This window comes from Streptomyces sp. NPDC050548, assembly GCF_044457385.1.
Lineage (GTDB): Bacteria > Actinomycetota > Actinomycetes > Streptomycetales > Streptomycetaceae > Streptomyces.
The window spans coordinates 166,676-280,455 of the sequence record NZ_JBITGV010000010.1; the positions used below are offsets into that span (position 1 = coordinate 166,676).

At 70.7% G+C, this 113,780-nt stretch carries 97 protein-coding genes, 2 pseudogenes and 1 riboswitch (2 of these 100 running past the window's edge); of the genes and pseudogenes, 51 read left to right on the forward strand and 48 right to left on the reverse strand.

Annotated elements, in window-relative coordinates:
• On the reverse strand, positions 1–1,400 hold the 5' portion of the coding sequence (locus ACIBJH_RS27090; RefSeq protein WP_399119464.1) for an MFS transporter. Its footprint begins 214 nt before the window's first position; the window shows 1,400 of its 1,614 coding nt (coding positions 1–1,400); its start codon is at positions 1,398–1,400; its stop codon lies beyond the left edge, outside the window.
• Positions 1,401–1,602: 202 nt separating this feature from the next.
• Here ACIBJH_RS27090 and ACIBJH_RS27095 point away from each other — a divergent pair, with 202 nt between their 5' ends.
• The 3 genes from ACIBJH_RS27095 (at position 1,603) to ACIBJH_RS27105 (ending at position 3,764) form a co-directional block, all read left to right on the forward strand.
• Positions 1,603–1,830 carry a hypothetical protein gene (locus ACIBJH_RS27095; RefSeq protein ID WP_019070059.1) on the forward strand — a complete coding sequence of 76 codons (228 nt, stop codon included), beginning with the start codon at positions 1,603–1,605 and terminating at the stop codon, positions 1,828–1,830.
• On the forward strand, positions 1,827–3,227 hold the full coding sequence (locus ACIBJH_RS27100) for a DUF2252 domain-containing protein (protein WP_399119465.1): 1,401 nt from the start codon (positions 1,827–1,829) through the stop codon (positions 3,225–3,227). The genes ACIBJH_RS27095 and ACIBJH_RS27100 overlap by 4 nt, the downstream gene beginning before the upstream one ends.
• 120 nt (positions 3,228–3,347) lie before the next feature.
• Complete coding sequence (locus ACIBJH_RS27105; RefSeq protein WP_019070061.1) at positions 3,348–3,764, forward strand: hypothetical protein; 417 nt, start codon at positions 3,348–3,350, stop codon at positions 3,762–3,764.
• Here ACIBJH_RS27105 and ACIBJH_RS27110 read toward each other — a convergent pair.
• The gene (locus tag ACIBJH_RS27110; protein ID WP_399119466.1) at positions 3,761–5,077 is read right to left on the reverse strand and encodes a DUF2254 family protein; all 1,317 of its coding nucleotides are present in this window, start codon (positions 5,075–5,077) and stop codon (positions 3,761–3,763) included. The two genes, ACIBJH_RS27105 and ACIBJH_RS27110, sit on opposite strands and share 4 nt — an antisense overlap.
• Before the next feature lie 80 nt (positions 5,078–5,157).
• Positions 5,158–5,436 (reverse strand): hypothetical protein, encoded by a 279-nt coding sequence (locus ACIBJH_RS27115; protein WP_399119467.1) that lies wholly within the window; start codon positions 5,434–5,436, stop codon positions 5,158–5,160.
• Positions 5,437–5,613: 177 nt separating this feature from the next.
• Here ACIBJH_RS27115 and ACIBJH_RS27120 point away from each other — a divergent pair, with 177 nt between their 5' ends.
• Positions 5,614–6,018, forward strand: a complete 405-nt coding sequence (locus tag ACIBJH_RS27120) for an SHOCT domain-containing protein (protein ID WP_399119468.1) — start codon at positions 5,614–5,616, stop codon at positions 6,016–6,018.
• A gap of 41 nt (positions 6,019–6,059) precedes the next feature.
• Here ACIBJH_RS27120 and ACIBJH_RS27125 read toward each other — a convergent pair whose 3' ends face one another.
• Positions 6,060–6,257, reverse strand: a complete 198-nt coding sequence (locus ACIBJH_RS27125) for a hypothetical protein (RefSeq protein WP_362982661.1) — start codon at positions 6,255–6,257, stop codon at positions 6,060–6,062.
• A 105-nt stretch (positions 6,258–6,362) separates the two neighbouring features.
• Positions 6,363–9,053, reverse strand: a complete 2,691-nt coding sequence (locus ACIBJH_RS27130; RefSeq protein WP_399119469.1) for a LuxR C-terminal-related transcriptional regulator — start codon at positions 9,051–9,053, stop codon at positions 6,363–6,365.
• A gap of 244 nt (positions 9,054–9,297) precedes the next feature.
• On the opposite strand from ACIBJH_RS27130, the gene ACIBJH_RS27135 reads away from it, so the two are divergent.
• The 4 genes from ACIBJH_RS27135 to ACIBJH_RS27150 are packed head-to-tail and all read left to right on the forward strand — an operon-like array spanning position 9,298 to position 12,879.
• Positions 9,298–11,655 (forward strand): arylsulfatase, encoded by a 2,358-nt coding sequence (locus ACIBJH_RS27135; RefSeq protein ID WP_399119470.1) that lies wholly within the window; start codon positions 9,298–9,300, stop codon positions 11,653–11,655.
• A gap of 40 nt (positions 11,656–11,695) precedes the next feature.
• On the forward strand, positions 11,696–12,103 hold the full coding sequence (locus ACIBJH_RS27140; protein ID WP_399119471.1) for an SHOCT domain-containing protein: 408 nt from the start codon (positions 11,696–11,698) through the stop codon (positions 12,101–12,103).
• A 25-nt stretch (positions 12,104–12,128) separates the two neighbouring features.
• Positions 12,129–12,548 (forward strand): DUF6325 family protein, encoded by a 420-nt coding sequence (locus ACIBJH_RS27145; RefSeq protein WP_399119472.1) that lies wholly within the window; start codon positions 12,129–12,131, stop codon positions 12,546–12,548.
• A gap of 37 nt (positions 12,549–12,585) precedes the next feature.
• On the forward strand, positions 12,586–12,879 hold the full coding sequence (locus ACIBJH_RS27150) for an SHOCT domain-containing protein (protein WP_399119473.1): 294 nt from the start codon (positions 12,586–12,588) through the stop codon (positions 12,877–12,879).
• A gap of 5 nt (positions 12,880–12,884) precedes the next feature.
• On the opposite strand, the gene ACIBJH_RS27155 is transcribed toward ACIBJH_RS27150, so the two are convergent.
• Positions 12,885–13,727, reverse strand: coding sequence for a YhjD/YihY/BrkB family envelope integrity protein (locus tag ACIBJH_RS27155; protein ID WP_399119474.1), 843 nt, complete (start codon positions 13,725–13,727; stop codon positions 12,885–12,887).
• Positions 13,728–13,860: 133 nt separating this feature from the next.
• Here ACIBJH_RS27155 and ACIBJH_RS27160 point away from each other — a divergent pair, with 133 nt between their 5' ends.
• Entirely contained in the window at positions 13,861–14,799 is a 939-nt protein-coding gene (locus tag ACIBJH_RS27160) for a hypothetical protein (RefSeq protein WP_399119475.1), read from the forward strand.
• Here the strand turns inward: ACIBJH_RS27160 and ACIBJH_RS27165 are convergent.
• The 3 genes from ACIBJH_RS27165 to ACIBJH_RS27175 are packed head-to-tail and all read right to left on the reverse strand — an operon-like array spanning position 14,765 to position 18,403.
• The gene (locus ACIBJH_RS27165; RefSeq protein ID WP_399119476.1) at positions 14,765–16,123 is read right to left on the reverse strand and encodes a diacylglycerol/lipid kinase family protein; all 1,359 of its coding nucleotides are present in this window, start codon (positions 16,121–16,123) and stop codon (positions 14,765–14,767) included. The two genes, ACIBJH_RS27160 and ACIBJH_RS27165, sit on opposite strands and share 35 nt — an antisense overlap.
• A 25-nt stretch (positions 16,124–16,148) precedes the next feature.
• Positions 16,149–17,435, reverse strand: coding sequence for a cation:proton antiporter (locus tag ACIBJH_RS27170; protein WP_399119478.1), 1,287 nt, complete (start codon positions 17,433–17,435; stop codon positions 16,149–16,151).
• Entirely contained in the window at positions 17,432–18,403 is a 972-nt protein-coding gene (locus ACIBJH_RS27175) for a formylglycine-generating enzyme family protein (protein WP_399119479.1), read from the reverse strand. The genes ACIBJH_RS27170 and ACIBJH_RS27175 overlap by 4 nt, the downstream gene beginning before the upstream one ends.
• 201 nt (positions 18,404–18,604) lie before the next feature.
• On the opposite strand from ACIBJH_RS27175, the gene ACIBJH_RS27180 reads away from it, so the two are divergent.
• The 3 genes and pseudogenes from ACIBJH_RS27180 (at position 18,605) to ACIBJH_RS27190 (ending at position 21,597) form a co-directional block, all read left to right on the forward strand.
• Positions 18,605–19,906, forward strand: a complete 1,302-nt coding sequence (locus ACIBJH_RS27180; RefSeq protein WP_399119480.1) for a hypothetical protein — start codon at positions 18,605–18,607, stop codon at positions 19,904–19,906.
• Between the two features lie 310 nt (positions 19,907–20,216).
• Positions 20,217–21,102, forward strand: a pseudogene (locus ACIBJH_RS27185) (GNAT family N-acetyltransferase).
• A gap of 126 nt (positions 21,103–21,228) precedes the next feature.
• Positions 21,229–21,597, forward strand: coding sequence for a hypothetical protein (locus ACIBJH_RS27190; RefSeq protein WP_399119481.1), 369 nt, complete (start codon positions 21,229–21,231; stop codon positions 21,595–21,597).
• Here ACIBJH_RS27190 and ACIBJH_RS27195 read toward each other — a convergent pair whose 3' ends face one another.
• Complete coding sequence (locus ACIBJH_RS27195; RefSeq protein ID WP_399119482.1) at positions 21,598–22,485, reverse strand: Gfo/Idh/MocA family protein; 888 nt, start codon at positions 22,483–22,485, stop codon at positions 21,598–21,600. It lies immediately after the preceding gene.
• A gap of 138 nt (positions 22,486–22,623) precedes the next feature.
• The gene (locus tag ACIBJH_RS27200) at positions 22,624–23,328 is read right to left on the reverse strand and encodes a hypothetical protein (protein ID WP_399119483.1); all 705 of its coding nucleotides are present in this window, start codon (positions 23,326–23,328) and stop codon (positions 22,624–22,626) included.
• A 289-nt stretch (positions 23,329–23,617) separates the two neighbouring features.
• Between ACIBJH_RS27200 and ACIBJH_RS27205 the strand changes: the two genes are divergently transcribed.
• From ACIBJH_RS27205 to ACIBJH_RS27215, 3 genes are all read left to right on the forward strand, one after another.
• Positions 23,618–24,475, forward strand: a complete 858-nt coding sequence (locus tag ACIBJH_RS27205) for an aldo/keto reductase (protein ID WP_399119484.1) — start codon at positions 23,618–23,620, stop codon at positions 24,473–24,475.
• Positions 24,476–24,564: 89 nt separating this feature from the next.
• On the forward strand, positions 24,565–26,337 hold the full coding sequence (locus tag ACIBJH_RS27210; protein ID WP_399119486.1) for an ABC transporter ATP-binding protein: 1,773 nt from the start codon (positions 24,565–24,567) through the stop codon (positions 26,335–26,337).
• A gap of 74 nt (positions 26,338–26,411) precedes the next feature.
• Positions 26,412–26,642 carry a DUF5133 domain-containing protein gene (locus tag ACIBJH_RS27215; RefSeq protein WP_399119487.1) on the forward strand — a complete coding sequence of 77 codons (231 nt, stop codon included), beginning with the start codon at positions 26,412–26,414 and terminating at the stop codon, positions 26,640–26,642.
• A gap of 5 nt (positions 26,643–26,647) precedes the next feature.
• Here the strand turns inward: ACIBJH_RS27215 and ACIBJH_RS27220 are convergent, their stop codons facing one another.
• On the reverse strand, positions 26,648–27,616 hold the full coding sequence (locus ACIBJH_RS27220) for a GlxA family transcriptional regulator (RefSeq protein ID WP_399119488.1): 969 nt from the start codon (positions 27,614–27,616) through the stop codon (positions 26,648–26,650).
• 144 nt (positions 27,617–27,760) lie between these two features.
• Here ACIBJH_RS27220 and ACIBJH_RS27225 point away from each other — a divergent pair, with 144 nt between their 5' ends.
• On the forward strand, positions 27,761–28,228 hold the full coding sequence (locus ACIBJH_RS27225; RefSeq protein ID WP_399119489.1) for a hypothetical protein: 468 nt from the start codon (positions 27,761–27,763) through the stop codon (positions 28,226–28,228).
• A gap of 4 nt (positions 28,229–28,232) precedes the next feature.
• Here the strand turns inward: ACIBJH_RS27225 and ACIBJH_RS27230 are convergent, their stop codons facing one another.
• Positions 28,233–30,269 carry a SpoIIE family protein phosphatase gene (locus ACIBJH_RS27230; protein WP_399119490.1) on the reverse strand — a complete coding sequence of 679 codons (2,037 nt, stop codon included), beginning with the start codon at positions 30,267–30,269 and terminating at the stop codon, positions 28,233–28,235.
• A gap of 200 nt (positions 30,270–30,469) precedes the next feature.
• Here ACIBJH_RS27230 and ACIBJH_RS27235 point away from each other — a divergent pair, with 200 nt between their 5' ends.
• Both ACIBJH_RS27235 and ACIBJH_RS27240 read left to right on the forward strand, forming a co-directional pair.
• A complete protein-coding gene (locus tag ACIBJH_RS27235) occupies positions 30,470–31,615 on the forward strand; it encodes a serine hydrolase domain-containing protein (RefSeq protein WP_399119491.1) in 1,146 nt (381 codons plus the stop codon).
• 46 nt (positions 31,616–31,661) lie between these two features.
• On the forward strand, positions 31,662–32,213 hold the full coding sequence (locus ACIBJH_RS27240; protein WP_399119492.1) for a toll/interleukin-1 receptor domain-containing protein: 552 nt from the start codon (positions 31,662–31,664) through the stop codon (positions 32,211–32,213).
• Between the two features lie 24 nt (positions 32,214–32,237).
• Here the strand turns inward: ACIBJH_RS27240 and tgmB are convergent, their stop codons facing one another.
• The 3 genes from tgmB to ACIBJH_RS27255 all read right to left on the reverse strand — a co-directional run bounded on the left by tgmB (position 32,238) and on the right by ACIBJH_RS27255 (position 33,893).
• Positions 32,238–33,224, reverse strand: a complete 987-nt coding sequence (gene tgmB, locus ACIBJH_RS27245; RefSeq protein WP_399119493.1) for an ATP-grasp ribosomal peptide maturase — start codon at positions 33,222–33,224, stop codon at positions 32,238–32,240.
• 16 nt (positions 33,225–33,240) lie between these two features.
• Positions 33,241–33,432 (reverse strand): putative ATP-grasp-modified RiPP, encoded by a 192-nt coding sequence (gene tgmA, locus ACIBJH_RS27250; protein WP_019070092.1) that lies wholly within the window; start codon positions 33,430–33,432, stop codon positions 33,241–33,243.
• A gap of 164 nt (positions 33,433–33,596) precedes the next feature.
• Positions 33,597–33,893 (reverse strand): YkvA family protein, encoded by a 297-nt coding sequence (locus ACIBJH_RS27255; protein WP_399119495.1) that lies wholly within the window; start codon positions 33,891–33,893, stop codon positions 33,597–33,599.
• Positions 33,894–34,049: 156 nt separating this feature from the next.
• Here ACIBJH_RS27255 and ACIBJH_RS27260 point away from each other — a divergent pair, with 156 nt between their 5' ends.
• Positions 34,050–34,853, forward strand: a complete 804-nt coding sequence (locus tag ACIBJH_RS27260) for a helix-turn-helix domain-containing protein (protein ID WP_399119496.1) — start codon at positions 34,050–34,052, stop codon at positions 34,851–34,853.
• 243 nt (positions 34,854–35,096) lie between these two features.
• Here the strand turns inward: ACIBJH_RS27260 and ACIBJH_RS27265 are convergent, their stop codons facing one another.
• The 3 genes from ACIBJH_RS27265 to ACIBJH_RS27275 form a co-directional block, all read right to left on the reverse strand.
• Positions 35,097–36,368 carry an alpha-L-fucosidase gene (locus tag ACIBJH_RS27265; protein ID WP_399119497.1) on the reverse strand — a complete coding sequence of 424 codons (1,272 nt, stop codon included), beginning with the start codon at positions 36,366–36,368 and terminating at the stop codon, positions 35,097–35,099.
• Between the two features lie 492 nt (positions 36,369–36,860).
• Positions 36,861–38,075: a hypothetical protein gene (locus ACIBJH_RS27270; protein ID WP_399119498.1), complete on the reverse strand. Its 1,215-nt coding sequence runs from the start codon at positions 38,073–38,075 to the stop codon at positions 36,861–36,863.
• 268 nt (positions 38,076–38,343) lie between these two features.
• Positions 38,344–38,763 carry a hypothetical protein gene (locus ACIBJH_RS27275; RefSeq protein ID WP_399119499.1) on the reverse strand — a complete coding sequence of 140 codons (420 nt, stop codon included), beginning with the start codon at positions 38,761–38,763 and terminating at the stop codon, positions 38,344–38,346.
• A 296-nt stretch (positions 38,764–39,059) separates the two neighbouring features.
• Here ACIBJH_RS27275 and ACIBJH_RS27280 point away from each other — a divergent pair, with 296 nt between their 5' ends.
• Positions 39,060–41,138, forward strand: coding sequence for a SpoIIE family protein phosphatase (locus ACIBJH_RS27280; protein WP_399119500.1), 2,079 nt, complete (start codon positions 39,060–39,062; stop codon positions 41,136–41,138).
• Positions 41,139–41,156: 18 nt separating this feature from the next.
• Here the strand turns inward: ACIBJH_RS27280 and ACIBJH_RS27285 are convergent, their stop codons facing one another.
• Positions 41,157–42,122: a DUF1152 domain-containing protein gene (locus tag ACIBJH_RS27285; RefSeq protein WP_399119501.1), complete on the reverse strand. Its 966-nt coding sequence runs from the start codon at positions 42,120–42,122 to the stop codon at positions 41,157–41,159.
• Positions 42,123–42,151: 29 nt separating this feature from the next.
• Here ACIBJH_RS27285 and ACIBJH_RS27290 point away from each other — a divergent pair.
• Together ACIBJH_RS27290 and ACIBJH_RS27295 are read left to right on the forward strand one after the other, a co-directional pair.
• Positions 42,152–43,081, forward strand: a pseudogene (locus ACIBJH_RS27290) (sigma-70 family RNA polymerase sigma factor); the annotation flags it as partial.
• Between the two features lie 75 nt (positions 43,082–43,156).
• Entirely contained in the window at positions 43,157–43,714 is a 558-nt protein-coding gene (locus ACIBJH_RS27295; RefSeq protein ID WP_399119502.1) for a dihydrofolate reductase family protein, read from the forward strand.
• Between the two features lie 60 nt (positions 43,715–43,774).
• On the opposite strand, the gene ACIBJH_RS27300 is transcribed toward ACIBJH_RS27295, so the two are convergent.
• Positions 43,775–45,139, reverse strand: coding sequence for an FAD-dependent oxidoreductase (locus tag ACIBJH_RS27300; RefSeq protein WP_201049849.1), 1,365 nt, complete (start codon positions 45,137–45,139; stop codon positions 43,775–43,777).
• Between the two features lie 147 nt (positions 45,140–45,286).
• Entirely contained in the window at positions 45,287–46,045 is a 759-nt protein-coding gene (locus tag ACIBJH_RS27305; protein WP_399119503.1) for an SDR family oxidoreductase, read from the reverse strand.
• A 214-nt stretch (positions 46,046–46,259) separates the two neighbouring features.
• On the opposite strand from ACIBJH_RS27305, the gene ACIBJH_RS27310 reads away from it, so the two are divergent.
• From ACIBJH_RS27310 to ACIBJH_RS27325, 4 genes are all read left to right on the forward strand, one after another.
• Positions 46,260–47,528 carry an MFS transporter gene (locus tag ACIBJH_RS27310; protein WP_399119504.1) on the forward strand — a complete coding sequence of 423 codons (1,269 nt, stop codon included), beginning with the start codon at positions 46,260–46,262 and terminating at the stop codon, positions 47,526–47,528.
• On the forward strand, positions 47,512–50,232 hold the full coding sequence (locus ACIBJH_RS27315; RefSeq protein ID WP_399119505.1) for an MGH1-like glycoside hydrolase domain-containing protein: 2,721 nt from the start codon (positions 47,512–47,514) through the stop codon (positions 50,230–50,232). Before ACIBJH_RS27310 ends, ACIBJH_RS27315 begins: the two co-directional genes overlap by 17 nt.
• Positions 50,229–51,713: an alpha-amylase gene (locus tag ACIBJH_RS27320; RefSeq protein WP_399119506.1), complete on the forward strand. Its 1,485-nt coding sequence runs from the start codon at positions 50,229–50,231 to the stop codon at positions 51,711–51,713. Before ACIBJH_RS27315 ends, ACIBJH_RS27320 begins: the two co-directional genes overlap by 4 nt.
• A 192-nt stretch (positions 51,714–51,905) precedes the next feature.
• Positions 51,906–52,832, forward strand: coding sequence for a hypothetical protein (locus tag ACIBJH_RS27325; RefSeq protein WP_399119507.1), 927 nt, complete (start codon positions 51,906–51,908; stop codon positions 52,830–52,832).
• Between the two features lie 63 nt (positions 52,833–52,895).
• On the opposite strand, the gene ACIBJH_RS27330 is transcribed toward ACIBJH_RS27325, so the two are convergent.
• Positions 52,896–53,351, reverse strand: coding sequence for a MarR family winged helix-turn-helix transcriptional regulator (locus ACIBJH_RS27330; RefSeq protein ID WP_399119508.1), 456 nt, complete (start codon positions 53,349–53,351; stop codon positions 52,896–52,898).
• 177 nt (positions 53,352–53,528) lie between these two features.
• Between ACIBJH_RS27330 and ACIBJH_RS27335 the strand changes: the two genes are divergently transcribed.
• Positions 53,529–54,986 (forward strand): MFS transporter, encoded by a 1,458-nt coding sequence (locus tag ACIBJH_RS27335; protein ID WP_399119509.1) that lies wholly within the window; start codon positions 53,529–53,531, stop codon positions 54,984–54,986.
• Between the two features lie 96 nt (positions 54,987–55,082).
• Here the strand turns inward: ACIBJH_RS27335 and ACIBJH_RS27340 are convergent, their stop codons facing one another.
• Positions 55,083–55,748 carry a TetR/AcrR family transcriptional regulator gene (locus ACIBJH_RS27340; RefSeq protein WP_399119510.1) on the reverse strand — a complete coding sequence of 222 codons (666 nt, stop codon included), beginning with the start codon at positions 55,746–55,748 and terminating at the stop codon, positions 55,083–55,085.
• Between the two features lie 120 nt (positions 55,749–55,868).
• Here ACIBJH_RS27340 and ACIBJH_RS27345 point away from each other — a divergent pair, with 120 nt between their 5' ends.
• Both ACIBJH_RS27345 and ACIBJH_RS27350 read left to right on the forward strand, forming a co-directional pair.
• Complete coding sequence (locus ACIBJH_RS27345) at positions 55,869–56,714, forward strand: patatin-like phospholipase family protein (protein WP_399119511.1); 846 nt, start codon at positions 55,869–55,871, stop codon at positions 56,712–56,714.
• Positions 56,715–56,777: 63 nt separating this feature from the next.
• On the forward strand, positions 56,778–58,001 hold the full coding sequence (locus tag ACIBJH_RS27350; RefSeq protein WP_399119512.1) for a cytochrome P450: 1,224 nt from the start codon (positions 56,778–56,780) through the stop codon (positions 57,999–58,001).
• On the opposite strand, the gene ACIBJH_RS27355 is transcribed toward ACIBJH_RS27350, so the two are convergent.
• Positions 57,998–58,657: a DUF402 domain-containing protein gene (locus ACIBJH_RS27355; RefSeq protein WP_399119513.1), complete on the reverse strand. Its 660-nt coding sequence runs from the start codon at positions 58,655–58,657 to the stop codon at positions 57,998–58,000. The genes ACIBJH_RS27350 and ACIBJH_RS27355 overlap by 4 nt on opposite strands.
• Positions 58,658–58,660: 3 nt before the next feature.
• Complete coding sequence (locus tag ACIBJH_RS27360) at positions 58,661–59,533, reverse strand: AraC family transcriptional regulator (protein ID WP_399119514.1); 873 nt, start codon at positions 59,531–59,533, stop codon at positions 58,661–58,663.
• Between the two features lie 88 nt (positions 59,534–59,621).
• Here ACIBJH_RS27360 and ACIBJH_RS27365 point away from each other — a divergent pair, with 88 nt between their 5' ends.
• The 3 genes from ACIBJH_RS27365 to ACIBJH_RS27375 are packed head-to-tail and all read left to right on the forward strand — an operon-like array spanning position 59,622 to position 61,973.
• Positions 59,622–60,218, forward strand: a complete 597-nt coding sequence (locus ACIBJH_RS27365) for a non-oxidative hydroxyarylic acid decarboxylases subunit B (protein WP_399119515.1) — start codon at positions 59,622–59,624, stop codon at positions 60,216–60,218.
• 28 nt (positions 60,219–60,246) lie between these two features.
• Positions 60,247–61,671 (forward strand): non-oxidative hydroxyarylic acid decarboxylases subunit C, encoded by a 1,425-nt coding sequence (locus tag ACIBJH_RS27370; RefSeq protein ID WP_399119516.1) that lies wholly within the window; start codon positions 60,247–60,249, stop codon positions 61,669–61,671.
• Between the two features lie 38 nt (positions 61,672–61,709).
• On the forward strand, positions 61,710–61,973 hold the full coding sequence (locus ACIBJH_RS27375) for a non-oxidative hydroxyarylic acid decarboxylases subunit D (protein WP_399119517.1): 264 nt from the start codon (positions 61,710–61,712) through the stop codon (positions 61,971–61,973).
• Here ACIBJH_RS27375 and ACIBJH_RS27380 read toward each other — a convergent pair.
• From ACIBJH_RS27380 to ACIBJH_RS27400, 5 genes are all read right to left on the reverse strand, one after another.
• Complete coding sequence (locus ACIBJH_RS27380) at positions 61,928–62,518, reverse strand: TetR/AcrR family transcriptional regulator (protein ID WP_399119518.1); 591 nt, start codon at positions 62,516–62,518, stop codon at positions 61,928–61,930. The genes ACIBJH_RS27375 and ACIBJH_RS27380 overlap by 46 nt on opposite strands.
• 43 nt (positions 62,519–62,561) lie before the next feature.
• On the reverse strand, positions 62,562–63,011 hold the full coding sequence (locus tag ACIBJH_RS27385; protein WP_399119519.1) for a hypothetical protein: 450 nt from the start codon (positions 63,009–63,011) through the stop codon (positions 62,562–62,564).
• Entirely contained in the window at positions 63,004–64,419 is a 1,416-nt protein-coding gene (locus tag ACIBJH_RS27390) for an APC family permease (RefSeq protein WP_399119520.1), read from the reverse strand. The genes ACIBJH_RS27385 and ACIBJH_RS27390 overlap by 8 nt, the downstream gene beginning before the upstream one ends.
• A complete protein-coding gene (locus ACIBJH_RS27395) occupies positions 64,412–66,319 on the reverse strand; it encodes a primary-amine oxidase (RefSeq protein WP_399119521.1) in 1,908 nt (635 codons plus the stop codon). The genes ACIBJH_RS27390 and ACIBJH_RS27395 overlap by 8 nt, the downstream gene beginning before the upstream one ends.
• 110 nt (positions 66,320–66,429) lie before the next feature.
• Positions 66,430–66,849 (reverse strand): ATP-binding protein, encoded by a 420-nt coding sequence (locus tag ACIBJH_RS27400; protein WP_399119522.1) that lies wholly within the window; start codon positions 66,847–66,849, stop codon positions 66,430–66,432.
• Positions 66,850–67,151: 302 nt separating this feature from the next.
• Between ACIBJH_RS27400 and ACIBJH_RS27405 the strand changes: the two genes are divergently transcribed.
• The 4 genes from ACIBJH_RS27405 (at position 67,152) to ACIBJH_RS27420 (ending at position 70,877) form a co-directional block, all read left to right on the forward strand.
• Positions 67,152–68,249 carry a PP2C family protein-serine/threonine phosphatase gene (locus tag ACIBJH_RS27405; protein ID WP_399119523.1) on the forward strand — a complete coding sequence of 366 codons (1,098 nt, stop codon included), beginning with the start codon at positions 67,152–67,154 and terminating at the stop codon, positions 68,247–68,249.
• A 71-nt stretch (positions 68,250–68,320) separates the two neighbouring features.
• Entirely contained in the window at positions 68,321–68,776 is a 456-nt protein-coding gene (locus ACIBJH_RS27410; RefSeq protein ID WP_399119525.1) for a MarR family winged helix-turn-helix transcriptional regulator, read from the forward strand.
• 28 nt (positions 68,777–68,804) lie between these two features.
• Positions 68,805–69,857, forward strand: a complete 1,053-nt coding sequence (locus ACIBJH_RS27415; protein WP_399119526.1) for an LLM class flavin-dependent oxidoreductase — start codon at positions 68,805–68,807, stop codon at positions 69,855–69,857.
• A 57-nt stretch (positions 69,858–69,914) separates the two neighbouring features.
• Positions 69,915–70,877 carry a GNAT family N-acetyltransferase gene (locus ACIBJH_RS27420; RefSeq protein WP_399119527.1) on the forward strand — a complete coding sequence of 321 codons (963 nt, stop codon included), beginning with the start codon at positions 69,915–69,917 and terminating at the stop codon, positions 70,875–70,877.
• Here ACIBJH_RS27420 and ACIBJH_RS27425 read toward each other — a convergent pair.
• Complete coding sequence (locus ACIBJH_RS27425; protein WP_399119528.1) at positions 70,864–71,796, reverse strand: chitinase; 933 nt, start codon at positions 71,794–71,796, stop codon at positions 70,864–70,866. The two genes, ACIBJH_RS27420 and ACIBJH_RS27425, sit on opposite strands and share 14 nt — an antisense overlap.
• 262 nt (positions 71,797–72,058) lie before the next feature.
• Between ACIBJH_RS27425 and ACIBJH_RS27430 the strand changes: the two genes are divergently transcribed.
• Positions 72,059–73,192 carry a glycosyltransferase gene (locus ACIBJH_RS27430; RefSeq protein ID WP_399119529.1) on the forward strand — a complete coding sequence of 378 codons (1,134 nt, stop codon included), beginning with the start codon at positions 72,059–72,061 and terminating at the stop codon, positions 73,190–73,192.
• Between the two features lie 30 nt (positions 73,193–73,222).
• On the opposite strand, the gene ACIBJH_RS27435 is transcribed toward ACIBJH_RS27430, so the two are convergent.
• Together ACIBJH_RS27435 and ACIBJH_RS27440 are read right to left on the reverse strand one after the other, a co-directional pair.
• Complete coding sequence (locus tag ACIBJH_RS27435; RefSeq protein ID WP_399119531.1) at positions 73,223–74,410, reverse strand: permease; 1,188 nt, start codon at positions 74,408–74,410, stop codon at positions 73,223–73,225.
• Positions 74,411–74,531: 121 nt separating this feature from the next.
• Complete coding sequence (locus ACIBJH_RS27440; protein WP_399119532.1) at positions 74,532–75,143, reverse strand: DUF2218 domain-containing protein; 612 nt, start codon at positions 75,141–75,143, stop codon at positions 74,532–74,534.
• Between the two features lie 160 nt (positions 75,144–75,303).
• Here ACIBJH_RS27440 and ACIBJH_RS27445 point away from each other — a divergent pair, with 160 nt between their 5' ends.
• The 5 genes from ACIBJH_RS27445 (at position 75,304) to ACIBJH_RS27465 (ending at position 79,944) form a co-directional block, all read left to right on the forward strand.
• Positions 75,304–75,885, forward strand: a complete 582-nt coding sequence (locus ACIBJH_RS27445) for a TetR/AcrR family transcriptional regulator (protein ID WP_399119533.1) — start codon at positions 75,304–75,306, stop codon at positions 75,883–75,885.
• 416 nt (positions 75,886–76,301) lie between these two features.
• On the forward strand, positions 76,302–76,628 hold the full coding sequence (locus ACIBJH_RS27450; RefSeq protein WP_399119534.1) for a hypothetical protein: 327 nt from the start codon (positions 76,302–76,304) through the stop codon (positions 76,626–76,628).
• Between the two features lie 190 nt (positions 76,629–76,818).
• Entirely contained in the window at positions 76,819–77,967 is a 1,149-nt protein-coding gene (locus tag ACIBJH_RS27455; RefSeq protein ID WP_399119535.1) for an ABC transporter substrate-binding protein, read from the forward strand.
• Between the two features lie 85 nt (positions 77,968–78,052).
• Positions 78,053–79,300 (forward strand): sensor histidine kinase, encoded by a 1,248-nt coding sequence (locus ACIBJH_RS27460; RefSeq protein WP_399119536.1) that lies wholly within the window; start codon positions 78,053–78,055, stop codon positions 79,298–79,300.
• Positions 79,297–79,944, forward strand: a complete 648-nt coding sequence (locus ACIBJH_RS27465; RefSeq protein WP_399119537.1) for a response regulator — start codon at positions 79,297–79,299, stop codon at positions 79,942–79,944. Before ACIBJH_RS27460 ends, ACIBJH_RS27465 begins: the two co-directional genes overlap by 4 nt.
• Here the strand turns inward: ACIBJH_RS27465 and ACIBJH_RS27470 are convergent.
• From ACIBJH_RS27470 to ACIBJH_RS27485, 4 genes are all read right to left on the reverse strand, one after another.
• Positions 79,937–81,988, reverse strand: coding sequence for a beta-galactosidase (locus tag ACIBJH_RS27470; protein ID WP_399119538.1), 2,052 nt, complete (start codon positions 81,986–81,988; stop codon positions 79,937–79,939). The genes ACIBJH_RS27465 and ACIBJH_RS27470 overlap by 8 nt on opposite strands.
• Before the next feature lie 135 nt (positions 81,989–82,123).
• A complete protein-coding gene (locus tag ACIBJH_RS27475; RefSeq protein WP_399119539.1) occupies positions 82,124–83,464 on the reverse strand; it encodes an ABC transporter substrate-binding protein in 1,341 nt (446 codons plus the stop codon).
• Positions 83,465–83,510: 46 nt separating this feature from the next.
• Positions 83,511–84,461: a carbohydrate ABC transporter permease gene (locus tag ACIBJH_RS27480; protein ID WP_399119540.1), complete on the reverse strand. Its 951-nt coding sequence runs from the start codon at positions 84,459–84,461 to the stop codon at positions 83,511–83,513.
• A 2-nt stretch (positions 84,462–84,463) separates the two neighbouring features.
• Positions 84,464–85,390: a carbohydrate ABC transporter permease gene (locus ACIBJH_RS27485; protein ID WP_200712559.1), complete on the reverse strand. Its 927-nt coding sequence runs from the start codon at positions 85,388–85,390 to the stop codon at positions 84,464–84,466.
• Between the two features lie 204 nt (positions 85,391–85,594).
• Here ACIBJH_RS27485 and ACIBJH_RS27490 point away from each other — a divergent pair, with 204 nt between their 5' ends.
• Complete coding sequence (locus tag ACIBJH_RS27490) at positions 85,595–86,683, forward strand: LacI family DNA-binding transcriptional regulator (protein ID WP_399119541.1); 1,089 nt, start codon at positions 85,595–85,597, stop codon at positions 86,681–86,683.
• A 55-nt stretch (positions 86,684–86,738) separates the two neighbouring features.
• Here the strand turns inward: ACIBJH_RS27490 and gndA are convergent, their stop codons facing one another.
• Positions 86,739–88,208: an NADP-dependent phosphogluconate dehydrogenase gene (gene gndA / locus ACIBJH_RS27495; RefSeq protein ID WP_399119542.1), complete on the reverse strand. Its 1,470-nt coding sequence runs from the start codon at positions 88,206–88,208 to the stop codon at positions 86,739–86,741.
• Positions 88,209–88,385: 177 nt separating this feature from the next.
• On the opposite strand from gndA, the gene ACIBJH_RS27500 reads away from it, so the two are divergent.
• Entirely contained in the window at positions 88,386–89,246 is an 861-nt protein-coding gene (locus ACIBJH_RS27500; protein WP_399119543.1) for an endonuclease/exonuclease/phosphatase family protein, read from the forward strand.
• A gap of 1 nt (position 89,247) precedes the next feature.
• Here ACIBJH_RS27500 and ACIBJH_RS27505 read toward each other — a convergent pair whose 3' ends face one another.
• Both ACIBJH_RS27505 and ACIBJH_RS27510 read right to left on the reverse strand, forming a co-directional pair.
• Complete coding sequence (locus ACIBJH_RS27505; RefSeq protein ID WP_399119544.1) at positions 89,248–89,712, reverse strand: hypothetical protein; 465 nt, start codon at positions 89,710–89,712, stop codon at positions 89,248–89,250.
• Between the two features lie 184 nt (positions 89,713–89,896).
• On the reverse strand, positions 89,897–91,738 hold the full coding sequence (locus ACIBJH_RS27510) for an NlpC/P60 family protein (protein ID WP_399119545.1): 1,842 nt from the start codon (positions 91,736–91,738) through the stop codon (positions 89,897–89,899).
• An 8-nt stretch (positions 91,739–91,746) separates the two neighbouring features.
• Positions 91,747–91,920, reverse strand: a riboswitch (cyclic di-AMP (ydaO/yuaA leader).
• A gap of 333 nt (positions 91,921–92,253) precedes the next feature.
• Here ACIBJH_RS27510 and ACIBJH_RS27515 point away from each other — a divergent pair.
• Positions 92,254–94,341 (forward strand): DUF1996 domain-containing protein, encoded by a 2,088-nt coding sequence (locus ACIBJH_RS27515; protein WP_399119546.1) that lies wholly within the window; start codon positions 92,254–92,256, stop codon positions 94,339–94,341.
• An 84-nt stretch (positions 94,342–94,425) separates the two neighbouring features.
• Here ACIBJH_RS27515 and ACIBJH_RS27520 read toward each other — a convergent pair whose 3' ends face one another.
• The 5 genes from ACIBJH_RS27520 to ACIBJH_RS27540 all read right to left on the reverse strand — a co-directional run bounded on the left by ACIBJH_RS27520 (position 94,426) and on the right by ACIBJH_RS27540 (position 106,413).
• Entirely contained in the window at positions 94,426–95,871 is a 1,446-nt protein-coding gene (locus ACIBJH_RS27520) for a glyceraldehyde-3-phosphate dehydrogenase (protein WP_399119547.1), read from the reverse strand.
• Positions 95,872–96,018: 147 nt separating this feature from the next.
• On the reverse strand, positions 96,019–96,333 hold the full coding sequence (locus ACIBJH_RS27525; protein ID WP_399119548.1) for an SCO5918 family protein: 315 nt from the start codon (positions 96,331–96,333) through the stop codon (positions 96,019–96,021).
• A 62-nt stretch (positions 96,334–96,395) separates the two neighbouring features.
• Positions 96,396–97,970 carry a DEAD/DEAH box helicase gene (locus tag ACIBJH_RS27530; protein WP_399119549.1) on the reverse strand — a complete coding sequence of 525 codons (1,575 nt, stop codon included), beginning with the start codon at positions 97,968–97,970 and terminating at the stop codon, positions 96,396–96,398.
• Positions 97,971–98,150: 180 nt separating this feature from the next.
• A complete protein-coding gene (locus ACIBJH_RS27535; RefSeq protein ID WP_019056860.1) occupies positions 98,151–98,354 on the reverse strand; it encodes a cold-shock protein in 204 nt (67 codons plus the stop codon).
• A 253-nt stretch (positions 98,355–98,607) separates the two neighbouring features.
• The gene (locus ACIBJH_RS27540; RefSeq protein WP_399119550.1) at positions 98,608–106,413 is read right to left on the reverse strand and encodes an SDR family NAD(P)-dependent oxidoreductase; all 7,806 of its coding nucleotides are present in this window, start codon (positions 106,411–106,413) and stop codon (positions 98,608–98,610) included.
• 82 nt (positions 106,414–106,495) lie between these two features.
• On the opposite strand from ACIBJH_RS27540, the gene ACIBJH_RS27545 reads away from it, so the two are divergent.
• Positions 106,496–106,933, forward strand: coding sequence for a hypothetical protein (locus tag ACIBJH_RS27545; RefSeq protein WP_399119551.1), 438 nt, complete (start codon positions 106,496–106,498; stop codon positions 106,931–106,933).
• 15 nt (positions 106,934–106,948) lie between these two features.
• Here the strand turns inward: ACIBJH_RS27545 and ACIBJH_RS27550 are convergent, their stop codons facing one another.
• Both ACIBJH_RS27550 and ACIBJH_RS27555 read right to left on the reverse strand, forming a co-directional pair.
• On the reverse strand, positions 106,949–107,755 hold the full coding sequence (locus ACIBJH_RS27550) for a class II aldolase/adducin family protein (RefSeq protein ID WP_399119552.1): 807 nt from the start codon (positions 107,753–107,755) through the stop codon (positions 106,949–106,951).
• A gap of 119 nt (positions 107,756–107,874) precedes the next feature.
• Positions 107,875–108,324, reverse strand: coding sequence for an Lrp/AsnC family transcriptional regulator (locus ACIBJH_RS27555; protein WP_019070147.1), 450 nt, complete (start codon positions 108,322–108,324; stop codon positions 107,875–107,877).
• A gap of 180 nt (positions 108,325–108,504) precedes the next feature.
• Here ACIBJH_RS27555 and ACIBJH_RS27560 point away from each other — a divergent pair, with 180 nt between their 5' ends.
• The 5 genes from ACIBJH_RS27560 to ACIBJH_RS27580 all read left to right on the forward strand — a co-directional run.
• Positions 108,505–109,650, forward strand: a complete 1,146-nt coding sequence (locus ACIBJH_RS27560; RefSeq protein WP_399119553.1) for an acyl-CoA dehydrogenase family protein — start codon at positions 108,505–108,507, stop codon at positions 109,648–109,650.
• A gap of 54 nt (positions 109,651–109,704) precedes the next feature.
• Entirely contained in the window at positions 109,705–110,466 is a 762-nt protein-coding gene (locus ACIBJH_RS27565; RefSeq protein ID WP_399119554.1) for an SDR family NAD(P)-dependent oxidoreductase, read from the forward strand.
• Between the two features lie 63 nt (positions 110,467–110,529).
• Complete coding sequence (locus ACIBJH_RS27570) at positions 110,530–111,666, forward strand: thiamine pyrophosphate-dependent dehydrogenase E1 component subunit alpha (protein ID WP_399119555.1); 1,137 nt, start codon at positions 110,530–110,532, stop codon at positions 111,664–111,666.
• 8 nt (positions 111,667–111,674) lie between these two features.
• Positions 111,675–112,631, forward strand: a complete 957-nt coding sequence (locus ACIBJH_RS27575; RefSeq protein WP_399119645.1) for an alpha-ketoacid dehydrogenase subunit beta — start codon at positions 111,675–111,677, stop codon at positions 112,629–112,631.
• A 13-nt stretch (positions 112,632–112,644) separates the two neighbouring features.
• Positions 112,645–113,780, forward strand: the 5' portion of a protein-coding gene (locus tag ACIBJH_RS27580) for a dihydrolipoamide acetyltransferase family protein (protein ID WP_399119556.1). The gene runs 202 nt beyond the window's last position; only the first 1,136 of its 1,338 coding nucleotides appear in the window; the start codon lies at positions 112,645–112,647; the stop codon falls past the right edge of the window.

The following is a 113,780-nucleotide window of genomic DNA, read 5'->3' on the forward strand; positions in this document are numbered from 1 at the left end:
TGGAGTTCGACACTCGCCGTGCTCTTCACGCGCTCCGGGACATCCGGGTTCTGCTCGATGCTGCTGATGAAGGAACTCGTCAGCGCGGCGATCAGGATCGACCCCGCGAGCGCGGTGCCGATCGAGGAGCCGAGGTTGGTGACCGCGTTCTGGACGCCGCCGACCTCCGCGCTCCGCTCGTCCGGAACCGCGGACACGGTGACCGAGCCCAGCTGGGACGCCAGCGCGCCCATGCCGAGCCCGATCAGCAGGAGGGGGACGGTGACGACCTCCGCACCCGCGTCCGCGTCGAGCGCGGCCATCAGGACCACCGCTCCGGCGAACAGGGACAGGATCCCGAGCCGCACCACCCGCCGCGGTGAGACATGCGGAAGGAAACGCGGGATGAGGATCGCGGCGGCCAGCAGGGTCAGCGAGAGCGGCAGGATGCGTGCGCCGGTCTTGAGCGCGGACAGGCCGAGGGCCACCGACAGATAGAGAGGTACGACGAAGAACACGCCCATCTGGACGAGGTACTGGAAGAAGAACATCGTCAGCCCACCGGTGAGCTGCCGGTTCCGCAGGAGCGCCGGGTCCACGAGTGGTTCCCTGCGCCGCTCCACGAGTCGCGCCTCCCAGCGCAGGAACAGCCAGATCAGGATCAGCCCGGCCAGCATCAGCCAGACGACCAGTGAGATCCCGAGCCAGGAGGGTGCGTCGGGCTTCGGCTGGAACCAGCCCCACTCGTCCGAGCGGAGTACGCCGTAGACGAAGACCCCGAGTCCGAGGGCCGAGAGGGCCGCGCCGACGAGATCGATGCGGGGGTGGCTCTCGGCCGGTGCGTCGGCGATGCGGCGGCCGAGGGCTAGGATGCCGAGCACGATCACGACTTCACCGGCGAACACCCAGCGCCAGGAGAAGTACGTGGTCGCGACGCCCCCGATGAGCGGCCCGAGGGCGATCGCCACGGCTCCCGCGGCCGTGACGAGTCCGTAGGCGGCGGGTCGGCGTTCGACACCGAAGTTGGCGGCGACGAGCGCCACGATCGCGGGCAGGATGAGCGCCGCCCCGAGGCCCTCCAGGAGTGCCCAGCCGAACAGGAGCACCGGCAGGTTCGGGGCCAGCGCCGTGGTGAGGGAGCCGCACCCGTACACGGCACAGCCGATCATGAACGCGCGTTTGTGGCCGATCAGCGCGCCGACCTTGCCGCCCGGGATCATGAACATCGCCATGACGAGGGTGTAGGCGGTGATCGCGCCCTGGATGCCCGTCACCGTCGTGTTCACGTCGTCGGCCACCGTCGCGATCGAGACGTTCATGACGGAGCTGTCGAGGGCCATCAGGAATTGGCCGGACGAGAGTGTGAGCAGGACCAGTCGCGCGGTCGCCGGACTCCCAGCGCTGTGTTCCGGGGATGCCATGGGCGCATCGTCGCAGCGATCGCGGCGATCGAACCGCGACCCGCCACCGAGGTCAACCGGTTGGCGGTGGGTCCGCCGGACACCGACTCCGGGCCCGCGGAAAGTCGTGCAGTCACCTCGGGCGGGTGATCCGGCGGGGCCGTACAGCGGGCAGCATGCGGGGAAGAGGGTCCCCAGCGCGGTGGGAGAGGGTGGTGCCGGCATGCGTTACGAGTTCCGTGTCGACGGTCGCGTCTCCATGGCACTGGCCGAGGCGTTCCCGGAGCTGGCGACGGAGACCGGTTCCGAACAGACGGTCTTCACCGGCTCGGTGACGGACGAGGCGCATCTGTACGGACTGCTCCTGCGTTTCCGGAACCTGGGACTGCGCGTCGACGAGATGCGCCGCCTGCCGGATGTGGAGACGCGTGCGACAGGGAGGACGCGATGACAACGACACACCAGGTCAGCGGCCACCTCACCGTGGCCGAGCGAGTGGCGCGGGGCAGGGCGGCCCGTTCGACCGCACCACGGTCGAGCCACGCCGGGTTCGTCCCGGCCGAGCGGCGGCCCGATCCCGTCGGCGTTCTGGAGCAGCAGGCCGTCACCCGGGTACCCGAACTGCTGCCCATCCGGTACGGCCGGATGGTGGAGTCGCCCTTCCGGTTCTACCGGGGTGCCGCCGCGATCATGGCCGCCGACCTCGGCCAGGCGCCTCACACGGGCATCACGACCCAGCTGTGCGGCGACGCCCACCTGCTGAATTTCGGCCTGTTCGCCTCGCCCGAACGGCACCTGGTCTTCGACATCAACGACTTCGACGAGACACTGCCGGGCCCCTTCGAATGGGACGTCAAACGGCTGACCGCCAGCTTCGCCGTCGCCGGCCGCGCCAACGGTCTGGACGACGACCAGCGCGCCGTTGTCGTCACCGAGGCGGTGCGGGCGTACCGGGAGCGGATGCGACGGTTCTCCGGCATGCGCACGCTGGACATGTGGTACGCCCAGGACGACGCCGACCGGCTTCACGTACTGCTGCCGGGCAAGAAGGCACGCCGACGTACTTCCCGGGCCCTGGCGAAGGCCCGTACCCGGGACAGCCTCCAGGCGTTCGACAAGCTCACCGGCGTGGTCGACGGCGAACTCCGGATCGTCGCCGACCCACCCCTCATCACGCCGCTCGGTGATCTGAGTCCGGGCACCGAGTACGAGGAGCTGGGAGGGCCTGTGCGCGCGCTGATCGCCGCCTACGGGCGCAGCCTCTCCACCGAGCGTCGGGACCTGCTGGAACGCTTCCGCCTGGTCGACGTGGCACGCAAGGTGGTGGGGGTCGGCAGTGTGGGGACCCGTTGCTGGATCGTCCTCATGGTGGGCAGGGACGAAGACGATCCACTGCTGCTCCAGGCCAAGGAGGCCGGAGAGTCCGTCCTCGCTCCGTACTGCGGCCCGAGCCGGTACGACAACCAGGGCAAGCGGGTCGTCGCCGGGCAGCGGCTCATGCAGGCGAACAGCGACATCTTCCTCGGCTGGGAGCGTGTGACGGGCATGGACGGCAGGCTGCGCGACTTCTACGTCAGGCAGCTGCGTGACTGGAAGGGCACACCACGGCCCGAGACCATGACGCCCGCCATGCTGCGCCTCTACGCGGGCCTGTGCGGTGGCTCCCTGGCCCGCGCCCACGCCCGTTCGGGCGATCCGGTCGCCATCGCCGCCTACCTCGGCACCGGCGGTGCCTTCGACCGCGCCATCGTCGAGTTCGCGGAGGCGTACGCCGACCAGAACGAGCGCGACTACGAGGTCTTCGCCAAGGCCGTGCGGGCCGACCGGGTCACCGCCATGGCCGCCTGAGTCCCGGTCGCCCCTCCGCGCTGGTCACCCTTCCCGGGTGACGACGGACCGGCCGCCCGGGTGGAGGCTCTGAAACGAGCGGCTGCGGGCTGCAGCCGTACGAGGAACGGAGGTCCCGCAATGGCCACCACCATCCACCACCGCTCGGCGGGGGTTCAGTCCGCCGCCACCGGACTCACACTGTTCGCCGCGGTGATGCTGTTCGTCGCCGGCACCCTGGACCTGTTCCGGGGCATCATGGCGATCGCCCAGGACGACGTCTTCGTCAACACCCCGAACTACGTCTTCAAGTTCGACCTGACGAGCTGGGGCTGGATCCAGCTGTCGCTCGGCGTGATCGCCATGATCGTGGGCCTCGGCCTGTTCGCGACGGCCACTTGGGCGAGGGTCGTCGGAGTGGGCATCGCGGCGCTGCTGATCATCGCCAACTTCCTCTCCATCCCGTACTACCCCGTCTGGTCGCTCACCCTGATCGCCCTCTACGGGTTCGTCATCTGGGCGCTGTGCGTGGTCCAGCGGAAGGACCAGAACGGCTAGCGAGGGTTCGACGGGGCCCTTGCCCCGCCGAGTCCCTGCCGGTCCGCACCCTCCGCCACCGCGACGAGCAGCGGATCCCGGAAGGCGCGGGCGAGGCGGTCCAGCAGGGCTAGGCGCTCGGCCAGCGGGGCACGACGGCGGTCGGGAGCGGCTTCGGCGACGGTGTCGAGCAGCACCCGTACGCGCCGTACGACCTGCAAGGACGTCGACCCGTAGTCGAGGATCTCGTCCAGCGCCAGACTCACCAGCTCGGGCCATCCCGGTGCCGACCGGCGCAGACGGGGTGTCCCGTCGGCGTCGGTCACCAGGGTCACGCCGAGCGGACGCGCGACGAGCCGGACGAGGGTCTCCTCGATCTGGTCCAGTGCCTGCACGGCGGTCGTGGGGTCGTTGACGGCCGGTGAGAGCGCGCGGATCGCGATGTCGGCGAGGAGCCTGAGGCCGCACGCCGGATCCTGGCCGATGGAGCGGACACGGTCCACGCGTACGCAGGAGGCCAGGCGGCGCAGGGGCACGGGACGTGATCCGCGCGACGGCGCCGGCCCGTGCACATACCCCAGGACCGTGCCTTCACCGACATGGTCACCGGGGCCGACAGTGAGCGAGACACGGGCATCCCGGTCCGTCGCGATGCGCAGCAGCCGACGCTCGTCGACGTTCCGGACGACACCCGACCGCCCGGTGTGCACCAACGGAACCGCCGATCCGGAGGCCCAGCCGTCCGCCGTGCCCGAAGCCACCGCCGTGCCGCTGGGCGGCAGCGCGGCGTCGATCGACCCGGCCATGAGTTCACCCACCGCCCGGGCGAGCCCGCCGCCGGTCACCAGGTGCCGGAGCCCGGTGAGACTCTGCAGCAGCACGGCCGTGTCGACGACCACCAGGGCGACGGCCACCGTCACGGACAGGCGCGGTGTCTCGTCGGGCCGGATCTGGGCCAGCACGACCAGTGCGTACACCGCGGTGCCGGTCACCAGCCCCACGACGGCCAGCGACCGGCGGAAGTGGCCGATGACCCCGATCAGCCGGGGAGACATGTTCTGCACGGTCTGGATGACCAGGGTGACCGCGGTGATGACGAACCCGGACAGGGTGATCATGCCGCCCGCGATGGCCGCGAGGGTCGTCGCGGCGGTTCCCGAGTCGTAGGTGAGACCGACTTGGGGGAGGGAGTCCTCCCAGTGCGGCAGTCCCAGGCCGAGTCCGACCGCCGCCGCCATCGTCGCCACCGCCACGGCCGGACTCAGGAACGCGGCCAGGCGCCTGACGCGGGGCGTGGTGACGGGACCTCGCGTGTGCCACGGCTCAAGCTCCACGCGATCACCGTAAGAGCCGGGCGTCGTTCGCGCGCGTCGTGCCACACCGCCTCGGCGGTCCCGACGGGGGCCGGGACACCTCAGTGGCAGTGCCGCATGATCCAGTGCGCCCCGTGATCCGCCGCGACGTAGCGGTGACGCAGCCGCTCCGGCAGGTTCCACGGCTCGTCGAGCCTGATGACTCCGGGACGGTGCCCGTGCCGGACGGTCGCCTCGGCCAGCTCCTCGGCGCACTGGTGGAGCCGCCGCAGCGACCGCTCATCGGCGCCGTCGCCGGCGTTCAGCTCACCGTACGCGGCCTCCACGGCCGCCAAGGCATCCGCGAGGTTCGCCGTCCCGGGAACGAGATCCGTTGCCATGGCTCTGCCTCCTGGTCGCATGTCGACCACGTGGTGCGCGGGTCGAACGGGCTCCTGGTGTGAGGATGCGGCCACCGTGCCGTCCGGGAGGCCACCCGTACCGGGTGATCCGCCGCCTGCCGTGCCGGTGGAACGTGGTGCCGTCAAACCACTCGGCTGCGGCCATCGGAGGTCAACATGTCCGACTACCCCCTGCTCGACGCGTTCCTCACCATGATGTGGTTCTTCCTGTGGGTGCTGTGGTTCATGCTCCTGTTCAGGGTCATCGGCGACATCTTCCGCGACGACAAGCTCGGTGGGTGGGGCAAGGCGGGCTGGACCCTCCTCGTCTGCGTACTGCCCTACCTGGGCGTCTTCGTCTATCTGATCGCCCGGGGCAAGGGCATGGGCAAGCGGGACGTGCAGCAGGCGCAGGCCCGGGAGCAGCAGTTCCGCTCCTACGTGCAGAAGGCGGCGGCCGAGAACACGGCACCGCGCGCCAACAAGGCGGACGAACTGGCCAAACTCGCCGGCCTGCACGACCACGGCGACATCACCGACGCCGAGTACGAGAAGGCCAAGTCCAAGGTGCTCGCCGCCTGAGTGGGTTCGTCCCCCTGATCCGGTCCGCCGCACGGGCCGGATCACTCATGCAGGCGGCGCATCTCCACCACGTGCAACCCCAGTGACTGGAAACGCGTCAGCAGGCCGTACAACTGCACCTCGTCGGCGATCTGCCCGGACAGCACGGTCTGCCCGGCCGCGACGACGCTTTCGAGCTCGGGGAACGCCTCGGTCATCGTGTGGGACATCTCCCCGTCGACACGGATCTCGTATCGCATGAGCATGCTTCTCTCGCAGTCGTACGGCGGCTCAAGGCCACACGCTCCATGCTGCGGCCGCCGTACGGTGGGCGGCATCACCCGTCCCAGGTGACCGGCGCCTTCTCACAGGAGGTGCAGCTCCCGGGCGTGCCGCACAGCTTCGCTCCGCCGGGTCGCCGCGAGCTTGCGATAGATGTTCTTGAGGTGGGTCTTGACGGTGTTGACCGACAGATGGAGGTCCGCGGCGATGTCCTCCGTCGACATCGTCTGGGCCAGCCGTTCCAGCACCTCGTGCTCGCGACTGCTGAGTGGTTCGGTCAGGAGGTCGGGGCCTGTGCCGTGCGTGTGAGGTACCCGGGTGTGCACCACCAGCGCGGGCGGCAGCCAGTCGTGCCCGCGGGTCAGTTCCGGCCGGCGGTGCACCAGGTGCCGTAGCCACGGCCCGGCCTCGATGAACGGCCGCCTCAGTCGCGCGGGGCGGGCCTTTGACAGGGCTCTCGTGGTCAGGCGCTCCGCCGCCGAGCCGTTGCCCAGCGCGTCGGCGGCCTGAGCCTGCGCCAGCAGCACCCTGGTCGTGACGGCGGGACCCTCGTCCGGTCCGCCCGGGAGTGCGGCGAGCAGGTCCAGCGCCTCTTCGGCGCGGCCGAGGGCAAGCCGGGCGCGGGCGGCGGCCACCACGCTCTCCGGCCCGGCGGCCGGGTCCTTCGCGAGGATCTCCATGGCGACCTCCGGCCGGCCTGCCGCGAGGTGCGCGCCGGCCATCGTGAGGGCCGTGCGGTCGCACACCCATGGCGAGGGCTCGGCGACGGAGTGCGGTTCCTCCAGCTCGTCCAGGACGCGGAGTGCCGCTTCGGGGTTGCCCTTGGCGAGCAGGAGGCGCGACCGCAGGAGGGTCAGGCCCGCGCGCACGATGGGATCGTGCGCGGCCGCCGTGGAGGCGGCGGCCTGGTCGAGGCCGGCGTGTGCGGCGGCGAGCTCGTCACGGTCGAGGGCGACGGCGGCCAGCACCAGCTGGGCGACTCCGGTACGGGTGGCGGGAGGCAGTCCGCCGCGCTCCGCTTCGGCGACCGCTTCCCGGGCATGCCTCTCGGCGCGGTCGGGCCAGCCGCGCAGGAAGTCGATCAGCGCCAGCCGGCTCAGACATTCGTGCCGGGGGAGCGCGGTGTGCGGACCGTTGTGCAGCTGTACGGCGGCGGACAGCGTCGACCGGGCGGCGTCGAAGCGTCCCGCCCACAGCTGGGCCGATCCCAGGTCGGTGAGCATCAGGGCGCGCAGCTCGGGGTGGGCTTCCAGGCGCTCGGCGGGAACGGCGCGCCGCGCCGCCTCCACGTCCTGTGCGGCGGCCTCGGCCAGATCGGCCGCGCCGGTCATCCGGGCGGCGAGCACCCGCAACTCGGCGCAGCTGAGTCGTAGCGCCGGGGACGGGGGGCCGTCGTTGTGCAGGTTGTCCTCGGCGCGGCGCAGATGGTCGAGCCCGCGGTCGACGTCGTGGCGGGTCAGATGACGGGCGGTGCGCACCAGATCCGCGGCTGGACCGGGCGTGGCCGGGGGCATCTGGGAGAAGAGCCGGTCGAGGCGTTCGGCATCCAGCCCCGTGAGGAGCTGCCCGATCGCCAGCTCCTCGACGAACTGGTGCGATGTGCGTTCCCAGTCCCCGCCGTCCGCGGCATGGGGCAGCGCCTCCGCGAACATCCCCGCCTCGCTGAGCCAGCGTGCCGCCCTCCGGTGCAGTTCGGGTTCGAGCCCCGGGCACCGGACCCGCAGATGGACCCGGAGGATCTCGGCGAAGAGCGGGTGGAGCCGGTACCAGGAGTGGCCGACGGGTCCGACGAACGCGTTCGCGCGCTGCAGCCCGGCGAGGATCGGGTCCGCGTCGTCACGGCCCGTGAGGGCGTTGGCCAGGTCGGGGTGGATCTGTTCGAGGATGCTGCTGCGCAGCATCAGGTCCTGGGTCTCGGCCGGCTGCGTGTCGAGCACCTCGGCGAGCAGGAAGTCGGCGAGCGTGCTCTGGCCCGCTTCGAAGTTCTTCAGAAAGACGTCGGGATCCTCGGCCTGCTGCGCCGCCAGGATGCAGAGCCGAAGCCCGGCTGCCCAGCCCCCGGTCCGCTCGGTCAGTGCCCGCACGCCACGCTCCGGCAGCCGCATGCCGTGCCTGCTCAGCAGCTCGGCCGTCTCCTCCGGCAGGAACGCCAGGTCGGCCCCGCGGATGTCGGTGACCTGGCCGGCGGCGCGGTAGCGGTGCAACGGCAGCAGCGGTTCCGTACGGCTGATGAGGATCAGACGCAGCCCGTCGCCCACGTGGCGGAGCACGAACTCGAGCTCGTCGGCGATCTCCGTCGAGCCCGCCACGCGGTCGAACTCGTCGAGCACCAGCACGACGGGTTCCGTCAGCTCACTGAGATGGGCCGCGAGCCTGGCCAGCAGCGAGTGGTCCACCTCGCCGGCGCGTGCCGGGCTGCCGACGGCGTCCGGCGGACCCAGGCCGAGGCGCCGCATGGCCTCCAGCACATAGGTCCAGAACACGCCGGGGGCGTTGTCCTCGGCCTCCACCGTCAGCCACGCCGGACGGCTCGGCGGACCCTCCGTGGCGATCCAGTCGGCCACCAACAGTGTTTTGCCCGCGCCCGCGGGCCCGTTGACAAGGGTTACGGGTACCTGGCTGCCCAGAGCCAGCCGCTCGACGAGCCGCGGTCTGCGCACGAACGTGTGTGGAGGGACCGGCACGCTGAACCGCGCTGCCAGGAGCGGATCACCGCTCGGCGCAAGGTGTTCGGCAGCAGCGTCCCCATGTCCGTCGGAGGTCGGATCGGGCATGGCACTCACCGCAACACCGCAGTTCGCAGTCCGGAAAAACGCCTACCGATTGATCATCGCCCCAGGCCCGGAATGCCGCAAAGGATGCTGGTCAGCCCGCTGGCCCGGACGACATGCGGCCGGCCGCACAGCCGCGCCGGTCTTCACCCGGGACGGGTGAGGCGCCCGGGCGCGACGCCGGCGCACCGTGGGGGGCAGGGAAAGCGTGGCCCCACCGGGACGACCTGGAAGGAAGGCACGGCTCATGTCCGAGACCCACCGCCAGATTCTCCCGATCCCCGACGTGCACCGTCTGGGACCGATCACGTATGACGCGAAGGACCCGGACACCTCGTTCCCGCCCATCCGCCCGCTGCTGCCGCCGGAGCAGGCGCCGAATGTCATGCTGATCATGCTCGACGACGTCGGCTTCGGCGCCCCCAGCACCTTCGGCGGCCCCTGCGAGACCCCGGTCTTCGACCGCCTGGCACGCAACGGCCTGCGCTACACCCGCTTCCACACCACCGCCCTGTGCTTCCCGAGCCGCGCGGCCCTCCTGTCCGGCCGCAACCACCACTCCGTGGGCATGGGCGGCGTCACCGAGATCGCCACCTCGGCGCCCGGCTACAACTCGATGCGCCCCAACACGAAGGCGCCCCTCGCGGAGATCCTCAAGCTCAACGGCTGTTCCATGGCCCAGTTCGGCAAGTGCCACGAGGTCCCCGTGTGGCAGACCAGCCCGGCCGGCCCCTTCGACGCCTGGCCCACGGGCGGCGGCGGTTTCGAGTACTTCTACGGCTTCATCGGCGGCGAGACCAACCAGTACGAACCCGCGCTGTACGAGGGCACGTCACCGATCGACCCGCCGAAGACCCCCGAGGAGGGCTACCACCTCACCGAGGACCTCACCGACCGGGCCATCGGCTGGGTGCGCCAGCAGAAGACCCTGATGCCGGACCGCCCGTTCTTCTGCTACTTCTCACCGGGCGCCACCCACGCACCGCACCATGTGCCCACGGAGTGGTCCGGCCGCTACCGCGGCCGCTTCGACATGGGCTGGGACGCGATCCGGGAGGACACCCTCGCCCGGCAGAAGGAGCTCGGAGTCGTCCCGCCGAACGCCCAGTTGACGAAGCGCCACGCGCAGATCCCCGCCTGGGAGGAGATCCCGGCGGAGCTCCGGCCCGTGCTCGCACGGCAGATGGAGGTCTACGCAGGCTTCCTCACCCACACCGACCACCACATCGGCAGGCTGCTCGCCGCCCTGGAGGAGCTGGGGATTCTCGACGACACGCTGACGTACGTGATCACCGGCGACAACGGCGCCTCCGCCGAGGGAGGCCTGCGCGGCAGCTTCAACGAGCTGCTCGCCTTCAACGGCATGGCGGGGATCGAGACCCCGGAGTTCATGGCCTCCCGCATCGACAAGTTCGGCACCCCGGAGGCGTACAACCACTACGCGGTCGGCTGGGCGCACGCCATGGACACGCCTTACCAGTGGACCAAGCAGGTCGCCTCGCACTGGGGCGGCACCCGCAACGGCACCATCGTCCACTGGCCGGCCCGCATCCGGGCCAACGACGAGAACCGCGGCCAGTTCACGCACCTCATCGACGTCGCCCCGACGATCCTCGAAGCGGCCGGGATCCCCGAGCCCACCACGGTCAACGGCGTGCAGCAGTCGCCGATGGAGGGCATCTCGATGCTCTACAGCTTCGAGGACGCCGACGCGCCCGAGCGCCACGACCAGCAGTACTTCGAGATGTTCGGCAACCGCGGCATCTACCGCAGGGGCTGGTCCGCCGTCACCAAGCACCGCACCCCATGGGTGGCGACAGGCAGCCAGGTCGCCTTCGACGACGACGTGTGGGAGCTCTACGACGGCTCCACCGACCCCAGCCAGGCCCACGACCTGGCCGCCGAAATGCCCGGGAAACTGCACGAGTTGCAACGGCTCTGGCTGATCGAGGCCACCCGCTACAACGTCCTGCCCATGGACGACCGGACCGCCGAACGCTTCAACGCGGAGATCGCGGGACGGCCCGAACTCATCCGCTCCGACCACCAGTTGCTGTACGGCGGCATGGGACGGCTGACCGAGAGCAGCCTGGTGAACGTCAAGAACAAGTCCTTCGCCGTCACCGCGGAGATCGCCTCGACCGACGGTCCCGTAGAGGGCGTGATCCTCGCCCAGGGCGGCAGCTTCGGCGGCTGGAGCCTGTACACCAGGCACGGCCGGGCCAAGTTCGCGTACAACCTCTGCGCCCTGGAGATCGCCCAGGTCGAGGCCGAGCGCCCGCTGCCCTCCGGCGAACACCAGGTACGGATGGAGTTCGCCTACGACGGCGGCGGCCTCGGCAAGGGCGGCACCGTCTCCCTCTACTACGACGGCGACAACGTGGGCGAGGGCCGCGTCAAGCACACGCTGCCGTTCCTGTTCTCCGCCGACGAGACCGCCGACGTGGGCCTGGACACCGGCACTCCGGTCGCCCCCGACTACGGGAGCCCCGACGGCGCCTTCACCGGAGACATCCACTGGGTCCAGGTCGACACCGGGCCCAACGACGCGGACCACTTCATCCGGCCCGAGGACCGCATCCGCATCGCCATGGGACGCCAGTGATCAAGTCAGTGCCCATGACGCCGTACCAAGGAGAAGGATCATGGACTATCCGCTGTTGAACGCCTTCCTGACCATCATGTGGGTCTTCCTCTGGATCCTGTGGTTCATGCTGCTCTTCCGCGTCTTCGGCGACATCTTCCGGGACGACTCGATGAGCGGCTGGGGCAAGGCCGGATGGTCGGTCTTCTGCGTCGTCCTGCCGTTCCTCGGCTGCTTCGTGTACCTCATCGCCCGCGGCAAGGGCATGGGAGAGCGCGAGATGCGCAGGGCCCGCAGGAACGAACAGGAATTCCAGGCCTACGTCCGGGAGGCCGCCAACACCGGCGGTGGCACGCCCGCACCCACAGGTCACGTCGAGGAACTCTCGAAGCTCGCCGGTCTGCACGACCACGGGGACATCACCGACGCCGAGTACGAGCAGGCCAAGGAGAAGGTGCTCGCCGGTTGACGGTGGGTGAGGAAGGGGCACAGCCATGGACGTGGGACCTGTCGAATACGTCGTCGTCGCCTTTCCCGGCAACCGTTTCCGGGGCGAGATCGCACCGGAGCTGAAGGCTCTCGTGGCGAGCGGCACCGTGCGGATCCTCGATCTGACCTTCGTCAAGAAGGACGCGGACGGCGCCGTCTCCTACATCGAGCTCGACGCCCTCGACCCCACGGAGGCATCGGTGTTCGACGACATCGACGGAGAGGTCGGCGGGCTGTTCACCCGGGAGGACCTCGACCTGGTCGCCGGGGAACTCCCGCCGGACTCGTCGGCGGCCCTCCTCCTGTGGGAGGACACCTGGGCCGCCGGGATGGCGGGCGCGGTCCGCCGCGCCGGGGGCCGGCTCGTCGCACATGAGCGCATCCCCGCCGAAGTGGTGGAGCGGGCGTACCAGGATGCCGCCTGAGGCGGTACACCCGCACCGGAAAGGGAAGGTGAGTGCCATGCTGGGTCGCCGTCTGGCGCGTCGCGATCGTCCCGGCCTCGTGGGAGTGGCCGCCCGTACGGCGGTGGCCGCCGGCACCGCGAGCGCGGTCTCCGGCCGGGTCGCCCGGCACCGGGCCGAGCGTGCCGCCGCACAGCAGACCGTGCCCGACGCGGAAGCCGCCGCGCACGCGTCCTCGGGGCTGACGGACGAGGAGATCTCCAACCTGGAACGCCTGGGCAAGCTCCATGAGCAGGGCGTGCTGTCGGACGAGGAGTTCGCCGTCCAGAAGGACCGCATCCTCAGGGGCTGACGGACCTACGACTCCTCGCCCTCCGCAGGAGTGCCCAGCCACCGCGGGAACGGCCCCGAAACCGCGGTGACCTGGCCCAGCGCGACTCCGGCGACGACCACGCAACTGCACCCGATCAGCCACGAGAGCAGCGTGAACACGTAGCCGAGGGAACCGAACTGGTCGATGCTCCGCTTCATGGTCGCGGGCATGAACAGACCCGACGCGTAGACGAACGCCACCATGCCGACGCCCGTCAGCACGGCTCCGGGCAGCAGCGGCAGCCAGCCGATGCGCGCCGCGAGCAGCAGATGCTGCGTCCACCACCACAGCAGCACGGAGGTCGCCAGCGAGAGCAGGACACCGAGCCAGGTGCCGCCTCCGAAGCCGTGGCGCAACGGAGCCTGCAACAGCACCGTGGCCAGCCAGCCCAGCAGCCACGCCAGCCAGCGCCATGCGGCCATTCGAGTGCCGGCCTTGGGCAGATCCCAGCAGCGTTCGCAGACCCTCTGCAGGGCGCGGCTGAGGGCGGTCGCCGAAATGAGCGTGACGACGATTCCGACAGCTCCGTACGTCTCCTTCGTGCCGCCCTGCGCGCCGAACGTCTTCTCGATGTCCTCGACCGGCGCGTCACTCCCGAGCATGGCCTGGACGGAGTCGACCAGCGTGTCCTTGACGGCCTTCGGCGCGAACGCGGCCACCACGATGAGCAGCGGCAGCGCGGCGAGGAACGTCTGGGCCGCCAGCCGCGCGCTGGCGTCCATCCAGTTCACGCTGATCAGCCGGCCGAGCATCCGCCCGATCACCGGTGTCCGCCGGGGCATGTCCTGAGCCGCCCTCGCCCAGTCCCCGAGCTGCTTACGATTCACAGTCCATTCCTCGCACAGAGAGGCCGCCACCGCCTTCAGGGGCTCGCGCCCTGTGCGCTTCATCCGGGTGAATCAACCGGTGAGAGAGATCGGCGAAGCGGAAAGACGCGCCGGGTTGGCTAGCGTGCGGCAGGTGAAGGACGGCGAGTCAGCGGGGCGTCATACTCCCGGCGCGGCCAGGAAACTGCTGCGTACGGTCCGCGCGGATCCGCGGCACATGCCGGAGCGCATGGCCGTGTTCGCGGTCGAACTCCTCGGCCCGCCGGCCGCGGAGCGGATGGCCCAGCCACAGCCCGGGGGACCGGAACAGCAAGTGGACACCGCTGAATGGGCACACCAGGTGGTGCGCCGGGGAGTTCGCACCTCCGTCGTGGAGGGCTCCTTCCTGGGCGGCCCGTTCATGGCGCTGCTGCCGATCGCGTTCTGCGGTGCGCTGCTCGCCCAGGTGCGGATGGTGCTCGAACTCGCGGCCCTGTCCGGCCGTGACCCCGGGGACGAGACGGTCGTGGCCGACCTCCTCGTGATCCAGGGCGTCCATCCGACGGTCGTGCAGGCCGAGGAGGCGCTGCGGCAGGCACGTCCCGCGGCCGGGGGCGGCGAGGCGAAGGCCGGCTGGTGGAGCACCGTCAGGAGACTGGCGTACCTCATCGGTCTCGTCACGCCCCAGGAACATCCGCGTGGAAGGCTGCGTAGCGCCGCGGTGTGGGTGGGCGTGATCGCGCTGGTCCTCGTCGGCTTCGTGGTGCCGTTCGTCTGGGTTCCGGTCTGCGCCGAGACGTACCGGCGCGCGACCAACGAGCTCGCCGGCGTCGCCGCCCGGCACTTCGCCCTGCACGGCGGGACCGGCGTGCTGCCTACGAGCGGTCCGGCGGAGCGGCGGGCCACGCTGCGCCCGGGGCTTCTCCTGGTGACGGTGCGGGTCCTGCTGGCGTGCCTGGTGCCGGTCGTGATCGTGGGCGTCGTGCTGGCCGCCGACCTTCGCTTCGGCGACCAGCACTGGAGCGTGATGCTGCTCGCGGTCTTCGCCGTCGCCGCGATCACCGCGCTGGTGTGGTACCTGCGCCGCCGCTGACCCGTCCGTGCGCCAGCGCCAGATCGCGCAGTCGCCGCCAGTCCAGACGGGGCCGCGTCCGGGGTACGCCGGGCCGACTGCGGGGGACACGTACGCGCAGGGCCTGAGGGCGGATCGCACATCGGACGGGGGTGGGAAGGGAGAGCGCCTCGCCGTCGATGCCGACCTCCACCTCGGGCGTGTCGGCATGGATGACGACGTCCTGCGCGGTGGCGACGGTGAGCCCGGACGAGCGTCGGCCACGGATCAGTTCGGCCGCCTGGGCCGCGTTGTCGACGTTGACGCCCAGTACTCCGAGGACACCCGTGTCCAGTCGCTCCCGGTGCCCCAGGCCCACCGGGTCGTCCGTGCTGTACGGGTTGTTGCTCACGAGCACGGCCTGGGGGGAGTCGATGCTGACTCCCGGGCCCCGGACCCTGAGCCGGGAGCCGATGTGATGGGTCAGGACGTCCGGCAGCATCCGGAGAATGGTGCCGATCTTGTCGTCCCGGTAGGCGGGGCTCTGGACGACCTCGGCGTAGGCGCCGAACGACACGTTGTTGACGAAGGTGTGCTCTCCGACGCGCCCGAGGTCGACACGGAGTTCGACACCGTCGGCGAGCGCGTCGAGGCACGTGGCCGGGTTCTCGCGGTCGAGCCCGAGGTCGAGGGCGAAGTGATTGCGGGTACCGGCCGAGATCACCATGAAGGGGACGTCGTGCTCCGCCGCCACGTCGGCGACCAGGGCCTGCGTGCCGTCTCCGCCCGCCACGCCGAGAAGGTCCGCACCGTTCGCCAGCGCGTCCCGGGCGAGCGCGGCGACGTCCCGGGGGTGCGCCGGGTCGAGCAACACGACCTGGGCGCCCAGGGCTTCGGCCTTCTCCCGCAGGCCGAACCTCCCGACCTTCCCGCCGCCCGAGCGCGGATTCATGATGAGGAACGGGCGCTCGGGCGCAGGGGTGCGGTATTCGACCGGAGCGACACGTCCGCCGTCCTCGGTGAGCGCGGCCCAGCCCTCGAAACACACCACGGCCCACAGCACGAGAACGACGATCACGAGCCAGAACAGGCCGAAAGCCACGAAGAGCGCGATCACCGCCCCCTGCACGGCCACGGCCAGGGCGACCGCGAGCCACCTGACCAGTCCCCTGCGGCTGAGGGCCCACCACAGCCCGGCCGCGCTCAGGGCGAGCCCGGCCAACGCGACGGCGGCCAGCCCCAGGCTCCGGAAACCCGCGACCACGAGAGGCAGAGCCACGGCGACGACGGCCGCAGCGATCGCCAGCCGTGCCGCCCACCGCTGCGTCCTGCTGCTGCCGCGATGCCCTGTGTCGTCTCCACCCATGATTCCTCCGTGACTCGTCTCTGTCCTAGCGCGTGCCGGAGTTCCCCTCCGGTGTCCCCTCACGCAGGTGTGGTCGCGCGGCGGCGGCCCTCCGATGCCAGGCGCCGTACCGGTTCGCGAGGAACACGGCGGACATGCCGTGCAGCAGGATGCTCAGTGCGACCGTGACCGCGACGACCCGGCCGATGAGCCGAACCCCCGGCACGTGTTGTTCCTCCACCACCAGCAGCCCGAAGACGACGGACGCGAGTCCGCGCGGCCCGAACCACCCGATGTAGCCGACCGTGGGAAGGGCCAGCCGACTCCCGATCAGGGAAACGGCGACGGGCAGCATGCGCACCACCGTGAGGCTCAGCACGGCGTACGTGACGATCCGCCAGTCGAGGTGCTCCAGAGCCGGCCCGAGCAGCACGGCACCGAACACCAGAAAGCTCAACGACGCCATGAACTCGGCGAGTTGCTCGGCGAGCCGCGCCGTGTCCGCACCCTCGTCCGCGGGCTCCGGCGCTGTGGAGCGCCGCTGGGAGACACCGAAGGCGAAGCCGGCCACCCAGGCCGCGATGAACCCGCTCCCGTCGACGACGACCGCCAGCGTGTACGAGCCCGCCGCCACGGCCAGGACGAACACCTGACACCAGGTCCCACTGACCCAACCCCGCCCGCGCGACCAGGACAACAGCCATCCGCCGAACCCTCCGACGGCCAGGCCCAGCACGGTGCTGACCACGAGCGCACGCCAGAAGACCCCGGCGACTCCCTCCTCCGAGGCGTGTGTTCCCGGCAGTGCCGCGAGGAACAGCAGGAAGAAGGGCAGCGCCATCCCGTCGTTGAGGCCGCTCTCGACGTTCAGACCGCTGCGCACGAGTGGCGGGACACGCGGGCTGGAGACCGCGGTCTTGCCCAGCGCCGCGTCGGTCGGCGCCAGGATCGTCCCGACCAGCGCCAGCTCCCACACGGTCAGCCCCGGCAGCAGCGGCCAGGCCAGGAGCCAGCCCGCCCCGATGGTCAACGGCAGTCCGATCCCCAGCAGCCGGCCGGGAAGGAATCCGCCGACCTGGAGATCACGTCGTCGTACGGACATCGCGTCGGTCAGCAGGACCAGTGTCAGGGCCGCTTCGACCAGGGTGAGCACCGGTCCCGCGTCGTGCTCCAGGTCGAGGAGGTCGAGCCCGAGCGGGCCGATGGCCACCCCGAATCCGGCGAACACCATGGGCCCCGACACGGCGGTCGTGGAGAGCCGTCGGGAGACGAGCGCGTACCCCGCCGTGACGGTGGCCACGGCCGCCCCGGTCCACGCACTGCCACCGCTCACCGGGACCTCACCGGTGTGGCTTCGCGGGCGCAGCGGAACCCCTGGTTGCCGGTGCTGCTGTCGGGGGTGCTGGAGCTGCGGGCGGCGACGCGGTAGCGGCGGCAGTAGGAGGCGTGGCACAGGTAGGACCCGCCTCGGATCACGCGCTCCACGCCGAACGACGGGCCGGGCGGATCGTCGTGCGGGCTGCGCGCGTAGTAGGCGGGCGAGTACCAGTCCGCGCACCACTCCCAGACGTTGCCGCACATGTTGTGCAGGCCGTGTCCGTTCGGCGGGTGCGTGGTGACGGGCGCCGTTCCGTACCAGCCGTCCGCGCGGGTGTCGCGGTCGGGAAAGATGCCCTGCCACACGTTCATCCGGTGCTCGCCGCCGGGCTCCAGCTCGTCGCCCCAGGGGAACACCATCTGTTCGAGACCGCCGCGGGCGGCGTACTCCCACTCCGCTTCGGTCGGCAGCCGCTTTCCCGCCCACGCGGCGTAGGCGGTGGCGTCGTTCCACGAGACGTGGACGACCGGGTGTTCGGCGCGTTCCTCCAGCTCGGAGCCGGGGCCCTCGGGGTGGCGCCAGCACGCCCCGTACACCTGCCGCCACCAGGGGGCCTCGGCGACCGAGCGGGTGTCCGGGAAGTCGTCGGGCAGCAGCCCGGCGAAGACGAACGACCAGCCGTAGCGTTCGGCATCCGTGATGTGCCCGGTCGCGTCGGCGAATTCCTCGAACTCCGCGTTGGTGACCGCGCAGCGGTCGATCCAGAAGGGCACGAGACGGACCGGATGAACGGGGCCCTCTCCGTCCTGGGGAACGACCCAGTCGTCCTCCGCGCCCATCAGGAACGGGCCGCCCGGCAGGTGCACCATGCCGACCGCCCAGGCGTCGGCCGGGGCTGCGGACCGCGCTGTCGCGGTCACTTGCCGCGGCGACTCGCCCCGCGACGGAGCGCAGCACCGTCCGGCTGATCCATTTTCCGACATTGGGCACCAATCGGGATCGAATATGCCGACCTGTGCATGATCCGACCTGGCATCGGCGTGCTCGGCATCGACACGACGAACGGCCGCCGTACCCCTGTGTGCACTCCGGATGGCGCACCCCGGATGCCGCATGTCCTGGGATCGGGAGCAATGGATACCAACGGCAGCCACAACAGGCCGCGCCCCACGCCTGGAGGACGGATGACCAGCCCGCGGGAACCATCACAGGCCCCTGGCCCGGAGGGCCCATCGCCGGCCGGCCGGTCGACCACCACCGGCCGGATCGTACGGAAGGTCGCGTCGGCGGTTCTGATCGTCCTCACCTGCGTCCTGGTCCCGGTGTCGGTACTGACCGTCTGGGTGCACGACATCGTCCTCGACACGGACCGCTACGTCGCCACGGTGAAACCCCTCGCCTCCGACCCGGCGATCGAGGACGCCGCGCGCAACCGCATCGTCCAGGCCGTCGACGTACGGGTCGACGGCAAGCGCGCCACCGCCGAACTCGCGGCCTGGCTGCAGTCGCAAGGTCTGCCGCCCACCGCGGCCCGGGCGGTGCGGGGGCTGGCCCCGCAACTGGACGCCGCCGTGACCGGCGCCGCGGACAAGGTGGCGACGCGCTTCGTCCGGAGCGACAGGTTCGAGAAGGTGTGGACCTCGGCGAACCGGGCCGCCCACGCGGCCGTGGTGCACGCCCTGACCGGGAAGGGACGCGGCGCGGTCGGCGTCGACGACGGCACCGTGACGCTGGATGTCGGCACCGCCGTCGACCGGGTGAAGCAGGACCTCGTCGACGCCGGTCTGACACCGGCCGAGAACATCCCGGACGTCAACAAGCAGATGGTGCTCTTCAAGTCCGATCAGCTCAAGCGCATGCAGAACGCGGCGCACGCCCTCGACGTGGTCGGTACCTGGATGCCGGTGCTCACGGTGGTCCTCGGGGCGGCGGGAGTGTTCCTCGCGTACGGACGCCGGCGTGCCCTGGCGAAGACCGCCCTGGGTGCCGCCGGGGCTGCCCTGATCGTCGCGATCGGCCTGGTCGTCGCCCGTCGCTACTACCTGGACCATCTGCCCCCGCAGGTGCAGTCGGAGGCGGCCGCGGCAGCCGTCTTCGACCATCTCCTGCACTTCCTGCGGGTCACGCTGCGCACCGTGATCGTGCTCGGTGTGGTCGTCGCCCTCGGCGCGTATTTCGTGGGGCCCGGCCGAGGGGCGCGGGCCGTGCGGACCAGGTCCGAGCACACCGCCGACTCCGTCGCCCGGTGGGCGGACGCCCACGACATCCGGACCGGCCGGGTGGGGACGTGGACGGCGGACAACCGGCGTCGGCTCACGATCGGCTTCCTGCTGCTGCTTGCCCTGCTGTTCGCCCTGTGGAATCACCCCACCGTCCTGACGGTGCTGCTCCTGGTGCTCGTCTTCCTGGCGGTGCTCGCGGTGATCGCCCTGGTGGCGGCGAGCGGTCGCAGGGAGCGGACGGCAGGGGCTCCCGCCGCTGATTGACGCACTGTCGAGTACCGCCTGAGGAACTCCGCGAACTCCGCCGGTTGTGCGCCGCGCAGGTGCGGGGTTGGGCGGCCCCGACGTTCAGCGCCGTCCAGGCCCAGACCGGCGCATCGCTGGAACTCCTTATGCGGTGGACAGATGGGAGATCAACTCCCTAGAGTCTGCGTGCACGCCCGGAGACCGACGGAAGGAGGCGAGTGCCATGAGGTTCACAACACCCCAGCGCTCCCTCCCTGTTGACCCGGTGTGCCAAGACTGACCTGACCGGGAGCGCTTCACGCAGTACGCATCCCGGAGGAATCAGTCCATGACCGATCTGGTCATTCGCGCGCTCGACGAGAACGACGCGCACCTTTTCGACGCACTTCCCGATCCGCTGGGCGCCCGAGCCGCGCACCGGCTGACGACCTGGCGGCCCGACTGGCAGCGGGTGGCCCTGCGCGACGGCACGGTCGTCGCGCGCGCCGCCTGGTGGGGTGGCCCCGACGACACCGAACACCGTCGACTGCTTCGACCTGATCGAGGGCGAGGAGGAGGCAGGCGCCGAACTCCTGCGCAGCGTGCCCTGGCGAGTGGACGCGGAGCTGAACCTCCCTCCCGGCTGGCGCGACAGCCCCGAGACCCGCGCCGCCGCCGAAGCCCGCTTCACCGCACTTCGCTCGGCGGGCTACGACTTCCTCGTCGAGCGGTTCATCTACCGATGGACCCCGGAGTGCGACCTGCCCGAACGCCCCGGACGCCTCGACTTCGCCCCCGAACCCGACGACGCCGTGTTCTTCGACGCACTGCGCCGCATCCACTCCGTCACCCTGGACGCCCACGCCCAACGGGCCACCAGCCAAGGGGGAGTCGAAAAGGCCGCACAGGAGGAGATCGACTTCTTCCGCTGGTGCCCGTCCCCGCGCGAGTGGTGGCAGGTGGCCCGTACCCCCGAGGGCGACCTCGTGGGCATCCACATCCCGGCCCGTAACCCGTCGGGCCCCTGCGTCGGGTTCATCGGCGTCGTACCGGAGCAGCGCGGCCACGGCTACGCCCGCGACCTGCTCGCCGAGTGCACCCACTATCTCGCCGAGCGCGGCGCCGAGTTCATCGCCGCCGCCACGGACCAGGGCAACTTCCCGATGGCCGCGCACTTCGCCGCGGTCGGCTATCCGGTGATCCGGGAGCGCGCCCACTTCCAGTTCGTCGAGTAGACGCGTCGGTTAGTAGAGCAGTCGGCCCGGCCCGTGATCCGTGCCGGGCCGACTGTCAGTGCCGGGTGCCATGCTGGCGGCAGGTCGATCCACGGCACATGGCTCTACGGCGGGATGGAGGCGGGCATGGGGTTCGTCGGCGAGGTCTGGCAGGTGCGCGGCGGCGAGGAGACGGTCGGGGAACTGGTCGGGGAGATCCTGATCGACGACGCCGATTTCCCTTGGCTGTCCGGCAAGTTCACCGCGGGTCCGGCCTTCGACGCCGTACGGGACCTGTTCGCTCGGGAACTCGCCCTGGCCCAGGCGGACGACGACTGGACGCGGTGGGAGGAGGTCTACGACGAGGTCCGCAGACAGGTCACGCTCACCTCGTCGGACGGGCCCGTGCCCGAGTTCCTGCTGCACATCGACGGGGAGCGGGCCTGGTTCCGGTGGAGCGACGAGCCGTTCGAGGACGACGAGGACGGGGACGCGGAGGCGCCCGGCGGCAAGTGATCAGCCGGCTTCGCCGGTCACCATCGCCTCCGCCCGCGCCAGGATCTCCGTGACCCGCTGCCCGAAAGCCGCGTCGCACGGGTGCGGTCGGCCCGTGCGGACGGCCTCGCCCAGCGCGTCGGCGGCCCGGCTCAGGGCGGACACCGCGTTGCCCGCGCGGTCCGGGAGGCTGGTCACCCCGGCCGTGCCCCGGAGTTCGACCGCGACCCCCGCCGCCGCGGGCGGCGCCGTGAGGCTCAGAGTGAGCGTGCTCGACGCACCACCCACATGGTCGAGGACCAGTACGGCCGTGTCCCCGGGACCCCGTACGGCCGCCGCCACCCGGCGGACGTCACCGAGCACCGGCAGCAGCACGGACAGCGCGTGCGGGCCGACGTCCCACAGCGCGCCCTTCTCCTGCCGCCAGGGCGAGGCGGCGAACGGACTGTCGCTGGTGAACACCGAGCCCAGCCACTCGGCCCGGGCGGTGAACCAGCCCTCGGCGGCGGCCTGTTCGGCGATCCACGCCTCGGTCTCGGGCAGGAAGCGGGTGGTGAAGAACACGACCGACGCGACCCCGGCCTCCCGCACCGCGTCGACCACGGCCTGTCCCTGTTCGACCGTCGGGGCGAGGGGCTTGTCCAGCAGCAGATGCCGGCCCGCCCGCGCGGCCCGCACCGCCAACTCGGCCTGCACGGACGGCGGAAGGGCCACGGCGACGGCGTCCACGTCCGCGAGGAGCGCGTCCACATCGTCGTAGGCCGGGACGCCGTACTCGTCGGCCAGTTCCTTGGCGGCGTCCGGGCGGCGGCCCCACACCCCCGCGAAGTCCCACTCCGCGTGCCCGGCGAGGGCGGGGGCGTGTGCCATCTGTGCCCAGGGGCCGGTGCCGAGCAGTCCGATGCGCATGGCGGTGCCTCTCCACGGGGCGGATTCACGGGTGTGCATCCGCGCGGCGAACCTGGTGACCACCGGAGTCGCTCCGAGCGGCCGGTCGCCGGTGAGCGTGCCATACGAACGGGGCAGGTGCGCAAGCCCCGGCGGCGCCTACTCCCAGCCGACGACCTTGAAATTCTTGTCGACGAAGACGTGGTGCGGCCAGTTGACGCTGATGTTGTGGACCTCGTACTCGCCGTCGCTCAGTTCGACGACACGGTCGTTGACGCCGCCGGGGACGACGGCCTGGGCCGCTTTGATCGCCTTGTAGGCGGTCGTGCCGTTGATGATCGTGCCTTCGCCCTCGGTGTAGTCCGGGATGCGGCCGACCGACTTGTCGGGGGACGGTGTGCCCTGCTGGAAGGCGATCACTCCCGCCGCTGCGGCGGCCGCCGCTCCGCCGTCGCCGCCGCGCTGGACGACGACCCGCGTCGCGGCGACGGTCGCACTGTCGACCGTTCCGAGGACGAGGACGCTCGCACCCTTCTGCACGGCCTCGGCCGGGGCGCCGGTGGTCTTCGTGGCGGAGGTTTCGGTCACGGTCACCTTCACGCCCGTGGCGGTCGTCATGGTGAAGCCCGACGTGGTCGTGGCGTCGACGATGCCGGTTGCACCGCCGTCGGACGGGTCGGCCTGGGCGCCGCCGCCCTCCGGACTCGTCGGCGTCGGAGCCGGCGAGGCCGTCGCCGCGGATGCGGGAGACGACGAATCCGCGACGGCGGACGTACTGCCGAGCCCGGCTCCCGCCACCGCACAGGCCAGCCCGGCGGCCATGAGGCACGTGCCTCTCCGGGACAGCAGGTCGTGGTTGTCCATGGTGGGGCTCCCTTCGCCGGTGCAACTACTCCGAGCCTGGGCGCCGTACCTGTGGAGACGCTCATGCGCGACTTAAGAAGTCCTGACAAACGCGGCACCCGTCGCGGCCGCGCGGTCATTGAGCAGTCCCGCTGCTGGATGCGTTCGATTTCTTCTATTGGACCTGCGGACCGGGGACGGAGAGGCTGGAGGACGTGCCCTGCCTGCCCGCGACCCGATCGGTCGTCGGGCGGGGCGGGACGGCACGGTTCTGCGCGACAGCCGGAAGACCGGAAGAGGAGCACGAGCAATGGACACCCGCCGTATCGGTGACGTCGAGGTCAGTGCGATCGGCCTGGGCGGTATGCCCATGTCGATCGAGGGACGGCCGGACGAGGCACGCTCCCTCGCCACGATCCACGCCGCCCTCGACGCGGGCGTGACGCTGATCGACACCGCGGACGCCTACCATCTGCACGCCGACGAGGTCGGACACAACGAGACCCTGATCGCCAAGGCCCTCGCCTCGCACGACCGCGGCGCGGACGTCCTGGTCGCGACGAAGGGCGGGCATCTCCGTCCCGGGGACGGCAGTTGGACCCTGAACGGCAGCCCCGAGTACCTCAAGGAGACCTGCGAGGCGTCCCTGCGCCGACTGGGCGTGGAGGCCATCGGGCTCTACCAGTTCCACCGCCCCGACCCGAGGATCCCGTACGCGGACTCCGTCGGCGCGATCCGGGACCTGCTCGACGCGGGCAAGATCCGCCTCGCCGGGATCTCCAACGCGAACCCGGAGCAGATCCGGCTCGCCAACGAGATCCTCGGCGGACGGCTGGTCTCTGTGCAGAACCAGTTCTCCCCGGCCTTCCGCTCCAGCGAACCGGAGCTTGAGCTGTGCGACGAACTCGGTATCGCGTTCCTGCCCTGGAGCCCCCTCGGGGGTATCAGCCGCGCCGGTGAACTCGGCTCCGCCTACGCGCCGTTCGCCAAGATCGCCGAGAAGCACGGCGTCAGCCCGCAGCGGGTGTGCCTGGCCTGGATGCTCGCCAAGTCGCCGGTCGTCGTACCGATTCCGGGCTCCAGCCGTCCCGAGACGATCCGCGACTCGGCCGCCGCACCGGAACTGACGCTCTCCGCCGAGGAGTTCGCGGAGCTGGACGCAGCCTGAGGCGGCGGTGACGCCGGAGGTGTAGTTGCGGCGGGCAAGGGAAGAAAGCGCTTGCCCGCCAACCGGTCACAGGGGGAGGACCACCACCGATGGCGTCGTCCACGGACAAGCCGCTCGACCACCGCTACCGCGACGAACACCCGATCCGCACCCTCGCCTACCTGTTCCGCGAAGACCGCAGACGCCTGGCCCTGGCCGTGGTCGTGTTCACGGTCAAGCACAGCCCCATCTGGCTGCTCCCGCTGATCACCGCGGCCATCATCGACACGGTCGTCCAGCACCAACCCGTCAGCAGACTCTGGATCAGCACCGGCGTCATCCTGTTCATCCTGCTGATCAACTACCCCCTGCACGTCCTCTACGTCCGCCTCCTCTACGGCAGCGTCCGCCGCATGGGCACCGACCTGCGCTCGGCCCTGTGCACCCGTATGCAGCAGCTCTCCATCGGCTACCACTCCAGGGTCAGCGCCGGAGTGCTCCAGGCCAAGGTCGTACGGGACGTGGAGACCGTCGAGCAGATGGTCCAGCAGACGGCGGAGACCGGGCTCGGCGCGATCACCGTGCTCACCGGCGGCCTGGTCATCATCGGCTTCCGCACACCGGAGTTCGTGCCCGTCTTCGTGGTCGTCGTGCCGGTCGCCGCGCTGCTCGTGTCCCGGCTGCGGGCCCGCCTGCGCACCCACAACGAGCACTTCCGCCACGAGGTGGAGACCCTGTCCTCACGCGTCACGGAGATGACCCGCCTCATCCCGGTCACCCGCGCCCACGGCCTGGAGGGCAAGGCCCTGCGCCGCATGGACGGCACCCTGCGCCGCCTCCTCACCACCGGGAACCGCCTCGACCTGCTCAACGGCCGCTTCGGCTCGCTGGCCTGGGTGGTGCTGAACGTCGTCGGCGTCCTGGTCCTCGCCGGTGCGGCCCTGGTGTCGTACTACGGCGTCTGGGGCGTCACCGCGGGCGACGTCGTCATGCTCAGCGCCTTCCTGACGACCCTGACCAACTCCACCACGACCCTCATGGGCCTGGCTCCGGTCATCACCAAGGGTCTGGAATCGGTCCGTTCGGTCGGCGAGGTGCTCCAGGCACCCGAGTTGGAGGACAACGAGGGCAAGGAGATGGTCACCGCGGTACGCGGAGCCGTCTCCTTCCGGGGCGTCGGCCACACCTACGACGGCGGCCAACTCCGCCCCGCCGTCCACGACTTCACCCTCACCGTCGCACCGGGCGAGACCGTCGCCCTCGTCGGCGCGTCCGGTGCCGGCAAGTCCACGGTCCTCAACCTCGTCATCGGCTTCATCCGTCCCACCGTCGGCCAACTCCTGCTCGACGGCACCGACATGAACACCCTCGACCTGCGCACCTACCGACGCTTCGTCTCGGTCGTCCCCCAGGAGTCGATCCTCTTCGACGGCACGATCCGCGACAACGTGGCCTACGGCATGGACGACGCCGACGAGGAGTCGGTGCGCGCGGCGCTGCGGGACGCCAACGCCCTTGAGTTCGTGGACAAGTTGCCGCAGGGACTGGAGACCCTGGTGGGTGAGCGCGGGGCCCGGCTCTCCGGCGGCCAGCGCCAACGCCTCGCCATCGCGCGGGCGTTGATCCGGGACCCCAAGGTCCTCGTCCTGGACGAGGCGACCTCGGCCCTGGACACCCGCTCGGAGGCCCTTGTCCAACAGGCCCTCGCCCGACTGCTGCACGGCCGTACGACCTTCGTCGTCGCGCACCGGCTGTCCACAGTCCGGGGCGCCGACCGCATCGTGGTGATGGGCGACGGGGAGATCCTCGAAGTCGGCACGCACGACGAACTCCTGCGCCGGGGCGGGGCGTACACGGCGCTGCACGGCGGGCAGGTCGCCTGACCTGCTCTCGCGGCCGTGTGCTTGATCAGGCGGTGACGGGGCACAAGGAGCGCACAACGAGAGAGGGGCGCTCCGTGCTCGTGCCGGACCCGAAGGCCGTCAGGAAACTGCTCACCCGGTACGCGGTGCTGCGCATCGCCCAGGCGGAGAGGCAACGCCCGCAGACGGCCGCCGAGTTGAACGACGTCAGCTACACCCTGTGCGTGATGACGGGCACCACGGACATCCGGGAAGCCATCGTCGCGGCGGACGCCCTGCTGGCGGCGGCACGTGGCGCGGCTGCCGACGACCGCGCCCTCGCGTAGAGGCTTCAGGAGACCGCCACTTCGCGCGCCGTCCTGCCGTGGAACGCCGAACGGTACGCCTGCGGGCTGGTGCCGACCACCTTGCGGAAGCGTTCGCGGAACGCGGTGGGGGAGCCGAACCCGGCCTGCTGGGCGACGCGTTCGATGGGATGGTCGCTGTTCTCCAGCAGGTACTGGGCGCGTCGGACCCGGGCGCGCAGCAGCCACTGGAGCGGTGTGCTGCCCGTCTGTTCGCGGAAGCGGCGGCTGAACGTCCGCTCGCTCATGCCCGATCTCGTGGCCAGTGTCGCCAGGGTGACCTCGTGGGCGAGGTTGTCCTCGATCCACTGGAGGAGCGGTTCGAGGGTCGAACCCTGGGGGACCGGTGGGTGCCGGTGCACGATGAATTGGGCCTGCCCGCCCTCGCGTTCGAGCGGCATGACCGAGAGGCGGGCCGCGTCGGCGGCGACCGCCGAGCCGAAGTCCCGGCGGATGAGGTGCAGACACAGGTCGAGTCCGGCGGCGGCCCCGGCCGAGGTGAGGATCTGCCCGTTGTCGACGTACAGCACGTCCGGTTCCACCTCGACCAGCGGATACTCGCGGGCCAGCAGATCGGCGGCGATCCAGTGGGTGGTCGCGCGCAGCCCGTCCAGCAGTCCGGCCGCGGCGAGCACGAAGGCACCGGCGCAGATCGACACGATCCGGGTACCCGCCGCCGCTGCCTCCCGCAGCGCCGCCAGCACCCGCGGGGAGGGCGGCCCGGCCTGCTCCGAGCAGCCGGGGACGATGACGGTGTCGGCGTCCGCCAGCGCCTCAAGGCCGTGGTCGACCCGCAGCGTGAACCCGTCCGTCCGCACCTCCGGCGTCTCGCCGCACACCCGGATCCGATACGCGTTCCGGCCGTCGGGCAGCCGGGTGCGGCCGAACACCTCCATCGGGGTCGCCATGTCGAACGGCACCACATGATCGAGAACGAGAATCGCGACGGTGTGCATGAACACCACGATAGGCAGATTCCCGCCAGCCCGGTGACATGGCCCCATGCCTCTGAAGCCTGACCACAGGGGTTGGCGGGAATCCGTCGGAAGCTGTCGTTCCAGCCCCTGTGCAGTCGACCCGGACATTCCTAGCCTGGGCCGGTGACCAAGATCCTTCTCGCACTGCACGTGCTGGCCGCCATCGTCGCGGTCGGCCCCGTGACCGTCGCCGCCAGCATGTTCCCACCGGCGGCCCGCCGCGCTCTCACCAGTACGGACGGTCCCGACGCGGGGGTGACGACCGTACGACTGCTGCACCGCATCTGCCGCCTCTACGGCGCGGTCGGTCTCGCGGTGCCCTTCTTCGGTTTCGCCACCGCCTCCGCGATGGGCGTCCTGGGCAGCGGCTGGCTCATCGCCTCCATCACCCTCACCGCGGTGGCGGCCGGACTCCTGATCGCCTTCGTGCTGCCGCGTCAGGACGAACTCCTGGAGGAACTAGGCGCTGGGCGGCCGGTGGAGCGCGCCGGGACCGTTCAACTCGCCATGTTCACCGGCATCTTCAACCTGCTGTGGGCCACCGTCACCGTCCTCATGATCATCCGGCCCGGCTCGACGACCGGCGCCTGACCGGTCAGCCCGTGGCGCGGACCAGCAGGAGCGCGACATCGTCGTCGGGCTCCGGGCGCAGCGCGTTGAGGAGCATGTCGCTCGTCTGCTCCAGGGGGCGCCGGGAACTCTGCAGCAGCCGCGTCAGCGTGTGCAGCCCCACGTCGATCGACTCACCCCGGTTCTCCACCAGCCCGTCGGAGTACAGGGCGAGCAACGCGCCTGTGCCGAACGCGACTTCGGCGGTCCCGAAGTCCACTCCGCCGACACCGAGCGGGACTCCGCCGGGGATGTCGAGGAGTTCCGCATGGCCGTCGGGGCGGATCAGGACGGGCGGCAGATGCCCGGCGCTGGACAGGGCGCAGGTGCCCCGGCCGAGGTCGACCACGCCGTACGCGCAGGTCGCGATCGTGTCGAGGGAGCCGGTGAGGTCGTCGAGGTGGTGCAGCAACTCGGCGGGCGGCAGGTCGAGTCGGGCCAGTGCGCGGGTCGCGCTGCTCAACTGGCCCATGATGGCGGCGGCTTGGACGCCCTTGCCCATCACGTCGCCCACGACGAGCCCGGTCCGGCCCGGCCCCAGCGGCAGCACGTCGTACCAGTCGCCCCCGACCTCGCTGAGCGCCGGCAGATAGCGGGCGGCGATGTCGAGCCCCTCCTGCCGGGCCGGGACCGGCGGCAGCAGGCTGCGCTGCAGGGTCAGCGCGGTGGTGCGCTCACGGCCGTAGAGACGGGCGTTGTCGATGCAGATCGCGGCGCGCGCGGCGAGTTCCGAGGCGAGCACGCGGTCCTGTTCGTCGAAGGGGCGCTCGTTGACGGTGCGGTAGAGGCTCAGCGTGCCGAGCACCTCGCCGCGGGCGATCAGCGGGACGGCGAGGTAGGAGTGGACGCCCGCCGCGTGCAGGGTCTGTGCGGCGCGTCCGTCCCTGGCGATGCGCCGCATCATCGGCCGGTCCACCCGCTCGACCAGGATCGGCCGGGCCTCGCGGACGCACTGGGTGATGATGCGGTGGGGGCCGTAGGTGGCCAGTTCGCCGACCGGGTCCGCCGCGTGGATCGCGTCGGTGAGGTATCCGGCGGCGACGGCCAGCGCCCGGAACTCGACCTGCGCGTCACCGGCCACCGGAGTGATCCCGCCGTGTGCCACGACCGACTCCAGTACGTCGACGGCGGCCAGGTCGGCCACATGCGGCACCGCCACGTCGGCCAGCTCCCGCGCGGTCTGCTGGAGGTCCAGCGTCGTCCCGATCCGCACCCCGGCCTCCGCCACGACGGACAGGTGCTGGCGCGCCTGCGCGACCTCGGCCGCCGCCTGCTCCCGCTCGGTGACGTCCAGGACGGCCATCGCGAGACCGAGCACCCGGCCCTGCGCGTCCTCGATGCGGTGGTACGACTCCGAGTACGCGCGCTCCGCTGCATCGGCCGGCGTACGGCCCACGGTCTGCTGGTCGAGCAGCGGCTTGCCGGTGATCAGCACATGCCGCATCCGTGACTCGATGGCCGCCACGTCGAGACCCGGCAGCACCTCGCCGACCCGGCGCCCGACGACCTCCGTCTCCGGTACGCCGTTGATGCGCTCCAGGGCCGGGTTCACCGTGACCCACCGCAGATCGGTGTCGAACACGGCGATGCCCACCGGTGTCTGTCGCACCAGGCTGTGGGAGAGCGCCAGGTCCCGTTCCACGCCCCGAACCGTCGTCGCGTCCGCGGCGAGACCCAGCAGATGCGCCTGGCCGTGGCTGTCGCGCAGCCGCATCGTGCGGAACTCCACGGGCCGCTCGGTGCCGTCCCGGTGCAGCAGCGGGAAGACCCCGGCCCAGCGGGCACCCGAGCCCACCTGCGCGAACAGTTCACGGGCCCGGACCCGGTCGTCGGGCGACACCAGCAGCCGGTCGGCGCGCTGAGTCAGCGCCTCCTCGGCGGAGTAGCCGAGCAGCTGCTCCGCCTCGGGACTCCACAGCGCGATGTACCCGCCGGCGTCCAGGACCACCGCCGCGACCTGCAACAGGTCCAGCAGTCCTCCCGAGGCGGCCGTGACACCGTCCCCGGCAGCGTACGCGTCCATCCAGCCGCTCCTTCCGGCGCGGCACGACACCACCAAGATCCGCACCGCCGGTCATCCGATTACGGCACAGCCCGCCCCACCCGGCAACACCGTGGGGACAGGGGGAGCGGACGCGGCCGTATGGAGCACATACCCGCGCGGGCGCCGACGAGCCCCCGGATTCTGATCGTGCCCTGCCCCCACTCCCTCCAGGACGCCCGATGCCCCTTCCGCTCCGTCTCGTCTCCCTCCTGGTCGCCGGCTGCGTCGGCGCCCTCGTGCCCGCGTCGCCCGCCGCGGCCGACGACCACTCCCTGCAACGCGGTCTCGACGAACTGGTCGCCGCCCCGGACGGCCCGCCCGGCGTGATCGTCGTGCTGCGCGACGGCGACCGCCAGCGCGTCCTGCGGGCCGGCACCGCCGACGTCACCACCGGCCGCCCGCTCGAAGCGGACGACCACACCCGGACCGCGAGCACCAGCAAGGCGTTCAGTGGGGCGGTGGCCCTGAGTCTCGTACGACAGCACCGGCTCACCCTCGACGACACGATCGGCAGGCAACTGCCCCAACTGCCCAAGGCCTGGCGGTCGGTGACGCTACGTCAGTTGCTCCAGCACACCAGCGGGCTCCCCGACTTCAGCCAGAGTACGGAGTTCCGCAGCCTCATCCAGGCCGACCCGCACCACCACTTCGACTCGCGGCGCCTGCTCGACTTCGTGGCGGGCGAGCCGCTGCGGTTCACGCCCGGCTCGCGGTACCAGTACTCCAACTCCGACAACATCGCCGTCGCGCTGATGGCGGAGGCCGCGACCGGCACGCGCTACGAGAACCTGCTGCGCCACGACGTGTACCGGCCGCTCGGCCTGCGGGACACGAGCCTGCCGCAGGGGTACCGGATGCCGGAGCCGTACATGCACGGCTACGCGGTCGGCGGACCGTCGGGACCCGAGGACGTCAGCGAGGCGATCGGCATGTCGGGGGTGTGGGCGTCCGGCGGCATCACCTCCTCGCCCCGCGACCTGGCCTCGTTCATCGGCGGCTACGCCTCCGGAGCCCTCACCTCGAAGGCGGCGCTGCGGGAACAGCGGCACTGGATCCCCGGCTCCTCCGAACCGGCGGGACCGGGTCGCAACAGCGCGGGACTGGCCATCTTCCGGTACGAAACCCGCTGCGGGGTCGTTCTGGGACATACCGGGAACACCCTTGGTTACACACAGTTGATGGCGGCGACCCCCGACGGCCGGCGCGCGCTCACTTTCTCATTGACAACTCAGGTGAACCAGGCGGGGAACGCCGCTCTGCTGAGCAAAGTGCGCGCGGTCGAGGAGGACGCGGTGTGCGCCCTCCTGGGGACATACGGGTCGTAACACCACAGGCGTGCCGGACGCCTCCGGCATGCCGGACCATGAGTGCGTGCACATGCGACTCACTTATCAACGGCAGGACGAGCGGGCGGCGTTCGCGCTCGCGGACGCGCTGGGACGCGTCGGCGCCGACGTCGAACTCGACGTGTGGCCGACGGCCGCGGACGGCGCCCCCGACCCGGAGACCGCCGTCGTCCTGCTGTGGTCGGCGGCGTGGGACCGAGCACTGGCGGAACCCGCGCCGCTCGGCGCACCTGTGCCCGTCCGGCTCGACGACACAGCGCTGCCGCCCGCCCTGGCCGGGCTGCGCCACGTACGGCTCGCCCAGGGCCGGGGCCGGGTGTCGGACGAGGCGGCGGCGATGATCGTGCGCCTCGCCTTCCCGGCCCTCGTGCCGCCGCTCCCCGTTCGGGGCACCCCCACCGAAAGCACCTTGGCGATCAGCGACTTCGGCCCTCTGGGGCTGTTCGCGAGCTGCCCGCGGTGCGGTGGGAGCAGCGAACGGCTGCGCCCGTACGTCACGGTCGACCATCAGAACGACCAGGCGCTGCGGCTGGTCATCTGTGGCGCGTGCAACTGGCAGGACGACTGCGAACTGTGACTGCGGCGAACCGTTTCCGCTACCTCAAGCGACCGTGCTGTCCGACCCGTTGACCAGGCCCTCCCGCTCCGGGTCGGCGGGCAGGGCCAGCCACTCCGCGATGGTGCGGGCGATCGGCTGGCCGGTGTCCGCCTCGACGAAGCCGAACTGGCCCGACTGGTTGCACTCCAGGAACCACCAGGTCCCGTCCCCGTCCTCGGCGAAGTCGAAGGCGCCGTAGGCCAGTTCGGCCTCGCGCAGATACGCGCGGACGGCCTCGGCGATACGCGGCGGGACCTCGGTGGGGTGCCAGGGCTGCGCGGGCGCGGCGAAGCGGACGTCGACCTCGGCGGGGTCCGCGTCCGGGTCGATCGGCATACGGGCGGCCAGCATCCGGTCGCCCACCACGGTGAGCCGGATGTCGGCGCGCTTGGCGACCCGGCGTTGCAGCAGCGTGGGGCCGAAGGCCACGGCGGCGAAGTCGGTGTCCGGCGCGACGCGGCTGGTCGGCACCGCCCGGGGCGGATCCTGCGGGTGGGCGCCGGAGACCGGCTTGACCACCAGGTCCGGGAAGCGCCGCGAGAACTCGCGGGCGGCCTGCGGGAACGTGGTGATCAGCGTGGCGGGCACCGGCAGTCCGCTGCGCTGGGCCAGCCGCAGCTGCCAGGGCTTGTGCCGGGCGCGGCGCGCCGCGTCGGGGTGGTTCATCCAGCGGGCGCCGGAGCCGCGCAGCATGCCGTAGAGCGCCTGTGAGGCCTCCTCGGTGAGCCATGCGGAGGGCTGCGGCGCGCGGTTCGCCGGGGCGCCCGGTCTGCGCACCCAGATGGAACGCAGTCCGCTCACGCTTACCAGCCGCCCGCCGGCCGCGAGATGGCCGCGGAAGCGTCCGTGGACGTACTCGCCGGAGAGCGCGACCCCGCCGGTGAGGTCGGCGGGATCGATCCGGACCACGGGGACGCCGGCCGCGTGCAGATGCACCATCACCAGGTCCGCGGTGACGTCCTCTTCGCAGGTAAGGACCAATACGGTCATTTTCGTCGTTCCGCGTTCAGTCGTCGAAGTGAGTCTTCGATCCCGCGGTGGACGTCGTGGTCCCCAGTTCTCTCAGCAGAGCGAGATCATGGGCGGCGACCCGTCCGTCGGCGAGCACGTTCAACTGCAGTCCGGAGTCATAGCTGTACGGAGTGGTGAGCTCCAACTGTGCTGCCGGGCGAGCGTAGTTGAGCGCGAACGGTTGCATCGTCTCTCCCTCGTCGGTACTGCCTCGTGCAAGCGGTGGCCACCCCGCGAGGTCGCTTGGCCCGCTGACTTCCGTCTGCTTCCAGAGACTTATACGAATCGAACGAGTGAATGGTTTCCTTACTCTGCGTAGTCATAGTAAGGAAGGTAAGACGCTCGCCGGGTTCAGCCGAGGTCGCCCGGCCGCCCCTCCTCCTGCTCGCCGAGGGACTTGCGCATCGAGCGCAGGGCGAGAAGAAGGACGGCGATGTCGTCCAAGTACACGGGATCGGGCATCAGGTCGGTCGGCAGCACGAAGTAGAGGACGGCACCCCAGAAAACCCATTTGGGGCCGGTCGGAAGTCCTGCGCGCCGCAGTCCGCGCCGCATGCGGACGAGCCGCACCAGCACTCCGACGGCCACGGCGAGCAGCGCCACCGCGAGCACCGCGGCGACGACGATCACGGTTGTGGTCGAGTCCACGGGCACCCCTTTTTCCGGTCCGGCCGCACGACATGTGCCCTATCCGGATGCCCGGTTGAGGCCCTGGTATTGCCGAAGAGGGGAACATCACACCCGAACGCCCGGAAGAGTCTTGACAGTCACCGACCCCACGTCGGGCACTGGTACGTTTTCACCGTGAGCGCGACCAGCGGGACGGAAACGGGAACCCACGTACGGATCGGCCTCGACGCCCCACCGCGCGTCGCGAGCCTCGGCGTCGGTGTGCACGGCACCGTGAGCCCGCGTGACGTGTTCCGGCTGCCCGACCTCTGGCAGCTCCATCTCTACCGGTACGAGGCGGAGTTGACCGTCGACGGAGTGCCGTACGAGATCAGGCCCGGCCATGTGAGCCTGGTGCCGCCCGGCGCGCTGGTGCGCTTCCACTACCGGGGCCGCTCCGAGCATCTCTTCGCGCACCTGGAACTCCCTTCCGCCGGTGAGCGGTTGACCGTTCCCGTGATGCAGGACGCCGGTACGCAGACTCCCGTGCTCACCGACCTGATGCTGAGGGCCGTCGCGGCGGCGCCGCGCAACTCCGCCCGTGCCGCTGCCGAGTTGTGGACCGTGCTGTGGCGGGTCGCCGACCTCGCGACCCCGGCCGACGGTGACGCCGCCGGACCCCACCCCGCGCTCGCCCTCGCCGTCGCACACATCGAGGCGCAGCTGGCGGCGCCGCTGACGGTGCCGGAGGTGGCGCGCGCGGCCGGCGTCTCGCACAACCACCTCATCCGCCTGTTCCGCGCCGAGATCGGCAGCACGGTCGTCGCCTACATCCGGCACCGCCGCCTGGAACACGCACGACACCTGCTGCGGGAGTCGACGCTCTCCGTCCCGGCCATCGCGGCGGCCGTCGGCATCGGCGATCTCCAGGCCTTCAACAAGGCGTGCCGACGCGAACTGGGCGCCTCGCCGAGGGCGGTTCGCGCCAGGACCGGGTGAATCCGGGCCGCCGCCGTGCGGGTCGGCCTGGGCCGGCATTGTGAAGGTCGGTCCCGGGCCTCATCGGGCGGGTCGGTTCCGGCCCTCAACCGGCGGGTCGGTTCCGGCTCACGCGGTTCAGCCCCGGGGCGGCGTCGTGCCGCTCGGTCCGGGCGGTGTCGTGCGGCTCCGTCCAGACCGGCGTCGCGCAGTTCGGTCCGAGCCGGAGCGGCGCAGCTCGGTGCGGGATCAGCGCCGCGCGGATCAGTCCCGGCCCGTACCCCGATACAGGTCCAACTCTCCCTCCAGCTCCACCGCCAGGACCGTTGCCAGCTCGTCCACATCGGCGGCCTGCGGGGCGTCGATCCATGTCACGCCCGGGACCTCGCCGAGTCCGCCGATCACGTCGTGGCCGAGTCCGGCGCCGGTACCGAGCACCGTGACCCGCTTGACGGGCGTGCGCAGGCCGCGCACCGACACCGACTCGCGCGGCGGGTCGAAGCACACCAGGTACAGCGTGCGGCGGTCGGCGGACAGCGTGCTGGGGCCGTAGTGGTGCCCGGCGGGCAGACCGGCCACCGTGCCGTACACCGCCTCGGAGTGCCGGGCGATCCAGGCTCCAAGTCCCTCAAGACGTTCCACCTGCGCGGGCGGGATCGTCCCGTCCTCCTTCGGGCCCACGTCGAGCAGCAGATTGCCGCCCATGCCGATGGTCTCCGTGAAGTAACGCACCAGCTGCCGCACCGACTTGTGATGCTCGTCCTGGTGCTGGAACCCCCACGAGTCGTTGACCGTCAGACACAACTCCCAAGGCCCGTCCGGGGCTTGCAGCGGCACCCCCTGCTCGGGCGTCGCGTAGTCGCCGTGGCTCAGCATGCGGGCGTTGAGCACGGTGTCGGGATTCCCGGCGAGGATGAGTTCCGCCAACTCCCGCATGCCCCACTGCTCTTCGGCCCGCTCCCACTCGCCGTCGAACCACAGCAGGTCGGGCCGGAAGCGGGCCACCAACTCGCCGACCTGGCCGTCGCGGTAGGCGAGATATCGCGCCCAGGCGGCCGGATCCTCCTCACCGGGCCGGGCGGAGGCGTACGGGTTGGCGAGGATCTCCTCGTCCGGCGGGTTCGGATGCACCGTGCTGGCGTAGTCGGGGTGGTTCCAGTCGGAGTGGGAGTAGTAGAGCCCGACCTTGAGGCCCTCCTCGCGCAGCGCGTCGGCATAGGGGTCGATCAGATCGCGGCAGGCCGGGGTGCGGCGGACCACGTCCAGGTCGCCGTAGGCCGAGTCCCACAGGGCCACACCGTCGTGGTGCCGGGCGGTCAGCACCGCGTACCGGGCCCCGGCGCGCGCGAACAGCCGTGCCCAGTCCCGCGGTTCGTAGCGCGCCGCGGTGAACCCGTCCAGCTGGCGCATGTATTGGTCGTGCGGGACCTGACCGGTGTAGAACGACCAGGACTCCGGCACACCATCGACGGCGTAGATCCCGTAGTGGACGAAGATGCCCAACTTGGCATCGCGGAACCAGGGTTGCATCGGCATACCGCCAAGCTAGGCCGCGGGACGGCGGGGCGCGTGGGCGGTGATCACCACTGGTGGTTCATTTTCACCCCCGCGACCGCGCTGCGCAGGCTGGTCGCATGACTGGGGATCCCGGAAGCAACTCGCGTCACCGGACTCGCGTCACCGGAGTCGTCCGGTCCAGGCGCCGCGTTTCCTGCGCGGTGCCGGCGCCCGTCGTCGCGCCGCCCGGAGACGAGGAGTGCTGGTTGCCGACCACCCGCACCGACCGGGCGTGCGCGACCTGACCATCCACTGCCTCTCGGACGCGTAGCGCGCTTTGGTGGCGGTGCACACCCCCGCTCCGAGCTTGGCCCGTCAGCGAGTGGACTGGCCGTCGTACGCCCCCCGGACGGACTGCTGGGCCGCCCCGTCCCCCTGGACTGGACGGACGAGCACTACGCCCGCGCCGCCACGGGCCGCGCACCGCTCACCGGCGCCGAGCGACGCTCCCTCGGCGCCGGCGCCGACCGCCTACCGCTCTTCAGCTGACCGGTCGCCGTCCCGCGGCGGCTCGACGCGGTCCCCGTCGGCCGACGGCGGTTCAGGGTCCCTCTCGGCCGCCGGCGCCGGGCGCAGTGCCTTCGTCACGTCCCGCAACCGGCCGAACGTCCGCTGGAACGGGGACCCGGCAGAAGAGGGAGGCCCGTCCGGCACGACAGCGCCGCCGGACTCGCGCAGCGCGGCCAGTGCCTCGTTGGCGCGGTCGGCGGACTCCCGGTACAGGTCGCGGGACTTCGTCATCGCTTCGAGCGCCTCGGCGTACATGGCCACGAGCCTGCGCTCCCGGGCCAGTTCCTCCTCCAGCGTCATCAGGCTCCACTGCTCGCGCAGCGCCGTGACGGCTTCGGCGCCGCCCTCCGGCAGGGGGCGCGCGGAGGCGGCGTAACGGCACAGCACGTCCACGAGTTCGGTGGGCTCGGAGCCGTCGAGGAAGACGCTGCGCACGGAGAAGTCACGGACGTCGTAGCCGGGGGCGGCCGGGTTGGTGGGCAGCACCACGGCACCGCCGCGCGGCACCTGGAAGTCGAACTCGCGCAGCAACGCCCAGTTGACGGAGCGTAGTTGGTCGGGTGTGGCCCGGTGCTCGACCACGCAGTGCCGCAGACTCGGCGGCAGCAGCCGGGCCAGGGGGAGCCGGCCGCGCGCGTCCGGGGTCATCGCCTCGTGCACGACGACGTGGACGCTCCAGCCGTCCTGCGCGCAACTCCGGAACAGCCGCCGCAGATCCTTCTCGTCGGACGGCAGCGGATTGACCTCTCCGAAGCGCAGCCCCGGGACCGGTGCGTGGTCCCAGCCCGTGTCCGCGTCCTCGGGCCAGAACACGGTCGCTGGAGAGGGCCACCGGGGATCCCAGACCTGCTCGGCCTCCGCGACCAGGATCCATTCCCGCCCGTCGGCCGAAGCCGGGGCCGCGGGCGAGCCCGGTTCCGGAAGCGGCGGAAACGTCAGCCGGGCCCGCACGGTGACCGTCCCCTCGACCCGCCAACGGGCCTCGAAGACCAGCTCCCGGGGGTCATGGCCCTGATCCTCGTCCGGTTCCATGTGGTCGTCGATGACCTCGCGGTCCTTGAGTCGCTGCAACTGTCGCCGTACGACACCCGCCGCGTCCTGGGACCCGACGTGGCTGCCGCGAGCCAGCCACACCGTGTGGGGGATCGTGGGCGGAGCTGTGGAGGAGTTCGACATAGGCCAATCTGCGGGCGGGGGCGGGGCTGACCCACCAGTATGAGCGTCGGAGATCTTGGTGGGTCAAGCGGGGGTCGTGGAGTCTCGTATGCCCGGAATTCCTGCGATCCCGCGTGAGCATACGCGCGGGGTGTGATCGGTCCACTCCGGGCGGCGGGGTTTCACACGTGCCTTTGACATGGCCCGGTCCCCAGAATGGTGGCGCGGACGGGACCCGCCCACCATCCGCTCGGGGTGGGTCCCGTCCGTGTGTCCCGCACCGCACACGTCACCGCCGCCGTCGTTCCGGCCGGGACGCCGTACCCGCCTCGGCCGGTGGCGCGCTGAATCCGGCCGGTACCGAGCGCGCGCTCGCCGTGGGCGCCGCCTGCAGGGGTACGACCGTCTCCTGGCGCGGCGGCCTGGTGCGTGGCGCGGGCTTGCCGACGACCCGGGTATGGGTCATCAGCGAGGCGCAGGCCGCGCAGACCTCGGCCAGGGTCCACACCTGGCCGACCGCCGGATCGTGCCGCAGCACGAGCAGCACCGAGCCCGAGCAGTCGACCCGGGTCCCCTCGTGCGCCGCACACCGCTGGCGACGGCAGCCGCAGGCCGCGTCGGGGCGTACGGTCGCCGCTCTGACGTGGGCCGCCGCATGGGCTTCGGCGAAGCGGCGCAGGGCCGGGAGGTCACGCGACCGGACGGGCATGCCGCACCCGGAGGAGCAGCTGACCGAAGCGGTGCGGTCGCGGTGACCTGTGATGCGAATAGTCCAGGTACGCCCGGGTCGACGGGCTGACGGGGCGTCAGGGTACGCGAGAGCCAAGACCACAGTTCCTTTGAGTGGAGGTGTTCACGCGGAAGAGGCGCTGAGTTAAGAACTACCCGTCGTGGGGCACTTCACAGCATTTACGGACCCCAAGTATTCGTTCGATCCCGTCGGGCCCGTTCGCCCCGGTCAGGCGCCCGGTTGTTGGGGTCCGGGTGCGGGAGCACACTGAACCCATGGATCCCGCCCGCGGGGACGACGACGAGCGCGCGCTGATCGAGCGCGCGTTCCGGCAGGCGTCGTTCTCGATGTCGGTGTTCGACGCCGCGCAGCGGTATCTGCGGCTCAACGCCGTGGCCTGCGAGGTGATGGGGCTCGGCGAGGAGGCCCTGCGCGGCCACGCCTTCCCCTACGGCCTGCCTGCGGACGTCGACCAGCTGGGCACCCTCCAGGCGCTGCGGGACGTGGCGGCCACGGGCAAACCCGCGCACTACGAGAGCTACACCCGCGCCCCGTCCGGAATCCGCGAGCACGCCTGGAACCTGGAGCTGTGGCCGGTCCGGGACGACCGGGGCGAGGTCTGCGCCGTGGGCATGGCCGGATTCGACAGCAGCGAGCAGCACTGGGCGCGGCAGCGGCTCGCGGTGCTCGACGAGGCCGCCGTCTCCGTCGGCACGACCCTCGACCTCGACCGCACCGCGCGGGAACTCGCCGAACTGGTCGTCCCGCGGTTCGCCGACTTCGCGAGCGTGGACCTGCTGGAGGCGGTGATGCGCGGCGAGGAGCCCGAGGACGGCGGCCCGGACGCGGACGTCGTGCTCCGCCGGGCCGCGCACCTGTCCACCGAGCCGGGAACCCCCGAGGCCGTGATCGGCCTGGGCGCCAGCGACGCCTACCCGCCCTACGCGCCGCCCGCCCGCGCCCTGCTCACCGGCCGTCCGGTGCTCAGCGGGAGCGGCGACCCGGACTTCGACCGGTGGATCGCGGGTGTCCCGGCGCGGGCCTCGAAGATGCGAGGCTTTGTCGTCACCTCACTGCTGGCGGTGCCACTGATCGCGCGCGGAACCACACTGGGAGTCGCCGTCCTGCTGCGCACTCGGCCCGACGCCTTCACCCAGGACGACTTCGCCCTGGCCCGGGAGATCGCCGGCCGAGCCGCCCTCTGCGTCGACAACGCCCGCCGCTACACCCGGGAGCGCTCCACCGCGCTCACCCTCCAGGAGAATCTGCTGCCGCGCGGCACGTCCCCGCAGTCGGCGGTCGACGTCGCCTGCCGCTATCTGCCCACCGACTCGCGGGCCGGTGTCGGCGGCGACTGGTTCGACATCATCCCGCTCTCCGGCGCGCGGGTGGGCCTGGTGGTCGGTGACGTGGTCGGCCACGGCATCCAGGCCTCCGCGACCATGGGTCGGCTGCGCACCGCGGTCCAGACGCTCGCCGACGTCGACCTGCCGCCCGACGAACTGCTGGCCCACCTCGACGACCTGGTCCTGCGGCTCGGCGGCGACGACGAGAACGGCGGGCGCGCCGGCGTCGGCGGCACCGGGGCGACCTGTCTGTACGCCGTCTACGACCCGGTGTCGCGGATGCTGAGCGCCGCCAGCGCCGGTCACCCCCCGCCCGTCCTCGTCCTGCCGGACGGCACCACGCAGGTGGTCGACATCGGCGTCGGCCCGGTCCTGGGCGTGGGCGGCCTGCCCTTCGAGACCACCGAACTCGAACTGCCCGAAGGCACCCTCGTCGCCCTGTACACGGACGGTCTTGTGGAGTCCGCCGACCGGGACCCGGACCTGGGTATCTCCCGACTGCGTGAGGCTTTGGCCGGATCGCGGTCCACCCTGGAGGACCGCTGCGACCAGGTGCTCTCCGCGCTGCTGCCGAAGCACCCCGGCGACGACGTGGCCCTGGTGCTCGCGCGCACCAAGGCACTTGACGCCGACCACGTCCAAGTCTGGGACCTGGCAGCCGACTTCGAGGGCGTCTCCGAGGCCCGCAGGCTCGCCACCGCCCAACTCGACGCCTGGGGGCTGACGGAGGAGGCCTTCGTCACCGAACTCGTCGTCAGCGAACTCGTCACCAATGCGATCCGCTACGGCGCCGAGCCGATCCAACTCCGCCTGATCCTCGACCGTACGCTCATCTGCGAGGTCTCCGACGGCAACTCCACCTCGCCCCATCTGCGCCGGGCCCGGATCTACGACGAGGGCGGCCGGGGCCTGCTCCTGGTCGCCCAGCTCACCGCGGACTGGGGCACCCGGCACACCGCGACCGGCAAGACCATCTGGGCCGAACAGGCGCTGACACCGGCGAGTTGACCACACCGGGGCCGGCGGTCAGTGGGGATAGGCGCGCGGTGGCCGCTGCCGGGGCAGTTCCTCGCGGAACTCCTCGATGCGGGAACTGACCTGCCGGATCAACGCGGTTCGCCCCAGCCGGTCGAGGTAGAGGTTGCGGCGCGCGAGCCCCGGAGCGTCCACGCAGAAGTACAGCGACATCAGCGGATTGATGAACAGCTCGCTGCCGCGCGTGCGTTCGGTGAAGCGGACGTCGCCGAAATCCCCGCGTATTGCGGCGGCGACGGAACCGTTGACGATGCTCGGGTGGTCCGGCGTGCTCGCCTGGGCGTGGGCCACAGCGTCGAGGTACAGCCGCCCCTCGCGGCTCTCGCGCGGGAGCGAGAACGCGCCGAGGTAGGCACCCTCGCGCTCCAGGGCGGCCAGATTCTCCAGCACCAGCGCGTGGTTGACCCCGTGATAGGCGTCGATGCCGAAGCCCAGACACGCCACCAGCCGCACCGGCACGTCGTCGAGCCCGTCCACCGCGGCGAGGCTGACCATGTCCTCCTCCGGTGTGCCGAGCCCGTGTTCGTCGCCGCGCATCAGGATGTCGGTCCCGCCGTCGACGAGCACGACGGCGTCGACACCGCCCAGGTGGTCGATCAGCGCGCGGTACGCCGCCCGCAGCGGCTGCACGCCGGTCAGGGGGAACGCGTACACCGTGTCAGGCATGTCGTTCAGCCGGAGCCACCGGGCGAGCGAACGCTCGGGGAAGTAGTCCCCCCGGGCCTCCGTGTCGGGGCCCACCGCCGCGACGTCCGGCTCCACCCACACGTCCTGGTCGAGGCCGTAGAGATCGGCGAACGACAGGTTGGCGAGGTGCACCTCCTTGCCCGCCGAGCGCAGCGCGAGCGCGAGGGGCAGCCCCGCGTAGACGTCGAAGCCGCCGCCGGCCCCGGCGACGAGGATCCGGCGCGCGTCGCGCAGCCGGGAGAAGAACGGGGGTTCGAGGAGGGAGAACACCGGAGGACGTTAACAGCCGCGTACGCCATGATGGGCGGGTGGACTTCGAGCCGTACCGGGGCGAGTTGGTGGCGTACTGCTACCGCATGCTGGGCTCGTTCCACGAGGCCGAGGACCTGGTGCAGGAGACGATGCTGCGCGCGTGGAAGGCCCGCGAGCGCTACGACGCGAGCCGTGCGTCCGTCCGCACCTGGCTGTACCGCATCGCCACCAACGTCTGCCTCACCGCCCTCGAAGGCCGCGCCCGCCGCCCCCTCCCGTCCGGCCTCGGCGCGCCGGGCGAGGACCCCATGACACCGCTCACTCCGGCCACCGACATCCCCTGGCTCCAGCCCTTCCCCGACGCGCGCTACGACATGGAGGCGCGGACCGACATGCGGCTCGCCCTGGTCGTGGCCCTGCAACGGCTCCCGGCGCGCCAGCGGGCCGTGCTCGTGCTCCGCGAGGTGCTCCAGTTCAGCGCCGCCGAGGTCGCCGACCAGCTCGACACCACCGTCCCGGCCGTCAACAGCACACTCCAACGGGCCCGCGCCGCCCTCACGGACATCGGCGACGGTCACACGGTCGCCGAACCGGACGACCGGGAGTCGCGCGAGGTGATCGACCGCTACCTGCGGGCCTTCGAGGCGGCCGACGTCCCCGCCCTCGTACGGCTCCTGGCCGACGAGGTCGTCCTGGAGATGCCGCCGGTCCCGCTCTGGTTCCGGGGCACCGGGCACTACGGCGCGTTCATGCGCAGGGTCTTCGAACTCCGGGGTACGGACTGGGCGTTGAGGCCGATCGCGGCCAACTCGCAGCCCGCGCTCGCCGCGTACGCGGCGGACCCCGACGGAGGCCGGTGGCTGCACAGCGTCCAGGTGTTCACGGTCGTCGGCGGCCGTGTCACCAGCAACGTCGTCTTCACCGAGCCGCAGGTGCTGGCGTCCTTCGGCCTGCCCCGGCGGATTTCCTCGGATTGACGGCGCTCGCCGCGATGAGTTCGGCCGTTGCCGCCGGTACGTACCGGTGAGCATCGACCGAAAGGACAATGGATCATGAGCGTCACCGTCATTCAGTTCACCACCCTGGACGGGGTCGTCTCCGACCCCGACGGGTCCGACGGCACCCCGTACGGCGGCTGGCTCTTCCGCTACGGCCGCGAGGAGATCGAGGGCGACAGGTTCCGGCTGGCCGACACCCTGGGCGACGGGGTGCTGCTGCTCGGCCGTGGCACGTGGGAGGCGTTCGCGCGGCTGTGGCCCGGCCGCGACGACCCGTTCGCCGCCCGCATGAACGCCGCGTCGAAACTGGTCGCCTCCCGCACCCTGACCGACGTGTCGGCGTGGGCGAACTCGACGCTCCTCGACGGCGATCTCGGCGATGCCGTGAAACGCGAGGAGCGCGAGGTGATCGTCATGGGCAGCCTGAGCGTCGTCCACACGCTGATGGCGGAGGACCTGGTCGACGAGTACCGGCTCATCACCTTCCCCACGGTCGTCGGCACCGGGGAGCGGCTCTTCGCCGCGGACGGTCCGTCCGCGCAGCTGGAGTGCCTGGAGGTGGAGAAGCCGGGGTACACCGTGTTCGCCCGGTACGGGAGGGCTGTGAGCTGACGTGCGCGAGGGGCCCGGCGGTACGGCCGCCGGGCCCCTCGAACTTCAACTCGTCGAGGCTTACGCGCCGCTCGCCCGGAGCATGTCCTCACGTTCGACGATCTTCACGCGCTCACGGCCCTGCGGCTCGCCCAGCGCCTTCTCGGCCGCGTCCAGCTTGTACCAGCCGTCCCAAGTGGTGAAGCGGACGTTCCGCTCGGCGAGGAACGCCTCCACGGCCTCCGGGTCGGGCGAAACAGGCGTGTGCAGACGGCCGTTGGCGTGGTCGTCGAGCAGGTTCGCGACCGTCTCGTTGGCATCGCCCTTGGTGTGACCGATCAGACCGACCGGACCGCGCCGGATCCAGCCCGTCACATACGTCGACTGAAGGTGCTCGCCGGTCTCCTGGATGACCCGGCCGCCCTCGTCCGGGACCGTGCCCGAGTCGATGTCCCAGGGCAGCTTGGGGAGCTTGTCGGAGAGGTAGCCGACCGCGCGGTAGACCGCGGTGACGTCCCAGTCCTTGAACTCGCCGGTGCCCTTGACGTTGCCGGTGCCGTCGAGGGCGGTGCGCTCGGTGCGCAGGCCGACGACCTTGCCGTCCTCGCCGAGGATCTCCGACGGCGACTCGAAGAAGTGCAGGAACAGCTTGTGCGGGCGGTCGCCGACATCGCGGATCGCCCAGTTCTCCAGGGTCTTGGCGACCATGTCGGCCTGCTTGTTGCCACGACGGGTGGTGATCGAGCCCTCGTCGTAGTCGATGTCCTCGGGGTCGACGATGACCTCGATGTTGGGGGAGTGGTCCAGCTCCCGCAGCTCCATCGGGGAGAACTTCGCCTGCGCCGGGCCGCGGCGGCCGAAGACGTGGACTTCGAGGGCCTTGTTGGCCTTGAGGCCCTCGTGGACGTTCGGCGGGATCTCGGTCGGCAGCAGCTCGTCGCCGGTCTTGGCGAGCACACGGGCCACGTCGAGGGCCACGTTGCCGACACCGAGGACGGCGACCTTCTCGGCCTCCAGCGGCCAGGTGCGCGGGACGTCCGGGTGGCCGTCGTACCAGGAGACGAAGTCGGCGGCGCCGTAGGAGCCGTCCAGTTCGATGCCCGGTATGGACATCTCGCGGTCGGCGGTGGCGCCGGTGGAGAAGACCACAGCGTCGTAGAAGGAGCGCAGGTCGTCGAGGCTGATGTCGGTCGGGTAGTCGACGTTGCCGAAGAGACGGATCTGCGGCTTGTCCAGGACCTGGTGCAGGGCGGTGATGATGCCCTTGATGCGCGGGTGGTCGGGGGCGACGCCGTACCGGATCAGGCCGAAGGGCGCGGGCATCCGCTCGAAGAGGTCGATGGACACACCGGGTTCGGCGGCCACCTCGGACTTGAGCAGGGCGTCGGCGGCGTAGATCCCGGCGGGACCGGCTCCGACGATGGCTACCCGCAGGGGGCGCGGCATGATCAGGTTCCCTTCGAACGATGACAGGCGACTCGACGGGAAGCCTAAGCTAAGGCATGCCTAACCCAGTACGTGGGTCCGGTCTATGACCTCATAAGGCCGACTTATGGGGTGTCCAAGGTTGCCGCATGGTGTGGACCGGGGGCCTCAGCCGGCCGGGCGGATGTGCACCACGTCCTGCACGACCTCGGGCGGAGTGGCGAGCAACTGGACCATCACGCGGGCGACGGTCGCCGAGGGGAGCGGCTTCATGGCGCCCACCCTGGTCAGATAGCCGTCCGCCTCCCATACCGGCGCGGCACGCTGCCGGTCCTCGCCGGGGAAGTTCTCGATGAAGGCGCTGTCCGAGATCGAGCCCAGGATCACCAGCGCGACCCGGATGCCGTCCCCGCGCAGCTCCTTGTGCATCGCGGCGGTGAAGCCGTTCAGGCCGTGTTTGCTCGCCGCGTACATCGCCATCAGCGGCATGTGGTCGAGGGTGATCTCGGAGGAGATGTTGAGGATGTCGCCGCCCCCGGCCGCCCGCAGCAGGGGCACGGCCGAGCGGATCGTGTGGATCGGGCCCAGCAGGTTGGTGCCGACGCAGGCGTGGATGTCCTCGTCGGCGGTCTCCTCGATGGCGCGGATACGGGCGACCCCGGCACTGTTCACCAGGATGTCCACCCGCCCGAACCGCTCCTCGACCTGAGCGAAGGCCGCGCGGACACTGTCGCCGCTGCTGACGTCGGTCGGGATCGTCAGCACCGAGCCGGCCATCTCCCGCGCGGCCGTCTCCAGCCGGTCGGCACGCCGGGCGAGCAGCACCACCTGTGCCCCGTTCTCGGCGAGCTGCGCCCCGACGGCCCTCCCCACGCCGGTCGAACCGCCGCTGATCACCGCGACCTTGCCCTGCATCGTGCCTGCCATGACGGCCTCCCCGGCGAGACGTGACGATCGGATGAGAGGCTACCTCTCGTCATTTGAGAACGCCATATCCACACCCGAGATGCGACGGTCGCGAGCGGCGAAGTCGCTCTGGTGGCAGGGCGGCCGGCTCGCTAGGCTGCGCGGCAGAAGCGGGATCGTCAACGCGTCGGTGGCTGGGTAGCGCGTCCCTCCGACGTGCTCACGGGAGACGCCGATGGCGTACCGACCCCTTCTCCGCGTTCCCGGCGCGGGATTCTTCCCGCTCGGATTCCTCGCCCGCCTTCCCTACGCGACCTCGTCGCTCGCGACGCTCATCCTCGTCCGGGCCGCCTCCGGCAGCTACGCCTTCGCGGGTCTCGCCGCCGCTGCCCAGGGCATCGCCAACGCACTCGGCGCCCCGGTCACCGGAGCGCTGGCCGACCGGCACGGGCACCGTCTCGTCGGGGTGGTGAGCGCGCTCGCCAACGCCGGTGCCCTGACCGGCCTCGTCGTGGCGAGCCACACCGGCCGCCCGGGCATGATCACCGCGGCTGCCCTGGCCGGACTCACCCAGCCGCCGGTCGGCTCCCTGGTCCGCGTCCACTGGTCACGCCTGCTCCACGCGCGCGAGCGGCCCGACCTCGTCCCCACAGCCCTCTCGTACGAGGCGACCGCCGACGAGATCAGCTTCGTCGCGGGCCCGGCGATCGTCGGACTCCTCACCGCCCTCGGCCCGACAGCACCGACCGTGGCGGCCGTCGCCCTGCTCCTCCTGGCCACCCTGCCCTTCACCCTGTCCCTCGCCCCCGGCGGAGCCGCACAGCAAGAGGCACCGGGCAGCCCACGAACTCCCTTGCCCCGTCTGCCACTTGCGGTCATGTTCCTCGCCATGGCCGCGATGGGCACCGTCTTCGGCGCCGTACAGACCGGCGTCACCGCCTACGCCGACGACAGCGGACACCCTGGCAGCGCGGGGCTCCTCTACGCCCTCTTCGGCATCGGCAGCGCTCTGGCCGGTGCCGCCTGCGCCTGGCTCCCCGCCCGCTTCACGCTGCTCCACCGGTACGTGACCTTCGCGGCGACCCTGCTGCTGGGCACGCTCACCCTCGTCGCCGGGTACGGACTGCACGCCGTTCCCGCGGCAATGGCCGTCGCCGGTGTGACCGTGGCGCCCTACATGATCAGCCTCTACGCGCTCACCGAACGCCTCGCGCCCGCCGACCGCGCGACCGCAGCCCTGACGATCCTGTGCGCGGGCGGCCCGCTCGGCACCGCGACCGGACAGGCGCTGGCCGGCTACCTGACCGACGGTCACGGCCCCGCCGGAGCCTTCCTGCTGGCGCCGGCCGCGGCAATGGCGGCTCTGCTGCTCGCCGTTGCGGTGTTTCTGGCGGACACCGACATGCTCCGCCCGGGTGTTCGTGTTGCCGTCGGGTCCGGGACACCCGAGTCTGGGGGAATGGGTCGGGCCAAGGGGAGGACACACGATGGCGACGAGCGCTGACACACCGGATGCCGAACGGCGACGGCTGGCCGAGGCCGACGACTCCGGGGTGCCCTGGCGCCGTTGGGGCCCCTACTTGAGCGAGCGCCAGTGGGGCACCGTACGGGAGGACTACAGCCACAGCGGCGACGCCTGGTCCTACTTCACCCACGACCAGGCCCGCTCCCGCGCCTACCGCTGGGGCGAGGACGGCATCGCGGGCATCAGCGACGACAAACAGCGGCTGTGCTTCGCGCTCGCGCTGTGGAACGGCCGTGACCCGATCCTCAAGGAGCGGATGTTCGGCCTCACCAACTCCGAGGGAAACCACGGCGAGGACGTCAAGGAGTACTACTTCTATCTCGACAGCACGCCCACGCACTCGTACATGAAGTACCTCTACAAATATCCGCAGGCGGAGTACCCCTACGAGGACCTCAAGGCCACCAACTCGGCACGCGGGCGCGGCGACTTCGAGTACGAACTCCTCGACACCGGCATCTTCGACGAGGACCGCTACTTCGACGTGTTCGTCGAGTACGCCAAGGCCGGGCCCGAAGACCTGCTGATCGAGATCACCGCCCACAACCGGGGCCCCGACGAAGCCCCGTTGCACCTGCTCCCGACCCTGTGGTTCCGGCACACCTGGTCCTGGGCGGGAGGCACCGCCGTCCCGTCCATCCGCCAGGAATCCGGCGGCGAACTCCGCGCCGACCACGAGGACTTGGGCCCGCGCCGGTTGTACTGCGACGCGGAGGCGCGGACCCTGTTCACCGAGAACGACACCAACAACGAGAAGATCTTCGGCAGTCCGAACGCCTCCCCGTACGTCAAGGACGGCATCGACCGGTACGTCGTCCAGGGCGAGACCGGAGCGGTCAACCCCGACGGCACCGGCACCAAGGCCGCCGTCCACCACGTGCTCACCATCCCGGCCGGACAGAGCGCGACCGTCCGCCTGCGTCTCACCGCCGCCGAACTCCCCGACTGGACCGCTGACTTCGACACCGTCATGACCCAACGCCGTTCCGAGGCCGACGAGTTCTACGACGCCTGCACCCCCGCCGACGCGGGCGCCGACGAACGGCGGCTGGTACGGCAGGCGTTGGCCGGGATGCTGTGGAGCAAGCAGTACTACTACCTCGACGTCGAACGCTGGCTCACCGAGCACGGCGTCGACCCGCTCGCCTCCGACCCCCGGGTACGGAACAGCAACTGGTACCACATGGTCAACGACGAGATCATGTCGATGCCGGACACCTGGGAGTACCCGTGGTTCGCCGCCTGGGACCTCGCCTTCCACACCGTCGCCCTGTCGATGGTCGATCTCACCTTCGCCAAGGGCCAGTTGGACCTGCTGCTGCGCCGCCTCTACCTCCACCCCAACGGCCAGATCCCGGCCTACGAATGGAACTTCGGGGACGTCAACCCGCCCGTGCACGCCTGGGCCACCCTGTTCCTCTACGAGTTGGAGAAGCACCGCACCGGCAAGGGCGACCGCGCCTTCCTGGAGAACGCCTTCCAGAAGCTGATGAAGAACTTCAGCTGGTGGCTCAACCGCAAGGACACCGACGGCAACAACGTCTTCCAGGGCGGCTTCCTCGGCCTCGACAACATCGGCGTCTTCGACCGCAGCGCCCCGCTTCCCACCGGCGGCCACCTCGACCAGGCGGACGGCACCGCGTGGATGGCGCTGTACTGCCAGAACCTCCTTGAGATCGCCATAGAGCTGGCCGTCGACAACCCCGTCTACGTAGAGCAGGCGCAGTCCCTTTTCGAGCACTTCGCGTGGATCGCCGTCGCCATGAACCGTATCGGCGCCGACAACGCGAGCCTCTGGGACGAGGCGGACGGCTTCTTCTACGACGTGCTGCGGCTGCCCGACGGCACGGCGACCCGGCTCAAGGTGCGCTCGCTCGTCGGCCTGATCCCCCTCGCCGCCACCAGCCTCGTCGGCGGCTGGGCGGACCAGCGCTTCCCCGAACTCGTCGCCGGAGCACTGGAGTTCATCGAACGCCACCCGGCCGTGGAGGCCACCATCTCCTCGCACGAGGCGATGGGCCCGAACGCCGACGGCCGCTACCTCTTCGCCCTGTTCGGCGAGGACCGGCTGCGCCGCGTCCTGTCCCGGATGCTCGACGAGGACGAGTTCCTCGGCCCGCACGGCATCCGCTCCCTCTCCCGCTATCACGCCGAGCACCCGTACACCTTCGACGTGCACGGGGAGACCTACGGCGTCGGCTATCTGCCGGCCGAGTCCGACTCCGGGATGTTCGGCGGCAACTCCAACTGGCGCGGCCCGGTGTGGTTCCCGGTCAACCTGCTATTGATCCGCGCGCTGTTGAACCTGCACGCCTTCCACGGCGCCGACTTCACCGTGGAGTGCCCGACCGGCTCGGGCCGCCACCTCACCCTCTACGAGGTCGCCCGCGAGATCGCCGACCGCCTCACCGCCACCTTCCTCAGCGACGAGGACGGACACCGCCCGGTGCACGGAGCCCAGGCCAAGTTCGCCAAGGACCCGTACTGGAAGGACCTGATCCTCTTCTACGAGTACTTCCACGGCGACAACGGCGCCGGCCTCGGCGCCTCCCACCAGACCGGCTGGACCGGCCTGTCGGCCATCACCGCCACCCTCTTCCACACCCTGGGCGACGGCGAGTGGTCGGCCCGGGGCCGCGAGAGCCTGCGCCCGACCGGCGACCGAGAGGAGCCGCTGTCATGACCGCCTGGCCCGACCACCCGGTGATCTACGAGATCAACACCCTCATCTGGCTGGGGGAGTTGAGCACCCGCTACGGCCGCCCCATCACCCTCGGCGAGGTGCCCGCGCCCGCCTGGGACGAGGTCGCCCTCCCCGGCGTCGACGCCGTCTGGCTGATGGGCGTCTGGGAGCGCAGCCCCGCCGGACTGGAGATCGCCCTGCGCGACGATTCGTTGCAGGCGTCGTTCCGGGCGGCACTGCCCGACCTCCGCCCGGCGGACGTGGCCGGATCGCCGTACTGCGTCCGGAACTACGTCGTGGACGCGTCCCTGGGCGGGCCGGAGGGGCTGGCGGAGGCCCGCGCCCAACTGGCCGCGCGTGGCGTCCGGTTGATCCTCGACTACGTTCCCAATCACGTCGCCCCCGACCACCCCTGGCTGACCGAACGCCCTGGCTGCCTGGTCCAGGGCACTCCGGACGACCTCGCCCGCGACCCCGGCGCCTTCCTGGAGACCGGCGGCAAGGTGTTCGCGCGGGGCCGCGATCCCTACTTCGCGCCCTGGCCCGACGTCGTCCAACTCAACGCCTTCAGCGACGAGTTGCGCGCGGCAGCCGTCGACACCCTGGCCTCGATCGGCGACCAGGCGGACGGCGTGCGCTGCGACATGGCCATGCTGCTGATGACCGACGTGTTCGCGAAGACCTGGGGCGAGCGCGCGGGCACGGCACCGGCCGAGGACTTCTGGCCGTACGTCGTCCCGAAGGTCCGCGAGCGCCACCCCGATCTCCTCTTCGTCGCCGAGGCGTACTGGGACCTCGAACGGGCCCTCCAGCAGCAGGGGTTCGACCACTGCTACGACAAACGGCTCTACGACCGGCTGCTGCACGAGGGCGCGGACTCGGTGCGCGGCCATCTGCGGGCCGACCTCGGCTACCAGCGCGGCCTGGTCCGCTTCCTGGAGAACCACGACGAACCCCGGGCCGCCGCCACCCTGACACCCGAGCGGGAACGGGCGGCGGCGGTCACGATCGCGACGCTGCCCGGCGCGACCCTCTGGCACGAGGGGCAGTTCGAGGGCCGCCGGGTACGCCCGCCGGTCTTCCTCTCCCGTAGGCCGGACGAACCCGTCGACAGGGAACTCCTCGCCTTCTACCACCAGTTGACAGCCGCGCTGGGCGCCTCCGGCATGCGTACGGGAGGGGAGTGGCAGTTGCTCGACTGCACCGGCTGGCCCGACAACCCGTCCCACGAGAACCTGATCGCCTGGTCCTGGACGACCGATTCCAGCCGCCATCTCGTCGTCGTCAACCTGTCCGAGCAGCCGGCCCAGGGCCGGGTCCGCCTCCCGTGGAGCGACCTGCTCGGCGGGCCCCGCCAACTCACCGAACTGCTTTCCGATTCGACCTACGACCGGGACGGCGACGAACTCCTGGACCCCGGCCTTTACGTCGAGTTGGACGGCCTGCGATGGCATCTACTCGCGGTGATTCCCGGATCTTGACCTGTGGCCAACTGGTGAAGGATTGACGGGAGTTGTGAAAGGTGACAAGAATTCAGCTTGCTTCGCTGTGGCTTCGCTGAGCGAAGCATTTGCGGGCGGTCCGGTCGCGCACGCCCTCGAACGTTTCCTTTCGTGCGCCCGCCGCCCGCGCTCTGCCACCTCCCACACCTTTTATCATCGTCGAGGCTCACCTTGTCACGTTCGCACCACCTCCCATCCCTGTCCGCCCTGGCGGCCACCGCGTTCATAGCCGCCGCCGCGCCCGTGCTCGCGGCCGGTACGGCGAGTGCCACCGAGAACGACGCGTGCCAGTCCGCCACCGTGCAGTACCGCATCGTCGGCGCCGACGGAAACGTTGTCGGCGCCGACTGGACCTCGCAGGGCGGCTTCCACCAGTGGGACGCCGTCCCCGGCACCGTCGAGGTCCGGCTCGCCCCCGGCCAGAGCGTCGGCGAAGGCTGCAAGTACCCCGTCTCGCTCGCCGAGTACACCGCCGAAGGATCCACCTGGTACACCTCCGGCCACCAGACCATGGTCGACAAGGCCACGGTCTACCTCACGTCCAAAGACGTCGCCGGCGCGGACGACTCGGGACAGACCTGGCAGAAGCTCAACGTCAAGTCGCCCGACTGCTACGGCCAGATCGACCTCTACGGCGACGACGTCACCTACGACGGCGGTACCGGCGAGGGCCACGGCCCGCTGCCCTACGAGCCCGACAACATCATGACCCCGTACCACCTCATCGCGGCCTGGAACGGCGGCGACAAGGAGTGCACTCCCAGCACGCCCGAGTCGCCCACCCCGACGCCGACCCAGCCGGCCTCGGCCCCGCCCGCGACGCCGTCGACCCCGGCCGGCAGCACGCCTCCCGCCGACGAGACGACCCCGCCGCCCAGCCCCAAGCCCTCGACGACGCCTCCCACCTCGGCGCACGTCCCGCCGCTGAAGTCGACGCCCTCGCCCTCGCCGAAGGCGACGCCCAACGGCGGCAAGCAGCCGCTGGCGGAGACCGGTTCCAACGCGCCGGTCGGCCTCCTCGCGGGTGGCGCGGCCCTCGTGATCGCCCTGGGCGGCGGCGTGGTCTACGCGGCGAGCCGCTCGCGCCGCTCGTCCTGATCCAGCTGCACCAGGTGTGAACCGACCGCCCCGCCCCGTGAGTTGCCACGGGGCGGGGCTCACTCATGGCCGCGGCCAGGGGCGCCCGCCGAGCCGCTCGATGTCGGTGTTGAAGCGTCGCAGAAAGGCCGCGAAGGCGGCGATGTCCGCCTCCGACCAGTCGTCCATGATCTGGTCCAGGGACTGGACGAGACCCTCGCGTTCCTCGTCGAGCATCTGCGCGCCCAGGTCCGTGATGCGGAACTTGCGGGCCATGCCGCCCTGCGGATCGGGGATCCGCTCCACCAGGCCGGAGCGCATGGCCGCCGCCGTCTGCCGGTTGAGGGTGGACGTGTCGAGGCCGAAGGCGTCGCTCAACTCGCCGATGGACATGGGCCCTTGGATGCGGATCCGGCTCAACAGGATGTAGGCGCTGCGGTCCAGCACACCGTCCTTGCGACGCCCGCCCTTGTGCGAGAGCAGTCCGTGCCGGCTGAGGAGCATCTGCTCGTACTCGATCTCGCGCGTACGCCTGTCCATCGGTCCGCTGCCTCCTGCTTCCTGCCGATGCCGCCGCCGTTTCCTGCGGTTCGGGGCGGCCGGACCCATCCTCGCACGACGGTATGCATCATCCCCATCACATGGTTGATACATACGATGTGTACGATGCACATTCCGTCACGTCCCGACCGAACAGATATGCCGAGGAGTCCCGTCATGGACGCCCCCCAGCCCACAGCCCGCGCAGGCGGCGTGGTCGCCACGCTGGCCTTCGCCGGCACCACGGCCGCGATCATGCAGACGCTGGTCACCCCGCTCATCGCCGACCTCCCGGAGATGCTGCACACCTCGTCCTCGAACGCCGCGTGGGTGATCACCGCCACCCTGCTGGTGGCCGCGGTCTGTGTGCCGGTCGTCGGCCGCCTCGGCGACCTGCTGGGCAAGCGCCGCATGCTGCTCGCCTGCTCCGTCCCGCTGATCGTGGGCTCGGTGGTGTGCGCGCTCTCCTCCTCCGTCGTCCCGATGATCGTCGGACGCGGGCTGCAAGGCATGGGAATGGGCATGGTCCCGCTGGGCATCGCCCTGCTGCGGGACGTCGTACCGCAGGAGCGGCTCAGCCCCTCCATCGCGCTCGTCAGCGCCTCCATGGGCATCGGCGGCGGCCTCGGCCTGCCGATCGCCGCGGCCATCGCCCAGTACGCCAACTGGCGTGCCCTGTTCTGGGGTTCGGCCGCCCTCGCCGCGGTCGTCGCCGCACTGATCTGGTTCCTGATCCCGGACGTACCGGCCGCCGCCAAGGGGCAGCGCTTCGACGCCCCCGGCGCGCTCGGCCTGGCCGTCGGCCTGGTCTGCCTCCTCCTCGGCATCTCCAAGGGCGCCGACTGGGGCTGGGGTTCGGCCACCGTCCTGGGCCTGTTCACCGTCGCGATCGTGGCTTTCCTGGCCTGGGGTGTCTGGGAACTGCGCACCGGTGACCCGCTGATCGACCTGCGCACCACGGCCCGCCCCCGGGTCCTGATCACCAACATCGCCTCGATCTTCGTCGGCGTCGGCATGTACTCCAGCATGCTGGTCGTGCCGCAGCTGCTGCAGTTCCCCGAGGCCACCGGCTACGGCCTGGGTCAGTCGATGCTCGCCTCCGGCCTCTGGATGGCACCCGGCGGCATCATGATGATGATCGTCTCCCCGCTCGGCGGAAAGCTCACCAACGCCCGCGGTCCCAAGTTCACGCTCATCAGCGGCGTCCTCGTCATCACCGCCGGCTACGCCCTGTCGATGGGCCTGATGAGTTCCGCCTGGGGCCTGATGGTCGTCTGCATCGTCATCAACAGCGGCGTCGGCCTCGCCTACGGCGCGATGCCCGCGCTCATCATGAGCTCGGTCCCGCTCTCCGAGACCGCCGCCGCCAACGGCTTCAACACCCTCATGCGCTCGCTCGGCACCTCGATCGGCGCCGCGGTGATCGGCGTCGTCCTCGCCCAGATGACCAACACGGCGGGCGGCTACACCTTCACCTCCGAGAGCGGCTTCCGCACCGGCCTGCTCATCGGCGGCGGCGTCGCCCTCCTCGCGGCCCTGGTCGCGGCGGCGATCCCGGCGGTACGCCAGGCGGCACCGAGCGAGGAACAGCCCGAGCGCACCGGCAAGTTGGAGGAGGCCGGGGTCGAGTCCTGACCTGGGCGAGCTGAACGTACGGGGATGCACTGCCCGGCGTCGAAGGAGCGGACGATTGCTCTTCGGCGTCGGGCAGTGCGCTGTCTGCCCACCAACTCAGTTCTGCGGCCCGAGGCCCTGCAACGCGTCGTTGAGCTGTGTCGCCGTGAGGGCGGGGGAGGGAAGCGCGTCGGTGGCGGGTGTGGCGCGCAGGCCGTCGAGGAGGAGGGCCAGGGGGCGGCGCCAGGCGTCGGGCCCGGCGGCCGAGGCGAGGGCCGGAACGGTACGGCCCAGCGCGGCGAGGGCGAACAGGACGTCCTCCGGGGCGACATCCGCACGGACCGTGCCCTGGTCGCGGCCCCGGTCCAACAGCAGTTCCACGGTGCGGCGGTTGTGGGCGTGCACGGCCTGGAGTGATGCGACGCCGTCGAGGTGGGTGGTCATGAGGTCGTTCGTGCCGCGGTCGGCGGCCAGCCCGGCGAAGACGGTCTCCAGATAACCGGTCAGCCCCGCCCAGGCGTCGTCGACGGCACGTGCCTGCTCGCCCGCCGTCATCGTGCCGGTGAGCAGGTCGCGGAAGACCGAGTCCACCAGTGCGGCGCGGGTGGGGAAGTGCCGGTACAGGGTCGCGTTGCCGATGCCGGCGCGGCGGGCGATCACATCGATCGGCGCGTGCAGGCCCTGTTCGGTGAAGACGGCGTGGGCTGCCTCGACGAGCAACTCCCGGTTGCGCCGCGCATCGCGGCGACGAGCAGGCTCCTGCGCGTCGTTCGGGCCCGTCATCTGCGTCCTCTTCATCTTCTTCGTCTTCCGAGCTGGTGGGGAGTGCTCCCCGGTACTGATGCTATCGTCGATCCATCAAGTGGGGAGTAGTCCCCATTTTGTTGCGAGCGGGGGTGCGTCTTGCGTGGCACAGCACTGGTCCTGGGCGGCGGTGGGCCCGTCGGCGGGGCGTGGATGACGGGGGTGCTCGCCGGGCTCTCGGAGGCCGGCGTCGACCTCGACCGGGCCGACGTGATCATCGGCACCTCCGCGGGCGCGATCTTCGGCGCCCGGCTCGCGGCGGGCGAGACGCCAGGGGAGATGTACGAACGTCAACTCACCCGCGCCGACAAGGTGGAGCTGCGGGTCACCGCGGCCCAGACGGTCCGTTTCCTGTGGGCGGCGCTGGGATCCCGCGATCCGCAGCGCTCCGTACGACGGCTCGGCCGGGCCGCGCTCCGCGCACCTACCGGACCCGAGTCCGAACTCCTCGACGCGGTAGGGGTGTTGCTGCGCGACGCACACGACTGGCCGGACCGAGCCCTGCGGATCGCGGCCGTGGACGCCACGACGGGGAACCTGGAGACCTTCGACGCCGACTCGAAAGTCCCCCTCCTCGAAGCGGTCGCCGCGAGCTGCGCGGTCCCGCTCGTCTCGCCGCCCGTCACGGCCGCGGGCCGGCGCTGGATCGACGGCGGCAGCCGCACGACCGCCAATCTCCACCTGGCCGCCGACCACCGCCACGTCCTGGCCGTCGTACCGATACCGACCGCGGTCGGCCCACACCCCGGCGCTGCGCAACAGGCGGCCCAACTCGCCGCCCAGGGAGCCGAGATCACCCTCCTGACCCCCGATCGCACGGCCCGAAGAGCGATGGGCCGCGACCTGACCGCCGACCCCCGCCGCCCGGCGGCCGCCCGAGCCGGCCACGCCCAGGGGACGGCGCTCGCGCACAAGGTGCACGCCGTGTGGCGCGGCGGCGGGTGACCGCCCGGACCCGTCCGCCCTGCCCGAGTACCCGGTGACCATGTGACCATCGAAAGGAGTGCCGTGCCGGCACCCACCCTGCAAGACCTCGCCCTCGACGGCCATGACCTGGCCACCGATCCCCACCTCGTCTACGCGGCTCTGCGCGAGCGCGGCCCCGTGCACCGCGTCCTGGTCCCGGGCAGTGGCGAGAGCTGGCTGGTCGTCACCCGGGACGCGGCCCGTGCCGCGCTGACCGACCCGCGACTGCGCAACGACATCCGCCACTCCTCCACCTGGCAGGACGACGGCGGTCACGCCCTCGGCCGCAACATGGTGCAGACCGACCCGCCGGACCACACGCGACTACGGCGGCTGGTCGCGGGTCACTTCACGCCCGCCCGGATCGCGGCCCTCCGCCCGCGCATCGTGGAGATCGCCGGCGATCTGCTCGCCGAGCTGCCCGCGTGCGGGACGGTGGATCTGGTGAGCCGGTATGCCCTGCCGCTGCCCGTCACGGTGATCTGCGACCTGTTCGGGGTACCCACCGTCGACCGTACGGTGTTCCACGCCTGGTCGAACGAACTCGTCATGCCTGCCTCTCCCGAAACGGGCGCCTCGGCGGCCACCGCGCTGGGCGGCTACCTGGCCGAGTTGATCCACCGCAAGCGCGGCACCCGCGAGGCCGACCTGCTCGGCGACCTGGTCGCCGCGGCCCGTGAACCCGCCGCCGAGTCGCCCCTCACCTCCGAGGAACTCCTCGGAATGGCCTTCCTCCTTCTCGTCGCCGGTCATGAGACGACCGTCAACCTGATCTCCGCGACCGTCCATGCCCTGCTCACCCACCCCGACCAGCTCGAACTGCTGCGCTCCGAACCGGACTTGGCCGGTGCCGCCGTCGAGGAGTCGCTGCGCTACCACTCGCCCGTCCACGCCACCGCGTTCCGCTTCGCGGCCGAGTCCCTGGACCTCGCCGGTACCCGCATACCGGCCGGCGACGCCGTGCAGATCTCCCTGGCCGCGGCCTCCCGCGATCCCCTGCACTTCCCCGAACCCCACCGCTTTTACCTGCGACGCCAGGGTCCCGGACACCTCGCCTTCGGCCACGGCCTCCACCACTGCCTGGGTGCGCCCCTGGCCCGCGCCGAGGCCGCCATCGCCGTACGCCTTCTCCTGCACCACTGCCCCGACCTCACACTCGCCACCGACCCCGCGACACTGACGTGGCGAACGAGCACGTTGTTGAGGGGGTTGAGCGAACTGCCGGTGCGCCTCGGGCCGTTGGGAGACGCAGGCGGCGCCGCCTAGTCCAAGGTCAGCACGTCGGCGGGTAGTTGGGGGTCCGGCCAGCGAGGTTCGGGGCGCCAGTTCCTCAACCCCCGGTCGACGGCGAACGGTCCGACGGCCTCCCCGATCATCGCGACCGCCTCCTCGCGAGCCGCACCCACCGCCCGGTGCTCGACCTCGCTCACCACCCCCAACCGCCGGCCGTGGGCGTACTCGTCCTCGTCCTTCCACTCCCACCGGGACAGATCGGGCGCGACCACCAGGTCCAGCAAGAGGTCGAAGGTGTCGAAGCCGATGGGCGTGCGGCTCAGCGGGCGCTGGAAGTTGACGTACCAGTGCGTGAGGCGATGGTCGCCCGTGACGTCGTAGAAGGCGTTGACGCTGAACCAGGTGTCGGGCGGTACCCATTGGAGATGGGCCGTGTCGCGCCAAGTCCACCGGCCGAGCTGCCAGTTGCCGTCGGCCAGGTTCGGCAGGGCGCGTTGGCGGGCGGACGCGTCGCCCGTGCGCAGCCACTCGATCCAGGTCGTCGGGACCGCCAGCTCCGCGCCCGGCCGGCAGCCGAGGACAAGTGCTTCCGGTGTGTCCTCGACGACCCGGAACGCATGAGCACTCCACACCTTCCGACGGAACACATCACGTCGTACGACCGTCTCGTCCGGCTGGAATTCCTGCACGGCTCATGTCTGCCCACGTGCCACCGCACGGAACTCCAATGGCGTGCGGCCGTCTCGCTTGCGGAAGAACTTGGCGAAGTCGGTCGGTTCGGCGAAGCCGAGGGCGCGGGAGATGTCCGCGGCCGTCGCGTCGGTGTGGACGAGGAGGCGTTTGGCCTCCAGGAGGACCCGCGCGTCGAGGTACTGCTTGGCGGTCGTGCCGGTGGCCGCGAGGGTCGCGCGGGTGAGGGTGCGCGGACTGTAGCCGAGGGCGGCGGCGTAGTCGGAGACATGGTGGCTGGTGCGGAAGTCGCGTTCCATCGCGGCGGTGTAGCGGCGGAACGTGTCGTCGGCCGGGGCGGACGACACCGGGTCGGGGCGGACGTGCGAGAGGCGGAGCAGCAGGACGGAGAGGAGCATGCGGAGGGTCTGGAGATGCGCGTCGAGGGGGAGTGACGTCAAGTCGGCGTACTCGTGCGCGAGATGACGCAGCGTCAGGCGGGCCGCGCCCGCGTGGGGTTCGGGCGGGAGCAGTGGTGACTGGTCGAAGGGCGGATCGGCCGGCACGAAGCCCGGCTGCCAGATGACGATCGTGCCCCGGGCCGTCGTCAGGTCGGTGGGGACGTACTGGTGCACCTGCCCGGGCCGCACCCACAGCCAGCCGCCCGCCTCCACCGCGCAGTCCGCGAAGTCCACCCGGTGGCGCAGCGTACCGGCGGTGACATGGATCAGATGGTGGAAGTCCGGCCGCTGCGGGGCCGACAGGTCGATGCCCCGGCGCTCACCGCGGACCAGCAGCTCGGCGAAGTCCAGGACGTCCATGCCGATGGGAGCGCCCAGCGACGGGCGGTACGACACGTCGGTGATCTCAAGCCGATGCTGACCGTTTTTTCCCATGATGAGTCCCGAGCCTACCCTTGTCGGGCCCGGAACCGCTCCTACGGTCGAAAGCACAGAGACCGGACTGGGCAAGGAGCTGGACGACGTGCGACTGATCGTGGCGATGACCGGGGCGACCGGAGCCGTCCTCGGGGTCCGGCTGCTGGAGCAGCTGGCCGAGCTGCCCGAGGTGGAGACCCATCTCGTCCTCAGCCGCTGGGCCAGGACCACTCTTGAACTGGAGACGGGCCGCACCGCCCGCGAGGTCGCCGAGTTGGCCGACGTGGTCCACGGCCCGGAGGACCAAGGTGCCACCATCGCCTCCGGGTCGTTCCGCACCGACGGCATGGTGATCGTGCCCTGCTCCATGAAGACCCTGGCCGGCATCCGCACCGGCTACGCCGACGGGCTGATCGGACGGGCCGCCGACGTCGTCCTCAAGGAACGCCGCCCGCTGGTCCTCGTACCGCGCGAGACCCCGCTGAGCGAGATCCACCTGGAGAACATGCTCGCCCTCGCGCGCAAGGGCGTACGGATCGTGCCGCCGATGCCCGCCTTCTACAACCACCCCGCCACGGTCGACGACATCGTCACCCACATCACCTCCCGCGTCCTCGACCAGCTCGACCTGCCCGCCCCCGCCGCCGAGCGCTGGGCGGGCATGCGGACCGCCCGCGACGCACGCATCCACCCCGCCGCCTGAGCCCCCCCCAGCGACCCACGGAGTCCCCATGCCCTACGACGACCTGCGCAGTTTCCTGGACACCCTGGACAAAGAGGGCCAGCTGCTGCGGATCACCGAACAGGTCCTCCCCGAACCGGACTTGGCCGCCGCCGCCAACGCGGCCGGCCGTATCGGCGAAGGCGCGCCCGCCCTCTACTTCGACGACGTCAAGGGCTTCACCGACGCCCGTATCGCGATGAACGTCCACGGCTCCTGGCGCAATCACGCCCTCGCCCTCGGTCTGCCCGGGGACACCTCCGTGCGCGAACAGGTCGAGGAGTTCGCCCGCCGCTGGGACGCCTTCCCGGTCGCACCCGAGCGCCGCGAGGACGCGCCCTGGCGGGAGAACACCCAATTCGCCCCGGACATCGACCTGTTCAAGGTCCTCCCGCTGTTCCGGCTCAACGACGGCGACGGCGGCTTCTACCTCGACAAGGCCGCCGTGGTCTCCCGCGACCCGCGCGACCCGGACCACTTCGGCAAGCAGAACGTCGGCACGTACCGCATCGAGGTCATCGGCCGCGACCGCCTCGCCTTCCAGCCCGTGCCCATGCACGACGTGGCCCAACACTTGCGTGCCGCCGAGGAGTTGGGCGAGGACCTGCCCATCGCGATCACCCTGGGCAACGACCCGGTGATCACGATCGTCGCCGGCATGCCCATGGGCTACGACCAGTCCGAGTACGAGATGGCCGGCGCCCTGCGCGGCGCCCCCGCCCCCCTCGCCACCGCACCGCTCACCGGCTTCGACGTCCCCTGGGGCTCCGAGGTCGTCGTCGAGGGTGTCGTCGAGAGCCGCAAGCGTCAAATAGAGGGCCCCTTCGGCGAGTTCACCGGCCACTACTCCGGCGGGCGACGGATGCCGACGATCCGCGTCGACCGCATCTCGTACCGCACGAGCCCGGTCTTCGAGTCCCTCTACCTCGGCATGCCGTGGACCGAGGTCGACCACCTCGTCGGCCCCAACACCTGCGTCCCCCTCCTCAAGCAACTGCGCGCCGAGTTCCCCGAGGTCCAGGCCGTCAACGCCATGTACACCCACGGCCTCGCGGTCATCATCTCGACCAAGAAGCGCTACGGCGGCTTCGCCAAGGCGGTCGGCATGCGCGCCATGACCACACCGCACGGCCTCGGCTACGTCACCCAGGTGATCGTCGTGGACGAGGACGTCGACCCCTTCGACCTGCCCCAGGTGATGTGGGCGATGTCCGCCAAGGTCAACCCCCAGGACGACGTGGTCATCGTGCCCAACCTGTCGGTCATGGCACTGGCACCCGCCGCGAACACACCCGGCATCACCAGCAAGATGATCATCGACGCCACGACCCCGGTCGCCCCGGACAACCGGGGCCACTTCGACACCCCGGTACGGGACCTCCCCGAGACCCCCGAGTGGGCCGACCGCCTGCGTGCCCTGATCGCCGCCCGCTGACCCGACCCACGAACCCCCGTCCGTCAGGAGCCACCGCCATGATCTGCCCCCGCTGCGCCCACGACACGGTCGACACAGTGACCACCTCGCCGGTCCCCGGCGTGTGGGACGTACTCCAGTGCGTCCGCTGCCTCTACATGTGGCGCACCATCGAACCCGACCGCCGCACCCGCCGCGAGGCGTACCCCGACGAGTTCCGCATGACACCGGCCGACATCGAGGCCGCCCCGGAGGTGCCCGTCGTCCCACCGCTGCTCTACGGCCGCAACGAGCCCAACAGGCCGTCGAGAACCGCCTCTTGACGCCGGGGCGTGGTGGCGTGGGGCAGCAGGACCGCGTTGATCTGGAAGCCCATGAGGGCCGCGAGGAGAGTGTCGACGACCTCGTCGTCGGGTGACCCCGTGTCGATGTCGCCCTGCCGGCGGGCCTGTTGCAGATAGCCGCACATCTGCTCGCGCCAGGCAGCCATGGCGCTCTCGTGGACCCCGGCCATGCGGTCGTCGTGGACGGCACGGTCCCAGAAGGCGATGACAACCCGGGCCTCCATGAGGCGCACGTCGTCGAGCGGCATGATCTCCAGGCAGAGCAGGCGCAGCGCCGGCAGGCCGGTCGCATCGGCGATGGATTCGCGGGCGCGGACGTTGGTGCTCTCGAAGGCGTGCTGGAACGCGGCGAGCAGGATCTCGTCCTTGTTGCGGAAGTAGCCGGTCAGCGCCCCGTTGGCGTAGCCGGCCTCGGCGGCGAGGTCCCGCATGGTGACGGCGTCGAGCCCGCGTCTTGCGATCAGGGCCCATACGGCTTCGATGATCTCGCGGCGCCGCGCGTCATGATCGACGATTTTGGGCATGCCCCGACCTTAATCCAGCCGCTCCGACGCAGGTCCGACCCGGTCAACCCAGCATGGCGGCCATGCCGAGGGCCATCATCGCGCCGCCCGCACCGCTGAGCGGACCCGCGCACGGCACACCGGGACGCAGCGCCCGGTGCATGACGGCCCCCGCCCGGGCCAGCAGCCACAGCACCACCGCAAGCGCGAACAGCCCATGGCCGTCGGCCTGGTGATGGTGCTGCCCGTCCGGAAGCTGGGCCATGGCCGCCGTGACCACGGCCATCACCGCGAGGTCGGCGGCGACCGGCCCGCGGACGAACAGACACATGCCCGCCGTCACGCCCGCGCCCACGAGCAGCGGATACGGCCCCGGGCTCCCCACCACCATCAGCAGCGTCACGGCGAGCACGACGGCGTGCGGACCCCAGCGCCGTACGGGCCCCGGAACATGCCCCGCGAGGCACAGACCGGAGCCCGTCAGCGCGACGGTGGCCGGGAGGACTTCATGCATCGCGGCGGCGCCGGACGGCGGCGGAGACCGCCCCGGCCGCGAAGAACAGGACGACGATCCCCTCGAAGAGCCGCGCGAGCGAGGCCGAACCGCCGATCAGGGTGGTGAAGTTGGCCAGCACCATGTACGTGATCCAGCACAGCCCGAGGGCGCCGAGGGCGGGCGCGAGCCGGGTGTGCCACAGCCGGGTGTCCGCGCCCGTGCGGGCGAAGAAGGCGATGATCGCGACGCCGACAAGGATCATCAGCACCAGCACCCCGAGCGTGGCCAGACCGCTCATCCAGGTGAACAGCTCCAGCACCGGATCCGACCCCGCGAGGACGAACGCCCCCACGACCACGGCGGCCGAGGCGCTCTGCACCACCGAACCGGCGTGCGGCGAACCGTGCTTGGCGTGACTGCGGCCCAGGATCGCCGGGGCGTCGCCCTGGCGGCCGAGGGAGAACAAGTAGCGGGAGACCGCGTTGTGGAAGGCGAGCAGCGCCGCGAACAGGCTTGTCAGCAGCAGGATTTCCATCGTGTCGGAGGCGGCCGAACCGACATACTGCCCGGCCACGGCGAAGACCAGCCCGCTCGTGTTCTTCGCCGCCGCGCCCTGTACCTCGTCCGTGCCGACCGCCAGGACGACCGCCCAGCTGGACAGCGCGTAGAAGCCGCCGATGGTGATGACCGCGAGGTAAGTCGCCCTGGGCACACTGCGCTTGGGGTCCCGCGCCTCCTCGCTGTAGATGGCGGTCGCCTCGAAGCCGACGAAGGACGCGACCGCGAACATCACGCCGATCCCCGCCGAACCCGTGTTGAAGGCACCCGGCGTGAAGGAGTCGAAGTCGATGCCGTGGGCGCCTCCTTGGGCGAGGATCGCCACCGTCATCACCGTGACGATGCCGACCTCCAGGACCAGCAGCACCGACAGCACCTTCGTGCCGACCTCGATGTTGCGGAAGCCCAGCACCGCGACCAGTCCCCACAGCACTCCGGCCCACAGCCACCACGGCAGGTCGGGGCCGCCGTACTTCACGACCAGCCCCTGAAGGGTGATGCCGGACAGGCCGTAGATCCCGGCCTGGATCGTGCTGTACGTGAGCAGCGCCAGCCCGGCCGCCCCGGTGCCGGTGATCCGGCCGAGGCCTGCGGTGACGTAGGAGTAGAAGGCGCCGGTGTCGACGACATGGCGGCTCATCGCCGCGTAGCCGACGCTGAACAGCAGCAGGACGACGGCGACCAGGAGGTAGGCGGCCGGTACGCCGGGGCCGTTGCCGATGGCCAGCATCACCGGCAGGGCGCCGCCGATGGCGGTGAGCGGCGCGGCCGCCGCGACGACCATGAACACGATCCCGCCGACTCCGACGGAGCCACGGAGTTTTGACGATGTGTCAACTGAGCTGTCGCTGATGGTCTGTTCAGACATGACAGCCTCCGGTGTCTGTTGTCCCGCAGTGGCCGGAGGCGCTCGGCGGCACGTCGAGGGTGGGGTTGCGGTCGAAGAAGCCGACCGGCTTGAGCGTGAAGCCCGTGATGTCGACCGGCATGATCGGCCAGTCCTCGGGGCGTGGGGCGTGGGTCAGTCCGAAGGTGTGCCAGACGACGAGGTCCTGCCCGTCGATGTCCCGGTCGGCGGCGGCGTACGCGGGCAGCCCAGCACCGCCGGGATGCTGGTTGACGAAGTCGCCCGCCGAGTAGCGCTCGGCCGGGTCGTAGGCGGTGACCCACAGGTGCTTCGTGGCGAAGGCGGCGCGGGCCGCGATCGAGGACTCGGGATCGGCGAGGAGAGCCGGCTTGCCCTCCGGGTGCAGGGCGTAGGCGACCGGCCTGCCGAGCCGGTTCAGGGACCCGGGGTTGGAGATGTGCCACACGCGGTCCACGCCCGCGTCGGCCATCCGCTGCGCCTCGCTCTCCCGCGTCAGCGGGGTCCGCTTGAAGGCGAAGGCGTTGCCGCGCAGGTTGTCGGGCCCCATCGGCACCCGGACCGTCTCGATCTCCTCGACGCGGTTGACGGGACCGTCCACCGCCATGTCCAGCCGCGCGCTGAACAGGTGCTGGTGGTAGGGGGCGCCGAGGCCGGGGGCGAGTTCGGTGGCGTAGGGGTAGTCGCCGCCGGGGTGGGCGGAGGTGAAGACGACGCCGGTGGCCTTGGCCTCGAACTCGATCGTGCCGTCGAGGTACAGGTACCAGTAGAAGCCGTAGTCGTAGTTCCCGACCGTGGTGAAGAAGGAGAGCACCATGCGCCGTTGGCGCCGGGTCTCGACGGAGCCCGCCCAGAGGTCGGTGTGCTTCCAGAGGATGCCGTAGTCCTCCTCGTGCAGACAGACGGCGTTGGTGAGCGTCTGCGGTGTGCCGGTCTCGTCGGCGATCACCGCGTCGAGGTAGGTGATGTCGCCGACGCAGTCGCAGCCGAGCTGGAGCGCGTTGGCGTAGCGCCCGATGAGGTACTCGCCGGTGTCGAAGTAGTTCTGCCAGGACCGCACGGGGGAGGGGTCGGCGTACGGCACGACCATCTCGGCGATCGACGCGCGATGGACCACCGGGCGCCCGGCGAACGCGAGTTGATGGAGTATCAGCCCCTCGCGGGCGTCGAAGCCGATGCGCAGGGACCAGTTCTCCCACGTCAGCGTGTTGCCGTCGAGAGCGAAGCTGGGGCCCTGCGGCTGGGTGATCTCGATGGGCTTCAGGGTGGTGCGCGGCGGGCCGGTGACGGCAGGGTCGTCGAAGTTCCCCGACTCCGCGGGTACCGGTACCGGGCCGGCGTCGATGACCTGGTCCACGCTCCGGTTCAGGACGTCCACGTAGGCGACGAGTCCGTCGACGGGATGCGCCCACGCGTGGTCCCTCGCGTGTTCCTGCACGAAGGCCAGCCCGCGCAGGATACGGCGGCCCCGCTCCTGCGGGTACTCGGCGTCGTACACCCCCGCGGAGAGCGGGGCGACGCGCACCGAGTCCACGTCCAGGCCACGGGCGGCCAGCGCGGCCAGCCAGCGCGGGTCCTTGGCGAGGACCTCCTCGACGATCGCGAACTCCGCGTCCAGTACCGGGAGTTGGCCTTCCGTCGCCGCGTCGATCAGCCGGTGCGACACGACCCGCGACTCGGTCAGGGAGACCGTCGCGTCGCAGGAGGGACCGCCGGAGATGTCGAGCAGCAGGACCCGCAGCCGGCGATCCCCTTGCCCCGGGCCGGACTTGGGCGGGTCGAGGAGCCCGAGGTAGGCGAAGCGGGTGGCCTCCGTGACCAGTCCGGCCGCCACGAGCAACTCGCGGGCGGCGGTGATCTCTTGAGGGGCGAGCGGGTCGAGGGGATGTGGAGCGGCAGCCATACGGGCCTCCGGGGGATTTTTTCTCTACGTCCGTAGAGCAAAAAATCGCGCGGCCACGTTTCGCTCGGCAGTACGCCCGCGTTGCCTTGCTGTTAAGTCCTGGGGGTCGATCAGATGGACAGGATCGCCCGCACCCGCTTGCCGCCCCCGGTGAGCGGGGTGACATCGAGGCGGTGGGCCAGGCAGCGGACCATGGCGAGGCCGCGTCCGCTCTCACCCTCGGCCGTCAGCGGCCGTACCCGGGGCGGGGTCGGGTTGTCGTCGTAGACCTCGACCGTGACGCGCTCGTCGGACAGTTGGAGCCGCAGCCGGCACTCGCCGCGTCCGTGCTCGGTCGCGTTGGCGACCAGTTCGGAGACGATGAGCGTCGCGTCGTCGATCTGCTCCTCGTCGACCCGCGCCATCCGGCTGCGGGAGCGGGCGAGGAACTCCGATGTCAGCCTTCGTGCCTGACCCGCCGCCGCGGCCTCGTCGGGCAGCAGGTACTCCACGCGTACGGAACGCCTATGGGTACGCCGATGCGTACGCATGGCGAATCACTTCCCCTCCTAGGACAACCCGGTATCCCCGCGGTGTCACCGCACCGGGGCCGCTGCATCTCTTGCGCGGCGGGTCCTTCACACTTCACTTGCCCGGAGTCCGTGATCGCCAACCGGCCCGCGCCGATTGGTTGTCGCCGATCAGGAAATGTCAGTTCTCGGAATCAATTGGGTAAAGGGCCGGGCGCCTCCGAGGGGTTGCCTGGCAGCCTTGCGATGTCCAAGGTGGGGGAGGGACCCCTGCGCGGAAGGCGAGGGCGGCTTCGGAAGCCGTGACGCCGTTGGAGTGGACCATGGCCGCAACGAAGCCGCAGCGCAGTCTCTCGGTGCTGACCTGGCTGCCCGCCGTGGTGATGGCGGTGGTCGCCGTCGGGGACCTCCTCACCGGCCCCGGACTCGGCTTCCTGCCGCTGGCCTCCCTCGGACCGGCCTTCGCCGGACTGGTCGGCGGCTGGCGCCGCACCGCGTGGTTCGGCGCGGCGGCCCTCGCCCTGTGTGTCGGACTCGGGCTCTACGACGGCCTGTTCCAGGAACGCAGAGGTTTCCTGGCGATGGTGTCGGTGGTGGGCGTGACCGGCGCGGGCATCGCCGCCGCCGTGATGCGCGGACGCCGCGAGGCCGAACTGGCCAGCGTGCGGTCCATCGCCGAGGTCGCGCAACGCGTCCTGCTGCGCCCGGTGCCGCTGACCGCCGGTCCGCTCCAGGCGGCGGTGTCGTACACCTCGGCCGTCGCGGAGGCCCGGATCGGCGGTGACCTCTACGAGGTGGTCGCCTCCCCGCACGGTGTGCGCGTCATCGTCGGCGATGTGCAGGGCAAGGGCCTGGCCGCCGTCGAGACGGCCGCTGTGGTGCTCGGCGCGTTCCGGGAGGCCGCGCACGACGAACCCGACCTGGTGGGCCTCGGCGAACGCCTGGAGCGCAGCGTCTCCCGCGTCCTGTCCGACGAGAAGTTCGTGACCGCAGTCCTCGCCGAGATCGGCACCGACCACGAGGTGCTCTTCCTCAACTACGGCCACCCGCCCCCGATGGTCGTACGACGCAACGGCACCGCCGACTTCCCCGCACCGCCCGCCTACGCCCCGCCCCTCGGCCTCGGCGGCGCCCAGGGTGGCGAGCCCCCGAAACCGTTCCCTGTGTGCTTCGCACCGGGTGAGCAACTGCTGCTCTACACCGACGGCGTCACCGAGGCCCGCGACGAGGACGGCACCTTCTATCCGCTCGGCGAGCGGGCGCACCTGCTGAAGGAACCCGACGCGCAGAGCGCGCTCGACTCCCTCCGCGAGGACCTGGTCCGCCACACCGCGGGCCCGCTCCACGACGACGCCGCGATGCTCCTGCTGCGCTACCACGGGCACGCGGAGACGACGGGGGAGACCTCGCCCCTCGGGTGAGCAAGAGAGCTGCGCCGAGCCCTTGCTGTTGTCGAAAAGTCATTGCTGCGTCAATCAAGTAAACTGGTGGCATGACCACGCCCGAGCAGCCGCTGCAGCCCATGAACCCGCACGAAGAGGCGCTGGTGCGCGAACTCGCGCGGGTGATGCTGGTGCTGCCCCGCGCGGTCGACGCCGACATGATGCGCGAGCAGCGCCTGCCGCTGTCCGAGTACACGACCCTCATGCACCTCTCCGAGGCCGCTGACCGCCGGATGCGCATGAGCGAGCTGGCGTCCGTCTGCAACCTCTCGCTGAGCGGCATGACCCGCATCGTCGCCCGCCTGGAATCGCAGGGCCTGGTCGGACGGGAACGCTGCGCGGAGGACGCCCGCGGCTGGAACGCCGTCCTCACCGACCAGGGCCTCGCCCGCCTCCAGGAGGCCTGGCCCGCCCACCTCGCCAGCGTCCGGCGCCATGTCCTCGACCACGTCGACGCCGACGACCTGACCCGGCTCCTCGGCGTGATGCGCCGTATCGCCACCTGACCCACCGAGCAGACCCAAGGAGTACGACATGACCAACCCGACCAGTACCGACGGCGTCACGCTCGGTCTCGACACGTTCGGCGACGTCACGAACGGCGCGGACGGCAAGCCGATGACCCACGGCCAGGCCATCCGCCGCCTCGTCGAGGAAGGAGTCCTCGCCGATCAGGTCGGCGTCGACCACTTCGGTATCGGCGAGCATCACACCGAGGCGATGCCGCTGTCGGCGGCGGACATCGTCCTCGCGGCCATCGCCGCGCGCACCTCGAACATCCACCTCAGCTCGGCCGTCACCGTGATCAGCTCCGACGACCCCGTCCGCGTCTACCAGCGTTACGCCACCCTCGACGCCGTCTCCGCCGGCCGCGCCGAGGTCATCCTCGGCAGAGGATCGAGCACCGAGTCCTACCCGCTCTTCGGTTACGACCTCAGCGACTACGAGGAGCTGTTCGAGGAGAAGGTCGCCCTCTTCGCCGAACTGCTCAAGGAGAAGCCCGTCACCTGGTCCGGCAACACGCGTGCCGCCCTCGACGGCATCTCCGTCTACCCGCACAGCGAGACCGGCTCGATCCCCACCTGGATCGGCGTCGGCGGCAGCCCCCGGTCGGTGATCCGCACCGCCCAGTACGGGTTCTCCCTGATGCTGGCGATCATCGGCGGGGACATAGCCCGCTTCGCCCCGTTCTCCGAGCTGTACCGACGGGCGCTGGCGGAGTTCGGCCACCCCGCGCGGCCCATCGGTGTGCACGCGCCCGGCCATGTCGCCGCCACCGACGAACAGGCGGTGGAGGAGTTCGTGCCGGCCTTCCAGGAACTGATCCGCGGCGTGGCGCGCGAACGCGGCTTCCGCACCCCGACCCGCGAGAGCCTCATGCGCGACGTCGGCCCCGGCGGCGCCCTGCACGTCGGATCACCCGAGACCGTGGCCCGCAAGATCGCCGACACCCTGAAGACCCTCGACGCGACCCGCTTCAACCTGAAGTACGGCATCACCGGAATGCCCCACGACACCCTCATGACCAACATCGAGCTGTACGGCACGAAGGTGGCGCCCCTGGTGCGGGAGTTGATGGCGGACTGACCGGACGGGCGAGGAAACTCCGTTGCGAGCCGGGGGCGGTCATCGGACAGTGGGTCCATGACCGCCCCCACCGCTTCGCCGCCCGGCCTGAGCGTCCGCCCGGCGACATCCGACGACGCGGGGGCGATCTGCGCCCTGCTCAACGAGATCGACATCCTGGAGATCGGCCGCCCGGACACCGAACTCGCCGCGATCCAGGGGGACTTGAAGCACCCCGAAGTGGACCTGGAGCGCGACTCCTGGCTGCTCCTCGACGGCGCCCGCCTGATCGGATACGGCCTGCTGTGGGACGACTCGGGCGGCGAGCGGATCGACATCGACCACTACATCGTGCCGGGGCAACTGCCGGGCGCCCTGCACCTGTTCGACCTGATGGAGACCAGGGCCGCGGAACGCGCCGCCGCCAACGGAGCGCCCCGCGCCGTGGTGCATCTGCACCTCACCCTGAACCCCACCATGGACCTGCCCGCACTACGCGCCCGAGGCTGGCAACCGGTCCGCCGCTACAACGTGATGGCCCGTCAACTGTCGCCGTCGGACGATCCGTTGCCTCCTTCTCCGCCCGGCGTGTCGCTGCGCCCCTGCCTGGAGGAAGCGGACCGCCGCCGCGCCCACGCGCTGCTCCAGGAGGCCATGACCGAGCACTTCGACTTCCAGTACCGCACCTACACACAGTGGTTGGACGACATCGACGCCGAGCGAGTCGACTGGTCGCTGATCTGGCTCGCCCACGTCGACGGACTCGGAGACGCCGGCCTGCTGCGCACCCACGACGACCGCGCCTCCATGGCCTGGATCGGCAACCTCGCCGTCCTGCGCCAGGCCCGCGGCCGGGGCCTGGGCAGCCACCTCCTGCGCCACGCCTTCGGCCACTACGCGGCGCTGGGCCGCGACCGCATCGGCCTGGGCGTGGACACCGACAACACGAGCAACGCGCTCGCCCTGTACGAGCGGCACGGCATGACCCTCGACTACGGGGTCGACACCTGGGAGTCGACCCTCCCCGTCACCGCCGCGTGAACGACTTGAAGGTGTGGCTGAAGTACCAGGTGTCCTGGGCGATCCCGGAGCAGTTGTTGGCGCCGCCGGTGCCCACGCAGTTGCCGTTGTCGCGCTGGAGCGCCCAGAAGGAGAGCGTGTTGATGCCCCGGGCCTCTGCCCACTTCTTCACGGTGACGGCGTTCTGAGTGGTGAAGGTCTCGGCGGGACCGAAGTCGTCGATGCCGGGCATCTCGGTGACGCCGATCCTCTTCCACAGCTTCGCCGGGTTCGTCTTCGGGTACAGCGCGGCGAGTTGGGAGTGCAGACCGGCCGCGGCGGTCTTGGTGTCCTCCGCCATGTCGTGGCTGGCGCCGTCGTAGTAGTCGAACGTCATGATGTTCACGACGTCCACGCGCGCGCCGTTGTCGACGGCGTTCTGCAGCAGGGCCACGCCGTTGGGCGCGAGACCGGTGGTGGTCGTCGGTAGCGTGTAGGAGAACTCCACGCTGCGGCCCGTGCGTTGGGCCCAGTGCTGCACCTTGGCTATCGCCTTGTTGCGGCGGTCGATGCCCGCGGTGTTGTTGATGGAGTCGGCCTCGATGTCGAGGTCGATACGGCTCACGCCGTAGGTCGTGACGAGGCTCTCGTAGACCTTGGCGATGGCGTCGACATCGGTGCAGCTGTCGGCCAGCTCGGTGTTGGTGGTGTCCGCGCTGTAGCCACCGAAGGACGGGATGACGTTGCCGCCGCGTGCCTGGATCGTGGCGATGTCCTCGCCGAACGTGGACCTGGCGATCGGCTGGGCGGGCAGGCCGTTCCAGTACGCCGTGCACGAACCGGCCGCCTCGGTCTGGAGGAAGGCCATCGTGAGGTACTTGTTGCCGGAGGCCGCGGCGAGCGCGGCCGGACTCTCACCGGTCCACGCCTCGAAGTACGGCGCCGCGACATGGTCCGGCATGGGCCGCGCGCGATGATCGGCGCTCGCGGCACCCCCGCCGAGAGCAACAAGCCCCGCGGACAGGGCCGTTACGGCCGTACAGGACAGTGACGCGCGAAGAGGCCCCGGTCGTCTCATTGACGCTCCCATGCTGAAAGGAGAGAAGTCGCCCCGGACCGGGGCGAACAGCGACCATATTTGGACTAGACCAATCGCCTGTCAAGGTTCTTTACAGTGAACTGACCGGTACGGCGCGGGAATGCGACGCCGGTAACCTCGCCCGATGCGCATCCTGTTCACATTTATCGGTGGCAGCGGTCACTTCCGCCCGCTCATCCCGGTGGCCCGAGCCGCACGGGACGCGGGACACACGGTCGCCGTCGCCGGAGCGGGTGGCAGGGGTCCCGAGATCGTGGCCGCCGGGTTCACCGCCTTCGCCACGAGCGAGCCGCGCGGCCGCACGCGGGCCGCGGATCGCGGGACCGTACGGACACCCGACCCGGAAGCGGATGTCCGGCAGCTCGCAGAGGGATTCGCCCGGCGCGGTGCGCGACGGCACGCGGCGGCGGTTCTCGAACTCGCCCGTGCGTGGAAACCCGATGTCCTGGTGCGCGACGAGGTCGACTTCGGCACCGCGATCGCGGCCGAAACGCTCACGCTGCCCTGCGCGACCGTCCTCGTGCTCGCGGCCGGGGGCTTCCTGCGCAAGGAGGTCGTCGCCGCGCCGCTGCACGAGCTGCGCTCCGCGTACGGCCTGCCGCCGGACCCCGAACTCGCCATGCTGGACCGGCACTTGGTCCTGTCCCCGTTCCCGCCGAGCTTCCGGGACCCGCGCTTCCCCTTGCCGGCACACACCTTCTCGTTCCGGCCGGCCACCGCCGGTCCGGCCGACACCGCGCCCCGCACGCCCACCGTGTACTTCACCCTCGGCACCGTGAACAACACCGCCGACCTGTTCTCCCGCGTCCTGGCCGGACTCCAGGAGCTTCCCGTGAACGTGGTGGTGACCGTCGGCGAGAGCGTCGACCCCGCCGCGCTCGGTCCACTGCCCGACCACGTCCGGGTCCAACGGTTCATCCCGCAGGAACTGCTTCTCCCGCGCTGCGATCTGGTGGTCTCACACGCGGGCTCCGGCACAGTCATGGGCGCGCTCGCCCACGGTCTCCCGTCGGTCCTGATTCCCCTCGGCGCGGACCAGCCGTACAACGCGCGGCGATGCCTCGACCTCGGGACCGCCCGCGTTCTGGACCCGGTCACCGTCACCTCCGAGGAAGTGCGCGCGACGGTGTCGGCCGTGCTCGCCGACCGCGACTGCCGCCGCGCCGCCGGGCGGGTCGCGGAGGAGGTCAACGCGCTGCCGGGACCTGAGCGGACGGCTCCGCTGCTCGAAGGGCTTCATCGATGGACCGCGCAATGATGGCGGGGGCTTGGATCGGCCGGGCAGTTCCTAGTGGTCGTGCTGGTGATGGTGCTCGTGCGGGTGCTCCTGCTCCGGCCCGCCGTGATCCGGTGAACCGCCCATCATCCGCAGCATCGCCGGGCCGCCGCTGCGCAGGAACCGTACGACCAGGCTCGCCGCCAGGAGCAGGAAGGCGATGTTGAGCCAGGTCGTGTAGTTCCAGGTGATGCCGTCGTCGGGGATCGTGGCGTCGGCCTGGTCGGGGATCAACCCCAGCCCGCCGAAGGTGAATTCGACGATGTAGCCGGCGACGGCCATCGCGGCGAAGAAGGTGACCAGGAGGAAGCCGGCCATCCGGGCGCCGTAGTACTTCCGGTAGATGTTCAGGATCGGGAGGATCAGCAGGTCGGCGTAGATGAAGGCGATCACCCCGCCGAAGCTGATGCCGCCCTTCCACAGGACCACCGCGAGGGGCACGTTGCCGATCGAGCAGACGAAGGTCGCGATCGCCACCAGGGGGCCGACGAGTGGCCCGACCAGCTTCGCGGCGAGGGGATGGTCCGCGAGGAAGAACGTGTGCCAGAAGCTGTCCGGCACCCACGCGGCGATCGCCCCGGCGATCAACAGCCCGGCCACCAGGTCGCGCAGGATCGCGGCCCACTCCATCACGAAGATGTGCGCGACGGACGTGAATCCGTCCCCCGAGAACAGCCGACGGACGAAACTCCCCTCGCCCCCGATCGACATGTCCATCGCCGCGTGCCCCTCCATGGAGCCGGCGATCCCGCGCTCGGCCTGCTCCTGTGCCTGGTGCAGCAGGCGCTCGCGCAGGAAGAGGCGGAACAGCACGGCGAGTACGACGATCATGATCGGTCCGCCGACGAACTCGGCGGCGGTGAACTGCCAGCCCATCAACAGGGCCAGGATCACGCCGAGTTCGACGACCAGATTGGTCGAGGCGATCTCGAAGGCCATGGCGGCAGTGAAGTTGGCGCCCTTGCGGAAGAGGGAACGCGCGAGCGCTACAGCAGCGTAGGAACAGGAGGACGAGGCCGCGCCGAGCCCGGCGGACAGCGCGAGCGTGCGTGGCCGGTCGTCGCCGAGCAGCCGTACCACCGTCGACCGGCGCACCACCGCCTGCACGACGGCGGAGAGTGTGAAGCCGAGGATCAGCGCCCAGGTGACCTCCCAAGTCATCGAACCGGCAATGGACAACGCGTGCCCGATCGCTTCCATGAACCCGCCCCTCTCCGGTGTCCGTCGGCCAGGACTATACCCGTAGGGGGTATACGGCGCATGCATTGCGGCCGGGCGAGGGAAGTGACATCGGGCATGTTGCCCGGGGTGACGAGCGGCCCTATTCGGTACGGCGCCTGTGACGGTGCAGGGTGAACCCGCCCACGAGGGCAACCTTCACCACGACGACCGTCACCAGGAAACCCACCAACCAGCCGGTCCACGACGTCCGGGTGAGGACGGCTCCGCCGAGCCCCAGATGGAGCGCTACGGCGATCACCGCCACGCCGATGACCCCGAACCGGGCCCGGCCGCCCCGCCGTTGGGGCGCCGGCACCGCCTCGTCGGACGTCTCGGACTGCTGCCACTCCACCGTCAAGGGGTCCCGCCTGCTGAACCGGCCCAGGTGCGTGGTGACGAGGTCCCGCAGTCGCCCCAGGTTCTCCGGGTCGTCCGCCTCGACGCGCACTGTCAGCAGGCCCGGAGTGGCCCGCAGGACGCACCGCCCCCAGGGCAGGGTGAGCGTCCCGTCGGTATCCGTCCACTCGACGTGGATCTGATCGGGCCGCGGCTCGGGAAGCGTGTGCGTCCTCGGGGACCGCATGCCGTCTTCGGTGCCGTGGGAGCGCGGGCGGTGGCCCAGGTGGCGGCCTTTGTTGTCGAAGTGCTTGCAGAGCTGGACGAGATATCGGCCGGGGCGTTCGGTGGCGACGTGTGCTTCGGCGGTGGGCATGGGTTCCTCGGTTCGGTCGGGCCCGGGAGTTCAGGTGCGGTTGCGGGCGGCGAGGGCACACGGCCTTTCCCTGGCTGAGGCCGTTTCCACAGCTTTATCGATACACTCTGTCGCTGTCAATGCGTCATGTCTCGACCACGGCGGTGCGTATGCTGAGGGGGTGCCGAAGCTCTGGAACGAGACCATCGAGGAGCACCGCCGCGCAGTGCGCGACGCGGTGCTGGAGACCACGGCGGTGCTGGTGACCGAGCGCGGGCTGCGCTCGGTGACGATGTCGAGGATCGCCGAGGAGAGCGGGATCGGCCGCGCCACGCTGTACAAGTACTTCCCGGACGTCGAGTCGATCATGACGGCGTGGCACGAGCAGCAGATCACCGGGCATCTGCATGAACTCGCCCAACTCCGGGACGGCCCCGGCAGTTTGGACGAGCGACTGCGAGCAGTGCTGGAGGCCTTCGCGCTCATCCAACAACGGCGCCACGGCCACGGCCCCGAGCTCGGCGCGCTGCTGCACAGGGGCGACCACGTCGCAGGCGCCGAGCAGCACCTCCACCGCTTCCTGAGCGAACTCCTGGCGGAGGGCGTGCGGGCCGGCGACATCCGTGACGACGTCTCCCCGGACGAACTGGCGACCTACTGCCTCCACGCCCTCGCCGCGGCGGGCGTCCTGCCGTCCAAGGCGGCGGCGCGACGACTGGTCTCGGTCACGGTCACGGGGCTGCGTCCGAGGGCCGAAGGATGACGGAACTTCCGGGCTTCGACGTGCTGTTGGCACGGTTGGCGAGTCATCGGCAGCCGGACATCGCTGACCTGTCGAGGACGGCGGGGGTCCCTGAACCCGAACTCCGGGCGGTTTTCGGCGGCACCGAGGCGAGCCCGTCGCTTCTCCGGAGGCTCGCGACGGCGTTGCACCTGCACCCCGCGGACTTGTGCGTGATCGCCGACGTGGCGGTACCGGACGAATGGGCTGCTCTGGACGTGACAGCGGGCGGGAGGGTCCCGTATCTCGTGCGGGACGCCATGAGCCTGCGACCGGAACAGAGGCGCCGACTGCGTCAACTCGTCCGGTCATTGCCCCAGGAGAACCGCACGCGGCCGGTTCCGGTACCGAGAGCGCATGAACAGTACGAGCGGGGTCCCGGTGCCGTGCTCCTACGCATGATCGGCAACCGAAACCTGAACTGGTCGGGGACAGCCAAGACGTTCCTGTGCCTGACGGGCCGGTACTGGTCCGCCGCCACGTACGGGATGGTGGGACACGGCCTCAAGGAACTCACCCCCGACCTGCTGGTCGACTTCGGGACCGTCCTGGGTGTCCCCGTGGACACCCTGTCCGTCCTCACCGGTATCGACGTCCCCGACGGCACCCCGCCGCAGAAGCCGGCGTCGGCCGATGTGGCCGAACTGATCTGGGACGTCCGGCGCCTGACGGCCGATCAGGTACGACAGGTCGGCGACGCGGCGAGGGCCATGCTGCGCGCATGAGCGGACCGTCTCGGCGACATCCCGTTCAACCGATCGGTTGAACGCGACTTCAACCTCTCGCGCATCCCTCGCTCCGTACGGACGACGCGAACGGCCTTCGGGCGGCTGAAGAATCACGAATGACCATGGCGCCGGGTTCCCGCCCACGCAGCCCATGGCTTCGAGCCCCCCATCGGAGAGGTCCCACAGCGTGTCCAGCTTCCTCAGTAGACGACGTGTACTCGCCGGCGGTGCCGGTGCCGCCCTCGGAATGAGCGTGCTCGGTGCCACGGCCACGACCGCCTCCGCCTCCCCGTCCTCCCCGTCCTCCCCGTCCTCCCGGTCCTCGCGGGAGGAGACCAGGTCGCTCGACGAGCTGTACCAGGCGGCCCTGGCAGACGGCGGCGAGCTCGTGATCTACGCCGGTGGGGACACGCCGACCCAGCAGGACGCCACCAAGGCCGCCTTCCGGAAGCGTTTCCCCGAGATCGATCTGACGCTGATCGTCGACTACAGCAAGTACCACGACGTCCGCGTGGACAACCAGTTCGCCACCGACACCCTCGTACCCGACGTCGTACAACTCCAGACGCTGCAGGACTTCACACGCTGGAAGGAGCAGGGCCGACTCCTGCCCTACAAGCCGGCCGGGTTCTCGAAGGTCCACGACGGCTTCAAGGACCCGCAGGGCGCCTGGGTGGCCATCGCCGCGGTGGCCTTCAGCTTCCTGTACGACGCCGCCGCGGTCGGTGCGGACGCCCCGAAGTCCCCGCTCGAACTGATCGACCCGAAGTGGAAGGGGAAGATCGCCTCGTCGTACCCGCACGACGACGACGCGGCCCTCTACCTCTACACGCTGTACGCGCAGCGGTACGGCTGGGAGTGGGTCGCCGCGCTCGCCGGACAGGACGTGCGGTTCGCCCGGGGCAGCAACTCCCCGGGAGACGCGGTGCGCGCCGGGCAGAAGGCGATCGGCGTCGCCTCGTCGGGCACGCTGGTCTCCACGTCTCCTGTGAAGTGGGTCGTCCCCGACGGCCACCCCTTCATGGCCTGGGGCCAGCGCGCGGCGATCCTGAAGCAGGCCAAGAACCCGACGGCCGCCAAGCTCTACCTCAACTGGCAGCTGTCCGCCGCCCAGCAGCAGGCGTCCTTCAACGGCTGGTCGGTACGCACCGACATCACGCTCCCGGCGGGACTGAAGCCGATCTGGGAGTACCCGAACGCGAACATCGACGGCTTCCCCCGCTTCATGGCCGACCGCGCGGCGGTCGAGCGCTGGAAGCAGACCTTCGCCCTCTACTTCGGCGAGGTGAAGGGCGATCCCTCGCCGGGCTGGCTGGGGCTGCACCCGGGGGCGTGACGGACCCCGCTGTTCACACCGGTCATACAGGCGGTCGATAGACTCGGGAGCCCTGTCCGGATCTTTCGTCCCAAGGGGATCTGCCGTGTCCGCTCGCGCTCCGCTGACCGCTCGCGGCAGTCGGCACACCCTGGACCACGTCTCCCATCTCGCGTTGTTCCTCGTCGTCGGGGCGGGCTTCGTCCGGCTCGCCCTTCTCGACATCCCGTTGTGCTGGTACATCGTGAGCATCAGCGGATCGCTCGCGCTGGTGTACGCGGCGGGCCTGACGTGGTGGGACCGACTCGGGCCGTTCGGCCGGCGCGCCTGGATCCCCGCACTGCTCCTGCTGTGGACCGTTCTGACCTTCCTCACCCCGGCGACGCTGACAACCGCCTACGTGTGGTGCGCCGTTCCGCTCGCCTGCGCCGCCCTGCGCGTGCTCGGCCGATGCGCCGCCGTGGTGACGGTGGCCGTGATCACCGTCGTACTGGTCGGGGCGCTCGTCCGGTCCACGGGCCGGTTCGATCCCGAGGTCGTGCTGGTTCCCGTCGCCGCGGTGTGGGCGACCGTCGCCCTCTACCGGAACCAGCAGCGGGACGCGGCCGTCCGCCAGCGGCTCGTGGAGGAGTTGCGGGACACGCGGGACACCCTCGCGGAGCAACAGCGGGAGGCGGGCGTGCTGGCGGAGCGGACCCGTATAGCCCGCGACCTGCACGACACACTGGCCCAGGAACTCGCCGGCAGCGTGATGCTGCTCCAGGCGGCCCAGCGCGACTGGGACGAGCGGCCGGACCAGGCACTCACCAGGGTCCGTGCCGTGACCGACGGCCTGGGCAGCAACCTGACGGAGACCCGGAGGATCATCCGTGGTCTCACTCCCGCCGCCGTCGCCGAGGCGGGCCTGGAGGACGCCCTGCGTCTGCTGTGCGCCCGATCGCGGGCCGAAGGCGCCGGGGCCGGCGTCCAGTTCCGCACGGTGGGCGCGCATCGGCCGGTGCTCGACGAGCACACGGCCACCGCCCTCTTCCGCGTCGCCCAGAGCACCCTGGCGAACGTACGCGAACACGCCGATGCGGGAAGCGTGTTGGTCACCTTCCGGCGCCACCGCGACCGGGTGGAACTCGAAGTGGCCGACGACGGGCGGGGATTCGACCCCGCCGCGGCCTTCGCGGCCGGTGCCCGCGCGGACCGCGGATTCGGGCTGCCCGCGGCCAGAGATCGACTGCGTGAGTGCGGGGGAGACCTCGACGTGAGCAGCGTGCCGGGCCGCGGGACCAGGGTCCGCGCCACGGTGTCCGCCCCGTCCCGGATTCAACCGGTGGTGCCTCTCGCCGTGGCGACCGCCTCGTGACCGCCGGACCGCTCCGCGTCCTGATCGCGGACGACCACGCCGTCGTACGGGCCGGGTTGAGCGCCCTGCTCGACGGTGAACCGGACCTCGACGTGGTCGCCGAGGCCGGCAGCGGCGAGGAGGCCGTACGCCTGGCGGTCCGGTTGACGCCCGACGTCGTGCTGATGGATCTGCGGTTCGCCGGGCCGGGGAGCGGGATCGACGGCGTCGAGGCCGTCCGTCGGCTCGCCGAGCGGGCGCCGGGTGTGGCGGCGGTGATGCTGACCAGCTATGCCGGACGGGCCGATGTCGTACGGGCGTTGGAGGCGGGTGCCCGCGGCTATGTGCTGAAGGCGGGGCCGCCGGAGGAACTGTTCCAGGCCGTTCGTACGGCCGCCGCCGGCTCGGTCGGGCTGGCGGCGGAGATCGTCGGCGAACTCGTCGGCCAAGTGGTCGATCCCGCACAGGAGTTGACCGAGCGGGAGGTCGAGGTCGTCCGGCTGATGGCCGAGGGGCACAGCAACCGGGCCATCGCCGAAGCGTTGTTCCTCAGCGAGGCCACGATCAAGACCCATCTCGTGCGGATCTACCGCAAGTTCAAGGTCGACAACCGGGCGGCGGCCGTGTCGGAGGCCGTCCGCCGGGGGCTGCTCGAACTCACCTGACGGGTCGGCGTACCACCGCGACGTCCCTGGGGGCGAGGACGGGGAAACCGTCCTCGCCCGCCGTGCCGACCAGGAGTTCCCCGGACAGACCCGTCAACGGCACTGTTCTGTCGGTGCGGTTGACCAGGAACAGATAGCGGCTGTCGGTGTTGCGGCGGACGGTCAGCTCGACAACTCCCCCTGCGGCGTCCGGCAGTTCGCTCTCGACACCGGCGGGCGCGAGCAGCCGGGGGAGGAGGCCGGTGAGGCCGCCGCGGCCCAGCCGGGTGGACACGTACGCGGCCGAACCCCCGCCCACCGTACGGCGGGTGACCGCGGGGCGGCCGGTGTACGTGCCGCTGCGGTAGTGGGCCAGCACCTCCACCTCCGGGTCGGTCACCGTGATCCGGTCGGTCCACAGGGAGCCCGTGGCGGCGGTGTCGAGGTCCAGCTCGACCGTGTCGCCGTCGAGCAGCGGGCCGAACTCCTCGATACGGATGCCCAACAGGTCGCGCAGGGCGCCCGGGTAGCCGCCGAGCCAGATGTGGTCGTTCTCGTCGACGACACCGGAGAAGTAGGTGGAGACCAGATGGCCGCCCTGCTCGACGTAGCGCGTGAGTTCCTTGGACAGGGCCGCCGGGATCATGTGCAGGACCGGTGTGATCACCACGTCGTAGCGGTCCAGGGCTGTCTGCGCCGTGACGATGTCGGCCCGTACGCCGAGGTCGAGGAGGGCGGAGTACCAGTCCAGCGCCTCCTGGCGGTAGTCGAGCCGGTCGGTGGGGTGCGAGTCCTGCTCGCTCGCCCACCAGGACTCCCAGTCGAAGACGATGCCGACCCGGGCCGTCTCGCGGTCCGTGCCCGCGACGGGCGCCAACGTCCGCAGGGTGCGGCCGAGTTCCGCCACCGCGCGGAACACCTCGCTGTCGGCACCGGCGTGCGGCACCATCGCGGAGTGGTACTTCTCGGCGCCCGCGGCAGACTGGCGCCACTGGAAGTAGCAGACGGCGTCGGCGCCGTGCGCGACATGCAGCAGCGAGTCACGGGCCAGGTCGCCGGGGCGCTTGGCCACGTTGACGGGCTGCCAGTTGACGGCGCTGGTGGAGTGCTCCATCAGGAACCACGGCTTGCCGGCGGAGATGCCGCTGACGAGGTTCGCGGAGAAGGACAGCTCGTCGCGGTCCTGCGAACCCGGCGTCACGTAGTGGTCGTTGGAGACGAAGTCGATCTCGGCGGCCCAGTCGGCGTAGTTCATGCCCTTGGTGTTGCCCATCACCATGAAGTTGGTGGTGACCGGCACATCAGGGGTGATCTCGCGCAACAGGTCGCGCTCCGCGCGCAGATGGTCCTTGAGCGCGTCCGAGGAGAAGCGCTTGAAGTCGAGCTGTTGGGTCGGGTTCGGGAAGGACGCGGCCAGCCGGGGCGGCAGTATCTGCTCCCAGTCGCTGTACCGCTGCGACCAAAATGCCGTGCCCCAGGCCTGGTTGAGCGTGTCGATCGTGGAGTAACGGGCGCGCAGCCAGTCGCGGAAGGCGCGCGCCGCGTCGTCGGAGTAGTCGTAGACGTTGTGGCAGCCCAGCTCGTTCGAGACATGCCAGGCCACGAGCGCGGGGTGGTCCGCGTAGCGTTCCGCCAACTTCCGTACCAGGCGCAGCGCGTGCTCGCGGAAGACCGGCGAGGTGGGACGCCAGTGCTGACGGCCGCCCGGCCACAGGGTCTCGCCGGCGGCGGTCACCGGGAGGATCTCCGGGTGCTCCGTGCTGAGCCACGGCGGCGGTGACGCGGTCGCGGTGGCCAGGTCGACGCCGATGCCGCCCGCGTGCAGCAGGTCCATGACCTCGTCGAGCCAGCCGAAGTCCCAGTCGTCCCGGGCCGGTTGGATGCGCGCCCAGGAGAAGATCCCCAGCGAGACGATGTTGACGCCGGCCTCGCGCATCAGCCGGATGTCCTCGTCCCACACCTCGCGAGGCCACTGCTCCGGGTTGTAGTCGGCGCCGTAGGCGAGACGGGGGGTGGCGTCACCGTCCGGCCCGTGCCGCAACTGGGACAGGAGGGTGGAGATCATGGGGGTCCTTCCGGCTACTGCACAGGTGGAACGAGATGCGGGGTGGATTCCGGGCGGGCCGCCGCCGGGCGAGTGCTGCTCGGCGGCGGCTCCCGAGGAGGTGCCGGTCGCTGCGGACCGGCTACTTCGAGCGGGTCACTTGTTGACCGTGAAGCCCTGCTCGTTGCCGTACTTGACGGAGGCGTCCTGCCAGCTCTTCAGACCTTGGGCCAGCGTGGTGCCCGAGATGTAGGCCTTGCCGACGGTGTCGTTGAAGATCGAGTTGGCGTACTGCTGGAAGGGCAGGTACGACCAGTCGGAGGCGACCTCGGACGCGGACTGGGCGAAGATCTCGTTGGCCTTCTGGCCGCCGAAGTACGGGAACTCCTTGTTCAGGAACGCGGAGGACTGGAGTTCCGCCTTGGTCGCCGGGAAGGCTCCCTGGTCGACACGGGTCTGGACACCGGCGCCGGCGTTGGCGTACTCGACGAACGCGTAGGCGAGTTCCTTGTTCTTGCCCAGCGCGGGCAGGGCGAGGGACGAACCGCCGTTCTCCGCGCTGGCCTTGGCACCCGCGGTCCACTGCGGCATCGGGGCCGCGCGCCAGTCGCCGGAGGCACCGGCCACGCCGCTGACGAAGTTGGCGGGCATCCAGGCACCGGTGGTCAGGGTGGCGATGGTGCCGTCACCGAGGCCCTTGTACCAGTCGTCGGTCCAGCCGTTGATCGGCGCGACGAGCTTCTCGTCGAGGAGCTTCTGCCAGGTCTCCGTGTACTTCTTGGCGCCCGCGTCCTCGAAGTTGACCGTCACCTTGGTGCCGTCGACCTTGTACGGGCGCGAACCGGCCTGCCACAGCATGCTGGTGGTGAAGCCCGCGTCACCGGCGTCGTTGGCGATGTACGCCTTCGGGTCGGCCTTGTGCAGCTTGCGGGCCGCGACGACGTACTCGTCCCAGGTGGTCGGGACGGCGATCTTGTACTTGTCGAAGACCTTCTTGTTGTAGAACATCGCCATCGGGCCCGAGTCCATCGGCAGGCCGTAGACCTTGGAGCCGTCGCTCACCGCGTTCCACGGACCGGCCGTGTACTTGGAGGCGAGCTTGCTCGCGCCGTACGGCGCCAGGTCGCTGAGACCCTTGGTCAGGGAGTACTGGCTGAGCGCGAAGTACTCGACCTGGGAGACGTCCGGGACGCCCTTCCCGGCCGCGATCGCGTTGGACAGAGCGGTGTAGTACTTGTCACCGGACTTGTCGCTGACCAGGTTGATCTTGACCTTCGGGTACTTCTTCTCGAAGTCCGCAGCGACCTTCTTCAGCGTGGGCTCCCAGGCCCAGACCGTGACCGAGCCGCCCTTCTTCAGAGCCGCCTGGATGTCCGAGGCGGAGACAGCCTTGCTGCTGGAGCTGCTGTCGTCCGAACTGCCGCACGCCGTCGCCCCCAGGGAGAGGACGGAGAGGAGGGCGAGGCCGCGCAGCAGGCGGCCGGTGGTTCTGCGCATGGAGATGCTTCCACTTCTTCGTGGGTGGGACTTCTTGAGGGTGGGGTTATTCCTTGACGCTTCCGGCGGCGAGACCGGACTGCCAGTACTTCTGCAGCAGCAGGAACGCCGCGATCAGCGGCACGATGGTGAGCAGCGAACCGGTGATCACCAGGTTGAAGATGACGTCGCCGCCGATCGTCTGGGCCTGGGAGCTCCAGGCGCTCAGACCGAGGGTCAGCGGGTACCAGTTGGGATCCCGCAGCATGATCAGCGGCAGGAAGTAGTTGTTCCAGGTCGCGACCGTGGTGAACAGCAGCACCGTGACGACACCGGGGGCGAGCAGCGGCAGCGAGACCTGGAAGAAGGTGCGGATCTCGCCGGCTCCGTCCATACGGGCGGCTTCGAGGAGTTCGACGGGGATGGCCTCGGTGGCGAAGACCCACATCAGATACAGGCCGAACGGCGAGATCAGCGAGGGGATGATCACCGCCCACGGGGTGTCCGTCAGCCCGATCTTGCTGAACATCAGGAAGGTCGGCACCGCGAGGGCCGTGCCCGGGACGGCGACGGCGCCGATGACCACGGCGAAGATCGCGCGCTTCCCGGGGAAGTTGAACTTCGCCAGCGCGTAGCCGCCGAGGATCGCCAGGAAGGTGGCGCCGCCGGCGCCGAGCACGACGTAGAGCAGGGTGTTCAGCAGCCACCGGCCGAAGATGCCGTCGTGGTAGGTGAACGTGTCGTGGATGTTCGACCAGAGGGCGAAGCGGTGCGCGAACCACAGGCCGTTCGAGTCGGCCAGTCCCGACTGGGTCTTCGTGGCGCTGATGACCAGCCAGATCAGGGGCACCACGGTGTAGACCAGGATCAGACCGGTGAGCACGGTCAGCAGCACGCTGCGCTTGGGGCGCCCAGGTGTGTGCTTCTTGCGGGGGGTGCGCAGCCGCGGCGCGCTCCGGGATCCGCCGCCGGACGGTGCGGGCGCCGACCCGGGGGCGGTGGTGACGGGGGTGCTCATGGTCAGGCTCCCTTGCGCATGCCGCGAAGCTGCACGACATAGGCGATGACCATGGTGATCAGCCCCATGATGATCGCGACCGCCGCGGAGTAGTTGTGCTGCTGGCCGTTGAAGGACAGCGAGTACGTGTAGAAGTTCGGGGTGTAGTCCGTCGTGATCGCGTTGCGTGCCAGCGGTCGCAGGATGCTCGGCTCGTTGAAGAGCTGGAAGCTGCCGATGATCGAGAAGATCGTCGCGATGACCAGCGCGCCGCGGATCGCGGGGAGCTTGATGGCGGTGATGACGCGGAACTGCCCGGCACCGTCGATCTCCGCGGCCTCGTACAGCGAGGTCGGGATGACCCGCAGCGCGGAGTAGAAGATCAGCATGTTGTAGCCGACGAACTCCCAGGTCACGATGTTGCCGATCGACGCCAGCACCAGGTGCGTGGAGAGCGGGTCGGGCAGCGTGACGCCGAAGGCGCTGTTGATGTCACCCACCAGACCGAACTGGGTGCCGTACATGAAGCCCCACATCAGGGTGGCGACCACCGCGGGCACGGCGTACGGCAGGAAGATCGTGATCCGGAAGAAGTCCCGGCCGAAGAGCCGGCCGCTGTCCAGGGCGAGGGCCACGAACAGGGCGATGCCGAGCATGATCGGCACCTGGATCACCAGGAACAGCGAGACCCGCTCCAGGGAGGACCAGAACTGGTCGTCCTGGAAGGCCTGCGTGTAGTTGTCCAGGCCGACGAAGTGGTTTCCGCCGATGAGCTGGTTGCGGTACAGGCTGAGATAGACCGAGTACACGATCGGAGCCAGGAAGACGAAGGCGAAGACCACCGCGAAGGGGCCGATGAAACCCCACCCTGTCCAGGAACGGCGGTCCCGTTTGGCCGATGGCCTGACCGGGGGCCGAGTCGCGGCCGCAGGGGGCTGAAGCGTCGTCATGTAGTTCCTCGCTCGTCCATCTCGGAACCGGCGTCACACGCCGTCGCGATGGTTGCGTAAACACCCAGGTCCGAGAGGGTCCCGGCCTGTTATGTTTACGTAAACATCTGATGGCGGCATGTCTACACTGCCCCAATGTCGGTGGTCAAGGGCCGTTTGGTGAAACGTGCCCCAGGCAATCGGATCGATAGGGGAAGGAGACGGGTGGACACAGCGCACAGTGCCTCGGCCGGCACCGAGGAGCCCCGTAGACGCGGCGGGAAACGGGTCGTGCAGCGCGCCCCGAGCGCGTCCATGGCCGATGTCGCACGCCTGGCAGGCGTCTCCTCGCAGACTGTCTCCCGGGTGTCCAACGGTTACGCGGGCGTGAACGAGGAGACCCGCCAGCAGGTCCTCGCCGCCATGAAGGAACTGGGCTACCGGCCCAACAGCGCCGCCCGCGCGCTCAAGCGGGGTGAGTTCCGCACGATCGGCGTGATCACCTTCAACCTCTCCACCACCGGCAACATGCGCACCCTGGAGGCGATCGCCACCTCCGCCGCGCACGAGGGCTACGCCGTCACGCTGCTGCCGGTCGCCGTCCCCACCCAGGACGAGGTGCGCGGCGCCTTCTCCCGCCTGGGCGAACTCGCCGTCGACGCCGTCATCGCGATCATGGAGGTCCACCTCCTCGACGCGGCGACCATCTCGCTGCCGCCCCACGTCCAGGTCGTCGTCGCCGACTCCGACGCGGGCGACCGCTACAGCGTGGTCGACACCGACCAGAACGGCGGGGCGCGCGCGGCCGTACGGCATCTCCTCGACCTCGGCCACCGCACCGTCTGGCACCTGGCCGGACCCGAGGAGTCCTTCGCCGCCCAGCGCCGCGCCGACGCCTGGCGCGCCGAACTCACCGACGCGGGCTGCCCGGTGCCACCCGTGGTGCGCGGCGACTGGTCCGCGGAGTCCGGCTACCGCGTGGGACTGGAACTGGCCCAACAGGCCGACTGCACAGCCGTGTTCGCGGCGAACGACCAGATGGCCCTGGGCCTCCTGCGGGCCCTGCACGAGCGCGGCCGGCGCATCCCCGAGGACGTCAGCGTCATCGGCTTCGACGACATCCCCGAGGCCGGTTCCTTCCTGCCGCCCCTGACCACCGTCCACCAGGACTTCGCCGAGGTCGGCCGCCTGTGCGTGCAGGGTGTCCTACGGCGGATGCGGGACCGGGGCGACGAGCACGGCACCACCCTGGTGCCGACCGAGCTCGTGGTCCGCGCGAGTACGGCGGCGCCCGCCCTCGCCGTGGACGAGTAGCGGGCGCATGGTCTTTCCGGCCCGCCTCAACGGGCGGGCCGGGTACGGGAGTTGGTCAGGCGGTCGTCTCCGGGCGGCCGGGCCGGGACCAGTGGGTGTGGAAGGTGCCGGAGCGGTCGGTACGCCCGTAGGTGTGGGCGCCGAAGAAGTCGCGCTGGCCCTGGAGCAGGGCCGCCGGCAGACGCTCGGCGCGCAGCGTGTCGTAGTGCGACAGCGCGGCGGAGAACGCCGGGACGGGGATACCCCGGCGGGCCGCGGAGGCGACCACCTCGCGCCACGGGACCTGCGCGTCGCCGATCTCGCGCGCGAAGGTCTCCTCGCCGAGCAGGCTGACCAGCCCCGGGTCGGCCGTGTAGGCGGCGCGGATCCGGTCGAGGAAGGAGGCGCGGATGATGCAGCCGCCGCGCCAGATCCCGGCGACCGCGGCGAGGTCGATCGACCAGTCGTACTCGGTGGCCGCGTCCTGGATCATCTTCCAGCCCTGGTCGTAGGCGATCACCTTCGAGGCGTACAGCGCCTGTTCCACCTGGGCGGTGAAGCGGTCGGCCTCGGTGCGGCTGAGCGGGGGAGTGGTGCCGCCGGGCAGCCCGCGGTAGGCGGCGCGCAGGTCCGCCTGGCTGGAGGAGGCGCGGGCGAAGGTGGCCTGGGCGATCGCGGTGACCGGCGAACCCAGCTCCAGCGCGGTCTGCACGGTCCAGCGCCCGGTGCCCTTCTGGCCCGCCGCGTCCTTGACGATGTCGACGAACGCCCCGCCGGTCTCCGCGTCCGTGTGCGCGAGGACCTCGGCGGTGATCTCGATGAGGTAGGAGCCGAGCCGTCCCTCGTTCCAGCGGCGGAAGATGTCCGCGATCTCGGCGGGGGTGTAGCCGCCGACCTGGCGCAGCAGGTCGTAGGCCTCGGCGATGAGCTGCATGTCGGCGTACTCGATGCCGTTGTGCACCATCTTCACGAAGTGCCCGGCGCCGTCCGTGCCGATGTGCGTGGAACAGGGCTCCCCGTCGACCTTCGCGCTGACCGACTCGAACATCGGGCCCAGCACGGCGTACGACTCCGCAGAGCCGCCGGGCATGATCGACGGCCCGTTCAGCGCGCCCTCCTCGCCGCCGGAGACCCCGGCGCCGACGAAGTGCAGTCCCTGTTCGCGCAGGGCGGCCTCACGGCGGCGGGTGTCGGCGAAGTGCGCGTTGCCGCCGTCGATGATCATGTCGCCGGGCTCCATCAGCGCGGCGAACTCGTCGATCACGGCGTCGGTGGCCGGACCGGCCTGCACCATGATCATCAGGCGGCGGGGGCGTTCGAGAGCGGCCACGAACTCCTGTGCCGTCTCGGCCGGGACGAAGGCACCCTCGTCGCCGTACTCCTTCATCAACTCGTGGGTGCGGTGCGGCGACCGGTTGTGGACGGCGACCGTGTAGCCGTTGCGGGCGAAGTTGCGGGCCAGATTGCGGCCCATCACACCCAGGCCGGTGACGCCGATCTGCGCGGTGGCGTCGGCGGCTGGGCTGTTCGGTGCGGATGCGTTCATGGGGTGCCTGTTCTCCGAATTGGTGACGTGGCGGGTCGGCGCGGGGCGCCCATGACCGCTGGTACGTGCGCGATCGCGGATTGACTCGAAATTCCGCGTGATTGGGAGCGATCTTGCCGACCGCCGCACGGCGCGTTCCGCCGGATGCGAAGATCGCTCCCCTGGAAGGGAGCGGCCATGGGTGACATACGGGTGCGGTGCGCGACGTTCAACGTGCTGCACGGCCAGCTGATCCGGCCGGACGGCCACCCGGCCGCCGGCCGCCCCGAGGACCCCTCGGCACCCCTCGCCGAAGCCGTCGCGTCCCTGGACGTCGACGTGCTGGCCCTCCAGGAGGTCGACCGCTTCCAGGAACGCTCCGGCCGCCTCGACCAGGCGGCGGTCGCCGCCGCGGCGCTGGGCGCCCGCGACTGGCGCTACGCGACGGCCCTGCACAGCCGTTTCGTACCGGACCGTGGCTGGGTCACCGACCCGTCCCAACCCGCGCTGCGCGTCCACGGCCCCGCAGCCCTTGAGCCCGAACTCCCTTCCCAGGGCGTCGCGTTGCTGTCCCGGCTGCCGGTCCGCGAATGGCGGTCCCTACGGCTGTCCCCGGGCCCGCTGGCCGTGCCGTTGCGCGTCGCCGGGCGGGCCGCTCCGGTACTGGCCCGGGATCAGCCACGGGCCGCGCTGGCCGCCGTACTGGAAGGCCCGCAGGGGCCGTTCACCGCCGTGGCCGTGCATCTCTCGTTCGTGCCGGGCTGGAACATCGGCCAACTCCGCACCGTGCGCCGCTGGATCGCGGAGCTGCCCCAACCCCGGGTGCTGATGGGCGACTTCAACCTCTTCGGCGCTCTTCCCCGGATCACTCTGAACGCGACCGCGCCGCGTGGCTGGCGGAGTGCGGCCCGGCGGGCGACCTTCCCCTCGCACCGGCCGCTCGTCCAGCTCGACCACATCATGACGACGGGGCTCGCCGCGGACGCCGTGGGGGCGGTGGGCGCGCCGAGGGTGGAGATCTCCGATCACCGGCCGCTGGTGGTGGAGCTCTCGCTGTGAGTCAGTTCCACAGGGGGTAGGTCACGGTGTGCTGGAACTTGTCCGGCCGCGCTCCGGGGTACGTCAGGGTGATCTCGCCGTACTGCCGCAGCTGCGGATGCCGCTTCCAGGTCTGTGCGGAGTCGAGCCGCACGGTCACCGGGAAGGAGTGGAACTTGCCCGCCGCGCAATAGGGTTTGCAGTCGTTCACCCAGTTGACGCCCGTGGCCGTCGCGGAGTTGGCGTTCCAGGCGGTCCAACGCAGCGACGCCAGGCGGCTGTTGCCGTCGCCGCAGGCGAGCATGAAGTCGGCGGGACGCACCTCGGGATGCCAGAGGCAGTCGACCAGCACGGGGACCGCGGGCTGCCGCTGGGCGACCGGTTGCGCGTGCACCGTCGCCGGGGCCGCGGACGAGGTGCCCACGGCCGGCGCCAGCAGAGCGGCCGCACAGACCGTGACGACTCCGACCATGGTGTGTTTGTACATGTCCGCTCCCGGCCGCCCGTTCGTACCCGTCACTCCGCACCCGCACCGGCGGTGGACCCGCCTGCAGGGACACGGTCGTCGTCCGTCTCTCGTTCGACGCTACGACCGTGTCCTGGGTTCCACCACTCGTACAGAGCAACGACGCGGCCCGCCGGGAGTAGCGGGACGCATGTGACCCATTGGCTCAGGCGGGTCGTACGGCGCCCCGGATGGCGGCGGAACCGGCGTAGAAGATCGACTCCTCGCGTATCGGCGTGCCGGGGCTCGGCGCGTGGATCATCAGGCCGTTGCCGGTGTAGAGGCCGACGTGGTCGATGCTGTCGTAGAAGAAGATCAGGTCGCCGGCGCGGATGTCCGTGAGCGGGACGAGGGCGCCCGCGCCGGACTGTTCCTGGGCGGTGCGGGGGAGCAGGACTCCCGCCGCCTTCCAGGCGGCCTGGGTGAGGCTGGAGCAGTCGTACGCGTCCGGTCCCGCAGCGCCCCACAGGCAGGGCCTGCCGATCTGTGCGCGGGCGAAGGCGAGCGCGGTGGCGGTCTTGCTCTGGGCGCCGGCGTCCGGTGTGGTCGCGGTGGGCACGACTGCGGTGGGCGCGGGGCTCATGGCCGGGGCCGGAGGGAGCGGGACTTCGGGGGCCATGGCCGGAGGGGCGGGGGGCGCGGGCGCGACGGACGGGGCCGCGGCGAAGGAGACCTCGGGGGCGGGGGCGGCCGGCTGCCACTCCTGCTGCGGCGGGCGCCAGGACGGTTCCGGTGCGGGCTGCCAGTCGGGCCGGGCCGCGGGCTGCTGGGGGATGAGAGGTATTTGCCCGGTGGACCAAGCTGGTTGCTCGGCTACTGCGGGCATCTGTCCGGTGGACCAAGCTGGTTGCTCGGCTACTGCGGGCATCTGTCCGGTGGACCAAGCCGGTTGCTCGGTCACCGCGGGCATCTGGCCCGTGGACCACGTCTGTTGCTCGGTCACTGCCGGGAACTGGCCGGTGGACCACGGCTGTTGTTGGGTCACCGCGGGCATCTGCCCTGTCGCCCAGGTCTGTTGCTCGGTCACCATGGGCATCTGCCCGGTGGACCATGTGGTCTCCGGGGCGGACCAGGCCGTCTCCGGGGGTGGCCAGGTGGCGCCCGTCGGCGCGGTCTCGGTGCGCGGTGCGCCGATGGACGGGAGCAGGTCCAGGCTCGCGGTGAGCGGGTCGAAGGCCGGTGCCGGGGCGGTCGCGAACTGCTGCGGTGCCATGACGCGCGCGGGCGGCACGTCGACAGCGGGGGCGGGCGGTACCGGCGGCAGGTCGAGAATGGTCGCCGGAGGCATCTGCGACATCTGGGCCTGTGCCATCTGTGCGATCTGCGCGATCTGAGACATCTGCGGCACCTGAGACATCTGCGGCACCTGAGATATCTGCGGCACCTGAGATATCTGCGGCACCTGAGACATCTGCGCCTGAGGTGCCTGCGTCTGTGACATCTGCGGCATCTGTGCCATCACAGGAGACTGCTGTGTCTGCTGTGTCTGCTGTGTCTCCTGTGCGGCGGGAGGCAGCGCGGCGATGGGTGCTGCGGTCAACTCCGCTGCGGGGCCCATGAGTTGCGGGGCGGTGGACTCCGGTGCGGCGGTGGTCCCCATGGTCAGTTCGGCCACGGCGCGGCCGGGCTGCGCTTCGAGTTCGCGGCCGGTGCTCTGGGGCTCGGGACGTCGCTCGGACCGCTCGGGGCGGGATTCGGCCGGGCGGGCCGGGGTCCTGCCGGGCGGCAGCATCGCCGGTACGGTCGGGCCCAGTTGGGTGCGGGCGCGGTCGAACAGCTGCCGGGTGACGGCTTCGACGGCGGGGTCGGAAGGACGTGACGCGCTGGAGCGGGACTCGACACGCTTGCGCGGTTTCCCGGACATCGCACGTGTGGCGTTGTAGGTTCCGGAGTCCGTCTCGGCCCGGTCGTAAAGAGAGTTGATCCGCCGCTGGACTTCGTCGCGGGTGGGTCGGTCGTCCACGGTGGGGCCACTGCCTCCGGTGCGCGTGCGTCGTTCTGCCGGCATGGCAGACGTGCTCCTTCCGCTTCGCGCCTACCGGGTTAGCTGTCGGGTTCGGGCGTCGATCACGGAAGGTTTGCCCTACGGTCCTTGCCCTGAAGGGCAGTTGGACCGATTCACCCCAAGTTCGGTTGGGTCCCCGGCTCCGGCTGTCGCGAGCGACACGCCGGACTCGGCGCAAGCCGTGCGGCCCGGCGCCGATCGCCGGAGTAGGTCGTACGGCCTGACGCCAACTTAGCCAACGTGTGTGCCTCGTGTGAAGGTTGAAGCGCGATATGTCCGATACGTATTTGTGACCTTTACCTCGCCCTGGTGTGTCGAGGGGTCAGGGGCCCGTCGGGGCGGGTGATCCATAAGAGGTCGCTATGAATTTCTGGGACGGTTGAACACACCGGGACCGGGCTCCGTATTGGGTCGGGGGATTTCCATGCCGGGACGAGCCGGGCCGACCGATACGTGTAGGAGCAACTTCCTTGGCACGCAACACGCGCAGACGCCCCACAGGCGCACGACGCGCGACGATGGCAGCAGTCGCCCTGATGCTGGGCGGCGGAGGACTGATGGCGGCGAACGTCTACGCGTCGGCGTCCGAAGGTGGTTGGGGCGGTGACTCCGCCCAACAAGGGTCTCCGGACGCGGCATCGCGAGGCGCGACGATCGACTGCCCGGACATCGGTACCCAGTTGACGACGGTGCCCGACGAGGCGAAGACCGACGTCGACAAGGAACTCGCGAATCTGGACCAGCAGATAACCGAGGCCTACCAGAAACTTCAGGACTCCAGGGAGTCCATCCGCCAGGACGCCTCCTTCGCCGACAACGCGATCATGAATCCGTTGAAGGAGAAGCGGGCCGCGACCATCGGGCGGATCGACGACGCGATCGCACGCGTCGGGGACCGACCGGAAGGACTCGACGCGCTCGCCGCCTGCACCCTGATCGCGCCCACGAACGAGAACGGCGACCAGGGCGACCAGGACGGCAACGGCGACGACCAGAGCGCCAGTGCCAGTGCCAGTGCCAGCACCGGAGACCAGGGCGGCCAGGGACAGCAGGGTCAGCAGGGCCAGCAGCAGTCCACCAACGGGCCCGTCGCCTCGGACTACGCGGACATCACCTCCGTACAGCCGAATGTGAACGCTCCGCAGGAGCAGGCCGATGCCTCCCGGGGCACGTTCGTCACCGCCTGCGGGGTGAACGAGAACGGCCTGTTCAACTCCGACAACGTGATCGTCGCGCCCGGTGTCACCAACGGCGCCCACCACTTCCACGACTACATCGGCAACCAGTCCAACAACGCCTTCGCCAGCGACCAGGACCTCGCGAACGCCGACACCAGCTGCGAGAACCCGGGCGACAAGTCCACCTACTACTGGCCCGTGCTGCGCCTGCAGAACGGCAAGCAGGAGCGGGACGCCGACAAGCCCGGCGGCGGCACCGAGGGCAATACCGGTGAGATCGTCACGGCCAAGCAGGTCACCCTGACCTTCGAGGGCAACCCGCAGAGCAAGGTCGTCGCGATGCCGCGCCTCCTGCGCATCATCACCGGCGACGCGAAGGCCTTCGTCAACGGCCCGGCCAACGCCAACGCCTCCTGGAGCTGTACCGGGTTCGAGGACCGGCAGCTCAAGGACAAGTACCCGCTGTGCCCGTCCGGAAGTGACGTCGTGCGCACCTTCAAGTTCCAGAGCTGCTGGGACGGCCGCAACATCGACAGCGCCAACCACCGCACCCATGTGGCCTTCGAGGCCGCCGACGGCGCCTGCCCGGCCGGCTTCAAGGCCATCCCGCAGCTGGTGCAGCGGATCGTCTACGCCGTCGACGCGCCGAGCCTCCAGGACGGCGGCAAGACGAGCCCGCTGTTCGCGGTGGACTCCTTCCCGGAGCAGCAGCACAAGCCCGTCACCGACCACGGCGACTTCATCAACGTCTTCTCCGAGAGCCTGATGAACGACATGGTCACCTGCATCAACAGCGGCGAGAAGTGCGGCGCCGGCACGGACAACGACCCCGGAACGGGCGGCGGTTCGGGCTCCGGCGGGGGCGACGGCTCGGGTACGGCCGGTGGCTCGGGTTCGGGTGACGGATCCGGTACGGGCGGCGGTTCGGGTGAGCCGCAAGAGTCTCCCACGGCCACTGAATCCGCTACGGCGACGCCCACCGAGACCGCGTCCGACGAGCCCGCCGGAAACGGTGGCAACGACGGGAACGGCGGAAACAACGGCGACAACGGAGGGACCGGCGGAAGCGACGACCAGCCCACCGCCGAGCCCGAGACCAGCGCGCCGGACACCCAGACCACCGACCCCGGAGATCTGACGACCGCCGTGTCCGTCCCCAAGGCCGACACGAAGACCGAAGGGTCCAAGTCGACGGAGACGCAGGGGAGTTCGGACGACCAGACCGGCGGTCAGGTCGGCAGCCCCGTGGCGACACCGCCCGCCTCGTCCTCGGGCGGGGAGAGCTACGCCGCCGTAGGCCCGAACCAGCCGCAGGCTCAGGGCGGCCTGGCGGAGACCGGCGCGAACCTGTGGCCGGCGGCAGCCGGAGCGCTGCTGCTCGTCGCCGGATTCGTCGTGCTGTACCGGGGCAAGCGCAGCACTCGCTGACACCCCGCTCGGCTGTGACCGACAACGGCCCGGCCGCCCTCACCTGGGCGGCCGGGCCGTCGTACGTTCAGCGTGTTCCGGCGGTCAGACGGCGGGTGCCGGGTACGTCGGGTACTCGACCCCGGAGACGTGCTGGACGACCCGGACGACCTGACAGGAGTAGCCGAACTCGTTGTCGTACCAGAGGTAGAGGATCGCGTTGTCGCCGTCGACCTTGGTGGCGCCCGCGTCGATGATCGATGCATGCCGGGAGCCCATGAAGTCGCTCGACACCGCGTCGGGGGCGGTGGTGAAGTCGATCTGCCGTTTCAGCGGGGACGTCAGCGAGACGTCGCGGAGGTGGTCGAGGACCTCGGCGCGGGTGGTCTCGCGGCCGAGCCGCAGGCTGAGGATCGCGATCGAGACGTCCGGCACCGGGACCCGGATCGAGCTGCCGGTGATGGGCGCCTTGAGGTCCGGCAGCGCCTTGGCGACCGCGGACGCGGCACCGGTCTCGGTGATCACCATGTTGAGCGGCGCCGAACGGCCGCGCCGGTCGGCCTTGTGGTAATTGTCCAGCAGGTTCTGGTCGTTGGTGAACGAGTGGACCGTCTCCACATGGCCGCGCAGCACACCGTACTCGTCGGCCATCGCCTTCAGCGGCGGCACGATCGCGTTGGTGGTGCAGGACGCGCAGGACAGGATCTGCTCGTCCGGCTTGATGGTGTCGTGGTTGACGCCGTGCACGATGTTGGGGACGTCGCCCTTGCCGGGCGCGGTCAGTACGACCTTGTCGATCCCGGGTCGCAGATGCTGCGAAAGTCCTTCCCGGTCACGCCACTTGCCCGTGTTGTCGATGAGGATGGCGTCCTTGATGCCGTACGCCGTGTAGTCGACCTCGGAGGGGTCGCCCGCGTAGATCACCTTGATCTCGTTGCCGTTGGCGATGATCGTGCTGGTCGCCTCGTCGACGGTGATCGTGCCCTGGAACTGGCCGTGGATCGAGTCGCGGCGCAGCAGCGAGGCGCGCTTCACGATGTCCTGGTCGCCGCCCTGGCGTACGACGATGGCGCGCAGCCGCAGTCCGTTGCCCGAGCCGGCCTTCTCGATGAGCAGGCGGGCGACCAGCCGGCCGATGCGGCCGAAACCGTAGAGGACGACGTCGCGGCCCTCGCGGAACGCGATCTTGTTGCCGCCGGTGGCACCGGCGACGGCTTCGGCGGTGAACTCCTCGGCGGTCAGGCCGCGTTCGTCGGTGCGGTGGGTCGCGGCGAGCATGCCGATGTCGATCTGGGAGGGGCCCAGGTCGAGCGTGGTGAGCGCGCGCAGGTACGGCAGGGTCTCGGTGACGGAGAGTTCCTCGCCGTCGATCTGGCGGGCGAACCGGTGGGTCTTGAGGATGCTGACCACCGACTTGTTGACCAGGGAGCGGCTGTGCAGCAGGACCGTGACGTCCTGCTCGCGGTGCAGCTTCCCGATCATCGGGATCATCGACTCCGCGATCTCCTCACGGTGCTTCCAGTTGGTGAACGAGTCCTCGTTGACAGACACAGGTTTCTCTTTCGAGCTAGGCGGCGCTCATATGCTAACCCGCTGTTCATCTGCTCGTTCCGAGGGGTCCCTCCTGGGCCGCCGAACGCCGTGAGGGCCCTGCCGACGCGCGTCGGCAGGGCCCTCACGGTGGTACTGGTGTCTCTCCTACGCGTCCTGGGGCGTGCCGCTGCCCAGCAGCGCCGACGCGTTCTCCATCGGAGTGAGGACGTGCACGGGTACCGCCTCCGGCAGGCCGTGGCAGGTGAAGCCGAGCCGGGTCATGGCCCGGATGACCTCGCCGCTGTTGAAGTCGCGCGGGTCCTGCCGGGTGATGACCTGCCCCACCTGCTTGACGGGGTAGCGGCGCCGCCCGATGGTCACGGACTCACCCGTGACCAGTTCGGGCTTGATGCCCTTCATCGTCTCCAGGACTCCCAGCTTGGTGAGATCGAAGGGATACCGGGCGATGACACAACGCATGTTGCCTCACAGAGAGAAGGGGAAACCGTCCGAACAGGCCCACAAAGAGGCCGAGTTGATCCTCAGGCCGCGGGGCCGAAGGACGACCGTCGCTGACCCCTGCCGCTTCCGCCGGAGCCACCGGTGCCGCCGCCACCGCGCCGGGCGGCGCCGCCGCCGGTCCGGCCCTCGCCGGCGGGACGGCCACGACGGCCGCGCGAGGACGAGGAGGAAGGGCTGCGCCGGGTGCGCTCGCGCTGCTCCACGACCGGAGCGGTGATGACGACCGGGACGCCGGAGGGGGCCTGAGCGCCGGTGATCCGGGTCAGCTCCTCCTCGCCCGACCGTACCGAGGTGACCTCGGCGGTCACGCCGGCCATGGTCATCAGGCGGGTGAAGTCACGGCGCTGGTCGGGGGTGACCAACGTGACGACACTGCCGGACTCGCCCGCACGGGCCGTACGGCCGCCGCGGTGCAGATAGTCCTTGGGGTCGGTGGGCGGGTCGACATTGACGACCAGGTCGAGGTTGTCGACGTGGATGCCGCGGGCCGCGACGTTGGTCGCCACCAGCGCCGTCACATGCCCGTCCTTGAACTGGGCGAGGGTGCGGGTGCGCTGCGGCTGGGACTTGCCGCCGTGCAGACCGGCCGCCCGGACGCCGTTGCTCAGCAGGTGCTTGACCAGCCGGTCCACCGCGTGCTTGGTGTCCAGGAACATGATGACCCGGCCGTCGCGCGCCGCGATCTCGGTGGTCGCCCGCTGCTTGTCCGTGCCGTGGACGTGCAGGACGTGGTGCTCCATCGTCGTGACCGCGCCGGCGGAGGGGTCGACGGAGTGGACGACGGGGTCGGTCAGGTAGCGGCGGACCAGGAGGTCCACGTTGCGGTCCAGGGTGGCCGAGAACAGCATCCGCTGGCCGCCCGTCTGCACCTGGTCCAGCAGACCGGTGACCTGGGGCATGAAGCCCATGTCGGCCATCTGGTCGGCCTCGTCGAGGACGGTGATGGTGACGTTGTCGAGGCGGCAGTCGCCGCGGTCGATCAGGTCCTTGAGGCGTCCCGGAGTCGCGACCACGACCTCTGCGCCACCGCGCAGCGCCCCGGCCTGGCGGCCGATCGACATACCGCCGACGACGGTGGTCATCCGCACGCTGACGGCGCGGGCGTACGGGGTGAGCGCGTCGGTGACCTGCTGGGCCAGTTCGCGGGTCGGGACGAGGACGAGCGCGAGCGGCTGACGCGGCTCGGCACGGCGGCCCGCCGTACGGGCCAGCATCGCGAGGCCGAAGGCGAGGGTCTTGCCGGAGCCGGTACGGCCGCGGCCGAGAACGTCGCGCCCGGCAAGGGAGTTGGGGAGGGTCGTCGCCTGGATCGGGAACGGGACGGTGACGCCCTCGTGGCCGAGCGCGGCCAACAGCTTGGCGGGCATGTCGAGTTCGGCGAACGACTCCACGGCGGGCAGGCCGGGGGTCACGGTCTTCGGCAGCGCGAACTCGCCCTGCAGCGCGGCCGGTCGGCCGCCGCCGCCCTTGGAGCGGCGCGGAGCACTGGAGCGATTGCCGGACGGGGCCGCCGAACGGTAGCCGCCGCTCTTTCCGGATTCCGGATTTCCACTGCGCTTTCGCGAGAAGCGGTCATTCGTACGTGCGCGGTTCAAAATGTGGAACCTTCCTTGATATGGCACGTATCAAGGAATTCCCGCGGTGAATGAACGGCGCAGAGAATCGCAAGAACGAGCCGGTGGCTTCGGCGGAATATCGCCGAAAGCTTGGGAAATGCAGCGAGCTGGGGCCCGCACCCCAAGGTGCGGGCCCCAGCTGCGAAGTTAACGTCGGTGTTACGCAGGGACGATGTTCTCGGCCGTCGGGCCCTTCTGGCCCTGCGCGATGTCGAAGGTCACCTTCTGACCCTCCTGCAGCTCGCGGAAGCCCTGGGCGGCGATGTTCGAGTAGTGGGCGAAGACGTCAGCGCCGCCACCGTCCTGCTCGATGAAGCCGAAACCCTTTTCCGCGTTGAACCACTTCACTGTGCCACTGGCCATTTTGTTCTCCTTCGGGGCGGTCAGCGGAGTCCGCACTGTGCGGGCTCCGTGTCGCCGTGATGATCACCCCGCCGGAAGAAAAACCGGACACACAAAAAAATGCTCCACCGCCTCGGAGGGCGGTGCGGGCATCTGAAGGGTTTGGCAACCACAACTGCAACTGAGATCAATAGTAGCACGGCGCGATCGGGAGTGTGCGGCCGTGAATTCCGTTTCTCATGCCGCGAACACAGATATTCGATCTCCCGTCGGGCTATGCGAGGCCGTCGATCCAGTCGCGGACGGCCTCGGCCGTGGTCGGCGCGTCCTCTTCGAGCACGCTGAGATGAGTGCCGGGGGCGTCCGCCGTGTCCCGCGCGCCGGGCCAGGACGACCGCCACTCCGACGGCATGTCCGCCAGCGGTGCGGAGGCCCGGACCAACAGGCTTGGCACCTGCGTGAGTTCGGGCTGCCAGCCACGGAACATCCGCGTGTACGCACCCAACGACAGCAGCGCCAGATCGTCCACCAGGGTGTCGAATTTCTCGCCGGCCGCCAGCGGAATCCGCGCGGGCAGGGACAACAGCCACGGCTCGGCCTCCCGGTCCGGGGTGATGTGGTACGAGTCGATCAGGACGAGCCCGGCCGGGGGAGCGCCGAGGTCCGCCAGGTGCGTGGTGAGCGCGTGGGCGGCCGATCCCCCCATGGAATGGCCGACCACTACATAGGGGCGATCGCCGAGCTGGTGCCGCACGGTCGCGGCGTGCGACGCGGTCAGCGTCTCCAGATCCCGTGGCACCGCGTCCCCGTGATCGATCCCGGAGTGCCGCACCTCGAACACGTCCCGCTCGCCCTCGAAGCAGGCGGCGAGCCCGGCGTACCAGGGACGGCCCAGGTTGGAGGCGAAGCCGGGAACACAGACCAGGGCCGGCCCCCGGGCGCCCGCGGCCAGCCGCAACGGCGGCAGCGCGTGCCGGGCGGCCTCCTCCGGGCCGAAGGTGGTCGCGCCGATGGACGCGGTCACCAGCAGATGCATGGCCGATACGACGTCGCCGGTCTCGCACACCTGCCGGTACAGGGCGGGCAGCGACTGCCCGGCTCCGCGTCCGCGTCCCCCGGACCGCACCGGTGCCGGGACGCTCGCGGCGGCGGTCTCGTCGGGCAGTGCGCCGCGCAGCTCGCCGTACAGGTGCTCGGCGAGCTGTTCGGTGTCCGGCCAGTCGTAGGCCACGGTGACGGCAAGTGGTGTCCCGGTCAGCAGGCTCAGCCGGTTGCAGAGCATGACCCGCATCAGGGAGTCGAGACCCAGTTCGGCGAAGTCCCGGTCCACGGCGTCGACTTCCGTGTGACCGAGCACGGCGGCGACCTCGGTGCGGATGAGCGACCGCAGGGCGGGCAAACGCTCGGGCGGGGCCAGGGCGGCGAGTTGGTTCCGCCAGGATCCGGCGCCGTCGTCCGTCACTCCGCCGCCACCCGCGCTCGCTGCGGCGGCCGTGGGCCGGCCCGTACGCAGCAGCCCGCGCAGCGGTGGCGGAACGGCCGTCCCGGCCGGGAGCGCCTTGGGTGAGCGGTCCAACGGCAGTGGCGCGAGGACGGGTTCGGTGCTGCCGAGCGCGGCGTCGAAGAGTGCGAACGCCTGCTCCGGAGAGACCGCGCGCACCGGACCGCCGTGCACCCGGCCGCTGCGGGCCGCCATGCCCTCCTGGTCCGCCCACGCGCCCCAGACCAACGACAGCGCGGGCAGGCCCAGTTCGGAGCGATGGCGCGCGAGCGCGTCCAGGAAGGAGTTCGCCGCCGCGTAGTTGGCCTGCCCCGGATTGCCCAGCAGCCCCGCCGCCGACGAGAACAGCACGAACCGGGCCAGCGGCAGGTCCTTCGTCGACTCGTGCAACTGCCAGGCCGCGTCGGCCTTCGGCCGCAGCACCGCCGCCAGGCGCTCAGGTGTCATCGACGCCAGCACACCGTCGTCCAGCACCCCGGCCGCGTGCACTACGGCGGTCAGGTCCGGCCCGAACGCCTTCAGTACGGCGGCGAGTTGGTCCCGCTCGGTGATGTCGCAGGCCACCAGATCCACCTGCGCGCCCGCCCGATGTAGATCGTCACGCAACTCCCGTGCTCCCGGCGCCTGTTCACCGCGCCGACTGAGGAGGACGAGCCGCCGCACGCCGTGCCGGTCGACAAGATGCCGGGCCAGCATCGCGCCCAGGGACCCGGTGCCGCCGGTGATCAGGACGGTGCCCCCGGCGAGCGAGCCCGCGTCCTCGGAAGGGGGCGCCGCAGCCAGCCGGGGCACGCGCAAGGCGCCCTCGCATACGGCGAGTTGAGGTTCACCCGTAGCGAGCGCGGCGGGCAGCTGTCGTAGCGACTCGGGGTGGCCGTCCACGTCCACGAGGGTGAGGCGTCCGGGGTACTCGGCCTGCGCGGTTCGGAGCAGGCCCCAGACCGTGGCGGCGGGCAGGTCGGGCGAAGGGTCGGCGGCGCCGCGCGTGACCACGGCCAGGCGCCCGGAACCGGCGAGGTGCGTTTGCAGCAACTGCATTGCCCGCACCGTGAGTTGATGCGCCCCGGCGACCGGGTCCTTGCTGTCGGGAGCGGCCAGGGAGGCGACGGTGGTCTCCGGTGTCTCCTCATTGTCGGCGGAGGCGAGGAACGCGGCCAGGCCGAGGTCGTCCGTCTCCGACACCGCCACGGCGGGCACTTCACCGACAGCGGGCACGTCCGTCCAACGCAGCCGGTACAGCTCTCCGGCCGGGGCAGGACCGATCTCCGGTGCCGGTCGGGTCGTCATCGACTCCAGGCGGGCCACGGGCGCGCCGGTGAGGGTCGCGAGATCGAGGGTGATCGCGTCCGGGCCGGGCCGCGTCATACGGACTCGCAGTGCCGTCGCGCCCGTGGCGTGCACGGTCAGGCCCCGCCAGGCGAACGGCAGCCGGGCAGGACCGGTGGGCGGTTCGGCGAGCAGACCCGGGTGCAGGGCTGCGTCCAGCAGCGCCGGGTGGAGGACATGGCGCCGGGCGTCCGCGACCGGCAACGGGCCGACCTCGGCGAACAGTTCCTCGCCGCGCCGCCACAACGCGGTGACCCCCTGGAACGCCGGACCGTACGCCAACCCTGCCGCGGCCACCCGGTCGTAGGCCTCGGACAGGTCCACCCGCGTGGCACCTGTCGGCGGCCACACGGTGAGCGCGACCGCGTCGCCCAGGACGCCCGGCACGGTCGGGCCGAGCCGACCGGTCGCCTGCTGTGTCCAGGCACCGAGCGCCCCGGATTCCTCGGACCGCGCGTACACGTCCGCCGCGCGGCGCCCGGAGTCGTCCGGGTCGCCCAGGACGACCTGGACCTGGACGCCCTCCTCGTCGTCGTCGGGCAGGAACAGCGGGTTCAGCAGGGCGAGTTCCTCCAGTACGGCCAGCCCGCACAGGTCGCCCGCGTGCAGCACGAGGTCGGCGAAGGCCGCGCCCGGTACGAGGGTGTGTCCGCCCACGACGTGGTCCCGCAGCCACGGTTGGGCCGCACCGGACAACCGCCCGCCGCACAGCAGCCGTTCCGTACCCGGCACCGTGACGACCTGAGTCACCAGCGGGTGCCCGGAGCCGGCGCTCCGGTCGCTGCCGGTGTCGGGCAGCCAGTAGCGCTGCCGCTGGAAGGGATAGGCCGGCAGGTAGTCGACCCGCCGGGCACCGCTGTCGGCGTAGACCCGGCGCCAGTCCAACCGCACGCCGTGTACGTGGAGTTGGCCGAGCGCGTCGAACAGCGTCCGCGACTCGGCGCTTCCCCGCCGGGCCGTCGTGGCGAAGAGAAGCTCCTTGCCGGCCCCGGCTGCCAGGGCGGTGAGATGGGCGTCCGGGCCGACCTCGGCGAACGCGGTCACCCGTCCGTCGTGCGCCAGCCAGTGGACGGCGTCCCCGAACCGCACGGCCTCACGGGCGTGCCGCACCCAGTACGCGGCCGACCGCAGCTCCTCCCCGGTGGCCGGAAGCCCGGTCAGGCCCGACAGCACGGGGATGCTGGGCGTGCCGTAGGTCAACTCGCCCGCGATGCGGCCGAATTCGGCGAGCATCGGCTCCATCAGGGGGGAGTGGAAGGCGTGGCTGACCCGTAGTCGGACGGTACGGCGGCCCCGTACGGCGAAGCGTTCCGCGAGCGCGAGGACCGGCTTCTCCGTGCCGGAGACGACGACCGCGCGCGGGCCGTTCACGGCCGCGATCGCGACCCCCTCGGTCAGCTCGGCCGTCACCTCCGCCTCGGTGGCGTCGAGCGCCACCATGGCGCCGCCCTCCGGCAGTTCCCGCATCAACCTCCCACGGGCCCCGACCAGTTCGACGGCGTCGGCCTCGGACAGCACGCCCGCGCAGTGCGCCGCCGCCAGCTCGCCGACCGAGTGCCCGGCCAGGAAGTCCGGCCGTACACCCCAGGAAGCGAGCAGCCGGAAGAGGGACACCTCGTAGGTGAACAGGGCGGCTTGGGCGAAGTCCGTGCGGTCCAGCAGGGCGGTTTTGTCCGCGTCCCGGAGCACCGAGCGCAGGGGACGCTCCAGGTGTGCGTCGAAGCGTGTGCACAGGGCGTCGAAGGCGGTCGCGAACACGGGGAAGGTGTCGTACAACTCCCCTCCCATGCCGGTCCGTTGGGTGCCCTGGCCGGTGAACAGCAGGGCCAGGCGGGCGGCGGAGGCGACGGTGTGCGGGGAAGCGGAATCCGCCAGGGCGTCGAGGGCGGTCAGGGTCGCTGCCCGGTCGTTGGTGGTGACGGCCGCGCGGTGGGGGAGTCCGGACCGGCTCGTGGCGTGGGTGAACGCCGTGTCCAGCAGGGGGAGTTCGGGGTGTTCGCGGAGGAAGGTCGCGGTGCGGGCGGCCTGCGCTCGGAGAGCGGACGGGGTGGCGGCCGAGAGGAGCAACGGGGGTGTCACCGCGTTGCGCGGGGCTGGTGCAGTGTCTGCTTCCGCCTCTTCCAGGATCACGTGCGCGTTGGTGCCGCCGATGCCGAACGCGGAGACCGCCGCCCGCCTCGGCCGTCCGGGCTCGGGTCGCCACTCCTCGTCCTGGGACAGCAGCCGTACCGTGCCCGACGACCAGTCCACGTGCGGGGAGGGCTCGTCGGCGTGCAGGGTGCGGGGGAGTCGGCCGTGGTGCATCGCCAGCACCGTTTTGATGACACCGCCCACCCCGGCGGCGGCCTGGGTGTGTCCGAGGTTGGACTTCAGCGAGCCCAGCCACAGCGGGCGTTGGGCGGTGCGGTCCCGGCCGTAGGTGGCGAGGAGCGCGTGTGCCTCGATCGGGTCGCCGAGCGCGGTGCCCGTGCCGTGTGCCTCCACGGTGTCGATGTCGGCCGGGGACAGCCCCGCGTCGGCCAGTGCCGCGTGGATCACGAGTTGCTGTGCGGGGCCGTTGGGGGCGGTGAGGCCGTTGGACGCGCCGTCGGAGTTGACGGCCGAGCCGCGCAGCACGGCCAGTACGGGATGGCCGTTGCGGCGCGCGTCCGAGAGCCGCTCCAGCAGGACCAGACCGACACCCTCGCCCCATGCGGTACCGTCGGCCGCCGCCGAGAAGGGCTTGCAGCGGCCGTCCGGAGCCAGCCCACGCAGCCTGCTGAACGCGATGAACGGTCCGGGCGACGACATGACCGTGACCCCGCCGGCCAGCGCGAGAGAGCACTCCCCGTCGCGCAGGGACCGTACGGCCGAATGTATCGCGACCAGCGACGACGAGCACGCCGTGTCCACGGTCACGGCGGGGCCGCGCAGCCCCAGCGTGTAGGCGATACGGCCGGAGGCCACACTGCCCGCCGAGCCGAGAGCGAGATGCGCCTCCAACTCGTGCCCGCCGTGGTGCAGTCGGCTCGCGTAGGTGGCGTGCATGACGCCCACGAACACGCCGGTGTCGCTGTCCCGCAGACCGGCCGGGTCCAGCCCCGCCCGCTCCAGCAGCTCCCAACTCGTCTCCAGGAGCAGCCGTTGCTGAGGGTCCGTGGCCAGGGCCTCGCGGGGTGACATGGCGAAGAAGGCCGCGTCGAAATCGGCCGCGTCGTGCAGGAAACCGCCCCGGCGGGTGACCGACTTGCCGAGGCGGTCGGGGTCCGGGTCGTACAGGTCGGCCACGTGCCAGCCACGGTCGGTGGGGAAGTCGGAGGTCGCGTCCGTGCCGTCGGCGACCAGCCGCCACAGGTCCTCCGGGGACTCCACCCCGCCCGGATAGCGGCAGGCCATGGCGACGACGGCGATGGGCTCCCCGGGGTCGCCCGCGGAAGTGCGCGCGGGCCCCGGGTGACTCTCACCGTGCAACGCGTCGCGCACCAGGTCCGCCACGGCCGCGGGCGTGGGATGGTCGAACACCAGCGTCGCGGGCAGCGCGAGACCGGTCGCCGTGCCCAGCCGGTCGCGCAGCAGGACAGCGCCGAGCGAGGTCAACCCCTGTGCGCTGAACGGTACTTCGGGGTCAAGTTCAGGAACGGGGACGTCGAGGGTCCGTGCCGTCACGTCGAGGACCAGGTCGAGCACGGCGTCGGACGCGGCGGCGAGCCGCTCGCGCAGCGCGGCCGAGGCGGCCGTACGTTCCGCGGCGAGGCGCTGCGGCAACTCCTCGACGAGCACCGCGCGGGCGATCTTCCCGGACGCGGTACGGGGAAGGGACGCGGTCGGATAGATCTCGTCCGGCACCTTGAACCCGGACAGCCGCTCCCGGCAGGCGGCGAGCGCCCGCTCCGTGTCGACGCCGTCCGGGCCGGGCACGACGAACGCCACCGGCACCTCGCCCAGCACATCGTGGCGCCGGCCGACGACCGCGGCGTCGACGATGTCGGGGCGGGCCAGCAACACCCGTTCCACCTCGGGCGGGTTGATGTTCACACCGCCCCGGATGATGAGTTCCTTGACCCTGCCGGTGACATGGAGGTGGCCGTGTGTGTCGCGCCGACCGAGGTCCCCGGTGCGGTACCAGCCGTCGGTGAACGCCTCCGCGGTCGCTTCCGGACGGTTGTGATAGCCCGCCATCAGACCGGGGCCGCGCACCCAGATCTCGCCCTCGTCCCCGTCGCCGGCCTCGGCACCGGTGGACGGGTCGGTGATGCGGACGTCCAGCACCAGCAGCGGGAATCCGCGCGAGGGGTCGTCGCGGGGGCTGTCCAGCCGCTCGATCGCGATCTTCCCGCAGGTCTCCGTGGAGCCGTATCCGTCGAGCAGGGGAGCGTCCAGGGTCTTTTCGACCTCGGCCCTCAACTCCGGCGAGCAGGGCGCCCCGCCGCTGACACACACCCGTAGCGAGGCGGGGACCGGGCGTGCCGTCTCGCGCAGTGACTCCAGCAGGAGACGGTAGGTGGCGGGCACTCCGCCCAGGACGGTGAACGGCTCGGCGGCGAGCGCCTCGGCGAGGTTCGCACCCGGCCCGAGGACACGCGCCGTCGCACCGACCGAGACGACACCCAGCAGGCACACGGAGTGGCCGAGGGCGTGGAACATCGGCAACGGCCAGAGCAGCAGGTCCTGTTGCTCCAGCCCGTACGCCGGTACGTAGGCCTTCGTCACGGACCACAGCGCGGAACGCTGCGTGGAGACCACGCCCTTGCTCTGCCCGGTGGTGCCCGACGTGTAGTGGATCCAGGCCGGCTCGTCGAGCCCGAGGTCGTCACGGGCGGCCGTACCGGAATCCGTCCCGGCCAGGTCCTTGAAGTCGAGGGTGCCGTTGGGGAGTTCGTCCCGCCCGACGACGATCACCTGTCGTAGGGAGGCCGGTTGGGCGACCGGCTGCTCCGTCACGACCGCGACGGCGCCGCTGTCGTCGAGGAAATACGCCAACTCCTCTTCCGACGCGGCGGAGTTGAGGAGTACACCGATCGCTCCGGCGCGCAACACGCCGAGCCAGGCCTCGACCAGCTCCACCCGGTTGCCCAGATGGATCGCGACCCGGTCCCCACGCCCCACCCCGAGCCGCACCAGATGGCCCGCCAGCCGGGCGGTGCGCCGCTCCAACTCCCGGTAGGTGACGGCGCGTCGGTCATCCAGGTAGGCGGTCTTGTCCCCGATCCGGTCCGAGTGCTCCCGCAGAATGCCGGGCAGCGTGCGCGTCAACTCGTCGCCGGAAACGGCCATTTCCACCCCAATGTTCACCAACCCCGAGTGGCAACCGTACGACAGGCGCCCTCCGGAACCGGGATCGGGCAGGATCTTCGGCATGGCCATGTGCGACTACTTCTCCGCCGCGAGCGACGAGGCCGCCGTCGGTGTCCTCGACACACCGGGCGGACCGGATCCGTCGGTCTTCGACGTCCTGTCCCTGAAGGGCATCGACCCGGTGGTCGTCATGGCGCGGCTCGAAGGCCTCCTTACGGACTGCGCCTACGACCAGGCACGCGCCCGTCCGCGCTCCGGGCAACTGCTCTCGGATCCAGAGGCCGAAGCCGCCTTCGGCATCAGCGTCTCCGACACACTCCGGGACGCGTTGGCCTCGGCGACGGATGGCCAACTGGGCCTGGTGGCAGTGCCGTTCGGGGCCGTGGAGGAGGTGGGTCTGCCGCCCGCCGAGGCGCTGGAACTGCTCCGGCTGCTGTCCGGGCTGGCCCGACGGGCCGTGGCGGAGAACCGGAGGCTGTACTGCCGGTGGGCCCTCTGACCCGACTCGCCGGCCCTACTCCAGTACGTCGGGCTCCTCCTCCACCACGAGGTCGGCCAGGAGATTGAAGTTGTGCCGTGCCATGTTGGCGTTGCTGAACTGCCGGTGCGCCAGGGTCACTTCCTCCTCGGTCATGATCCGGGGCGTTCCGGCGGCGTCGGCGAGCAGCTGCATCTGGCAGGCGCGCTCCATGGTGATGAACCACCACGCGGCCTCCTCGACCGACCGGCCGACGGTCAGCAGGCCGTGGTGCCGGAGAATGGCCGCCCTCCTGTCGCCGAGCCGGACGGCGATCCGCTCGCCCTCGGACTTCTCAAGCACCAGACCCTTGTACTCGTCGAACAGGACATGGTCGTCGTAGAAGGCGCAGGACTCCTGCACGATCGGGTTAAGGGTCTTGTCCAGTGAGGCGAAGGCCCGGCCGTGGATGGTGTGGGCGTGTGCCACCGCCACGACGTCCGGGCGGGCGTGGTGGATGGAGGAGTGGATCCAGAAGGCCGCCTTGTTGGTCCTGCGGTCACCCTCGATCACCCGGCCCTCCTCGTCGATGAGCAGCAGGTCGCTGACGCGGATCTTCGAGAAGTGCACCGCGTACGGGTTCACCCAGAACCGGTCGGGGAACTCGGGGTCCCGTGCGGTGATGTGTCCGGCGATGCCCTCGTCGAAGCCGTAGCGGGCGAAGATCCGGAACGCGGCGGCCAACTGCCGCTTGCGGTATGTACGTTCGGCTTCGATGGTGTCGCGGCTCTCCGCGAGGCGAGGAATGTCGAGTTCCTCGGTGTTGTCGAAATCGATGTCGTTGCTGCCGGTGGTGACGGACATCAGCACGTCCTTTCCGGTGCGAGGTCACGAGGAATTTCTTTCAGGCTGCAACCATCCTCGGTCTGATGTCAACCTCAGAGGCAATTTATGTTGCCTCACTGGCATGATTCCCGGCCTGTTCAGTCACCCCTCCGCCAGGCGCCCAGCACCATGAGCGTCTTGGTGCCGATCACCGCACCGGTGCGCCGAAGCCGGTCGATGACATCCCGCAGGTGCTGTACATCGGTCACCCGGACGCGGACCAGGGCGTCGGGGTCGCCCGCGACGGTGAAGACCTCCTGGGCCTCCGGGACGCTGGTGGCGGCCATGGTGATCGCCTCGACCTTGACGTCGCCGGCGAACCGCAGTTCGACGAAGGCCTCGAAGCCGGCGCCGAGCTTTCCGTGGTCGAGGGTGACCGTGTAGCCCGCGATGACTCCGACCCGCTCCAGCCGGTCGACCCGGCGCTTGACCGCGGACGGGGAGAGGCTGACCCGCTCCGCGATTTCCGTCATCGTCCGGCGGCCGTCCTCGACCAGCAGATCGAGAATCGCGCGGTCGACGCTGTCGATGAGTCCCGTGTCGGTCATGTGCTGTCCTCTCGTGGGCGCCTGTTCTTTGCGGGAAATCCTGATGTGAGTCGAGTTTCTTGCATCGTGTGCAAGATACCTGCAACTTAATTGCCTCGCGCTCCGTCCCGCCGCTCCACTGTCCACACCTGCCAACCGGTCGGCGACCGCCGTTCGAGGGCGTGAGAAAGGGACTCAGCGGTGAAAGTTGAGCGCGAACTACCCTCCAGCGAGGCCCAGGAGCTGCTGGAGCTGACCGTCGACATCGCGGACAAGGAACTCGCCCCGCGTGCCGCGGAGTTCGAGGAGGAGGGCCACTTCCCCCGCGAGGTGTTCCACCTCCTGGGCGAGACGGGACTGCTGACCCTGCCCTTCGCCGAGGAGGCCGGGGGCGGCGGCCAGCCCTACGCCGTCTACCTGCAAGTACTCGAAGAACTGGCCGCCCGCTGGGCCGCCGTCGCGGTCGGTGTCAGCGTCCACACCCTGTCCTGCCACGCCGTCGCGGCCTTCGGCTCCGCGAGCCAGAAGCAGACGCTGCTTCCGTGGCAGCTGAGCGGCACCGCACTCGGCGCGTACTGCCTGTCCGAGGAGCACGCGGGCTCCGACCCCAGCGCCATCCGCGCCCGCGCGGCACACGACGGCGGCGCGTGGGTCGCCCGGGGCACCAAGGCCTGGGTCACCCATGGTGGTCAGGCCGATTTCTACACCGCGTTTCTGCGCACCTCCGACGACCCCCGCAACGGCATCTCCTGCTTCCACGTGGACGCCCGGTCGCCCGGCCTGAGCGCGGGCGCCCCGGAGCGCAAGATGGGGCTGCGCAGCTCGACCACCGCGGTCATGAACTTCGACGACGTGCGGATCCCCGAGGACCGGCTGGTCGGCGAGCCCGGCCAGGGACTGAGGATCGCGCTGTCCGCACTCGACGCGGGACGGCTCGGGATCGCCGCCGTCGCGGTCGGCATCGCGCAGGCGGCCCTCAACCACGCGGTCGAATACGCCCGCGAGCGCCGGACGTTCGGCCACCGCATCATCGAGCACCAGGGTGTGGGATTCCTGCTCGCCGACATGGCCGCACGCACCGAGGCGGCCCGCGCCACCTACCTGGTCGCCGCCCGCCGCAAGGACTCCGGTCAGCCGTTCAGCAGGCAGGCCAGCATTGCCAAACTCATCGCGACCGACACGGCCATGGCCGTCACGACCGACGCCGTCCAGGTCCTCGGCGGTGCCGGATACGTCCGTGAGCACCCGGTGGAGCGCTATATGCGCGAAGCGAAGATCACCCAGATCTTCGAGGGCACCAACCAGATCCAGCGCATGGTCATCAGCCGGCATCTCGACGGCTCCTGAACACCCCACGTTTCCAAAGAACTTGAGCGAACGAACTTGAGAGAGGCGGGCACCGTGGCACCACACGACGCTGTTGCCGTCATCGCGGGCGGCGGCTCCGGACTGGGGCGGGCGACCGCGCACCGGCTGCATCGACAGGGCCGTACGGTCGTGCTGTTGGACCTCCCCGGCGGCCAAGGCCAGGACGCGGCAGCCGCGTTGGGGGAACGCGCCCACTTCGTCCCGGCTGATGTGACCGATCCGGACCAGGTCCGGCAGGCCTTCGCGTACGCGGCCGGGCACGGGCCGGTGCGCGCGGCGGTCAACTGCGCCGGGATCGCGACACCCGGCCGCATCCTGGGCAAGCGGGGAGCACTGCCCGCCGAGGACTTCCGGCGCGTGGTCGAGATCAACCTGCTCGGCACCTTCCACGTACTGTCCGCCGCTGCCGCCGTCATGGCGGGCAACACCCCGGACAACGGCGACCGGGGCGTCATCGTCTGCACCGCGTCGATCGCCGCCTACGACGGACAGATCGGCCAGGCCGCCTATGCGGCGAGCAAGGGCGGAGTGGTCTCCCTGACCCTGGCGGCGGCCCGGGACCTCGCCGACTCGGCCGTCCGCGTCGTCACCGTCGCGCCCGGGCTGTTCGACACCCCGCTGCTGTCGGGACTCCCGGAGAAGGCACGGACGGAACTGGGAGCGGCCGTACCGCATCCGTCCCGGCTCGGCTCACCGGACGAATACGCCTCCCTGGTCGGCCACATCCTCGACAACCCGATGCTGAACGGCGAGGTCATCCGCCTCGACGGCGCCCTGCGCATGCCCCCGCGCTGAATCCCGACCCGACATCGCCCGCGGCCTGCCGCCCGCCGCCCGTCGCCCGGAAAGAGACCACTCATGGCACCCACCGAACCCGCGCCGCCGGAGACACCACCCTTCGACGCGCCCATACAACTCCTCGACCCGTCAGGGAACTTGAGCACGGACGACCGGCTCCCGCTCGACCTGGCGACCGTCGACCTCGCCGCCCTGCACCGCGACATGACGCTCACCCGCAGGCTGGACACGGAGGCCATCGCCCTGCAGCGGCAGGGCGAACTGGGGCTGTGGCCCTCACTGCGCGGCCAGGAGGCCGCACAGGTCGGCGCCGCGCACGCACTGCGCCGCCAGGACATGGTCTGCCCCACCTACCGCGAGCACGGCGTGGCCTGGTGCCGCGGCCTCGACCCGGTCGCACTGCTGGGCCTCTTCCGGGGCACCACACTCGGCGGGTGGGATCCCTACGCCCACCACTTCAACCTGTACACCCTGGTCATCGGGGCGCAGACCCTGCACGCGGTGGGCTACGCCATGGGTCTGCACCGGGACGACAGCACCGGCTCGGGCGACCCCGACCGCGACACGGCCGTCCTCGCGTTCCTCGGCGACGGCGCGCTGAGCGAGGGCGAGACCAATGAGGCGTTCATCTGGGCCGCCGCCCAGAACCTGCCGGTGGTCTTCTTCTGCCAGAACAACCAGTGGGCGATCTCGGCGCCCTACAGCGTGCAGAGCCGCATCCCCGCGGCCCAACGGGCGGCCGGATACGGCTTTCCGGGCATCCGCGTCGACGGCAACGACGTACTGGCCTGCCTCGCCGCCACCCGCCAGGCGCTGGACCAGGCACGCTCGGGCGCCGGCCCGACGTTGATCGAGGCCGTCACCTACCGCGTCAACGCCCACACCACCGCCGACGACGCGACCCGCTACCGGCCCGCCGCCGAGACCGAGGGTTGGGCGGCCCGGGATCCGCTGGAGCGGCTGGAGGCGCATCTGCGGTCCACGGGCGCGGTGACCGACGACCACTTCACCGACCTCGAACAGCGGGAACGCGACCTGGCCGAGCAACTGCGCGCCGGGTGCCGTGAGTTGGCCGAGCCCGACGCGGCCTCCCCCTTCGAGCACACCTACGCGCGGATGCCCGCCGATCTGCGCCAACAGCTGCGCGCGCACCTGGAGTTCGTCTCCACCGGGGCGCAGGACGGAGAGCGGCAGTGAGCGTTTCCATGGTGAAAGCCCTCAACGACGGCCTCCGCCAAGCCCTGACCGACGATCCCAAGGTCCTGCTCATGGGCGAGGACATCGGCCGTCTCGGCGGTGTGTTCCGGGTGACGGACGGCCTGCGGAAGGAGTTCGGCGACCTGCGCGTCGTCGACACGCCACTGGGCGAGGCCGGCATCGTCGGAGCGGCGATCGGACTCGCGATGCGCGGCTACCGGCCTGTCTGCGAGCTCCAGTTCGACGGCTTCGTCTACCCGGCCGCGAACCAGATCATCACCCAGCTCGCCAAACTCCGACACCGCTCGGCGGGCCGTATCTCCCTGCCCGTCGTGATCCGCATCCCCTACGGCGGCGGCATCGGCTCGATCGAGCACCACTCGGAGTCGCCGGAGACGTACTTCGCCCACACGGCCGGGCTGAAGGTCGTCACCTGTTCCACCCCGCACGACGCGTTCCACATGATCCAACAGGCCGTGGCCGAGGAAGACCCCGTGGTCTTCCTCGAACCCAAGCGGCACTACTGGACCAAGGGAGAGATCGACCCCGCCCCGCCCCGGCCCTTGGAGCAGGCGGTGATCCGCCGCGAGGGCACGGACGTGACACTCATCGCCTACGGCCCGACCGTGCCCGTCGCCCTGGAGGCGGCCGAGGCCGCGGCGGAGGAGGGGCGCAGTGTGGAGGTCGTGGACCTGCGCAGTCTCTCGCCCTGGGACATCACGACCGTCCGCGCGTCCGTGCGCCGCACCAGCCGAGCCGTCGTGGTCCACGAGGCCGCCTTCTCCCACGGCTTCGGCGCCGAGGTCGCCGCACGGCTGCAGGACGAGGAGTTCCACTTCCTCGAAGCACCCGTCGTCCGGGTGACCGGCTACGACACCCCCTACCCGCCCAGCCGCCTTGAGTCGGACTGGCTTCCCGGTGTCGACCGGATCCTCAACGCCATTGACCGCAGCCTGAGTTACTAGGAAGGGGCGCACCGTGACGAGCCCGCAGCAGTTCCTGCTCCCCGACGTCGGCGAGGGCCTGACGGAGGCGGAGATCCTGGCCTGGTCGGTCCGGCCCGGCGACACCGTCGAGGTCAACCAGATCATCGTCGAGGTGGAGACGGCCAAGGCCGCCGTGGAACTCCCCTCGCCCTACGCCGGTGTCGTCAGCGCTCTCCACGCGGAGGTGGGGGAGTCCCTGGCGGTCGGCAAACCACTCATCACCGTCGACACCGGCCCACCGGGAGAGGCGGCGGACGGTCCGTCGGACGGTCGTACGACGCAGCAGCCTGAGCCGGAACAGGCGGCGCTGCTGGTCGGATACGGTCCGCAGGGCGCGGGCGCCGGCCGTCGCAGAAGGCGCTCGGCCGCACCGCAGCACGCGACATCGCTGCCCGATGACCGCGTCGAGGCCGGAGCTGCGACCAGCCTCCCGGACCACGTGGTCGCGCGGCCCGCGGCCAAGCCGCCGGTCCGCAAGCTCGCCAAGGATCTCGGGGTCGACCTCACCACCGTCATTCCCACCGGCCCCGGGGGCACCATCACCCGCGAGGACGTGCGCGAGGCCGCCGCGCGTACGACCCCGGAGACCGCGCCCGTCCCGGTCCCCGACGCGGCGCGACCGGCCGAGACCCGCATACCGATCCGAGGCGTACGCAAGCACACGGCCGCCGCCATGGTCGCCTCCGCCTTCACCGCACCGCATGTCACCGAATTCATCACCGTCGACGTCACCGCCACCATGCGGCTTCGTGAACTCGTGTCCGGGCGGCGGGAGTTCCGCGAGCTGCGGGTCACCCCGCTGCTGTTCTTCGCCCGGGCCCTGGTGATCGCGCTGGCCAAGACCCCCGAGGCGAACTCCAGTTGGGACGAGGCGGCGCAGGAGATCGTCCTGAAGCACTACGTCAACCTCGGCGTCGCGGCGGCGACGGACCGCGGGCTGGTCGTGCCGAACATCAAGGGCGCGGACCGGATGTCGTTGCGCGAACTCGCCCAGGCACTGGCCGACTTGACCGCGACCGCCCGGGCCGGCCGCACCTCCCCGCAGGACATGACGGGCGGCACCGTCACGCTCACCAATGTGGGGGTGTTCGGAGTGGACACCGGTACCCCGATCCTCAACCCGGGAGA

What these genes read in the sequence shown, in the direction of transcription:
- ACIBJH_RS27095 (WP_019070059.1), top strand. Translation starts at nt 1,603, where the DNA reads ATGCGTTACGAGTTCCGTGTCGACGGTCGCGTCTCCATGGCACTGGCC.
- ACIBJH_RS27100 (WP_399119465.1), top strand. Translation starts at nt 1,827, where the DNA reads ATGACAACGACACACCAGGTCAGCGGCCACCTCACCGTGGCCGAGCGA.
- ACIBJH_RS27105 (WP_019070061.1), top strand. Translation starts at nt 3,348, where the DNA reads ATGGCCACCACCATCCACCACCGCTCGGCGGGGGTTCAGTCCGCCGCC.
- ACIBJH_RS27115 (WP_399119467.1), bottom strand. Translation starts at nt 5,436, where the DNA reads ATGGCAACGGATCTCGTTCCCGGGACGGCGAACCTCGCGGATGCCTTG.
- ACIBJH_RS27120 (WP_399119468.1), top strand. Translation starts at nt 5,614, where the DNA reads ATGTCCGACTACCCCCTGCTCGACGCGTTCCTCACCATGATGTGGTTC.
- ACIBJH_RS27125 (WP_362982661.1), bottom strand. Translation starts at nt 6,257, where the DNA reads ATGCGATACGAGATCCGTGTCGACGGGGAGATGTCCCACACGATGACC.
- ACIBJH_RS27130 (WP_399119469.1), bottom strand. Translation starts at nt 9,053, where the DNA reads ATGCCCGATCCGACCTCCGACGGACATGGGGACGCTGCTGCCGAACAC.
- ACIBJH_RS27135 (WP_399119470.1), top strand. Translation starts at nt 9,298, where the DNA reads ATGTCCGAGACCCACCGCCAGATTCTCCCGATCCCCGACGTGCACCGT.
- ACIBJH_RS27140 (WP_399119471.1), top strand. Translation starts at nt 11,696, where the DNA reads ATGGACTATCCGCTGTTGAACGCCTTCCTGACCATCATGTGGGTCTTC.
- ACIBJH_RS27145 (WP_399119472.1), top strand. Translation starts at nt 12,129, where the DNA reads ATGGACGTGGGACCTGTCGAATACGTCGTCGTCGCCTTTCCCGGCAAC.
- ACIBJH_RS27150 (WP_399119473.1), top strand. Translation starts at nt 12,586, where the DNA reads ATGCTGGGTCGCCGTCTGGCGCGTCGCGATCGTCCCGGCCTCGTGGGA.
- ACIBJH_RS27165 (WP_399119476.1), bottom strand. Translation starts at nt 16,123, where the DNA reads ATGGGTGGAGACGACACAGGGCATCGCGGCAGCAGCAGGACGCAGCGG.
- ACIBJH_RS27175 (WP_399119479.1), bottom strand. Translation starts at nt 18,403, where the DNA reads ATGTCGGAAAATGGATCAGCCGGACGGTGCTGCGCTCCGTCGCGGGGC.
- ACIBJH_RS27180 (WP_399119480.1), top strand. Translation starts at nt 18,605, where the DNA reads ATGACCAGCCCGCGGGAACCATCACAGGCCCCTGGCCCGGAGGGCCCA.
- ACIBJH_RS27190 (WP_399119481.1), top strand. Translation starts at nt 21,229, where the DNA reads ATGGGGTTCGTCGGCGAGGTCTGGCAGGTGCGCGGCGGCGAGGAGACG.
- ACIBJH_RS27195 (WP_399119482.1), bottom strand. Translation starts at nt 22,485, where the DNA reads ATGCGCATCGGACTGCTCGGCACCGGCCCCTGGGCACAGATGGCACAC.
- ACIBJH_RS27200 (WP_399119483.1), bottom strand. Translation starts at nt 23,328, where the DNA reads ATGGACAACCACGACCTGCTGTCCCGGAGAGGCACGTGCCTCATGGCC.
- ACIBJH_RS27205 (WP_399119484.1), top strand. Translation starts at nt 23,618, where the DNA reads ATGGACACCCGCCGTATCGGTGACGTCGAGGTCAGTGCGATCGGCCTG.
- ACIBJH_RS27210 (WP_399119486.1), top strand. Translation starts at nt 24,565, where the DNA reads ATGGCGTCGTCCACGGACAAGCCGCTCGACCACCGCTACCGCGACGAA.
- ACIBJH_RS27220 (WP_399119488.1), bottom strand. Translation starts at nt 27,616, where the DNA reads ATGCACACCGTCGCGATTCTCGTTCTCGATCATGTGGTGCCGTTCGAC.
- ACIBJH_RS27230 (WP_399119490.1), bottom strand. Translation starts at nt 30,269, where the DNA reads ATGGACGCGTACGCTGCCGGGGACGGTGTCACGGCCGCCTCGGGAGGA.
- ACIBJH_RS27235 (WP_399119491.1), top strand. Translation starts at nt 30,470, where the DNA reads ATGCCCCTTCCGCTCCGTCTCGTCTCCCTCCTGGTCGCCGGCTGCGTC.
- tgmB (WP_399119493.1), bottom strand. Translation starts at nt 33,224, where the DNA reads ATGACCGTATTGGTCCTTACCTGCGAAGAGGACGTCACCGCGGACCTG.
- tgmA (WP_019070092.1), bottom strand. Translation starts at nt 33,432, where the DNA reads ATGCAACCGTTCGCGCTCAACTACGCTCGCCCGGCAGCACAGTTGGAG.
- ACIBJH_RS27265 (WP_399119497.1), bottom strand. Translation starts at nt 36,368, where the DNA reads ATGCCGATGCAACCCTGGTTCCGCGATGCCAAGTTGGGCATCTTCGTC.
- ACIBJH_RS27270 (WP_399119498.1), bottom strand. Translation starts at nt 38,075, where the DNA reads ATGTCGAACTCCTCCACAGCTCCGCCCACGATCCCCCACACGGTGTGG.
- ACIBJH_RS27275 (WP_399119499.1), bottom strand. Translation starts at nt 38,763, where the DNA reads ATGCCCGTCCGGTCGCGTGACCTCCCGGCCCTGCGCCGCTTCGCCGAA.
- ACIBJH_RS27280 (WP_399119500.1), top strand. Translation starts at nt 39,060, where the DNA reads ATGGATCCCGCCCGCGGGGACGACGACGAGCGCGCGCTGATCGAGCGC.
- ACIBJH_RS27295 (WP_399119502.1), top strand. Translation starts at nt 43,157, where the DNA reads ATGAGCGTCACCGTCATTCAGTTCACCACCCTGGACGGGGTCGTCTCC.
- ACIBJH_RS27300 (WP_201049849.1), bottom strand. Translation starts at nt 45,139, where the DNA reads ATGCCGCGCCCCCTGCGGGTAGCCATCGTCGGAGCCGGTCCCGCCGGG.
- ACIBJH_RS27305 (WP_399119503.1), bottom strand. Translation starts at nt 46,045, where the DNA reads ATGGCAGGCACGATGCAGGGCAAGGTCGCGGTGATCAGCGGCGGTTCG.
- ACIBJH_RS27310 (WP_399119504.1), top strand. Translation starts at nt 46,260, where the DNA reads ATGGCGTACCGACCCCTTCTCCGCGTTCCCGGCGCGGGATTCTTCCCG.
- ACIBJH_RS27315 (WP_399119505.1), top strand. Translation starts at nt 47,512, where the DNA reads ATGGCGACGAGCGCTGACACACCGGATGCCGAACGGCGACGGCTGGCC.
- ACIBJH_RS27320 (WP_399119506.1), top strand. Translation starts at nt 50,229, where the DNA reads ATGACCGCCTGGCCCGACCACCCGGTGATCTACGAGATCAACACCCTC.
- ACIBJH_RS27330 (WP_399119508.1), bottom strand. Translation starts at nt 53,351, where the DNA reads ATGGACAGGCGTACGCGCGAGATCGAGTACGAGCAGATGCTCCTCAGC.
- ACIBJH_RS27335 (WP_399119509.1), top strand. Translation starts at nt 53,529, where the DNA reads ATGGACGCCCCCCAGCCCACAGCCCGCGCAGGCGGCGTGGTCGCCACG.
- ACIBJH_RS27340 (WP_399119510.1), bottom strand. Translation starts at nt 55,748, where the DNA reads ATGACGGGCCCGAACGACGCGCAGGAGCCTGCTCGTCGCCGCGATGCG.
- ACIBJH_RS27360 (WP_399119514.1), bottom strand. Translation starts at nt 59,533, where the DNA reads ATGGGAAAAAACGGTCAGCATCGGCTTGAGATCACCGACGTGTCGTAC.
- ACIBJH_RS27370 (WP_399119516.1), top strand. Translation starts at nt 60,247, where the DNA reads ATGCCCTACGACGACCTGCGCAGTTTCCTGGACACCCTGGACAAAGAG.
- ACIBJH_RS27375 (WP_399119517.1), top strand. Translation starts at nt 61,710, where the DNA reads ATGATCTGCCCCCGCTGCGCCCACGACACGGTCGACACAGTGACCACC.
- ACIBJH_RS27380 (WP_399119518.1), bottom strand. Translation starts at nt 62,518, where the DNA reads ATGCCCAAAATCGTCGATCATGACGCGCGGCGCCGCGAGATCATCGAA.
- ACIBJH_RS27385 (WP_399119519.1), bottom strand. Translation starts at nt 63,011, where the DNA reads ATGCATGAAGTCCTCCCGGCCACCGTCGCGCTGACGGGCTCCGGTCTG.
- ACIBJH_RS27390 (WP_399119520.1), bottom strand. Translation starts at nt 64,419, where the DNA reads ATGTCTGAACAGACCATCAGCGACAGCTCAGTTGACACATCGTCAAAA.
- ACIBJH_RS27395 (WP_399119521.1), bottom strand. Translation starts at nt 66,319, where the DNA reads ATGGCTGCCGCTCCACATCCCCTCGACCCGCTCGCCCCTCAAGAGATC.
- ACIBJH_RS27400 (WP_399119522.1), bottom strand. Translation starts at nt 66,849, where the DNA reads ATGCGTACGCATCGGCGTACCCATAGGCGTTCCGTACGCGTGGAGTAC.
- ACIBJH_RS27405 (WP_399119523.1), top strand. Translation starts at nt 67,152, where the DNA reads ATGGCCGCAACGAAGCCGCAGCGCAGTCTCTCGGTGCTGACCTGGCTG.
- ACIBJH_RS27410 (WP_399119525.1), top strand. Translation starts at nt 68,321, where the DNA reads ATGACCACGCCCGAGCAGCCGCTGCAGCCCATGAACCCGCACGAAGAG.
- ACIBJH_RS27415 (WP_399119526.1), top strand. Translation starts at nt 68,805, where the DNA reads ATGACCAACCCGACCAGTACCGACGGCGTCACGCTCGGTCTCGACACG.
- ACIBJH_RS27420 (WP_399119527.1), top strand. Translation starts at nt 69,915, where the DNA reads ATGACCGCCCCCACCGCTTCGCCGCCCGGCCTGAGCGTCCGCCCGGCG.
- ACIBJH_RS27425 (WP_399119528.1), bottom strand. Translation starts at nt 71,796, where the DNA reads ATGCCGGACCATGTCGCGGCGCCGTACTTCGAGGCGTGGACCGGTGAG.
- ACIBJH_RS27430 (WP_399119529.1), top strand. Translation starts at nt 72,059, where the DNA reads ATGCGCATCCTGTTCACATTTATCGGTGGCAGCGGTCACTTCCGCCCG.
- ACIBJH_RS27435 (WP_399119531.1), bottom strand. Translation starts at nt 74,410, where the DNA reads ATGGAAGCGATCGGGCACGCGTTGTCCATTGCCGGTTCGATGACTTGG.
- ACIBJH_RS27440 (WP_399119532.1), bottom strand. Translation starts at nt 75,143, where the DNA reads ATGCCCACCGCCGAAGCACACGTCGCCACCGAACGCCCCGGCCGATAT.
- ACIBJH_RS27450 (WP_399119534.1), top strand. Translation starts at nt 76,302, where the DNA reads ATGATCGGCAACCGAAACCTGAACTGGTCGGGGACAGCCAAGACGTTC.
- ACIBJH_RS27470 (WP_399119538.1), bottom strand. Translation starts at nt 81,988, where the DNA reads ATGATCTCCACCCTCCTGTCCCAGTTGCGGCACGGGCCGGACGGTGAC.
- ACIBJH_RS27475 (WP_399119539.1), bottom strand. Translation starts at nt 83,464, where the DNA reads ATGCGCAGAACCACCGGCCGCCTGCTGCGCGGCCTCGCCCTCCTCTCC.
- ACIBJH_RS27480 (WP_399119540.1), bottom strand. Translation starts at nt 84,461, where the DNA reads ATGAGCACCCCCGTCACCACCGCCCCCGGGTCGGCGCCCGCACCGTCC.
- ACIBJH_RS27485 (WP_200712559.1), bottom strand. Translation starts at nt 85,390, where the DNA reads ATGACGACGCTTCAGCCCCCTGCGGCCGCGACTCGGCCCCCGGTCAGG.
- gndA (WP_399119542.1), bottom strand. Translation starts at nt 88,208, where the DNA reads ATGAACGCATCCGCACCGAACAGCCCAGCCGCCGACGCCACCGCGCAG.
- ACIBJH_RS27500 (WP_399119543.1), top strand. Translation starts at nt 88,386, where the DNA reads ATGGGTGACATACGGGTGCGGTGCGCGACGTTCAACGTGCTGCACGGC.
- ACIBJH_RS27505 (WP_399119544.1), bottom strand. Translation starts at nt 89,712, where the DNA reads ATGTACAAACACACCATGGTCGGAGTCGTCACGGTCTGTGCGGCCGCT.
- ACIBJH_RS27510 (WP_399119545.1), bottom strand. Translation starts at nt 91,738, where the DNA reads ATGCCGGCAGAACGACGCACGCGCACCGGAGGCAGTGGCCCCACCGTG.
- ACIBJH_RS27515 (WP_399119546.1), top strand. Translation starts at nt 92,254, where the DNA reads ATGGCAGCAGTCGCCCTGATGCTGGGCGGCGGAGGACTGATGGCGGCG.
- ACIBJH_RS27525 (WP_399119548.1), bottom strand. Translation starts at nt 96,333, where the DNA reads ATGCGTTGTGTCATCGCCCGGTATCCCTTCGATCTCACCAAGCTGGGA.
- ACIBJH_RS27535 (WP_019056860.1), bottom strand. Translation starts at nt 98,354, where the DNA reads ATGGCCAGTGGCACAGTGAAGTGGTTCAACGCGGAAAAGGGTTTCGGC.
- ACIBJH_RS27540 (WP_399119550.1), bottom strand. Translation starts at nt 106,413, where the DNA reads ATGGCCGTTTCCGGCGACGAGTTGACGCGCACGCTGCCCGGCATTCTG.
- ACIBJH_RS27545 (WP_399119551.1), top strand. Translation starts at nt 106,496, where the DNA reads ATGGCCATGTGCGACTACTTCTCCGCCGCGAGCGACGAGGCCGCCGTC.
- ACIBJH_RS27550 (WP_399119552.1), bottom strand. Translation starts at nt 107,755, where the DNA reads ATGTCCGTCACCACCGGCAGCAACGACATCGATTTCGACAACACCGAG.
- ACIBJH_RS27555 (WP_019070147.1), bottom strand. Translation starts at nt 108,324, where the DNA reads ATGACCGACACGGGACTCATCGACAGCGTCGACCGCGCGATTCTCGAT.
- ACIBJH_RS27570 (WP_399119555.1), top strand. Translation starts at nt 110,530, where the DNA reads ATGGCACCCACCGAACCCGCGCCGCCGGAGACACCACCCTTCGACGCG.
- ACIBJH_RS27575 (WP_399119645.1), top strand. Translation starts at nt 111,675, where the DNA reads ATGGTGAAAGCCCTCAACGACGGCCTCCGCCAAGCCCTGACCGACGAT.